The 110,802-nt window shown below is 44.2% G+C and carries 99 protein-coding genes, 1 tRNA gene and 1 other RNA gene; 60 read left to right on the forward strand and 41 right to left on the reverse strand.

Going from position 1 to position 110,802, the window contains the following annotated elements; all coding sequences use genetic code 11:
- Positions 1 to 213 precede the first annotated feature (213 nt).
- Entirely contained in the window at positions 214 to 2,772 is a 2,559-nt protein-coding gene (locus BLW16_RS20495; RefSeq protein ID WP_090559756.1) for an ATP-binding protein, read from the reverse strand.
- Positions 2,773 to 2,865: 93 nt separating this feature from the next.
- Here BLW16_RS20495 and BLW16_RS24105 point away from each other — a divergent pair, with 93 nt between their 5' ends.
- The 5 genes from BLW16_RS24105 (at position 2,866) to BLW16_RS20520 (ending at position 5,780) form a co-directional block, all read left to right on the forward strand.
- A complete protein-coding gene (locus BLW16_RS24105) occupies positions 2,866 to 3,036 on the forward strand; it encodes a zinc-binding dehydrogenase (protein WP_090559846.1) in 171 nt (56 codons plus the stop codon).
- A 263-nt stretch (positions 3,037 to 3,299) separates the two neighbouring features.
- The gene (locus tag BLW16_RS20505) at positions 3,300 to 3,533 is read left to right on the forward strand and encodes a hypothetical protein (protein WP_090559757.1); all 234 of its coding nucleotides are present in this window, start codon (positions 3,300 to 3,302) and stop codon (positions 3,531 to 3,533) included.
- A 137-nt stretch (positions 3,534 to 3,670) separates the two neighbouring features.
- Positions 3,671 to 3,925 (forward strand): 4-oxalocrotonate tautomerase family protein, encoded by a 255-nt coding sequence (locus tag BLW16_RS20510; protein ID WP_217631613.1) that lies wholly within the window; start codon positions 3,671 to 3,673, stop codon positions 3,923 to 3,925.
- 133 nt (positions 3,926 to 4,058) lie between these two features.
- Entirely contained in the window at positions 4,059 to 5,012 is a 954-nt protein-coding gene (locus tag BLW16_RS20515) for a hypothetical protein (RefSeq protein WP_090559758.1), read from the forward strand.
- 54 nt (positions 5,013 to 5,066) lie between these two features.
- Positions 5,067 to 5,780, forward strand: coding sequence for an EcsC family protein (locus tag BLW16_RS20520; RefSeq protein WP_262497168.1), 714 nt, complete (start codon positions 5,067 to 5,069; stop codon positions 5,778 to 5,780).
- Between the two features lie 40 nt (positions 5,781 to 5,820).
- On the opposite strand, the gene BLW16_RS20525 is transcribed toward BLW16_RS20520, so the two are convergent.
- Positions 5,821 to 6,159 carry a cupin domain-containing protein gene (locus BLW16_RS20525; protein ID WP_090559760.1) on the reverse strand — a complete coding sequence of 113 codons (339 nt, stop codon included), beginning with the start codon at positions 6,157 to 6,159 and terminating at the stop codon, positions 5,821 to 5,823.
- 13 nt (positions 6,160 to 6,172) lie between these two features.
- The gene (locus BLW16_RS20530; protein ID WP_090559761.1) at positions 6,173 to 6,625 is read right to left on the reverse strand and encodes a GNAT family N-acetyltransferase; all 453 of its coding nucleotides are present in this window, start codon (positions 6,623 to 6,625) and stop codon (positions 6,173 to 6,175) included.
- Between the two features lie 356 nt (positions 6,626 to 6,981).
- Here BLW16_RS20530 and BLW16_RS20535 point away from each other — a divergent pair, with 356 nt between their 5' ends.
- Positions 6,982 to 7,350, forward strand: coding sequence for a chorismate mutase (locus tag BLW16_RS20535; RefSeq protein WP_175470665.1), 369 nt, complete (start codon positions 6,982 to 6,984; stop codon positions 7,348 to 7,350).
- A 25-nt stretch (positions 7,351 to 7,375) separates the two neighbouring features.
- Here BLW16_RS20535 and BLW16_RS20540 read toward each other — a convergent pair whose 3' ends face one another.
- Complete coding sequence (locus BLW16_RS20540) at positions 7,376 to 8,296, reverse strand: DMT family transporter (RefSeq protein ID WP_090559763.1); 921 nt, start codon at positions 8,294 to 8,296, stop codon at positions 7,376 to 7,378.
- A gap of 159 nt (positions 8,297 to 8,455) precedes the next feature.
- Between BLW16_RS20540 and BLW16_RS20545 the strand changes: the two genes are divergently transcribed.
- Together BLW16_RS20545 and BLW16_RS20550 are read left to right on the forward strand one after the other, a co-directional pair.
- The gene (locus BLW16_RS20545) at positions 8,456 to 8,941 is read left to right on the forward strand and encodes a Panacea domain-containing protein (protein WP_175470666.1); all 486 of its coding nucleotides are present in this window, start codon (positions 8,456 to 8,458) and stop codon (positions 8,939 to 8,941) included.
- The gene (locus BLW16_RS20550) at positions 8,941 to 9,273 is read left to right on the forward strand and encodes a hypothetical protein (protein WP_090559765.1); all 333 of its coding nucleotides are present in this window, start codon (positions 8,941 to 8,943) and stop codon (positions 9,271 to 9,273) included. The genes BLW16_RS20545 and BLW16_RS20550 overlap by 1 nt, the downstream gene beginning before the upstream one ends.
- A 203-nt stretch (positions 9,274 to 9,476) precedes the next feature.
- Here the strand turns inward: BLW16_RS20550 and BLW16_RS20555 are convergent, their stop codons facing one another.
- From BLW16_RS20555 to BLW16_RS20565, 3 genes are all read right to left on the reverse strand, one after another.
- Positions 9,477 to 10,043, reverse strand: coding sequence for an RNA polymerase sigma factor (locus BLW16_RS20555; RefSeq protein WP_090559766.1), 567 nt, complete (start codon positions 10,041 to 10,043; stop codon positions 9,477 to 9,479).
- A gap of 204 nt (positions 10,044 to 10,247) precedes the next feature.
- Positions 10,248 to 11,903, reverse strand: a complete 1,656-nt coding sequence (locus tag BLW16_RS20560) for a protein-disulfide reductase DsbD family protein (RefSeq protein ID WP_090559847.1) — start codon at positions 11,901 to 11,903, stop codon at positions 10,248 to 10,250.
- Positions 11,904 to 11,911: 8 nt separating this feature from the next.
- Positions 11,912 to 12,967 carry a PLP-dependent cysteine synthase family protein gene (locus BLW16_RS20565; protein WP_175470667.1) on the reverse strand — a complete coding sequence of 352 codons (1,056 nt, stop codon included), beginning with the start codon at positions 12,965 to 12,967 and terminating at the stop codon, positions 11,912 to 11,914.
- A 218-nt stretch (positions 12,968 to 13,185) separates the two neighbouring features.
- On the opposite strand from BLW16_RS20565, the gene BLW16_RS20570 reads away from it, so the two are divergent.
- On the forward strand, positions 13,186 to 13,650 hold the full coding sequence (locus BLW16_RS20570; RefSeq protein WP_090559767.1) for an Lrp/AsnC family transcriptional regulator: 465 nt from the start codon (positions 13,186 to 13,188) through the stop codon (positions 13,648 to 13,650).
- On the opposite strand, the gene BLW16_RS20575 is transcribed toward BLW16_RS20570, so the two are convergent.
- The gene (locus BLW16_RS20575; RefSeq protein WP_139298376.1) at positions 13,643 to 14,116 is read right to left on the reverse strand and encodes a GNAT family protein; all 474 of its coding nucleotides are present in this window, start codon (positions 14,114 to 14,116) and stop codon (positions 13,643 to 13,645) included. The genes BLW16_RS20570 and BLW16_RS20575 overlap by 8 nt on opposite strands.
- 141 nt (positions 14,117 to 14,257) lie before the next feature.
- On the opposite strand from BLW16_RS20575, the gene BLW16_RS20580 reads away from it, so the two are divergent.
- The 13 genes from BLW16_RS20580 (at position 14,258) to BLW16_RS20640 (ending at position 30,847) form a co-directional block, all read left to right on the forward strand.
- Positions 14,258 to 14,788: an OmpA family protein gene (locus BLW16_RS20580; RefSeq protein WP_090559849.1), complete on the forward strand. Its 531-nt coding sequence runs from the start codon at positions 14,258 to 14,260 to the stop codon at positions 14,786 to 14,788.
- Between the two features lie 209 nt (positions 14,789 to 14,997).
- Positions 14,998 to 15,750 (forward strand): molybdate ABC transporter substrate-binding protein, encoded by a 753-nt coding sequence (gene modA, locus BLW16_RS20585; protein WP_090559769.1) that lies wholly within the window; start codon positions 14,998 to 15,000, stop codon positions 15,748 to 15,750.
- A gap of 15 nt (positions 15,751 to 15,765) precedes the next feature.
- On the forward strand, positions 15,766 to 16,437 hold the full coding sequence (modB, locus tag BLW16_RS20590; RefSeq protein WP_175470668.1) for a molybdate ABC transporter permease subunit: 672 nt from the start codon (positions 15,766 to 15,768) through the stop codon (positions 16,435 to 16,437).
- Complete coding sequence (locus tag BLW16_RS20595; protein ID WP_090559771.1) at positions 16,434 to 17,051, forward strand: ABC transporter ATP-binding protein; 618 nt, start codon at positions 16,434 to 16,436, stop codon at positions 17,049 to 17,051. Before modB ends, BLW16_RS20595 begins: the two co-directional genes overlap by 4 nt.
- Before the next feature lie 19 nt (positions 17,052 to 17,070).
- The gene (gene map / locus BLW16_RS20600; RefSeq protein WP_090559772.1) at positions 17,071 to 17,874 is read left to right on the forward strand and encodes a type I methionyl aminopeptidase; all 804 of its coding nucleotides are present in this window, start codon (positions 17,071 to 17,073) and stop codon (positions 17,872 to 17,874) included.
- 114 nt (positions 17,875 to 17,988) lie between these two features.
- A complete protein-coding gene (locus BLW16_RS20605; RefSeq protein WP_090559773.1) occupies positions 17,989 to 19,173 on the forward strand; it encodes an MFS transporter in 1,185 nt (394 codons plus the stop codon).
- A gap of 66 nt (positions 19,174 to 19,239) precedes the next feature.
- Positions 19,240 to 19,743 carry a redoxin domain-containing protein gene (locus BLW16_RS20610; RefSeq protein WP_090559774.1) on the forward strand — a complete coding sequence of 168 codons (504 nt, stop codon included), beginning with the start codon at positions 19,240 to 19,242 and terminating at the stop codon, positions 19,741 to 19,743.
- Entirely contained in the window at positions 19,736 to 20,269 is a 534-nt protein-coding gene (locus BLW16_RS20615; protein ID WP_090559775.1) for a DsbA family protein, read from the forward strand. Before BLW16_RS20610 ends, BLW16_RS20615 begins: the two co-directional genes overlap by 8 nt.
- Positions 20,270 to 20,349: 80 nt before the next feature.
- Entirely contained in the window at positions 20,350 to 22,944 is a 2,595-nt protein-coding gene (locus BLW16_RS20620) for a phosphatidylglycerol lysyltransferase domain-containing protein (RefSeq protein WP_090559776.1), read from the forward strand.
- Between the two features lie 318 nt (positions 22,945 to 23,262).
- The gene (locus tag BLW16_RS20625) at positions 23,263 to 24,456 is read left to right on the forward strand and encodes an anhydro-N-acetylmuramic acid kinase (protein WP_090559850.1); all 1,194 of its coding nucleotides are present in this window, start codon (positions 23,263 to 23,265) and stop codon (positions 24,454 to 24,456) included.
- Between the two features lie 40 nt (positions 24,457 to 24,496).
- Entirely contained in the window at positions 24,497 to 27,496 is a 3,000-nt protein-coding gene (locus BLW16_RS20630) for a SusC/RagA family TonB-linked outer membrane protein (RefSeq protein ID WP_175470669.1), read from the forward strand.
- Positions 27,497 to 27,517: 21 nt separating this feature from the next.
- A complete protein-coding gene (locus tag BLW16_RS20635) occupies positions 27,518 to 28,816 on the forward strand; it encodes a RagB/SusD family nutrient uptake outer membrane protein (RefSeq protein ID WP_090559778.1) in 1,299 nt (432 codons plus the stop codon).
- A gap of 261 nt (positions 28,817 to 29,077) precedes the next feature.
- Complete coding sequence (locus tag BLW16_RS20640) at positions 29,078 to 30,847, forward strand: serine hydrolase domain-containing protein (protein WP_090559779.1); 1,770 nt, start codon at positions 29,078 to 29,080, stop codon at positions 30,845 to 30,847.
- Here the strand turns inward: BLW16_RS20640 and BLW16_RS20645 are convergent.
- Positions 30,844 to 31,587, reverse strand: a complete 744-nt coding sequence (locus BLW16_RS20645) for a DeoR/GlpR family DNA-binding transcription regulator (RefSeq protein ID WP_090559780.1) — start codon at positions 31,585 to 31,587, stop codon at positions 30,844 to 30,846. The genes BLW16_RS20640 and BLW16_RS20645 overlap by 4 nt on opposite strands.
- A gap of 174 nt (positions 31,588 to 31,761) precedes the next feature.
- Between BLW16_RS20645 and BLW16_RS20650 the strand changes: the two genes are divergently transcribed.
- Both BLW16_RS20650 and BLW16_RS20655 read left to right on the forward strand, forming a co-directional pair.
- Complete coding sequence (locus BLW16_RS20650; RefSeq protein ID WP_090559781.1) at positions 31,762 to 33,072, forward strand: NAD(P)/FAD-dependent oxidoreductase; 1,311 nt, start codon at positions 31,762 to 31,764, stop codon at positions 33,070 to 33,072.
- A 127-nt stretch (positions 33,073 to 33,199) separates the two neighbouring features.
- Complete coding sequence (locus BLW16_RS20655) at positions 33,200 to 34,387, forward strand: aspartate aminotransferase family protein (RefSeq protein ID WP_090559782.1); 1,188 nt, start codon at positions 33,200 to 33,202, stop codon at positions 34,385 to 34,387.
- 198 nt (positions 34,388 to 34,585) lie between these two features.
- Here BLW16_RS20655 and BLW16_RS20660 read toward each other — a convergent pair whose 3' ends face one another.
- Positions 34,586 to 34,951, reverse strand: coding sequence for a response regulator (locus tag BLW16_RS20660; RefSeq protein ID WP_090559783.1), 366 nt, complete (start codon positions 34,949 to 34,951; stop codon positions 34,586 to 34,588).
- A gap of 180 nt (positions 34,952 to 35,131) precedes the next feature.
- Between BLW16_RS20660 and cls the strand changes: the two genes are divergently transcribed.
- The gene (gene cls, locus BLW16_RS20665; RefSeq protein WP_175470670.1) at positions 35,132 to 36,592 is read left to right on the forward strand and encodes a cardiolipin synthase; all 1,461 of its coding nucleotides are present in this window, start codon (positions 35,132 to 35,134) and stop codon (positions 36,590 to 36,592) included.
- A 59-nt stretch (positions 36,593 to 36,651) separates the two neighbouring features.
- On the opposite strand, the gene BLW16_RS20670 is transcribed toward cls, so the two are convergent.
- The gene (locus BLW16_RS20670) at positions 36,652 to 36,858 is read right to left on the reverse strand and encodes a DUF3606 domain-containing protein (protein ID WP_090559784.1); all 207 of its coding nucleotides are present in this window, start codon (positions 36,856 to 36,858) and stop codon (positions 36,652 to 36,654) included.
- Between the two features lie 221 nt (positions 36,859 to 37,079).
- Here BLW16_RS20670 and BLW16_RS20675 point away from each other — a divergent pair, with 221 nt between their 5' ends.
- From BLW16_RS20675 to BLW16_RS20700, 6 genes are all read left to right on the forward strand, one after another.
- Positions 37,080 to 38,675 carry a tetratricopeptide repeat protein gene (locus tag BLW16_RS20675; protein WP_090559785.1) on the forward strand — a complete coding sequence of 532 codons (1,596 nt, stop codon included), beginning with the start codon at positions 37,080 to 37,082 and terminating at the stop codon, positions 38,673 to 38,675.
- Positions 38,676 to 38,923: 248 nt separating this feature from the next.
- Entirely contained in the window at positions 38,924 to 41,689 is a 2,766-nt protein-coding gene (locus BLW16_RS20680; RefSeq protein WP_090559786.1) for a TonB-dependent receptor, read from the forward strand.
- Between the two features lie 21 nt (positions 41,690 to 41,710).
- On the forward strand, positions 41,711 to 42,973 hold the full coding sequence (locus BLW16_RS20685; protein WP_090559787.1) for a right-handed parallel beta-helix repeat-containing protein: 1,263 nt from the start codon (positions 41,711 to 41,713) through the stop codon (positions 42,971 to 42,973).
- A 60-nt stretch (positions 42,974 to 43,033) separates the two neighbouring features.
- Entirely contained in the window at positions 43,034 to 44,122 is a 1,089-nt protein-coding gene (locus tag BLW16_RS20690; protein ID WP_090559788.1) for a phytase, read from the forward strand.
- A 6-nt stretch (positions 44,123 to 44,128) separates the two neighbouring features.
- Positions 44,129 to 45,526, forward strand: coding sequence for a purple acid phosphatase family protein (locus BLW16_RS20695; RefSeq protein WP_090559789.1), 1,398 nt, complete (start codon positions 44,129 to 44,131; stop codon positions 45,524 to 45,526).
- Complete coding sequence (locus BLW16_RS20700) at positions 45,513 to 47,387, forward strand: cytochrome-c peroxidase (RefSeq protein WP_090559790.1); 1,875 nt, start codon at positions 45,513 to 45,515, stop codon at positions 47,385 to 47,387. Before BLW16_RS20695 ends, BLW16_RS20700 begins: the two co-directional genes overlap by 14 nt.
- 2 nt (positions 47,388 to 47,389) lie before the next feature.
- On the opposite strand, the gene BLW16_RS20705 is transcribed toward BLW16_RS20700, so the two are convergent.
- Positions 47,390 to 48,748, reverse strand: a complete 1,359-nt coding sequence (locus BLW16_RS20705) for an FAD-binding oxidoreductase (protein WP_175470671.1) — start codon at positions 48,746 to 48,748, stop codon at positions 47,390 to 47,392.
- A 101-nt stretch (positions 48,749 to 48,849) separates the two neighbouring features.
- On the reverse strand, positions 48,850 to 49,956 hold the full coding sequence (gene dinB / locus BLW16_RS20710; protein ID WP_090559791.1) for a DNA polymerase IV: 1,107 nt from the start codon (positions 49,954 to 49,956) through the stop codon (positions 48,850 to 48,852).
- A 172-nt stretch (positions 49,957 to 50,128) separates the two neighbouring features.
- On the opposite strand from dinB, the gene BLW16_RS20715 reads away from it, so the two are divergent.
- A complete protein-coding gene (locus BLW16_RS20715; RefSeq protein ID WP_090559792.1) occupies positions 50,129 to 53,530 on the forward strand; it encodes a trifunctional glycoside hydrolase family 18/polysaccharide deacetylase/glycosyltransferase family 2 protein in 3,402 nt (1,133 codons plus the stop codon).
- Between the two features lie 38 nt (positions 53,531 to 53,568).
- Complete coding sequence (locus BLW16_RS20720; protein ID WP_090559793.1) at positions 53,569 to 53,898, forward strand: hypothetical protein; 330 nt, start codon at positions 53,569 to 53,571, stop codon at positions 53,896 to 53,898.
- Between the two features lie 82 nt (positions 53,899 to 53,980).
- Here the strand turns inward: BLW16_RS20720 and BLW16_RS20725 are convergent, their stop codons facing one another.
- The 5 genes from BLW16_RS20725 to BLW16_RS20745 form a co-directional block, all read right to left on the reverse strand.
- Complete coding sequence (locus BLW16_RS20725; RefSeq protein ID WP_090559794.1) at positions 53,981 to 55,159, reverse strand: metallophosphoesterase; 1,179 nt, start codon at positions 55,157 to 55,159, stop codon at positions 53,981 to 53,983.
- Between the two features lie 67 nt (positions 55,160 to 55,226).
- Entirely contained in the window at positions 55,227 to 56,144 is a 918-nt protein-coding gene (locus tag BLW16_RS20730) for a cation diffusion facilitator family transporter (RefSeq protein ID WP_090559795.1), read from the reverse strand.
- Positions 56,145 to 56,344: 200 nt separating this feature from the next.
- A complete protein-coding gene (locus BLW16_RS20735; RefSeq protein WP_090559796.1) occupies positions 56,345 to 57,706 on the reverse strand; it encodes an MATE family efflux transporter in 1,362 nt (453 codons plus the stop codon).
- 28 nt (positions 57,707 to 57,734) lie between these two features.
- Positions 57,735 to 58,367 carry an AlbA family DNA-binding domain-containing protein gene (locus BLW16_RS20740; protein WP_090559797.1) on the reverse strand — a complete coding sequence of 211 codons (633 nt, stop codon included), beginning with the start codon at positions 58,365 to 58,367 and terminating at the stop codon, positions 57,735 to 57,737.
- A 29-nt stretch (positions 58,368 to 58,396) separates the two neighbouring features.
- Complete coding sequence (locus BLW16_RS20745; protein WP_090559798.1) at positions 58,397 to 58,882, reverse strand: DUF4442 domain-containing protein; 486 nt, start codon at positions 58,880 to 58,882, stop codon at positions 58,397 to 58,399.
- Positions 58,883 to 59,066: 184 nt separating this feature from the next.
- Between BLW16_RS20745 and BLW16_RS20750 the strand changes: the two genes are divergently transcribed.
- The 7 genes from BLW16_RS20750 (at position 59,067) to BLW16_RS20780 (ending at position 69,162) form a co-directional block, all read left to right on the forward strand.
- Positions 59,067 to 59,285, forward strand: coding sequence for a hypothetical protein (locus BLW16_RS20750; protein ID WP_090559799.1), 219 nt, complete (start codon positions 59,067 to 59,069; stop codon positions 59,283 to 59,285).
- Positions 59,286 to 59,414: 129 nt separating this feature from the next.
- The gene (gene hemF / locus BLW16_RS20755) at positions 59,415 to 60,311 is read left to right on the forward strand and encodes an oxygen-dependent coproporphyrinogen oxidase (RefSeq protein ID WP_090559800.1); all 897 of its coding nucleotides are present in this window, start codon (positions 59,415 to 59,417) and stop codon (positions 60,309 to 60,311) included.
- A gap of 99 nt (positions 60,312 to 60,410) precedes the next feature.
- Positions 60,411 to 63,035: a DNA gyrase subunit A gene (gyrA, locus tag BLW16_RS20760; protein ID WP_090559801.1), complete on the forward strand. Its 2,625-nt coding sequence runs from the start codon at positions 60,411 to 60,413 to the stop codon at positions 63,033 to 63,035.
- 104 nt (positions 63,036 to 63,139) lie between these two features.
- Complete coding sequence (locus BLW16_RS20765; RefSeq protein ID WP_090559802.1) at positions 63,140 to 64,222, forward strand: tetratricopeptide repeat protein; 1,083 nt, start codon at positions 63,140 to 63,142, stop codon at positions 64,220 to 64,222.
- A gap of 83 nt (positions 64,223 to 64,305) precedes the next feature.
- Positions 64,306 to 65,454, forward strand: coding sequence for a tetratricopeptide repeat protein (locus BLW16_RS20770; RefSeq protein WP_090559803.1), 1,149 nt, complete (start codon positions 64,306 to 64,308; stop codon positions 65,452 to 65,454).
- 231 nt (positions 65,455 to 65,685) lie between these two features.
- Positions 65,686 to 66,900 carry a TCR/Tet family MFS transporter gene (locus tag BLW16_RS20775; protein WP_090559804.1) on the forward strand — a complete coding sequence of 405 codons (1,215 nt, stop codon included), beginning with the start codon at positions 65,686 to 65,688 and terminating at the stop codon, positions 66,898 to 66,900.
- A 102-nt stretch (positions 66,901 to 67,002) separates the two neighbouring features.
- Positions 67,003 to 69,162: an FUSC family protein gene (locus BLW16_RS20780; RefSeq protein WP_090559805.1), complete on the forward strand. Its 2,160-nt coding sequence runs from the start codon at positions 67,003 to 67,005 to the stop codon at positions 69,160 to 69,162.
- Here BLW16_RS20780 and mgtE read toward each other — a convergent pair.
- Genes mgtE through BLW16_RS20795 form a run of 3 tightly spaced genes read right to left on the reverse strand, consistent with a single transcriptional unit; the run spans position 69,159 to position 72,288 of the window.
- The gene (gene mgtE, locus BLW16_RS20785) at positions 69,159 to 70,508 is read right to left on the reverse strand and encodes a magnesium transporter (RefSeq protein WP_090559806.1); all 1,350 of its coding nucleotides are present in this window, start codon (positions 70,506 to 70,508) and stop codon (positions 69,159 to 69,161) included. The two genes, BLW16_RS20780 and mgtE, sit on opposite strands and share 4 nt — an antisense overlap.
- 45 nt (positions 70,509 to 70,553) lie before the next feature.
- On the reverse strand, positions 70,554 to 71,672 hold the full coding sequence (gene corA, locus BLW16_RS20790) for a magnesium/cobalt transporter CorA (protein WP_090559807.1): 1,119 nt from the start codon (positions 71,670 to 71,672) through the stop codon (positions 70,554 to 70,556).
- A gap of 4 nt (positions 71,673 to 71,676) precedes the next feature.
- Positions 71,677 to 72,288: a WbqC family protein gene (locus BLW16_RS20795; protein ID WP_090559808.1), complete on the reverse strand. Its 612-nt coding sequence runs from the start codon at positions 72,286 to 72,288 to the stop codon at positions 71,677 to 71,679.
- Positions 72,289 to 72,393: 105 nt separating this feature from the next.
- On the opposite strand from BLW16_RS20795, the gene BLW16_RS20800 reads away from it, so the two are divergent.
- The gene (locus BLW16_RS20800; RefSeq protein ID WP_090559809.1) at positions 72,394 to 73,419 is read left to right on the forward strand and encodes a glycosyltransferase family 2 protein; all 1,026 of its coding nucleotides are present in this window, start codon (positions 72,394 to 72,396) and stop codon (positions 73,417 to 73,419) included.
- Here BLW16_RS20800 and aroQ read toward each other — a convergent pair.
- A complete protein-coding gene (gene aroQ, locus BLW16_RS20805) occupies positions 73,394 to 73,816 on the reverse strand; it encodes a type II 3-dehydroquinate dehydratase (RefSeq protein WP_090559810.1) in 423 nt (140 codons plus the stop codon). The two genes, BLW16_RS20800 and aroQ, sit on opposite strands and share 26 nt — an antisense overlap.
- A 43-nt stretch (positions 73,817 to 73,859) precedes the next feature.
- Here aroQ and xerD point away from each other — a divergent pair, with 43 nt between their 5' ends.
- On the forward strand, positions 73,860 to 74,759 hold the full coding sequence (gene xerD / locus BLW16_RS20810) for a site-specific tyrosine recombinase XerD (protein ID WP_090559811.1): 900 nt from the start codon (positions 73,860 to 73,862) through the stop codon (positions 74,757 to 74,759).
- Here the strand turns inward: xerD and prmC are convergent.
- On the reverse strand, positions 74,721 to 75,602 hold the full coding sequence (prmC, locus tag BLW16_RS20815) for a peptide chain release factor N(5)-glutamine methyltransferase (RefSeq protein WP_175470672.1): 882 nt from the start codon (positions 75,600 to 75,602) through the stop codon (positions 74,721 to 74,723). The two genes, xerD and prmC, sit on opposite strands and share 39 nt — an antisense overlap.
- Positions 75,603 to 75,684: 82 nt before the next feature.
- On the opposite strand from prmC, the gene ribD reads away from it, so the two are divergent.
- The 4 genes from ribD to BLW16_RS20835 all read left to right on the forward strand — a co-directional run bounded on the left by ribD (position 75,685) and on the right by BLW16_RS20835 (position 79,539).
- Positions 75,685 to 76,740 (forward strand): bifunctional diaminohydroxyphosphoribosylaminopyrimidine deaminase/5-amino-6-(5-phosphoribosylamino)uracil reductase RibD, encoded by a 1,056-nt coding sequence (gene ribD / locus BLW16_RS20820; protein ID WP_090559813.1) that lies wholly within the window; start codon positions 75,685 to 75,687, stop codon positions 76,738 to 76,740.
- Entirely contained in the window at positions 76,737 to 77,600 is an 864-nt protein-coding gene (locus BLW16_RS20825) for a transporter (RefSeq protein ID WP_090559814.1), read from the forward strand. The genes ribD and BLW16_RS20825 overlap by 4 nt, the downstream gene beginning before the upstream one ends.
- A complete protein-coding gene (locus BLW16_RS20830) occupies positions 77,590 to 78,204 on the forward strand; it encodes an IMPACT family protein (RefSeq protein WP_090559815.1) in 615 nt (204 codons plus the stop codon). The genes BLW16_RS20825 and BLW16_RS20830 overlap by 11 nt, the downstream gene beginning before the upstream one ends.
- 108 nt (positions 78,205 to 78,312) lie before the next feature.
- Complete coding sequence (locus tag BLW16_RS20835; RefSeq protein WP_090559816.1) at positions 78,313 to 79,539, forward strand: multidrug effflux MFS transporter; 1,227 nt, start codon at positions 78,313 to 78,315, stop codon at positions 79,537 to 79,539.
- 1 nt (position 79,540) lies between these two features.
- Here the strand turns inward: BLW16_RS20835 and BLW16_RS20840 are convergent, their stop codons facing one another.
- A complete protein-coding gene (locus tag BLW16_RS20840; protein WP_090559817.1) occupies positions 79,541 to 80,359 on the reverse strand; it encodes a mechanosensitive ion channel family protein in 819 nt (272 codons plus the stop codon).
- A 120-nt stretch (positions 80,360 to 80,479) separates the two neighbouring features.
- On the opposite strand from BLW16_RS20840, the gene BLW16_RS20845 reads away from it, so the two are divergent.
- A complete protein-coding gene (locus BLW16_RS20845; RefSeq protein ID WP_090559818.1) occupies positions 80,480 to 80,800 on the forward strand; it encodes a hypothetical protein in 321 nt (106 codons plus the stop codon).
- 89 nt (positions 80,801 to 80,889) lie between these two features.
- Here BLW16_RS20845 and BLW16_RS20850 read toward each other — a convergent pair whose 3' ends face one another.
- Entirely contained in the window at positions 80,890 to 81,276 is a 387-nt protein-coding gene (locus tag BLW16_RS20850) for a hypothetical protein (RefSeq protein ID WP_090559819.1), read from the reverse strand.
- Between the two features lie 30 nt (positions 81,277 to 81,306).
- Positions 81,307 to 82,152, reverse strand: coding sequence for a sigma-70 family RNA polymerase sigma factor (locus BLW16_RS20855; RefSeq protein WP_090559820.1), 846 nt, complete (start codon positions 82,150 to 82,152; stop codon positions 81,307 to 81,309).
- Between the two features lie 219 nt (positions 82,153 to 82,371).
- On the opposite strand from BLW16_RS20855, the gene BLW16_RS20860 reads away from it, so the two are divergent.
- From BLW16_RS20860 to BLW16_RS20870, 3 genes are all read left to right on the forward strand, one after another.
- Positions 82,372 to 82,833, forward strand: coding sequence for an Lrp/AsnC family transcriptional regulator (locus BLW16_RS20860; protein WP_090559821.1), 462 nt, complete (start codon positions 82,372 to 82,374; stop codon positions 82,831 to 82,833).
- Between the two features lie 116 nt (positions 82,834 to 82,949).
- Positions 82,950 to 83,150: a KTSC domain-containing protein gene (locus BLW16_RS20865; protein ID WP_090559822.1), complete on the forward strand. Its 201-nt coding sequence runs from the start codon at positions 82,950 to 82,952 to the stop codon at positions 83,148 to 83,150.
- Positions 83,151 to 83,273: 123 nt separating this feature from the next.
- Positions 83,274 to 84,149 (forward strand): lysophospholipid acyltransferase family protein, encoded by an 876-nt coding sequence (locus BLW16_RS20870; protein ID WP_090559823.1) that lies wholly within the window; start codon positions 83,274 to 83,276, stop codon positions 84,147 to 84,149.
- Here BLW16_RS20870 and BLW16_RS20875 read toward each other — a convergent pair.
- The 5 genes from BLW16_RS20875 to BLW16_RS20895 all read right to left on the reverse strand — a co-directional run bounded on the left by BLW16_RS20875 (position 84,139) and on the right by BLW16_RS20895 (position 91,618).
- Positions 84,139 to 85,644, reverse strand: a complete 1,506-nt coding sequence (locus BLW16_RS20875; RefSeq protein ID WP_090559824.1) for a malate:quinone oxidoreductase — start codon at positions 85,642 to 85,644, stop codon at positions 84,139 to 84,141. The two genes, BLW16_RS20870 and BLW16_RS20875, sit on opposite strands and share 11 nt — an antisense overlap.
- Before the next feature lie 121 nt (positions 85,645 to 85,765).
- Positions 85,766 to 87,016, reverse strand: coding sequence for a glutamate-5-semialdehyde dehydrogenase (locus BLW16_RS20880; RefSeq protein ID WP_090559825.1), 1,251 nt, complete (start codon positions 87,014 to 87,016; stop codon positions 85,766 to 85,768).
- Positions 87,017 to 87,021: 5 nt separating this feature from the next.
- Positions 87,022 to 88,101, reverse strand: a complete 1,080-nt coding sequence (gene proB / locus BLW16_RS20885) for a glutamate 5-kinase (protein ID WP_090559826.1) — start codon at positions 88,099 to 88,101, stop codon at positions 87,022 to 87,024.
- A gap of 40 nt (positions 88,102 to 88,141) precedes the next feature.
- Positions 88,142 to 90,766, reverse strand: coding sequence for an MGH1-like glycoside hydrolase domain-containing protein (locus tag BLW16_RS20890; RefSeq protein WP_090559827.1), 2,625 nt, complete (start codon positions 90,764 to 90,766; stop codon positions 88,142 to 88,144).
- A gap of 45 nt (positions 90,767 to 90,811) precedes the next feature.
- Positions 90,812 to 91,618, reverse strand: a complete 807-nt coding sequence (locus BLW16_RS20895) for a phosphatase PAP2 family protein (protein WP_090559828.1) — start codon at positions 91,616 to 91,618, stop codon at positions 90,812 to 90,814.
- A gap of 62 nt (positions 91,619 to 91,680) precedes the next feature.
- On the opposite strand from BLW16_RS20895, the gene BLW16_RS20900 reads away from it, so the two are divergent.
- From BLW16_RS20900 to BLW16_RS20915, 4 genes are all read left to right on the forward strand, one after another.
- Positions 91,681 to 91,896 (forward strand): hypothetical protein, encoded by a 216-nt coding sequence (locus tag BLW16_RS20900; protein ID WP_090559829.1) that lies wholly within the window; start codon positions 91,681 to 91,683, stop codon positions 91,894 to 91,896.
- Positions 91,897 to 91,970: 74 nt separating this feature from the next.
- Positions 91,971 to 92,411 (forward strand): DoxX family protein, encoded by a 441-nt coding sequence (locus BLW16_RS20905; protein ID WP_090559830.1) that lies wholly within the window; start codon positions 91,971 to 91,973, stop codon positions 92,409 to 92,411.
- Between the two features lie 100 nt (positions 92,412 to 92,511).
- Positions 92,512 to 92,913: a YtxH domain-containing protein gene (locus BLW16_RS20910; protein WP_090559831.1), complete on the forward strand. Its 402-nt coding sequence runs from the start codon at positions 92,512 to 92,514 to the stop codon at positions 92,911 to 92,913.
- Between the two features lie 65 nt (positions 92,914 to 92,978).
- Positions 92,979 to 93,344, forward strand: a complete 366-nt coding sequence (locus BLW16_RS20915; protein ID WP_090559832.1) for a DoxX family protein — start codon at positions 92,979 to 92,981, stop codon at positions 93,342 to 93,344.
- Here BLW16_RS20915 and BLW16_RS20920 read toward each other — a convergent pair.
- The 7 genes from BLW16_RS20920 to BLW16_RS20950 form a co-directional block, all read right to left on the reverse strand.
- Positions 93,308 to 93,628 (reverse strand): hypothetical protein, encoded by a 321-nt coding sequence (locus BLW16_RS20920; RefSeq protein WP_090559833.1) that lies wholly within the window; start codon positions 93,626 to 93,628, stop codon positions 93,308 to 93,310. The two genes, BLW16_RS20915 and BLW16_RS20920, sit on opposite strands and share 37 nt — an antisense overlap.
- A 2-nt stretch (positions 93,629 to 93,630) precedes the next feature.
- Positions 93,631 to 94,347, reverse strand: a complete 717-nt coding sequence (locus BLW16_RS20925) for a pirin family protein (protein ID WP_090559834.1) — start codon at positions 94,345 to 94,347, stop codon at positions 93,631 to 93,633.
- A gap of 106 nt (positions 94,348 to 94,453) precedes the next feature.
- The gene (locus BLW16_RS20930) at positions 94,454 to 96,322 is read right to left on the reverse strand and encodes a TonB-dependent receptor plug domain-containing protein (RefSeq protein ID WP_090559835.1); all 1,869 of its coding nucleotides are present in this window, start codon (positions 96,320 to 96,322) and stop codon (positions 94,454 to 94,456) included.
- Positions 96,323 to 96,388: 66 nt separating this feature from the next.
- Positions 96,389 to 97,000, reverse strand: a complete 612-nt coding sequence (locus BLW16_RS20935) for a phosphatase PAP2 family protein (RefSeq protein ID WP_090559836.1) — start codon at positions 96,998 to 97,000, stop codon at positions 96,389 to 96,391.
- A gap of 1 nt (position 97,001) precedes the next feature.
- The gene (locus BLW16_RS20940) at positions 97,002 to 97,634 is read right to left on the reverse strand and encodes a DsbA family oxidoreductase (RefSeq protein ID WP_090559837.1); all 633 of its coding nucleotides are present in this window, start codon (positions 97,632 to 97,634) and stop codon (positions 97,002 to 97,004) included.
- A gap of 68 nt (positions 97,635 to 97,702) precedes the next feature.
- Positions 97,703 to 98,272 (reverse strand): NADPH-dependent FMN reductase, encoded by a 570-nt coding sequence (locus tag BLW16_RS20945; protein ID WP_090559838.1) that lies wholly within the window; start codon positions 98,270 to 98,272, stop codon positions 97,703 to 97,705.
- Positions 98,273 to 98,315: 43 nt separating this feature from the next.
- Complete coding sequence (locus tag BLW16_RS20950) at positions 98,316 to 99,335, reverse strand: aldose epimerase family protein (protein WP_090559839.1); 1,020 nt, start codon at positions 99,333 to 99,335, stop codon at positions 98,316 to 98,318.
- A 112-nt stretch (positions 99,336 to 99,447) separates the two neighbouring features.
- Here BLW16_RS20950 and BLW16_RS20955 point away from each other — a divergent pair, with 112 nt between their 5' ends.
- Positions 99,448 to 100,599 (forward strand): galactokinase, encoded by a 1,152-nt coding sequence (locus BLW16_RS20955; protein ID WP_090559840.1) that lies wholly within the window; start codon positions 99,448 to 99,450, stop codon positions 100,597 to 100,599.
- Between the two features lie 15 nt (positions 100,600 to 100,614).
- Positions 100,615 to 101,148 carry an RNA methyltransferase gene (locus BLW16_RS20960; RefSeq protein WP_090559841.1) on the forward strand — a complete coding sequence of 178 codons (534 nt, stop codon included), beginning with the start codon at positions 100,615 to 100,617 and terminating at the stop codon, positions 101,146 to 101,148.
- A gap of 95 nt (positions 101,149 to 101,243) precedes the next feature.
- Here the strand turns inward: BLW16_RS20960 and BLW16_RS20965 are convergent, their stop codons facing one another.
- Positions 101,244 to 102,710, reverse strand: a complete 1,467-nt coding sequence (locus BLW16_RS20965; protein WP_090559842.1) for a glutamate synthase subunit beta — start codon at positions 102,708 to 102,710, stop codon at positions 101,244 to 101,246.
- Between the two features lie 2 nt (positions 102,711 to 102,712).
- Positions 102,713 to 107,224, reverse strand: a complete 4,512-nt coding sequence (gltB, locus tag BLW16_RS20970; RefSeq protein ID WP_090559843.1) for a glutamate synthase large subunit — start codon at positions 107,222 to 107,224, stop codon at positions 102,713 to 102,715.
- A 441-nt stretch (positions 107,225 to 107,665) separates the two neighbouring features.
- On the opposite strand from gltB, the gene ffs reads away from it, so the two are divergent.
- The 3 genes from ffs to BLW16_RS20985 all read left to right on the forward strand — a co-directional run bounded on the left by ffs (position 107,666) and on the right by BLW16_RS20985 (position 109,636).
- Positions 107,666 to 107,765, forward strand: an RNA gene (gene ffs / locus BLW16_RS20975) — signal recognition particle sRNA small type.
- Between the two features lie 103 nt (positions 107,766 to 107,868).
- Positions 107,869 to 108,540 carry a fructose-6-phosphate aldolase gene (gene fsa / locus BLW16_RS20980; protein WP_090559844.1) on the forward strand — a complete coding sequence of 224 codons (672 nt, stop codon included), beginning with the start codon at positions 107,869 to 107,871 and terminating at the stop codon, positions 108,538 to 108,540.
- Between the two features lie 466 nt (positions 108,541 to 109,006).
- Complete coding sequence (locus BLW16_RS20985; protein WP_217631614.1) at positions 109,007 to 109,636, forward strand: reverse transcriptase domain-containing protein; 630 nt, start codon at positions 109,007 to 109,009, stop codon at positions 109,634 to 109,636.
- Positions 109,637 to 109,909: 273 nt separating this feature from the next.
- On the opposite strand, the gene BLW16_RS20990 is transcribed toward BLW16_RS20985, so the two are convergent.
- Positions 109,910 to 110,407, reverse strand: a complete 498-nt coding sequence (locus BLW16_RS20990; protein WP_090559845.1) for a D-glycero-alpha-D-manno-heptose-1,7-bisphosphate 7-phosphatase — start codon at positions 110,405 to 110,407, stop codon at positions 109,910 to 109,912.
- Between the two features lie 301 nt (positions 110,408 to 110,708).
- Here BLW16_RS20990 and BLW16_RS20995 point away from each other — a divergent pair.
- Positions 110,709 to 110,781, forward strand: a tRNA-Lys gene (locus BLW16_RS20995).
- Positions 110,782 to 110,802 lie beyond the last annotated feature (21 nt).

A 110,802-nucleotide genomic window follows, 5' to 3' on the forward strand; every position in this document is an offset into this window, starting at 1 on the left:
ACTCCTTCGGGTATGCTTTTCTCTCTCGTGACATAATTTCTGTTAAGGTATGTAAATCCCTTAACTCCGTGTCTACTCAAATATAGCAAGTCCAGGGTTTGACAATGTCCCAATTGTATATTAAATTTGGGGAACGGCTTAAAGCCTTTGGCGACTTCTTCTTAGGTGGAGGCTGATCCGCCTCCACCTAAGAAGAAGTGGTGTTGACACAGTTCACTTTACACTTCCTAAAGGCAGGCTAAAATAAAAAGTTGAACCCTTACCAATCGTACTATCTATCCATATTTTTCCTTCGTGTCTTCGTATAATTTCAGCGCATATATATAATCCTATCCCGAATCCAGCGATAGTTTTTGATTCCTGATTGTCAACCCGGTAAAACCTGTCGAATAATTTTATCGCGTCTTGTTGTCGTATTCCTTCACCTTCATCTTTGACACCTACACGGACATTCCCCTCAATTTCCTCACAAAATATCTGTATTTTCTTACCTGTTTGAGAATATTTTATGGCATTGCTTAGAAAATTATTAATTACCTGTCCAATTTTATTCATATCGGCATGAACACTAATAGCCCGGCAATCAGCAATTTCTATTACATGGGTAAGCGTTGTGAGCTGCACATCCTTACCGATTTCATCAACCACATCGCTCAAGTTAAAAATTTCCTTGTGTAATGTTATTTTCCCGGCATCCATTTCGGATACATTTAGAAATCCGTCTATGATGGATAACATCTTATTTACTTGTTTATCACCTTTCGCTAGTGCAGAAGTAGTAAATGGGTCTTCATTTTTTTTATTTTTAATATTTAGTAACTGAAGATAGCCTTTCAAGGAGGTAAGAGGAGTTTTAAGCTCGTGGCTGACCATTGCGATAAAGTCGTTCTTACGTATTTCACCTTCTTTTTTTTCAGTTATATCAATTACAATCCCTGAAAAGTAGGCTGGCTTTTCATCGGAATCAAGTAAAAGTTTTCCTTTAGTTCTCAGCCAACGATTTTGATTATCATTTTCTCGAATAATCTTATATTCTACATCAAAAGTTTGAGTTTGCCTTAAGGCGTGTTCAAATTCTTCCTGCACTCTCGACCTATGCTCTGCAACTATCTGGGTGTTCATAGCTTCAAATGTCATTTCCTGATAGGTTGTAAATCCAAGTAAGTTCTTCAGATTGGCTGATGCCGTAAAATCATCCGTTTTTAGATCAACCTGCCAGGTATGTACTTCTGCTGCTTCTGTTGAAATCCGTAGCATCTCTTCAGATTTCAATAATAAGACTTTACTTTCCTCTAAACTAGTCATAGACTGTTGAAGGTATTCCTGAGTTATCGATAATTCTTCATTTGTATCACTTAATTCTTCATTTAACGTAGCGAGTTCTTCATTTGTAGTTGTTAATTCCTCATTAATGGTCTGTAATTCCTCTTCGCTCTGCTCTAAAAAAATTCTTGCATTTACAAGTTCGGTAATATTAATTACGGTTGCAACAATGGATTCGACCTCTCCGAAAATGTCAAATAAAGGGACATATTTTGCGTTGATAATTAGATTCTTTTCTCCCTTATCCGTTGCAATTCTGACACCTATCTCAACTTGCTCAACAGTTTTGCCGCTGTCAAAAATACCTTCCAATAATTCGGGGAACTGTTGCCCGATTAATTCAGGAAATACAGCTAACAAAGGTTTTCCAAGTGCTTGGGATGGAGTTCGCCCCCAAATATTATACATTGGTTGATTGGCCAGTTCAATAATGAGTTCCCTGCCTTTGAAAATATTCATCCCAACGGTTGAATTGAGTACCATGTTTTCAAGTTTGCGCTCGGTAACCTCAATTTGCAATCTGGCATTTACCTGCTGGGTTACATCTGTGGCTACGATTAAAATACTTGTTGTTGCATCATCAAGATTTTTTAGCGGGTGATAAACAAAATTAAAATATACGTCTTCATTCTGACCGTTTCTATTGAGCTGTGCCTTAAGTTCGTTCCCGTAGTATGGTTGGCCACTGGTGAACACATCATTAAGAATGCCCAGGAAGGGTTGCCCTTTCAGCTCTGGAATTGCCAAGTGTAAAGGAACACCTATTATCTTAGACGTTTTGCCCCATACTTCTAAAATTTTATCATTTGCAGATTCAATTATAAGTTGCTCGCCATTTAATACTCCTATAGCTACTGGTGCGTCGTTAACAATAAGGCGTGCACGGTATTCACTTTCTGCAAGCAGCAATTGAATTTGTTCCTGCTTTTCATTTTCCTCAATTGCTGATAACCGTAATTCTATATCGTCCATTGCAAGAGTGGCAAGTCCTTGAAGGATTATTTTATCTTGTTCAGTAAAGATTCGGGTTTTCTTATCAACAACACACAGAGTGCCTATCAGGAAGCCATCCGGAGTAGTAATTGGCGCTCCGGCATAGAATTTTAAACCAAAATCGCCCGCAACTAAAGGGTTTACCAATAAGCAAGGTTCCACAGTCGCATCCTCAAATACCGTGACACCGGGACTGAGAACGGCTAAGGAACATAAGCTGACCCCCCTCGATGTACTTCTAACTTTACCCATCCCTACATTTGCCTTAAAATATACTTGTTCAGCATCAACAAGAGACACCATGGAAATAGGAACGCCAAATATTTGGGTAGCCAACTTTGCAATATGATCAAAAGCATTTTCGGGTGGTGTATCTAAAATTTTATATCGTTTTAGTACCTCGATTCTTTGAAGATCATTTTCAGGAATAATATTTATTCCAAAGGTGTTTTCCATTGTTGGATTTCGTTAAATCTGGCAAAATTGCAGGGAGTGTTTAAAGGTAAATATTTGTTTTAACATTCGTTCCTCTATGGATTATAATAGAACCTGCAAGAATGGCTTTGGCCAAAGTACTTACAGAAATCAGTAGCCTTATCAAAGCGGGCAAAGTTACCCCAAAAAATTACACAGGTATTTGCATTTGATCAACTACCCGAGGCACAAGCTGCAGTGGAATCAGGAAGAGCAACTGGTAAGGTAGCAGTTGAAGTAAAATAACAATAAGGTCGTAGCAGCCTCAATAAATTTTTGTAAACATATCAAATTTATAAAATCAATGAATACAGATCAAACAGCAAAAGGCTTGGTCAAAGCTTTAACGTAGCAGAAAATCAACACCTTAGAAACATTTTACGGGTTGTTCAGTAGCAACCAACACTCACGGCAAGCCGGATAAGGTTTGGAAAATTATTCCATATCAACAGGTAAGGATGACAGAAATGTACTACCTTGCTATGGTATCCATTAATTTTTAGAGACCGATGCAATATATATACGAAGACCATTACAGGGGAAAAATAAGAAAGCTACTGATCCTGACGCCCGGGGAAGGAAGTGATTACAGGGTATTCCATGATTCAGATTTCCTCGGTTCGATAAAACCGGTGAATACCGGAAATGATGGTACCATCTGGAAAACCGAATATAATATACTGAAGCCAATCGCTGTTAAGATCGGGGAGTATATCGAATCCTGTATTGATACACCACAATAAACCTCCACAGATGCCTTATCTACAGCTTGATACTAATGAGAAATACACATTGGAAACGAAGCAGCACCTTGCCAAAACTTTGGGTGCCATCTTCGCCAGGTTTATGCATGCTGATATTAAAAGGATAACGGTTGCTATTGGGCGAAGGGTCAGTTTGGCGTTGTACTGATGACGAACCTTATCCCTCCGCATTACTGATGTGTGATATCAGGGAGGGGCGCCCTCCGGAGATGCGTGCAGAACTTGCAGAAGCACTGATCAGTGCCTGTGTGGAAATTCTTGGGTTATGTATTGAGCAACTTAATGTAGAGTTTACCCAGCATAAAGGTGACGAAATGTATCACCCTATGCTCGGAGGGCTGAGTGACGACTGGACCCCTGATGAGAAATAGTTTATTCATTCATACATAACGAAATTTATTAGAGGCTTTTGCGTTAATAATACTATGAAACTATACTTATGATTAAGTAATTATATGCTGTATTTAATTATACGAGGAATGCCATAATATAAATTAACACTGTATGAAGACTTTGAATATCTCAAGATGGATTTTGGCCCTGCTGCTGATTTCTTTGTCAATATTTTACATTTGTTTATCCACAGGTAATCATAGCAAGATTCCATACCTTGCTTCAAGGTTTAAATCAGAATTAAGTCTGACGGGCGATTATAACTCATTGATCACAGTGAAGGATACGGTGGTTCATTTGCGTGAATCCATACATTTTAAAAAAAGTACATTGGACACCTTTGTAAAGAACCAGTATATCAGAAAAAATATGGTGGGACCGAAGAACCGGAAGAAATCTGCCGACCAGGGAAGCAATGTCGTTGATTCAATCGATTTTTTTCAGTCCGTAAGAGAATCATACATTGCATCCTTAGTAAACAGGGGTTGGATACAGAGTCCAACTAATCCCAGCGATTACCTGTTGAAAAGGGAACGTAACATACCTTACAAAATCAGATTTTTAACAAAAACGCAGGTCGTTTCTGTCCCTCTTCTTTTTACAGCAAAAAATACTGATTCTGTAAAAAAAGCGAACCTGAATAAAACACTGGTAAAGTTTGCATCGTCGTCAATTGTAAATTATATTTTATCGCCTGAATCTGTGATCTCTCTGGTAGCGAAAAAAGGAAGTGTTCTTGAAACCTATCCTGATGCCAAAAGACAAAATTTACTGGACAAAGAGGAAAACGAGATTTTTCATTTTCTGCCAAATGATATCAATGGTGATGTTTTGAATCAACATGCCGGCAGATCTACCATCATCAACCTGAAACTGCTAAATCCATATTATAATAATTTTATCGGTAATATCCTGCTGGACTGGTCGGTCACAAAAATTCTATCCTGGACCTTTACTGCACTAATGGCCCTTTTTGCTGATAAACTCAAGAAAATATTTCTGAACCCACTGGTGGATAAGGCTCTCGCCTATTTTAAGCCTCGAAAGGTCAGCAAGCCAAAATAGAGGCTTGGTTTTTGTTATTTTGTGGGTATGACACCTTACGAAGATCAGGCCTACATGCAATTACAGTTTTGGCAATTAAAAATGCTGAAGAAACCATCGTTTACTGATCGCGTATCCAAGAATGTGCAGGATAAGATTAATATGGTCATTCCTGAAAAAGTACATGATGTGATTACTTTAACCATTGAGAATATGATCAAGGCAGTATTATTTGGTGCGAAATACACCACTAGTAAGTCTCCGGACCAAACAGCCTCTCTGCAGCTTCGCGAATCCCATGTCAAAAAACAGATCAGCTTTTATCAGAAAACAGCGAGCCTGGAAGGCGCTGTTACCGGTGCCGGAGGTATTTTACTTGGCCTTGCAGATTTTCCTCTGTTGCTTAGCATCAAGCTGAAAATGGTTTTTGATATTGCCTCATTGTACGGCTTTGATGTAAAGGACTATAAAGAAAGACTCTACCTTTTATATCTCTTTCAGCTTGCTTTTTCCAGTCAGCACCACCGGAATGATGTCTATCAGATTGTATCAGGCTGGCAGGGGTACAGCAATTCACTGCCTGACGATGTAACTGCATTCGACTGGAGGAAATTTCAGCAGGAATACCGTGATTATATTGATCTTTCGAAAATGGCTCAGCTGCTTCCCGTTATAGGCGCGGCAGTAGGTGCAATTGCAAACTATAAACTTATCGCACAACTTGGTGATACTGCTATGAATGGTTACAGAATGCGCAGGCTAAGCCAGCTAAAAATACTAAAGGGGTAAACATCCTTCGGGTTCCGGTAAGTATAAAAGTTCCATGTTGTTACTTCAGGAAATCTTCCCTGTGCGGACTGAAGACGTCTACCAATATTCCGGCTTCCATACAAACTACACCATGGATCGCATTTGGCATCACATAGAACCCATCGCCCTGGTTCAGCGTTTTCTTTTCGCCGGCTATACTTGCTTCAAAGGCACCGCTTTCCACATAACTGATCTGTGTATGAGGGTGCTGGTGAAATACTCCGATAGCACCTTGTTCAAACTTCACTTTTACCATCATTACACGGTTATCATATCCAAACACCTGACGCTGGATTCCATCGCCCAGGTCCTGCCATTCAGTTTCTGCAGCAATCTGGAATACATTACTTTGTATCATATCTTATCTAAAATTAATTGGCTCTCCTGATCATATGTACATGATCAATTCCGTCCTCCTCATAAAAATCATCTTCACTTACAAAGCCGAACGACTCATAAAAAGCTTTTAAATATATCTGTGCACCTATTTTTATCGGTTTGTTCCCGTGCAGGCGTATACAGTTCTCTATTCCAAGCTTTACCAGCTGCTTGCCAAATCCTTTTCCCCTGGCTGCAGGACTGCTCACGATCCTGCCGATTGAAGGCTCTGCAAAAGCTATTCCGGCAGGAACTATCCTCGCGTAGGCCGTGAGTTCCTTATTTTGATATAACATCAGGTGCTGACTGACCTGATCATTATTATCCATGTCCAGGAATACACAGTTCTGCTCCACAACAAAAATCTCGCTTCTTAACCTGAGTATGGCATAAAGTTCCTTTGCGGTCAATGATTCAAAGGGTTTGCATATTTCCGTAAATTCCATTTTTATAAATTATCGCTATTTTTCTGCATTGAGCACTTTATCATTCTTTCAATTCAATTGTTCCCGAATAACGGGTTTTATATCATTATTTGCAAAATCTTTAAATACATTGGGCATATTTTGTATTGCTTAAAAGAATTCCTGAAGGCTATTTCATTGCATAAAGGAATGTATTACACCTGCGTATAATTACCTCAGTAAATCTGTCATTTTTATTAAAATATATATCTTTTGCAATAATATTGTGCATAATTCGTATTTATATAAATGTTTGACCTGAAGAAATCATATCATGAACCTGCCGAAGACAAAATAGTCTTTGCTGCAGACTTTAAAAACCATCGAAAAAAATGCAAATGAAAAAATATAATTATATTATAGCTGTTCTACTTAGTTGTCAAGGAAGTATTTACGCGCAATCTGTCCCAGTGAAAAAACAAGAAACAAAAGATATGACTTTGGAAATGTACCGTAAACAGATCGATTCCCTGGATAAAACGTTGATCGAGGTACTAGGTAAAAGAGAAAGAGTAGTGAAAGAGATTGGTATTTATAAAGCCAAACACAATATTCCTCCATTACAGGCCGCGCGCTTTCAGCAGGTTTTAGATAGGGGAATTGCAGCAGGAGATAAAGAAGGACTGTCAGCAGAGCTGATTACGGAAGTGTTGAATGCGGTTCATAAAGAGAGCCTGCGCATTGAAGAGGAACTGAAGCATAAATAGTGGCTTGTGTACAGGACATTTTGTTTTACTGCTCAGGCTGAGGAAGGTCTTTCATCCTTTCATTCATTGCTAAGAGCACTATTGTAGCTAAGATCAAGGCGGTACCGAGCCAGTCGTATATCCCAAAAGGCACTTTTAACCAGATTACGGCCAGCACTGTGGAAGATAGCGGCTCGGTACAACTGAGCAGGCTGGCATTAGTAGGCCCTATTATTTTTACGCTGACCATAAAACTGCAGAAGGCCAAAAGGCTTCCAAACAAGATGATAAAGCTGAGGAGTACTATTGTGGTCAGGTCAAACTGTCCGCTCACTTTCCAGGGTGCATGTACAAAACTAAAGGCAATTCCACCTAAAAGCATGCCCCAACCAACAATTACCGATGAATCCCAACTTTTAAGGAGATCAATCGGCAGTAAAGTATAGGTTGCCAGGGCAAATGCGGAGAGAATTCCCCAGAACAAAGCAGTACCGGAAAGTGATAAGCTGCGAAAACTGCCATGCGTAACGATCAGGAAAGTGCCGCAAAGCGTAAGCAGTATGGCTGATCCTTCAATAACCGTAGGCGCTTTTCTGCCTCGCAATGCTACGTAAATCACAATAATGACGGGTGCCATGTATTGAAGTATCGTAGCTGTGGCGGCATTCGAGAACTGTATAGCAGCAAAATATGTGTACTGCACTGCCAGCATACCGAGTATGCTGAAGATCAGAATAGAAATTGCATCCTTCCTGTTTTTCCAGATCGCCCATACCGAAATGTTCTTTTGCGATTGTGCAAAACAAAGTAGCAGGATGCCGGAGAGCAGGAGGCGTACGGTAACGAGCCATTCTGTATTGATATTTCTGTGCTGAAATAAAAATTGGACGCAGGTACCCGAAACACCCCACATGATGGCGGCAGTAAGGGCTAATAGAAAACCTTTATATTTTTTCGTATCGGGCATGATTAGGGTATCAAATATAAATTTATAGTTGATGATTTTCTGCTGATTTTTTATTTTTAAGCAAAATGGCTTCCGCCAGACAGGTAGTTGGTGTTTTTTGTTTTAATTAACTAAATAAATTAGTAATTTTGTATGGTACTGATAAAACAGGAGGAACAAATGTCATATCCAGCAATCACAGTTGCAAATGAACTGATCAAACTTTCTTTGTCGGAAGAGATTCCTGTTACCCCTATGAAGCTTCAAAAGATGCTTTACCTGGCAAATGGAATATCTTATAAACGTAAGGGCAAAAAACTCATCGATGAGCGTTTTGAAGCATGGGATTATGGCCCGGTGGTTGAAAATGTTTACCATGAGTTTAAGGAATACCGTGGTGACCCGATTCCCGGGCCGAAGAATGTTCCTGTATTTAAGGAGGGGGGGAGTGTGGTAAATTCGTCTGCTATCAATGTAAACGATGAAGATCTTCAGCTCATCAGAGAAGCCTGGGACAATGCCAAGAACCTGGATGGCTTAACACTGTCCAAATGGTCACACAATCAAAATTCACCCTGGGATAAGGCTTTTCATTCACAGCCAAAATCAGTATATATCGCTGATCAGGACATCAGGCAATATTTCGAAAATTTTATAAAAGATTAATGAGTATCCAGGATACAATAGTCGTCGACGCCAATAACTCTTCGAGGGAAGTCGGAGACAGGGCTATTGACGAAATGAAGGCTGAGAGTATACGGTCTCAAAGACTTCAGAACGATATTGTTGAACAGGATAAAAATGAAAGAAAAGATTATGCCAATGTACTGTTTACAGTAACTATCATCTGGCTGTTCCTTGTTCTGGGAATATTTATTTCGGTTGGGAGAGGTATACTGGTCTATTCCGATAGTGTAATCATCACCTTACTGACCACCACAACCGCCAACGTAGTAGGGCTTGTGATCATTGTAGCGAACTATCTTTTCAAAAAGTAGTATGATGCATGGAAATAATTGGATACCGTGTGCATGAACTAGTTAGGACCGATGGGGGGCGGAATTGGTGATATAAAGTAAAAGCCCGCACCAGATTAGCTAAAAACGCACAATTGGCTAACAGTGGGGCTTTTTACCTTCAGTCGAAATTTTACGGGCAGTATTGCTGAGCAATGATGATGGTTGTCTGATTTGATACATGGCTATATCAGGGTCAGCAAGATCATTAATTTTTTCAGAAAATCCCGCAAGCTTGTAAATGAGGTGATCAGTTGATTTTGTACTGTCTTCTGGGATATGCCCAGCATTTCGCTGATCTCTTTTGTACTAGAATCTTCTAAGTATTTCAGGCGGAATATCTCCGCCCGTTTCTCCGGCTGCATACTCAGCCATATGGCTATGCAGCCTTTTATTTCTTTAACGTTCAAAAATGAATCTGCCTCCAGATCTGACAGGGCTATATGTTCCAGGGGCTCTTCAAAATAGGGCAGGGATTTCTTCTTCCCGTACTTTGTATATATTGTGTAACGCACCGAGACGATAAGGTACTTGTACAGATGCTCAATCTGTTTTCTTTCCCTGGATATCCACAGGTCAACAAAAACATCCTGTACAGTTTCCTCAACAAGTTCTGTATTCTTTAGCCTTTTAAAGGCCTCGTTGTAGAGCCTTTTCCAATAGCGGACACAAATTTCATTGTATGCGGATTTGCTTCCGTCCTTCATTGACATCAATAATTTAGCATCGCTTGCTCCGGAGAATGAGGCCATATCTGACAACGAATTTGGTTTAGGTACACATTGGTTATTACAATTATAAAAAAATAATTATCAAAAAAAAGAGGCGTTTATTGCAGCGAAAGACTCAGTTTTTGCTAAAAGCATTTAACTACCTGGCTTTGCATCATTTTTTTTAAAAAAATAAACCCGTTCCGGGAGGTGGTCGGAACGGGTTAGCAGTTTTGATATTTATTGTTATTGCATGGCTTTTAAGCCGGTGTTTAAAAACGAAATGTAATTGGTGGCTTCGTAATCCGCACCCTGCGGCGCAGCCAGCAGTTCTGCTGTATTTGGATTGAGTAACACATAGAATGGCTGGGAATTGGCATTGAATTTTGAAGCCTGCAGGTCGCTCCATTTTTTTCCTATCGTATTCAGCACTTTGCCTGCCGTAGTGGTAATGACGTCCCCGCCGGCCAGCTCTGTTTTGTCGTCTACGTATAATTGTATCAGCACATACTTCTGGCTGATCAGCTGATAAACTTCTTTATCAGGCCATACGTTTGCCTCCATCTTTCTGCAGTTTACACAGGCATGTCCGGTAAAATCAATCAGAACGGGTTTATTTACCTCTTTTGCGTAGGCCATGCCTTCATCATAATCAAAGAAGGCATCCAGTTTCAAAGGGGCATGGAACAAGTCGGCATACTTATGCGGACCAGAAGATGCAGTGGCATTTTGATTTGCGCCGGCATTACCAGGAATCAGTGTTGGCGTGTACAGATCAAAATCCTGCGTATCCATTGGCGGCAGAAAAGCTGAAACTGATTTCAGTGGTGCGCCCCATAATCCGGGAATCATGTAGACGCTGAAGGAAAGTACAACCACCGCCATGAGTAGTCTGGGCACGGAAATGAAGGCCACAGGGCTGTCATGAGCGAATCTGAGTTTGCCCAGCAGATAAATACCCATCAGTGCGAAGATGATGATCCATAAGGCCAGGAAAACTTCCCTGTCAAACCATTCCCAGTGATAGGCCAGGTCTACGTTGCTTAAGAATTTTAAAGCAAAAGCAAGTTCAAGGAATCCCAGAACAACCTTTACGCTGTTTAGCCATCCTCCGGATTTCGGTAATGCGCTGAGGGCTGAGGGAAACAGCGCGAACAGGACAAAAGGTATTGCCAGGGCAAGGGAAAAACCAAACATCCCGGTTGCCGGTCCCAGCAGTGCGCCGCTTGTTGCTGCCTGCACCAGGAGCGTTCCGATGATCGGGCCTGTACAGGAAAAGGAAACCAGCGCCAGTGTGCCCGCCATAAAGAAAAGTCCGGCAATTCCGCCTTTATCAGAATTTGCGTCCATCTTATTTACCCAGGATGAAGGAAGTGTGAGTTCGAACGCGCCCAGAAAAGAGATTGCAAAAGCAACCAGCATCAGGAAGAAAAAGAAATTGAAGATACCATTGGTGGACAGACTATTTAATGCATCAGCGCCAAACAATACGGTAACCAGCAAGCCGAGCACCACATAGATGAGGATAATAAAAATTCCATAAAGGGCGGCCCTGCCGAAAGCTTTCCCCTTTTCGCTTCCTTTAGTGAAAAAGCTCACGGTCAGCGGAAGCATGGGAAAGATACAGGGCATCAGTATTGCGGCAAGTCCACCAACAAATCCTGTAATAAAGATGCCCCATAATGAAGTCTGCTTGGCTGTCGTTTTTATGGCCCCGCTTTTTGTAGTCGCCGCTGCGTGAACGGCTGTTGTTTTCGAAACAATGTCTGGGCTGGCTGCAGTAATCTCTGTAAATTCTATTCCCGTAGTATCAGCTTCCTGTGCATTTACAGGGAGATTTGATATCAACATGATGAATATTGAGGATAGCAGGACTTTGACGCTGATGTTAAATGTTTTCATAAACATCATTATTTTAACCTGCAAATAGGGTGGTAATTTAAAAATTCTGTATCCGGACTCAGATAACCTGCTTTCAGGAGTTCTTCTTTCATCAGGTCAGTACTGAGGTATTTTTTATTGCTGTCTGAAAATATGGTGACCACGCAGCTGTCCATACCCATTTCCTGTTGTAACTTAATGGCGCCGATCACATTTGCACCAGACGATATGCCTACTGCCAGCCCCAGCTGGGAGGCCAACTTTTGTGCCATCAGGATCGAGTCACCGTCATTCGCCTGAAGAACCTGGTCCAGCTCATCCAGTTTGACGATCTCGGGGATAAACTCGTCTGAGATCCCCTGGATGCGGTGGCTGCCTACCTTATAACCGGTGGTCAGCGTAGGTGATTCTGCTGGTTCCAGCGGATGTATCCTGACCTTAGGGTTTTTAGCACGTAAATGCCTGCCTACGCCCATGATTGTTCCACCTGTTCCCACACCTGCTACAAAAGCGTCAGGAGTCAGGTTGTTCAGCTTAAGTTGTTCCCAGATCTCTACTCCTGTGGTTTCCTGGTGGGCCATTGGGTTGTCCACATTTTCGAACTGCCGCGGAAGAAAGGTGTGACTGTTTGTCGTGGCCATTGTTTCTGCGAGTCTGATACTGCCCAGAAATCCGCCCTGTTCTTTACTGATCAGTACAACTTCGGCTCCCAGGCTTTTGATGATGTCTATCCGTTCCTTACTCAGCCAGTTGGGCATAATGATCTTTACGGGATGGCCCATTGCCTTACCTATTGCCGCAAATGCTATTCCGGTATTGCCGCTGGTAGCCTCAATGATCTCATCACCAGGTTTGATTTTACATTCTTTATAAGCATTGTATAGGGTGAAGAGCGCAATACGGTCCTTTATACTTCCGGTAAGGTTATAATGTTCACATTTCACATAGATTCTGCCTGCTTTGCCTTTATAGGTATAATGCAGGGCGAGCATAGGCGTGTTGCCTACCAGGTGCCACAGATGTTCAAATTTACTGGCCAGGTCCTCGGTCAAACCTGCCTCGGGTTGTGTTTTAACTGCTATCATGAGTGTTGCGGTTTAGTTGAAATGTCATTATACCTGCCTGATGGAAGCCGTATAATTATTTAGTAAAACTCCGTAATGCAATTTATAATAACAATGCCTACCTTTAAGTCCGTAAATTATACGGAAAAACAGATATCTATTGTACTTTTTTTCAGTATTAGTAACCAATATATATTGCTTGTCATTTTTTTTTCGCTTTATAATTATAACAACCGGCTATGAGTGCAGAGTTAGACCCTACAGATAAGGAGATTTTAAGGATCCTTCAGAAAGATGCGACCTTAACGAATAAGGAACTGGCGTTTAAATTGAATAAGTCTATCGCTACGGTTCATGAAAGAATAAAAAAACTGAAAGAACAGGGCTACATTAAACGTATTGTTGCGATCCTGGACAGGAAGAAGATCAATAAAGGGCTGATTGCATTTCCTCAGGTACTTTTAAAGGAACATTCTGCGGAAGCGTTGATTGAATTCGAGAAAGAAGTAGCGAAATTTACGGAAGTGATGGAATGTTTTCAGCTGACCGGCTCGTCCGACTTTATCCTGCGCATTGCAACGGGCGACATGGACAGTTACCATCTTTTTTTGCGAAATAAACTGGCAACATTACCCAATATCAGCACAGTGCAAAGCTTTTTTGTGCTTTCGGAGACGAAAAGTGATACTGCTTATCCTATCTGATCGGTGATGCCTGCCACCTGATCTTTGCTGCGGAAAGCTGGGAAGATTCTAAACGCAGCGTTCTGTCGATGCTGAAATGATTTTTAAGGTAGAAGTTCAGAGGTGATTGATACGCCTCGCCGTTTGTCCTGAAATACTGGTCATGGTCTACTACCCAGCCGTTCAGTGCGCTTTCATCTTCCTTAAGTTTATCCAGTAATAATGTGCCTATTCCTTTTTTATGGATGCTGCTGTTCAGGATGACGGCAAACCAGGTTTCAGATTCACGGGGAAATTTGAACGCCCAGCCAAGAATGGAACCATTTTCCAGATATAAAAAATGTTTTGCTCCCGGCAGATTTGAGATATAGGCATTTAACCCGTTCAGATCTTTATATTGGAGCTGCTCAGGATACTCCGTATTCCAGAGCGTAAAAATAGCCTTCCTATGCTCATCCGCCAGTTTCGTGGTATGAATAACTTCCATATTTTCATTCAATTGTAACTCGGATGTTACATGTTAACACTATTTTGCAAACAAATTCGTTTTATTTATTAATTATGCAATATATCTTTCCTTTTCAAAGATATGACGGATATTTTTTATGTTTACAAAAACAAATCATTAATGAAAATTTTAAGACCCCATTTAGTATTGGCCATCATAGGGCTGATGACGATCTCGCTTCAGGCGTGTAAAACCAAGAAGATAGCAGCAAAGCCAGTTGCTCCGGTAACTAAACCTGTAGAAGAACCTGCAAAGGCTCCTGAACCTGCACCTGTTGAAAAGAAAGAAGAACCGGCTCCGGCTCCTGCAAAACCTAATTACACTTTTGATAATATCCAGTTTGAATTTAACTCCGGTGTGTTAAAAACCGCTTCATTTGCAGTTTTAGACCAGGTAGCTACGGAAATGAAGAAAGATGAATCTGTGAAATTTATATTGAACGGACATTCTTCAGCTGAAGGAACTCCCGAGCACAACATGTCATTATCTGTTGACAGGGCCAACTCTGTAAAATCTTACCTGGTAAATGCAGGTATTCCTGCTGCAAACATGAGCATCAAAGGTTTTGGCGCAACACAGCCGATGACTTCAAACGATACTGAAGAAGGCAAAGTATTGAACCGCCGTGTGGAAATCAGGGCAGTGAAATAACTGAACCAGGATAAAACTTATCCCCTTATAATGGCCGGATGATCATCAGACATGATCATCCGGCCATTTGTTTTTATTGGGTGGTTTTATTTCCAATGGGCATAATTAAATGCGTGGTATTATTTATGATATAAATTAATCTTAAAATTTTTCTAAAGAACAAAATCCTGAGATCATTGGTTTACATTTAGCTGTTTAAAGACCCCTGCATGTTTAAAAGATTCATTCTATTCACCCTCATTACGCTGGTATCCATATCTACATTCGCGCAGCCCGTAAGGGTAGCAGTTGCTGCCAACGCACAGTTCGTATTAAGGAAGCTGGCCGGTGATTTCAGGAAGCGGACAGGCATCACAGTAGAAGTGATCAGCGGGGCATCCGGTAAACTCACTGCGCAGATAAAAAATGGCGCTCCCTATGATATATTTCTGTCTGCCGATATGGATTTTGCACAAAGCATATATGCTGACGGTTTTGCGTTAAACCAACCGAAGGTTTATGCATTGGGCAGCCTTATTGTCTGTTCCTCCACGGGTGCAGATGTCAAAAACTGGAAATCTTACATCAGCAGCAAAACTCCGGGTAAGATCGCGATAGCCACTCCGAAGCTTGCGCCCTACGGTAAAGCAGCTGAAGAAGCTTTAAACCATTACAACCTTTATCAGGCAGCCACCGGCAGGCTGGTTTTTGCCGAAAGCATCAGCCAGGTGAATACCTATGTGCTCAAAGGAGCGGTGAATATTGGCTTCACTACACAGTCGCTGGTCTACGAGCTTGATCCTTTGCAGCAATTCCAATGGCAAAAAGTTGATCCTTCGGCCTATGCCCCGATCAGGCAGGGCGCGGTGATGTTAAAGTATTCAAAAAACAAGAATTTTGTAAATAATAAGAGATTTTTTGATTATCTTTTCTCTGCTGGTGCAAAAGCTATTTTTAAGAAATTTGGCTATACCACAACATAAAAAAAGAAAATTTTAATGGAATGGACTCCAATATGGCTCAGCCTTAAGCTTGCTGCCATTACTACTCTGATACTGCTGGTTACCGGCATTCCTATGGCGTACTGGCTGTCCAGGCGCGGCTCGCTGCTGAAGGTCATTATAGAGGCCATACTGACCATGCCGCTGGTACTGCCACCCTCAGTGCTGGGATTTTATTTACTGCTCAGCTTCAGCCCCAACAGCATTTTGGGCAAATGGCTGCTGGAGTATTTTAACATAAGCCTGGTTTTCTCTTTTGAGGGTTTGGTTGTGGCCTCTGTGATCTATAGTCTTCCCTTCATGGTGAGCCCTGTAAAATCTGCGCTTGCCCATTTACCGGCCTCGCTGGCAGAAGCCTCCTATACCATGGGGAAGTCTAAGTTTGAAACCTTCTGCCGGGTGCTGCTGCCGAACATCAAATCATCACTCTGGACTGCTGTGGTGCTTACATTTGCGCATACACTCGGGGAATTCGGGGTGGTGCTCATGATCGGCGGAAAATTGGAAGGTGTAACTAAAGTGGCTTCTATTGCGATTTACGATGCTGTCGACAATAATCAATACCATGAGGCGAACTTATATTCACTGGTCTTATTTGCCATTACATTTGTGATCGTGATCCTGGTCTTTATTTTTAACAGAAATTCTTTAAAGGGGCCACTGGAATGATTGAAATAGCTATAGACAAAAAAATAAAAACCTATATGGGATATAACCGCCTGCGGGTGGAAGACGTATTTCCCGTATCTTCTGTCACTAAGGTCTACGGCCCGTCTGGAATAGGCAAGACCACTTTTTTAAAGATCATTGCCGGTCTGATTACGCCAGACCGGGGGATCATTAAAGTAGCCGGCCAGACCTGGCTGGATACGCAGAAAAAGATCAACCTGCCGCCCCAGGAAAGAAAAGCTGGTTTTGTATTCCAGGATTATGCGCTGTTTCCGAATATGACTGCCCTGGAACACCTGCGGTATGCCACACAGGACCATCAGCTGGTCAGCCGGCTGCTGCGTGCAGGGAAAATGGAAACATTTGCCGGTCACCGTCCGCATCAACTGTCCGGCGGCCAGCAGCAGCGCCTTGCCATACTCCGTGCCCTTGCACAGCGGCCAAAGCTGCTGCTGATGGATGAGGCATTTTCGGCAATGGACGATGAGCTCCGGGAAACATTGATCACAGACCTGAAAATATTGTTAAAGGAATTTGGAACTACTACCATCATCGTGAGCCACCATGCGCAGGAAACCCTGGGTTTTGCCGATCGTAGTTTAAAAATTGATTGAAATAATAAAATTTTAAGAGATGATTTTTTTTAAAACAGAAGAAGAAATTGAATTGATGCGGATCAGCGCTATGCTGGTAAGCGATACCATTGCAGAGATCGCCAAAGTATTAAAACCTGGTATCACGACAATGAGCCTGGATAAGCTCGCCAACGAATTTATCAGCGATCATGATGCTGTCCCTTCTTTTCATAATTACGGTGGTTATCCCTTCCATATCTGTACCTCTGTTAACGATATAATTGTTCATGGATTACCTAATGAACTGCCGCTGCGTGAAGGGGATGTGGTCTCTATAGACGTGGGAGTAGTTAAAAATGAATTCCATGGCGATTCTGCCTACACCTTCATTTTAGGGGATACCCCGGAGGAGATCCTGAAACTGATAAAAACCGCTAAAGATTCTCTGTTTGAGGGAATTAAACAGGCTATCGCAGGTAACTATCTGGGGGAGATCAGCAGTGCGATCCAGCACTACAATGAAAAACAGGGATTTGGAGTGGTAAGGGAACTTGTAGGCCATGGGATTGGCCGTGCCATGCATGAAGGGCCGCAGGTGCCTAACTTCGGGAGAAAGGCAAGCGGCATCCTGATGAGGGAAAACCTGGTACTGGCCATTGAGCCAATGGTGAATCTGGGAAAACATGATGTGGTCGATGAAGGCAAAGGCTGGGCGATCAGGACGGCTGACGGCTCAATATCCGTCCATTTTGAACACGATGTTTGTATTAAACCGGATACCGCCCTGGTGCTTTCAGATTTTGCACCGATCGAAAAAGCGGAAAAGGCAAATCAGAATCTCAACTCTTCGTATTACGAATAAGAACGGTACCCTGGAAATCTTCTTTGTCATCTGATTTTAATATGATAAACGGGGACTGAAAAAAACCGGGGCATCCTGGTGAATCATTGGCCTATAGCCCTATTTTTGTCGCCAATGAAAGCTGGACATGAAAATTATCACCAGGATGGTGACCCGTTGAAATCAGGTACGATCTTACTAATGGCTATCGCTGCGGGAGTGACCGTCGCGAATATTTATTACAATCAGCCCATCTTAAAGGAAATGGCCACTTCTCTGCATGCTACTGATGTAGAAATTGGCAGGGTCTCCATGTTTTCACAGCTGGGATATGGCCTGGGTATGTTCTTCCTGATTCCTATGGGGGATATGGTGAACCGTAAAAAACTGATCCTGACCCTGATGATCCTGCTGGCCCTTTCGCTGGTGCTGATGGTATTATCGAAGGGCGTGTTTTTTGTCTGGGTGCTGAGCCTGCTGATCGGGATCTGTTCTGCTCCGGCACAGATCATTTTGCCCATGGCGGCAAGCCTGGATAAGGTGAACCGCGGCAAAACGGTAGGAATCGTTTTCAGTGGTATCCTGGTGGGTATCCTCGGGTCGAGGGTGATCAGCGGATTCATTACAGACTGGCTGGGCTGGAGATACGTATATGGCATTTCAGCGGTGATGGTGGTTGTGGTCACTGTATTGTTAAAGCTCTATCTGCCGGATGTAAAACATAAATTTTCAGGGAATTACTTAGCGTTACTTAAATCAACTCTTGTACTGGTAAAGGAACATCAGATTCTTCGCCAGTCGGCCATTCTGGGTGCATTTACTTTTGGTATTTTCTGTTCTTTCTGGACAACTGTCACCTTTTACCTGAGCGGCCCGGCGTTTAACTTTCATGCAGATACCATAGGTTTATTCGGACTGGTAGCTATAGGCGGAGCTCTCGTTGCGCCGTATTTCGGGAAGCTGGCTGATAAGGGAAATACACGCAGTTCTTTGCTGATGACTGTTTCCATGATCATCTTCAGCCTGATCCTGCTGAAGGTTTTCCCGCTTTCAGTGCTGGTGATGGTGATAGCCATCTTTGTTCTGGATATCGGTGTGCAGGCCACGCAGATCACCAATTTTGCCAGAATCTATTCCCTGGACGAAAATTCACACAGCCGTTTAAATACAATCTATATGACCACCTATTTTATTGGCGGCGGCATCGGTACGTTTTTTGGCCTGCTTTGCTGGAAACATGGCGGCTGGGATTTGTCTACCTGGCAGATGCTCGCCTGGGCTGCCATTGCCCTGGGGATTGTATTTTTTTCGAAAAAGTAATTTCTTAACCGAAACAATTGTTTTAACCCCGTTGTTCTGAAACTATACATTCTAAAACAATAGCAGATGAGCAATATATTATCAGCAGGTACTCCTGCGCCTGATTTCGCTTTGCAAAGCACCGCCGGAACATCGGCAGGAGATGCGGGTGAAATGGTTAAACTCAGTGATCTTAAAGGAAAAAACGTAGTACTTGCCTTTTACCCGGCAGACTGGAGTGCCGTTTGCGGCGACCAGCTGGCACTGTACAATGAACTGATCCCCATGTTTGAAAAGTTAGACGCAGAACTGATAGGGATATCAGTAGACAGCGCTTTCTGCCACCAGGCATTCCGTGAAAACAGGGAATATAAAATCAGGTTGCTGGCAGATTTTGAGCCTAAGGGCGAAGTTGCCAGAAAATATGGTGTGTACCGGGAGCAGGATGGCTTTACAGAAAGGGCCTTATTTGTGATTGACGCCGAAGGCGTGATCCGCTGGAGCTATCTGTCCCCAATGGAAATTAACCCAGGTGCCAATCATATCCTGGAAGCTTTAAAGGAAATTAAGGAAGGAGTTCATCATGACTGATCTAGGTAATGACTTAACGGTTCCCGTGACTGAAGATGATCATCTTCAGGGAAACATCGATGCAGCACTGGTGCTCGTAGAATATGGTGATTATGAATGTGTGCACTGCGGGCGTGCATATCCTATTGTAAAGAAGATCCAGCAGCATCTCGGTAAGGATCTCTGTTTTGTATTCCGCAATTTTCCGCTTTCACAATCACATCCCCATGCAGAACATGCTGCCGAAGCCTCCGAGATTGCAGATGCGGGAGGCAAATTCTGGGAATATCATGATGTGCTGTTTGAAAACCAGGATGCCCTTGATGATTCCAGTCTTGCTACCCATGCTGCCAATCTTGGTTTGGATGAGGAGGGATTTCAGAACGAGCTGCAGGGCGGTACCTATGAAGACAAAGTGCAGCAAAGTTTTATGAGCGGCGTAGAAAGTGGTGTAAATGGTACGCCTTCATTTTTTGTGAACGGCAGCAGGTACGATGGCGACTGGGAGTATGAACCCTTGATGGAATATCTTTCCTCCTTAAGGTAATTCTGCTGCCAATACGTCAAAACCGGAGAATTGTGCCTACTTTTGAACGCATTCAAACCTCTTGAAACGTCAATCAGCAAATGAAATTATCGCTAAAATATAATCCCGTTCCTTTCATCAGGGAAAATTACAAGATCATTTTCAGCTATATCTTCACCTTGTTTTTTATAGGTCTGGCCATATGGTTTATTCAGCATGAGCAGGCAGAGCTGCAGCAGGTAAAACATCTGGTGATCACCTCTAAATGGGATTGGATAACCCTGGGTGTAGCATTGAGCGTGGTGTATGTATTTGTGCACGGAGAAATGTACAGGGCATCCTTTGCCGCAGTTGGCAGTACAGTAGGGCTGATCGATGCCACCATGTTATATATGAAAAGAAATTTCATCAGTGTGTTTTTACCCGCTGGTGGAGTTTCTTCTCTTGCCTTTTTCAGCGGCAATATCGAGAAAAGCGGAGTCAGCAAGTCGCAGATCAATTTTGCATCTTCCATCTACGGTTTTGTAGGGATTCTCTCTGTAGTGGTGATCGCCGTTCCCGTTTTTATTTATGCGATCTTTGAAGGGAGCATCGGTGCGGGAGAATGGTTTGGCCTGGTAGCTGTGTTTGCCCTGATCGGCGGTGTTTACCTCATCTACCGTTCTATCGCGTTGAACGGTAGGTTCTACCGGTTTATCGTCAGATATATTCCGGTGGTAGACGTATTTCTGGCGGAATTCAAAAATAACAAGATAGAACGGAAAAGTTTCATCAGGACTTTTCTCTGGAGTATGCTGATCGAGATCTTTGGGGTCCTGCATATTTATATAGCCATGCTGGCACTCGGCATCCAGCCTTCAGTGCTGATTGCAACGGTTAGTTATGTGGTAGGGGTAGTGTTCCTGATCATTTCTCCATTTCTGCGCGGCCTTGGTGCTGTTGAAGCATCAATGACCTTCATGCTGATCAGGATGGGATACACCGAAGCTGCTGCAGTTTCCGTGACCTTCCTTTACCGCTTCATGGAATTCTGGATACCTTTGTTACTGGGCGCCCTGAGTTTTCTGGTGAAAATCAATAAGCTGCTGATGCGTATTGTTCCGGCCCTGCTGATCCTGGTGCTGGGCATCGTCAATGTGGTGTCTGTATTAACGCCAGCTATCCATGAAAGGCTTGTTTTCCTGAAGAACTTCCTCCCCGTATCAGCCATTGCAGCTTCCAACTATTTTGTTCTGGTGGCAGGATTGTTCCTCCTGGTCACTGCGGCATTTATGCTCAAAGGACTAAAAATGGCCTGGTACTTTGCCATGGGCCTCTGTTTGTTATCATTAATCGGTAACATGACCAAAGCGATCGACTATGAAGAGGCCACTTTTTCGGTAATCGTGATCATCGGCCTGATCGCCTCCAGGAAAGAGTATTACGTAAAACATAATTCAAAGCTTCGCTATCTGGGTATTCAAACAACCTTACTCAGTGTGGCGGCCGTAGTGCTGTATGGCACGTTAGGCTTTTATTTCCTCGATGCCAAACACTTCAATGTCGATTTCAGTTTCCTGCAGTCCGTTCGTTACACACTGGAAAACTTTGTGCTGATCGGTAATGATGACCTGCTGGCACAGGATTCTTTTGCCCAGGGGTTTTTGTATTCGATCAATTTCAGCGGTTTCCTGTCCCTTGCTTTCCTGGTCTACACGCTGATCCGTCCTTATATCCTCAAGGAAACTACGGATGAGGAAGAATTTGAATGGGCCAGAAAACAACTTGATCTGTATGGCAACTCTGCCATGGATTACTTTAAAACCTATCACGATAAGCTGATCTACCGTGCGGAAGAACTGGAAGGATTTATTTCTTATCGTATTTCAGGAAACTTCGCCGTAGTACTGGAATCGCCGGTTACGGCACCGGAGAATCTGGCGGTTTTTATCAGGTCATTTGATAAATACTGCTTTGAGAGCGGAATGAAAAGTTTCTACTACCGCGTAGCGGAAGAAACACTGGAACCATTTATCGCCTGTGGCAAGAAGAAATTGTACCTCGGGCAGGAAGGCGTGGTAGACCTGAACACGTTTACGCTGGACGGCGGAAACCGCAAGTCTATCCGTAATGCACTGAAAAAGGTAAGCGAGAAAGGCTTCAAGAGTAAACTTTACACTGCACCTGTAAAAGACGGGCTGCTCCAGAAAATAAAATCCGTTTCGGATGAATGGCTTGCTGATACCGAAAGGGAGGAGATCGTATTCTCGCAGGGGATGTTCGACTGGGATGAACTGAAGAAACAAACGATCATCACCGTAGAGAATTCGGAGGAAAAGATTGTGGCTTTCTTGAATGTAATCCCCGATTATGCCAAAGGCGAAGGAACTTATGACCTCATCCGGAAAACACAGGATGCACCAAACGGAGTGATCGACTTTATCCTCGTGGAGCTGTTCAAATACCTGAAAGCTGCAGGCCGCAGTTCGGTTAACATCGGTTTTGCGCCCCTGTCAGGATTGGATGATCCCAAAAACCTGACCGAGCGTTCCATGAAATTTGCCTATGAAAAAATCCGCTCTTTCTCTCATTATAAAGGACTCAGGGATGCCAAGGACAAATTTTCACCGGAATGGCACAATAAATACCTGGTTTATGACCAGGATTATGATCTGATCCAGGTTCCTGCTGTTTTAGCAAAAGTGATCAGGCCTTAGACTGAAAGATCATGCAGGATCTGTTGTGAAATGATCTTTTTTTAAGAAGACTGTAGTTAAACTCCCGGATTTTTCCTGAAAATGCTATTTTATTTTATTGATGCAGGCTTTATGCGTTTGCTAAATGGTATAAGCTTTCTAAACAGATGCATGTATTTATGTTGGCTGCATGTTTTTGCATTTTATTATTTAAAATATGCAAGAATTGTCATTTATAAATCCATATATTTAAAATATCAACGTTTAAAAGGATTTATTGCTGTTCTCTGCGGTTTTAATTCCCGGATTACCGGCAAGTCCATATACCAGATTTTTAAAATGAACAATCAAATCTCAAAATTAGCAGGGATAAGCAGCGCTTCCACAAGGGTCATTGCCGGTTTAATGTCAGGAACATCATTGGACGGGCTTGATATCGCCCTGTGTGAATTTAGCGGCTCCGGATTGAACACCCGGCTGAAAGTGCTCCATTTTATTACTTTTCCGTATAAAGAAGCATTCAAGGAACAGCTGAAATCAATTTCTTTTAAAGGCCAGGTAAGCCTGCAGCAGGTGACGCTGCTGAATGCCCTGATCGGAACGTATTCTGCAGAGCTGATCCTGGAAGCGCTGAAGAAATGGGACTACCCGGTTGACGCTGTAGACCTGATCGCCAGCCATGGCCAGACAATCTTTCATGCGCCTTTTTCCCTTCATCAGCAAATTCCCTTTCCTGATGCCACCTTACAGATCGGAGACGGGGACCATATCGCGGTAAAAACAGGCATCATCACCCTGAGTGATTTCCGGCAAAAACATATTGCTGCCGGTGGTGAGGGTGCACCACTTGCCGTTTATGGTGATTACCTCTTATTTTCAAGTCCTGATGAGAACAGGATCCTGCTGAACATCGGCGGTATTTCCAACTTTACCTATCTGCCTGCCGGAAGGGACGCCAATCACGTTTTTTCTACCGATGTTGGTCCCGGAAATACGATGATGGACCAGTTCATACAATTGCATTATCCCGGAAAATATTATGACCAGGATGCTGCTGTCGCGAAAACAGGAAAGGTGAATGAGGCACTGGTAGCAGCACTGATGGACAACGACTTTTTTGCTGATCCTTTTCCCCGCACCACAGGACCGGAGCTGTTCAATATCGCCTATCTCCGTGCTGCGCAAAAACAATCAGGACAGGAAGCCCTGGCACCTGAAGATATACTCGCTTCACTGTGTGAGTTTACTGCCAGAAGCATCATTGCTGCAATCAGGACTTCGATCGGTGATCAGCCTTTCGCTGTTTACCTGAGCGGAGGGGGGATGCATAACCCGCTGCTGGTAGATAAACTTACCGCAGGACTGGGCTTTGAACTTAGGAATACTACAGCGCTCGGAATAAATCCGGATGCCAAAGAGGCGGTTCTTTTCGCCCTGCTGGCGAATGAATGTGTGGCCGGTGGCGATACAGATTTTGGTGCCAGGCAGGGAATCCCCAGTGTAACCATGGGGAAAATAAGCCTTCCTTATTAATATATCAATCCACAAGACAACCTATCAAATCAATCAAAGTATGAGAAAAACTTTACTCAACCGACCCTGCCAGCTCGCTCTTCTGCTGGTCTTAATGTTCCTGTTCCACGCAGGTTTGGGAGTTGCCCAAACCCGCGATTATACCATAAAAGGTGTAATTACGGATGCAAGAACCAATGAACCGATCCCGGGTGCCACCGTAAGGATCAGCAATGCCAGTGGCGGCGCTGTAGCAAGCCGCGATGGCGCTTACCAGATCAGTACCAGCCTGAAACCCGGAAAATATCAGCTTACCTTCAGCTTTATCGGGTATTCACCGGTGCTGAAAGACATTGTGCTGGGGGGCAGCCCTTTAGTTACGCTGGACGCAAAGATCGCTGAAGATTACCTGCGGTTAAATGAGGTTGTCGTAACAGGAACCTCGGTAGCCACAAGCCGTAAGACACTTGGAAATGCCATTGCTACGGTAAATGCAGGAGATATTGCCAACAGCTCGGCCACCTCAATAGATCAGGCACTGGCGGGCAAGATATCCGGCGCGCAGATCACCCAGAATTCAGGAAACCCTGCAGGAGGGATCAGTGTAAGGCTCCGCGGTACAAGTACCGTTGCCGGATCCGGTGACCCGCTGTATATCGTGGATGGAGTGATCGTCAACAATAACTCTTCGGAACTGCTGGATCTGGGCGGCTATTCCCAGAACCGTATGGTAGACATCAATCCCAATGATATTGACCATATGGAGATCATCAAAGGTGCTGCCGCTGCCGCGATCTATGGATCGAGGGCAAGTAACGGGGTAGTGCAAATCTTCACCAAGAAAGGTAAAATAGGGAAAACACAGTTTAACTTTTCTTCACAGCTGAAAGTAAGCGAGCTTAGAAAAAAGCTGGAAGTGAATACTTATCCATTCCGCTTTAACAATACGCTGGCTACCGATCTGACGCAAACAGCAGTTAGCCGTTACGATTACCAGGATGATATTTTCAGGACTGCCATCGGAACGGAAAATAACCTGTCTGTTTCGGGTGGAACAGAAAATACACAATATTATGTAAGCGGTAACTTCCTCGGTAACCAGGGAATCATCGATGCTACCAATTTCAGAAGGGCAGGTGTCCGCGCAAAGATCGATCAGAAACTGAATAACTGGCTGAAGATGTCCATCGGTACCAATTATATCCTGAGTACAAGTAATGAAGTTCCAAACGGTGGTATCAATGAGGCCTATGGTGCATTGACAGGTTTTATTTTCTCCAATAACTATATTAATCCTTATCCTGTTAATGGGGTGTACCCCTCTCTGTCTACCGCTATTGCCAGAACCAACCCGCTGGAGGCGATCAACAGGTTTGACTTTCAGCAGCGTACCAGCCGCTTTATCGGAGATTTCCAGCTGATGGCCAACCCGGTAAAAGGATTGAACATCAACTATGTCCTGGGATATGATAATGCCACGCAAATTGGTACAGGATACATCCCGGTGGGCAATACTACGCCAAGTTACAATACAGGTTATTCAAGAAGGGCAGATCAGACCACCTTCCTGGTGAATAACGATTTGAATATCTCTTACCAGACTAAAATAAATGACTGGCTGGAATCTACTTCGGGCATTGGCGGTACAGCACAAAGTCAGAAAACATACCAGACAAGTATTACGGCTACTTTACTGGGCCCGATTGGCCAGACAATCAATAACGGGGTTTCTGTTGCCTCTGAATACCGCAGTGACGTGAATATCCTGGGTGCTTTTGCGCAGCAGACTTTTGGCATCCTGAACAAATTCTATATCACCGGTGCAGCACGTTATGATGAGTCGTCTGTTTTTGGTGAAAAATTCAGGGGCCAGTTCTACCCCAAAGTAAGCGGCAGTTATGTGATCTCCAATGAGAAATTCTGGACCGACTCAAAGATCTCCAATGTGATCTCCAGCTTTAAGATCCGTTCATCATACGGACAGGCAGGAAATTTAACGGCAATCGGGGCTTATGATAAAACCACATCCTACGTTCCTGTAAATGTTTCAGGACAACCTTCTGTAACATCGCCCACATTACTGGGGAACCCGGATATCAAACCGGAACGCCAGACAGAGTTTGAGGTGGGTACAGACATGAGCTTTTTCAAAGACAGGTTAAGCCTGGAATTCAGTTACTACAAAAAGGATGTGAAAGACCTGATCCTGCTCGCCAGCCTGGCACCTTCTGAAGGTTACCTGAGTCAGTACCTGAACATCGGGACGATGACCAATAAAGGAATCGAGCTGATGGTAAGGGGAGTACCCATCCTCAAGGATAATTTCAGGTGGAACGTAACGGCAACTTATTCAAGGAACCGCAACCAGATCAATGACATCCCGGGCGGAGTGTTACTTTTTGCCGGTGGTTTCAGCCAGGTAGCTGCTGTGGACGGACAACCCTTAGGTACGTTTTATTCCACCTATTTTGCACGTAACGCCGATGGCTCACTGCTGCTGAATGCAGCCGGTTTGCCTACAACAGAGAAAGTTGGCCGTGACGCCAACGGACAGCCTTCGGGAGCAACACTGAAAAAGGTGATCGGTGACCCTAACCCGGACTGGATAGGCTCCCTGATCAATGAGTTCAATATCGGTAAACACTGGTCGTTCCGCACACAGTTTGACGCTTCTATCGGTGGTGATGTGTTTAACTTTACAAAACGGGTGGGCGACCGGGATCTTTACGGAGGACTGGTTGGTTACGAGAAGGAGCTGAAAGGTGAGGTGCCTAAAGGTACGTCGGCCGCGGAGTTTGCGATCTTTGAAAACTGGATCGAAGATGGTTCTTATGTGAAACTGAGAGAAGCTTCAGTAAGTTATGAGTTTAAACCAAAATTCCTGAAAACCGGAAGTATGCGGTTCAGCCTTGCAGGACGTAACCTGCTGTCGTTTGATAGTTACAGTGGATATGACCCTGAGGTAAACGCGGCAGGACAAAGCTCTGCGGTCCGCGGGTTCGACTTCGTGGAAGTGCCGATCCCGAGAACGATCGTTGCAGGTTTTAACATCACTTTTTAAGAATTCTTCAATTTAAACAACATGAACAAAAGATATAACCCCATAAAATTCACCCTTTTAGCCAGCCTGCTGCTTTTTGCGGGAAGCTGTAAATTGGATACGGTGAACCTGAACGCACCCGCGGAAACGGACGTGCTGACAACAAGAGAAGGAATCATTGGCTTAAGTGTGGGCCTGAGGCAGTTCAATTCCACCAATGGTATCAATGCTGCGTATTTTTATCCTGCGGTAACCTCGAGAGAACTGCAGGGAGTAGCCAGCTTTACCAATGTACTGGAACTGGAAGCGGGCGGAACGGCCCTGCCAACCGCAAACGGCAATATCCTGACGTTATGGTCCAACATGCAGCGCATGATGACCATGAGCCAGAATATCATTGACAATGCACCTAAAGTCAGCACCCTCACCGGCGGCCTGCTCTCGGGGATCATCGCCAATGCAGAACTTTTTAAAGCGATAGCCCTGGGTAACCTGGCCGTTTCCTTTGAACAGGCGAATATCAATACAAGTACTACCGAAAAAGTGACGTTCGTGCCAAGGGCGCAGGTATTGGCAGAGGCCATACGCCTGCTGGATGATGCAATTGCGAGAACCAATACCACACCTCCAACTGCGGAATTCACTACGCTGGTGGCCGGCTCAAGGTTTGACCTCAAAAGCGTGTTGTACGCCTTTAGTGCCAGGTATAACCTGATGGCAGGCAATTATGCCGCGGCATTGCTGAGCGCCAATCTGGTAGACCAGACAAAGGCAAATGCATATGAGTATAACGCGCAAAGTGTAAACCCGATATGGAACAATATCAATACCCTGAAGTATTATACTCCAAGGGCAGGTTTTGGACTGCCTGCAGGACTTTTTGAGGCAGGCGACCTCCGTCTTAACTTTTACGTGAGTATAGTGGGAACGGTGCGTACGCTGACAGGGTTTGGCGCTACACAAACAGCAAACGTTCCGGTTTACCTGCCTGATGAGATCAAGCTTGACAAAGCAGAAGCAATGCTGAGAACCGGCGGCTCACTGACGGACGCACTTGCGCAGATCAATGCGGTAAGAACGCAGGCATCGGGAGATCTGTTTGGTGTGAATGCCGGTTTGCCGGCATACAGCGGTGCAGTTACACAGGCAGACCTGCTGGTGGAGGTGTACCGTCAGCGTTGTGCAGAGCTGTTCCTTACCGGGCAAAGATGGGAAGACTCGCGCCGTTTTGGCCGTCCGTTTTCGCTGACCGATTTTACGGAACGTAACCGGAATTTTTATCCTTATCCGGATCAGGAGCGGTTGAATAATCCGAATACTCCGGCTGATCCGGCGATATAGTTGAGGTTTTCCCTGGCTTCGCTGAAAAATAAGGTATGCTATATCGATGCTGCCGGCTGCTGAAGCGCAGCCGGAAAGGCATCGATATAGCATACCTTATTTTTTTTAGATCATCCAATGCATGATGGCCGGTCAGATTGCATACCAGCACAATGGCTGTTCCAGGTTACTGCAGCATGATGGCTGTTCTTATGCAAAGAATCTGTGATGATACATTTATGATATGATCATTTTATATATTTAAAAACAAATACCAACCAGATGAATAAAAGAACTGCCTGCTTTATTTTAGGGATACTTTTCGGCAGTGCCGGAACATTATCCGCTCAAAACAGCCATCAAAATAATCTGCTCTGGCTGAAAAATGAGCAGGATGCAGAGAAAAATTCGGTCATTATCCAGAATGAAAAAGGATTGGTGCCGATTATTGGCCTGGAAGAACTCGCTGCCGCAAGTATCAATCTGGGCTCGGCCAACAGTGCCGTGTTCAATTCCCTGCTGAACAGGTATGTTAAAGTAGATACGCTGAGCGGTTATCCCGCTTCGGATATTAATGGCTATGCGCATTTAAATGACGATCTTAAACTTTACCGCACGGCAATTTTCCAGCTTTCTGATGCCACGGTATATGACCAGCGCCTGCTCGGTTTTCTGCAGGAAATGGAAAAAACAAAAACGGTGGTGATCGCTGTTTCAGGGAAAAAAGACCATACGGATTTTTTTAAATCTTTAAATGCACCGGTAGTATGGTGTAAGAACGGAACTCCTGAAGGGGCTGCCGTGCTGGCGCAGCTGATATTTGGCGGGATCAGTCTGGATCAAACGGCTATCCGCCTGAAATATACCGTACCGGAAGATGCCGGTGTGAACAGGGCCGATCTGGATAGCATTGCGGTGGTGATGAAAGAGGCAATCGCTGCAAGTGCCGCACCGGGCGGCGTGGTGATGGTATTGAAGGACGGTAAAGTGATCTATGACCAGGCCTTTGGAAAACATACGTATACCGGTAACAGGGAAATGCGTACCACCGATATTTTTGATATGGCCTCGCTCACGAAAACTTCTGCCACAACGCTCGAAGTGATGCGGCTGGTGGAAGAAGGAAAGCTTGGGCTGGACAGTACCATCAGTAAGTATATTGCCAGAACCAGGAGCATGGCCGACAAAAAAGATATCCTGGTGAAGGAAGTGATGCTGCACCAGGCAGGATTTACGCCTTTTATCACTTTTTATACACAGCTGAAACCGGGTGACATGAGTACGCTGAAGTCTGATAAATATCCAACTGAGGTGGCAGATAACTATTTTATCCGGGCAAACTACTACCAGGAGGTCATGTGGCCGCAGATGCTGGCCGATAAGGCGCTGACCAGGGGCAAGTTTGTCTATAGCGACCTGAGCATGTACTACATGAAAGAGATTGTAGAAAAGGTGGCTGCAACGCCCCTGAATATGTATACAGATCAGAATTTCTACAAGCCCCTGGGTATGCAGACTGCCGGGTTTCTGCCGAGGGAGCGTTTTGCAAAAGACAGGATCGTTCCCACAACGGAGAATGACAGCTGGTTCAGGGACATGCTGGTGCAGGGTTTTGTAGATGATCCGGGAGCAGCTATGGCAGGAGGGGTAAGCGGCCATGCCGGTTTTTTTGCTTCAGCCAATGATATGGCTATACTGTACCAGATGCTGCTCAATAAAGGCAGTTATGGCGGTAAGCAATATTACAAGCCTGCTACGGTGACTGAGTTTACATCGGGACAATCAAAAGTGAGTCGCAGGGGGTATGGGTTTGACCGCAAGGACCCCGATCAGGCTAAAGGTTATCCTTCTTTTTTAGCTACGTCACAGGTATTTGGCCACACTGGTTATACCGGTACATGTGTTTGGGTAGATCCCTCCTGTAATCTGGTGTATATTTTTTTATCCAACAGGGTTTATCCTGATGCGAAAAAGAACGCATTGCTCACGCTCAGCATCAGGGGCAGGGTGCAGGATATCATTTACCGTGCCATACAAAAAGGAAAACGTTAAAGCAGGGTAACCGCTTTGGCATATTGACTTAGATGAGGGTGTTTTGGCTCCAGGTCTGTGATCACGTAGTTGATCGCATTCAGGTTGCAGACCTTCATCTTATGAATGGAATTTATTTTTTCGGCAATGCTCATGACTGCGGTTTTTTCGGCACAATTGATCATTGCCTTTTTGATCTGGATCACCTCCCAGTCGGAGTCTGTGATGCCATCCTGAAGGGAGATGCCATTGGTTCCCATGAAACAAAGATCGGCCTTGATGTCCGATAATTGATTGATCACCTGCGCACCCACGCAGATCTGTGAATTCTTAGCCAGTTGCCCGCCAATAAGGTGTACTTCAAGATTGGAATGTTCGGTAAGTTCGAGTGCCAGCAGGGGGCTTACGGTGAACAGCGTACAGCTCAGGTTTTCGGGAACCATCCTGGCCATCTCGATCATCGTCGTGCCGCCGCCGGTCAGGATCACCATGCCGTTCTGTATCAGTTTAAGTGCCTTCCTGGCAATCTCTTTTTTTCCTTCCCTGGCGTAAACTTCATTTTGCTGAAATGGGTAGTGGAATGATTTGGAGATGGCCCCGCCATATACCTTAAGTATTTTCCCTGCTTCGGCCATCTCATTCAGGTCCCGCCTGATGGTATCTTCCGAAACGTCAAGCTGCCTGCTCAGATCAGCCGAAAGCACCTTATTATGAATGTTTATTTGTTTGATAATATAGGCTTGTCGTTCGTCCTTTAGCATTCAGCATTAAAATTTATGTACTCAAATATATCGAAAACAAAAACTGATAATGATAACATTAATATCATCTTGCATTTTTACATTCAGGTTTTAAAACATTCTTTACATTTAACTGTCCTTAAGCATATACCACAAGTGTATGCTTATTTAGAAGATGCGAATAAATATTGAATTATGCAAAAAAGAATAGTGATCATAGGCGGGGGATTTGCCGGTATCAACCTCTCCCTTGAACTTGGAAAAAATAAACATTATCAGGTTACGCTTGTAGATAAAAACAACTATAATTTCTTTCCGCCGCTGATCTATCAGGTGGCTACGGCTTACCTCGAGCCATCCAGTATCAGCTATCCCATACGCAAACTCTTCAGAAGTAAAGACAACCTGCATTTCAGGCTGGGAGAATTACAAAAGATCATCCCTGAATCAAAACAGATTATACTGAACAATGGAACGCTGGATTATGATATGCTGGTTTTCGCTACCGGGGCAGAGACGAATTACTTTGGGATGGAAAACGTAAGAAAACATGCCATTCCAATGAAAACCCTGAGTGATGCTATCCAGATGCGCAACAGGCTGCTCACACATTTTGAAGAAGCGACCATCTCCACAGACAAAGAGGAGGTGAGGAAAATGCTGACGATCGTTGTTGCCGGTGGCGGGCCTACGGGCGTGGAGATCTCCGGCATGTTCGCCGAAATGCGGCACAGGATTATGCACAAGGATTATCCAGAGCTGAAAAATACGGGAGCACAGATCTATCTGGTGGATGGTGGTGCTGCCTTACTCAAGCCGATGAGCAGGAAATCCCAGGACCATACTTTAGAATCACTTACCAAACTGGGGGTTAAAGTGATACTAAACAGTCACGTAAGTGATTTTGCAAACGATCAGGTGATCTTTTCTGATGGTACACAGATAGCCACCAAAAACCTGATCTGGGCGGCCGGCGTAAGTGCAATGCGTTTCGATGGAATACCCCCGACCAGTTATGGCCGCGGAAAAAGGTTAATGGTGGATGCCTTTCACCAGATAGAAGGCCTTCCTGATATCTATGCCATTGGAGATACCTGTATCCAGTCCGGCGATCCTGCTTATCCTGAAGGACATCCGCAGGTGGCACAGGTTGCTATCCAGCAGGGAGTAAGCCTGGCTGCTAACTTTAAACGCCTGGCTGAAAACAAAGCCCTCCGTTCTTTTGTGTATAGCGACAGGGGAAGTATGGCCATTATAGGCAGCAATAAGGCCGTGGTGGATCTCCCGAAACCAAAGTTACACCTGCGTGGTTTTATCGCCTGGTGTGCCTGGTTATTTATCCACCTCTTATCGCTGATCTCCTACAGGAACAGGATCAATACGCTTTATCACTGGACGGTGGCCTATTTCTCAAAAGACCAGAGTTTACGGATGATCATCAGGCCTGTGGATATCCCCAGTGTTGACGATGAGCCGGTGCCGGAAGAGAAAAACAGTGCTGGATAAACGCCTTTGCAGACCGGTATTTTACAGTGTGCTACGTTAATATTTACAAAGAGGTACATTAAATTGACGTTTAACAGGTGATTTTTGCTTAAATTATAAATAGTTTTGTGGCCAAATCACTATTACTATGATCAGCCACAAAGAACTTTTTCTGCTTAACAATGCCCAGACTTCTACCAGTCCGAATATGCTGGAAGTAGAACGTGCCGCGGGTATGTATTTGTATGATAAAAGTGGCAAGGCCTATATGGACCTGGTATCGGGTTTTGCAGTAAGCAACATCGGCCACAGGCACCCCAAAGTACTGGAAGCGATCAGGGCACAGCTGGATAAATATCTCCACCTTACTGTTTACGGAGAATTTGTACAGTCGCCCATGGTACTTTTCGCCCAAAAACTGATCAGCGTACTTCCTGAACAGCTGAACAACGTATATTTTGTGAATTCAGGAACCGAAGCTACCGAAGGGGCGCTGAAACTGGCAAAACGTTATACCGGAAGATCAGGTATCATCTCCTGTCACCATGCCTATCACGGCAGTACCCATGGTGCGCTGAGCGTAATGGGCAACGAATATTTTAAACAGAAGTACCGTCCGCTGCTTCCTGATGTCAGCTTTATGACTTTCGGAAAGGAAGACGACCTTTCGCTGATCAGCACCAGCACTGCTTGTGTGATTATGGAAACTGTTCAGGGGGAGGCAGGGATCAGGGTAGCTTCTGCTGAATATATGGAGAAACTGAGGGCACGCTGCACAGCAACGGGCACCTTGCTTATTCTTGATGAAATACAGGCGGCTTTCGGCCGTACAGGTAAATTATTTGCATTTGAACATTATGGAATAGTACCGGATATACTGCTCCTTGCAAAAGCATTGGGCGGGGGAATGCCAATCGGCGCTTTCATCGCCAACAGAGAGGTGATGGGTGTCCTGAAGGAAAATCCCATTCTCGGCCATATCACTACTTTTGGCGGGCACCCGGTGTCCAGTGTGGCAGGACTGGCGAGCCTGAATGTGATTTTGGAAGAAGAACTGGTAAAAGATGTGGATGCAAAAGGCAGCCTGTTCAGGTCACTGCTTGTTCATCCGCTGATCAGGGAGGTCAGGGGAATCGGACTGATGATGTGTATACAGCTGGACAGTTTTGAGCAGGTAGAGAGGGTCAGCAAACTTTGTGCTGCTGATGGCGTGGTGATCGACTGGTTCCTGCACTGTGAAACGGCCCTGAGGATAGCTCCGCCACTGATCATCACTGAAGAGGAGATCAAAAAGGCTTCTGCGGTCATATTGAAGGCACTTGACGCATTGAGTTAACTTATCCAATTACTCTTTCCGGCTTCAGGGAAGTATGCAGGTTCGACATAAATCTGATCCAGGTCTGTGCTAACTCCGGGTTTAGGGCCGAAATATCGAACTTACCTCAGACCTGCGCGCAAGCGCATACGGATCAGCATACACGGCGCAATATCACCACGTGCATACCATAGGGGCTAGGAAGAGAAATAAAGTAGATTAAGAGGCCAGCTGGAAATACACTTTATCGATCAGATCCCCGATGTTAAATGGTTTTGGCAGAAAATCATTAGGGCCGAAGTCCTGATGCTGAGCCGCTTCAGCTCCCTGCTGTCCTGAAATCAGGATGATGGGAATATGTTTTAACTCAGTGTTTTCTTTGATTGACCTGCAGATTTCTCTTCCGTCAAATCCGTCAAGCAGCACATCCATTAAGATGAGGTCAGGCTTTTCTTTGCTGATTACTTTTATGGCATCCTGCCCGCTCGAAAATGTCATCAGGTCCCAGTCTACAAAATCAAGTACAGATTCCATCGCCGTTAAGATGTCCTGATCATCATCAAAAATTACTATTTTTTTATTCATTCTTCTTTCTTTTTACCTAATCGTTATACAACGAATACTATGCCAATACAATGCGCTGTGAATGTAACATTTTGAAAGGCATTGATCATAAGCAGATAACAGGAAAATCATCCATCCGTTGCAGACTGGTGTAAGTTGTGCTATATTTATCGGCAACGCTGACCACAATTAAAATTCATAATGCAGGAAATACGCTGGATACTTATACTTGAAATAGTTTACACACTTGCAATCATCGCTACCTGCCTGCGCATTATCTACGATACCCGCTCAACAACGAAAACGCTGGCATATCTGATGCTCACGGTCTTTCTTCCCATTTTGGGCATTGTTATTTATTTCTGTATTGGTACAAACTACCGCAAGCGCAAATTATACAGCAAAAAGATCGTGCTGGATGAGCAGATGCAGCTGAGGATCAGGGAACAGGTCTATCTGGAATCAAAGAAAATCTGGGATACCGTACCCGATGAAATCCTTAAATACCAGAAGCTTGCACAGCTGCTGCTGAATGATGGCATGAGCTACCTTACGGGGAATAATAAAGTGCAAGTACTGCTGAACGGAGAGCAGAAATTCCCTGAAGTATTACGATGCCTGCGGGAAGCGAAGGATCATATTCATATTGAATATTACATTTTTGAAGATGATCACATTGGCAACGCCATCAAAGATATACTGATTGAAAAGGCGAAGTCGGGCGTCAGGGTGAGATTGATCTATGACGATTTTGGCAGCCGCAGCATCAGAAAAAACGTGATCACGGAATTGCGGGAAGCAGGGGTGGAGGCCTATCCCTTTTACAGGATCTTATTCATTGCACTCGCCAACCGGATCAACTACCGCAACCACCGCAAGATCATTGTAATTGACGGCCATATAGGTTTTACCGGCGGCATCAATGTAAGTGACAGGTACATCAACACGGAGGAAAATAAGGATCAGGTGTTTTGGAGGGATACACATGTAAAGATCACCGGTACCGGGGCTTTCTACCTGCAATACCTGTTTATATGCGACTGGAACTTTTGTGCGGACGAAGCCCTGAAAGTTGAACCCGGATTTTTTTATGAACCCAAAGAAAACGGAGGGGATGCAGTAGTTCAGATTGCTGCGAGTGGACCCGATTCGGATAATCCGACCATTTTATTTTCACTGATCCAGGCTATAGGCATGGCCGAAGAGGAGATCCTGATCACCACACCGTACTTTATACCGGGTGAAAGCCTGCTTGACGCCATGACTGTTGCCGCCCTGAGTGGGGTAAGGGTAGTCTTGCTGGTGCCGGATAAATCAGATTCAAGGATGGTGGCCGCTGCCGCCCGCTCCTTTTACAGTGAACTGCTGGCTGCAGGAGTGGAAATCTACCAGTACGAGAAAGGATTCATTCACGCAAAAACTATGGTGTCAGACCAGCAGCTGTCCGTCATCGGAACCGCAAATATGGACAACAGGAGCTTTGAACTGAACTTTGAAGTGAATGCCGTCATCTATGATAACGATACGGCGGAGGAGATGACAAGGATATTTTACCAGGACCTTAAAGTGTCCAGGAAAATTGATGCTGCAGAATGGGAAAAAAGACCCTTATACAAACAGCTGCCCGAAAAATTAGCCCGGCTATTATCGCCGTTACTGTAATCTGGAAAGTTATGCTCAGCAGCACTGCTGTCATCAGAATGCTGCTGAGCTTTAATTCATTATTTGAAGACGTATTTGTTCCTGATATACTGCTCAACTTCTTCAGCAGCAGTTGTGCCCGAATTCTTTACCGCCAGCTGTAACAGTTCCGGGGTTATGCCGAACTTCTTGGACCAGTATTCTACATCATAATATTCCTGCAGGTTGATCCATTTCCTGTCTTTCAATCTCATTTCATCTCTGTCGTAATAGCTGTGTCGGAGCATAATCAATAAATATTAAATGGTTTTAGTGAATATCTTATAACAATACTTATGCCTAAATGTAACAGATAGTTTTCCGTTTTACTATCCCTAATATATTATTTTTTTGTTAAAATAAAAAATCGCTTCGTGATCGCAGACAATACTGGGTTAACCTATTGTTAATACTGGAAGTCGTCCTTTGCAGCAGGCAGATCTCATCAATTTTCTGCCCGAATTTTATCATGATATCTGTTTACCATCGAATTTACGGCAAATCTATCCTCACGGTTTTTTTGCTGTGCAGCATCCTGAACGGGCTATCTGCTGCCGGGGATCCTGCACCAGCACTTCAGCACACGCTGGAGCTGAGCAAGAGTTATCCCGATTCTGCTTTTTTGATTTTGAAGAAGTTACACCATGATGCCCTGCTTAAAAACGATAAACGGGCGATCGGCATCTGCCTGAAGCAAATGGGAGAGATCTGTTATTCACAGGGACATTATGCCCAGGCATTGGAATACCATCAGCAGGCTAACCGGATCTTTGGTCAGCTCCACGAAAAGAGCCTGCTGGCTGACAACTATAATGATCTGGGGATTATCTATTACCAGAATATGGACAGGAAATCTTCCCGCAGGCAGTACGACCAGGCGATGCGCTTGTATAAGGAAATCAACGATAAGGTCGGCTTAGGCGAGACCTACGGGAATATCGGCCACTTATATGAGAAACAACAGCGTTACGACAGCGCGTTTTATTATCAGCGGAAAGCCTTAACAGCATACAGCTTTGCAGATCATAAAGGCGGTATGGGAAAGATTTACGAAAACCTGGGCAGTATTTTCGAAGACCTGGCACGTTATGACTCTGCCAGGGTTTATTTTGATCAATCGCTCGTATTATACAATGCAGTGAACAACCAGGTGTCAAGCATAGAAGTGATCAATAACATTGGTGATATCCTGCGGAAAACCGGTAATTACAGTGCAGGCCTGCTGTATTCCAGAAAAGCACTGCAAATGTCTGTCGAAACCAAAAATGAATATCAGCAGGCTTCAGCCTACAGGGATATCGCTAAATCCATGAACCTGCTGGGAAAAAATGACAGCGCTTATCATTATATGGAGCTGAGCAGAAAATACCTGCTCAATATTTATTCTGACCAGAATAACCGTCAGATGTCTTTTCTTCAGATCATTTATGATACGGATAAGAAGAATGACGAGATCGCGCGATTGGAGAATGCACACAAGGTAAATATGATCATCAGCGTTTCGGTTGTGGTGGTGATCCTGCTGCTGGTGGTCATGGGACTGCTCACCATCTCCAGGCAGCGTCTTAAACTCAGGGAGAATATCGCCATCGTGGAAAAGAATGAACAGCTGAATCTCGCACAGCAGGAACAGCTGGAACTGAAGAGCAGGGAGCTCACCACCCATACCCTGCAGGTGATCCAGCATAACCAGTTCCTCGAAAGCATGCGCAGTAAACTGGATGAGATGATCAACGAAGACAAGCGCGACCAGAAAAAACAGCTGCAGCAACTGGTCAGGCAGATTAACCAGAACATTAATCACGACCAGCAGTGGAAAGATTTTACGATGGTCTTCGAACAATTACACCAGTCGTTTTTTGATAACCTCAAATCCTATTGCGAAGACCTGACAGTAAATGACATCCGCCTGATTGCCTTACTGAAAATGAACATGAGCTCGAAGGATATGGCCGCAATATTTGGGATCTCACAAGATAGCCTGAGGGTTTCAAGATACCGGCTCAGAAAAAAACTGAACATCGCCGAAGGGGACAACCTCAGCTCCTTTATCCAGACCATCTGATGTCTTTTGCTGGGTTAACAATTTCTTAATGTTACGCTAACTGAATGATAATGGCGGTTATGTTATTTGCAAATCACTGTATAACAGGTTTTTACCGGATAAATGTATACGCTGTATGCGCTTTGTATACAGCTGTGGTAACGGTGTTTACGTTTTGTACACGCCGGTTTCTTGACCGCTGCAAAATGATCCTACACATTTGCAGCAGCGTTGTAAAAAACAATCAGCGCTCAAAAACTAATTAAAAAATGAAACCAATTCTAAAAACGATTTTCTGCTTATTCTTAAGCATTACTGTAGCTAAGGCCAGTAATATTAAAGGGCATGTGTATGATCAGAAAACGGGGGAGCCAATGGTAGGCGCTTCTGTCAGACTGGAAAACACTGATAAAGCTGTACTAACCGGTCTTGACGGCTCTTTCGAGTTCAAAAAGGTCAGTGCCGGACCCGCTACCTTAAGGGTATCTTACATTAGTTACAAGACTTTTAGTAAACAAATCGTGGTGCTGAAAGAGGACAATCCATCGCTTAACGTTTATTTATCAGAACAGGGCGGAAATGATTTGAGTGAGATCTCCATCTCAGCGAAACATGACGGCGCAACGGAAAACACAGCCAGGAGACTGGAGCAGAAATCTATACAGGTGATGAACGTAGTTTCAGGCCGTGCGATGGAAATCTCTCCCGATCTGACTGTGGCTAATGCCATTCAGCGTGTTTCGGGTGTTTCCGTAGAAAGAAGTAACAACGGTGATGGACAGTATGCCATCCTGAGGGGAATGGATAAACGTTACAATTATACGCTGGTAAACGGCATTAAGATCCCGAGTCCGGATAATAAATTCAGGTATGTACCGCTGGATATCTTTCCGGTTGAGCTGCTGGAAAGGCTGGAGATCTATAAATCACTGACGCCAAATATGGAAGGTGATGCTGTTGGTGGTGTAGTGAATATGGTGATGAAAAATGCACCTGCAAAACTACAGATCAATGCCAACCTGGCTTCGGGTTACAGCCAGATGTTCTTCGACCGTAAGTTCCTGGGTTTTGACGCAGGTTCAGTAAATTATAAATCTCCCTATGAGATCAATGGCAGGAGCTATAATGCAAAACCTTCAGACTTTTCTACCGCAACGGTTGATTATAAAGAGAAACAGCCTGCACCTAACGTTGTCGGCGGCCTCTCCATTGGTCAGCGTTTCCTGAATAACAAACTCGGGGTGATCGTTGCCGGAAGCTACCAGAATACATACAGGGGAACAAATAGTACCTTCTTTAATTCTTCTGTGGTAGATGATGACAGGATCTCCAGGATCACTTCCATGGACTACCGGCAATACAGTGAGCAGCAGAAACGTTACGGACTGCACGGAAAGGTTGACTATACACTCAATGAAAACAATAAGTTCTCCTGGGTAAATTCATACGTGAACCTGACCAATATCCAGACACGTGACGTGCTGACCACAAATTTCTCCAATGCAGATTATAACCCTGCAGCAGGTAATGCGCAGATCACTTACAATACCCGTTCAAGATTAACCGAGCAGCAGATCTACAACAGTACTTTGCATGGGGATCACATCATCATCCCGGGCAGACTGAAAGTGGACTGGTCGGCCGTCTATTCAACCGCAAAAAATGATGTTCCTGATGAAACTTCGGTTTCACTGAACGGCCTCCGTACCAATTTTAATGAAACCAGAACTACAGCTTCATCACTGACCCACAGGTGGTCGCGTAACACGGATGAAGATAAAGCAGGTTACCTGGATATTACCTATACCGCTGATATTGCAGGTATCAAGGTTGATTTTACCGGTGGTGGCCTGTACAGGGATAAACAGAGAAGCAGTTTTTATAACAACTATAACTTCAAGCCATTGGTTCCGGCCTCATTGTACGGTGTAGCATTTACAAACTATGCCGATATCGCATGGGATATCCAGAATCCGCAGGGTGCTGTGGCCAATTCACTGACCTACAACGCGTCTGAAAAAACGTCTGCAGGTTACGGAATGTTTAGTTTTAAGGTCAACAAGCTGGAGGTGACCGGCGGTGCCAGGGTTGAACATACCAACCAGGGTTACGACCTGCTGTTCCCGGCAGGGGAGGCAAACCCTGTTGGCAGCCAGCAATATACCGATCTGTTACCCAGCCTGAATTTAAAATACGGGTTAACCCACAGCCAGAACCTGAGAGCCAGCTATTTCCGCTCCCTGAACCGTCCTGGTTTTTACGAAATTGTGCCTTCCAAAGTCGTTACTGAAGAATACCAGGAACGCGGAAACCCGGATCTGAAACGTGCGATAGCCGATAACTTTGACCTGCGTTACGAGCTGTTTCCGAATAGCTCAGACCAGTTGCTGGTTGGTGCTTTCTTTAAAAACATCAAAGATCCTATTGAATATACCATCCAGGCAGACCCAACCAGGGGACAGGATCAGTTCTATTCTCCGGGAAACTTCGGCAATGCAAAAAATTACGGGTTAGAGCTGGATTATATCAAGTTCTTTAACAAATTCGGGTTTAAAGCCAACTATACCTACACACATTCGAGAATTACAACTGACAAAACGCAACGGATCAGAAATGCGGTTTCGGGTGATGTGCAAACGATCATTGTTCAGCAATCCAGACCCCTGTACGGGCAGGCTGCGCATATCGGAAACTTGTCCCTGCTGTACAAAGACACTAAACATGGCTGGGATGCACAACTCGCAGGATCCTATACAGGGGAGCGGATCAATACGATCTCTCAGTTTGTAGACAATGACCTGTGGCAGAAAGGATTTATCCAGATGGATGCGTCGGTAGAGAAAAAATTCAAAAACAACCTGAGTATTTTTATTAAAGCCGGGAACTTGTTGAATACACCTACAGAATTATTTATCAAGGGAACAAATACAGAAAATGCGGGATTGCCTCAGCAAGAGGCTGGCAGTAACGAAACACTGATCAGAAAAGATTTTTACGAACAGACCTATTTATTGGGCATACGGTACAAGTTATAATTTAAGCAAAAGATAAACGCTATGAAGATAAAAGTATTACTACTCTGTGCCGCAATGACGGCCGCAGTATTCACAGGTTGTGAAAAAGCAAATGTTGATGTGGACACTTCGCCTGTCCCGACCAATACCAGTGGTCTTTCCGGTGAAGTTTACGGAATATGGACCAAAGGAAGTGTGATCCGTGTAACGGGTGACATCATTGTTCCGGTGAATAAGTCGCTCACCATTGAAGAAGGCGTTCTTGTGATCATGGATACACTGACAAGGCCTGAGATCATCCTGAACGGGAATTTATATTCCTTAGGTACAGCAGCAAACCCGGTGAAATTCACCATCGAAGAGAATTACAGAAATGCAGCGCATAGCTTTGGTAAAATGTGGGGCGGTATCCTGGCCTCCAAAACCTGTACTGAATTGCTGCTGGACAATACGATCGTTGAGTATGGCGGTGCCACTACCACAGAGGCCTCTACTTCAGTAAAACTGGGTTTATACAAAGCTGTCAGCGGTGAAAACACACCGGCAATCTGGTTCTCCAACGTGAATGGTAAACTGGTGGTTGCCAACAGCACCTTCCGGCACTTTCAGGATGACTGTACCTATATTGAAGGCGGTCATATCATTTTTACAGGAAACAAATTCTACAATACAGGCCTGGTTGGCGGAGAAGGGATCAATATCAAGTCGGGATGTCTGGCAGATTTATCCTATAACCTCTTCTATTCAACCAATACCAATGCGTTTAAACTTTCCAATACGGGCGACCGTACGCCACAGGCACACGTGGTGGTTTACAACAACACCATGCTAAACACAGGTTGGAGAAGACCAACCGCCAAAGGTGGTTCAGTGTGGCTGGAAGCAACAGTGTATGCAGAGCTGTACAATAACCTCTTTGCCAATGCCCGTTTCGGTATAAAAAAAGACACCAAGGCACCTCAGGATGCCAGGTCAAAATTCAGCAACAATCTGTATTACGGTTATGCACAAGCCGCTGTGACCCAGTTTCAGCCCGCAGCTGATATCGTAGCAGGTACAAATGACGTCATCAGTACGGTAGTGGGTGCCAATGATCCGAAGTTTGCGAACTACCCCTTAAGCACCGCTACCTCCAACTTTACGTTCAGCGACAGCTGGGATTTTCATCTGCTGACCGGATCGGCAGCGCTGAACAAGGGAAGAAAAGATTTTGTACGTAATTTCCCTGATGGGATCACCATCAACGGAACAGTGTACGCTTCACCGGAGCCAGCTTCATACATCGGCGCTTTTGGTACAAATTAGCAACTTTTTGACATCTCCGGATCAGTCTTCCGGAGATGTTCTTTATTTTTAAATCAAATCATGTTTAAGCATAAAATTATACTGTATACACTGTTACCTCTCGTTCTTGGCGCCTGCAGCGAACACCTCGCCCCGGTACGTACCTCAGCTGTAACTGAAAATACTTTAGCCGTAAAACCGGTTGTCATCTCTGAAAAAGTAGGTTTTGATTCCGATGATCCTGCCATATGGGTTAATCCGAAGGACGCCTCAAAAAGCCTGGTCATTGGTACTGATAAGTCTGCAACCGGGGCCTTATACGTTTTTGATCTCCAGGGTAAGATACAGCATGACCTGGTGGTTAAAGGGCTCAAAAGACCCAATAATGTAGATATCGCCTACGGCCTGAAACTGAACGGCAAAGCAACCGACATTGCGGTCACTACAGAACGTTTCAGCCATCAGCTGCGCATCTATGCTTTGCCGGATATGAAACCTGTGGACGGAGGAGGCATTCCTGTATTTGAAGGGGAGACCGGTGCCGAATACCGCGACCTGATGGGCATTTCCATTTATACCGCCAAATCCGGAAAGATGTACGCGATAGTTGGCCGTAAAACAGGCCCTGCAGATGGGTCTTATCTCTGGCAGTACCTGCTGTCTGACAACGGATCCGGACAGGTGAAAGCCGAACTGGTACGTAAATTTGGTATTTACAGCGGAAAAAAGGAGATCGAATCCATTGCGGTGGACAATGAGCTGGGTTATATCTATTATTCAGATGAGCAATACGGTGTGCGCCAGTATTATGCCGATCCTGAAAAGGGCAATGAGCAGCTTGCCCAGTTTGGTACCACCGGTTTCCTGGAAGACCATGAAGGAATATCAATTTATAAGACTTCGTCGCGTAAAGGTTATATCTTAGTATCTGATCAGGGAGCCAACCGTTTCCAGATCTTTAGCAGGGAAGGAAGCCTGAAAAACCAGTTTGACCATCAGCTGCTGAAAATCGTTAAAGTGAGCGCAGGCCATAGTGATGGTTCGGATGTGGTAAATGTGCCGCTGAATGATACTTTTAAACATGGCCTGTTCGTCGTGATGAGCGATGACAGAACTTTTCATTATTACCGCTGGGAAGATATAGCCGGAACGGAACTAAAAATAAATTAATATAAAATGATAAAGAAACCGCTATTCCTGCTGTTATCACTGGCCTTACTGTTTACAGAGGCAGCTTTATCGCAGGACAAAAAAGAGCCTGGGGCAGCTACTGAGCCGGTAAGGCTGATCCGGGGACCGTACTTGCAGGTGGCAAGCAGCAGGGGTATACTGATCCGCTGGAGAACTGACGTTTCCTCGAGAAGCAGGGTGCGTTACGGTACCGACAAAGCGAAGCTCGACCAGTCGGCCGAAGATACCAAACTCCTTACCGAACATCAGGTAAAACTCAGTGGCTTAAAGCCGTATACGAAATACTTTTACAGTATCGGAGGCTTGCGCGATACCTTACAGGGTGATGAAAACAACTTTTTTGTCACACTTCCGGAGCCCGGAAAACCGGGGCATTACCGCATTGCCGCTTTAGGTGACTGTGGTGATAACTCTGTCAACCAGCGTCATGTAAAAGAACAGCTGCTGAAATACCTTGGCCCCAATGAACTGAACGCCTGGATACTTTTAGGGGATAACGCCTATCAGGACGGAACCGATTCAGAATTTCAAAGCAAGTTTTTTAATATCTATAAGAACGACCTGCTCAAGAAATACCCGTTGTTCCCTGCACCGGGAAATCACGACTATCATGATACCGACTTGAGTGCCAAACATGCGCAGGAGACCCACGAGACCGCTTATTACCAAAATTTCTCAATGCCAACAGAGGCTGAATCAGGTGGTGTGCCCTCACATACACAGGCCTTTTATTCATTTGATATCGGCAATATTCATTTTCTTTCACTTGATTCTTATGGCAAAGAGGAAAATTCCTACCGCCTGTATGATACCCTGGGCCCGCAGGTGCAGTGGATCAAAAAAGACCTGGCTGCCAATAAAAACAAAGGCTGGGTAATCGCTTTCTGGCACCATCCGCCATATACTATGGGCTCGCATAATTCAGATCAGGAAGAAGAGCTGGTAAAGATCAGGGAAAACTTTATTCAGATCATTGAACGTGCCGGGGTAGACGTAGTGCTGAATGGTCACAGCCATGGTTATGAGCGCAGTCGCCTGATGATGGGGCACTATGGTATGGAAAATACATTTGATCCTAAAAAGCATAACCTGAGTTCTTCGTCAGGAAAGAATGACGGCAGTAAGGATGCTGCACCGTATAAAAAGACCATTAAGAACAGAAAGGGAACAGTATATGTATTGAGTGGCTCCGCCGGGAAACTGGGAGGCAAGCAGGCTTCCTATCCGCATAACGCCATGTATTTCTCGGATGCAGACCACGGTGGCTCCTGTGTGCTGGATGTGCAGGACAATACGCTTGAACTGAAATGGATCTGTGCCGATGGCGTGATCCGCGACCAGTTCACGATGATGAAGGAAGCCGGTAAAAATGTTTCAAAATAAAGTTAAGATATTTATTGTTACCAGTTTATGGTTGACCATCCTCTGCATTGTCCTGGGTTTAAAAACCGGGAACAGCAGTATAGGAGTGGCCAATGCCATTGATGGCTTTAAAACAGGTACCGCAGCATTTAACAGTTCCGGACGGGAGCTGAAAACTGCGGTATCTTTATTATCAGCCAGGGACAGCAGCACGCTTATCAATGCCCGGCTCGCGTTGAAAAGGAGCCGTACGGACTATAAAAGAATAGAATTCTTTATGGATTATTTCTTTGAAAGTTCATCGCTGATCTATAACAGGCCGGCAAAAACAGAGGTCGATGAGCCTTATATGGAATACCAGGAACCCTCGGGTTTCCAGGTGATGGAAGCAATGCTGTTCGGCGAAGATCCGTTTGCGCAGCAGGCAGCCTTATTGGAACAGGCCGATTTGATTTCTTCCTCTGCTGCAGATCTGAACGCCCTGCTCTATGGCTTTGAAGGTACAGACCAGGAGGTACTGGAAAGTGTACGTTTAGCGCTGATCAAAGTAATTACCTTAAGCATTACGGGGTATGATGCCCCCGAGCTGAAAAGCGGTATAGAAGAATCCTGGCAGTCGGTCGCTGCCATCAGGCAGGTCCTGCAGCCTTATCTGAAATCCGGCATTGCTGCCGGGCAACAGTCTTCTCCAACTAACTCCCGTCCTGGTATACAGCCTGAAACGCTCAGTAAGACTATCGCAGAAACACTGGCGTATCTGAAAGCACATCCGGATTTTGACAGCTTTAACCGGATGGAGTTTTTGACCGGTTATGCGCTGCCACTGCAGGAGCAACTGGGCGGATTCATCGCTGCCCTAAACCTCGATGTGAATCACAAAAGCGCCCTCAATTACCAGGCGAAAAATATCTTCAGCCCCGATGCTATTCCTCCCGGAGCTTTCGGAGGGGCGGCCGCAAAGAATGACCTGAAGGCAGCACTGGGAAAAAGACTTTTCCGGGAGACAGCCTTATCGGGAAATTTGCAGAGGAGCTGCGCAAGTTGTCACCGTGAGCAGCAGTATTTTAGTGATGGCTTAAAAACAAGCCTGGCCTTTGACGGTAAGAATTTTGTGCAGCGGAACGCACCAACCTTGTTATATGCGGGTTTCCAGTATGCCCAGTTTTGGGATGGGCGCGTGAAAAACCTTCAGGAACAAATCCGCACAGTAATAGCTAACCCGCTTGAGATGAACGGAAATCATGCTGTGGTCATCACTGGGTTACAGCAAGACAGCGCATACCGGAAAGAATTTCTGAAAGCTTTTCCGGACAGTGCGGGAAACCCCGTCAGCATGACCAATCTCTCCGATGCGCTGGCAGCCTTTATCAGGGGTTTAGCGCCCAGGAATTCCGCTTTCGATCAGTATATAGCGGGCAATAAAACAGCAATCGATGCTGAACAAGTAAAAGGTTTCAACCTGTTTATGGGAAAGGCGCAATGTGGAAGCTGTCATTTTGCGCCTTTATTTAACGGGCTGATCCCGCCATTGTATAAACGTACTGAATATGAAATCCTGGGGACGCCTGCAAATGATGATTTTGACCGTCCGCAGCATGATCAGGACCAGGGCAGGTTTGGTTTTTTCCCGATCGAATATTACAAAGCCGCCTTCAAAACCCCTACGGTAAGAAATGCGGCGATGACGGCGCCCTATATGCACAACGGAGTATTTAAAGACCTCGAAAAAGTGGTTGAGTTTTACAACCAGGGCGGGGGAGCAGGCCTTCATATGGAGCAGCCGCAACAGACGCTTTCTGCAAAACCGCTGCATTTATCTGATGATGAAATGCATCAGATCGTAGTATTTATGCGCTCTTTAACCGATAAAATTGATCAATAATTTTACCGGGCAAGTGGTATGGAATTAAATACATGATCCGGATCAAATTTCTTCTTCACCAATTGTAATCTTTGAAGGTTGCTGCCATAGGCCTGAGAAATCTGGTTAGTGTTTTCACTGCCCAGGACATTCGGATAGCCACCCGGTAAAGAATAGGGTGCTGTCAATTCAAAATAATCATCTGCCCATTCTTTATGTATGTGACTGGTACCGGTATCTTCCGGCTCCCACTCGGTGGCAATCAGCAAAGTATAGTGGACATCCCTGATCCCGAATGCGGTTTCAGCTAAAGGCACTCTTGTAGGTTTTCCATGTAAGTAAAACAAAGTGATAATGGAGAACGGGGAGGATATCCGCGCTGCAGCAGCTGTAATACCGTCAATAACTTCAGGCAGGAGTTTCGCTATCCACCTGGTTTTTAAATAACGGTAGCGCCCGTTGCCGATATAAGGGGCGAAGGACTCCATCAATCCGAGCATACTTGATGCTGAAATCTGTTCCATAACCGGTGTACCCAGTTGCCGTATAGACTCAATTACTGGTTTTCCAACCTCAGGATCACCGTACCATGTCGGCGTTACCAAAAGGAAGATTCCGCCATCAGGCACTGTTCTGATGGATAGAAGGGTATAGAGTTCATCCGGTGCATTTTTCATCAGCTCTTCAAAGCCCCGCAATACCTTTTCGGCCTCTGCTAATGCAAACATGATAAAGCCGGACAGCACGGGTTTGGCCTCATGAAGCCTGATCTGCAGGGAAGTCACCACACCGAAATTCCCGCCGCTACCGCAGAGGGCCCACAATAAATCCGGATTTTCTGTTTGACTCGCTGTAACGAGGCTGCCATCTGCAAGGACCAATTCTGCACTGAGCAGATTATCTGTGCCCAGTCCATTTGAAGGACTGGTTAATCCATAACCTCCACCCATTGTAAAGCCCGCTACCCCGACTTCTCCGGAGGTGCCAATCACAGGTATCAGCCCGTATGCATCTGCTGCCTTAGTAAGGTCTATTGTTTTTACACCACCTCCAATCACTGCTGATTTTGCTGTTTCGTCGATTTTTATCGTATTTAACCCGGTCAGATCAATCACCAGTCCGCCGTTAATAAATGAACGGCCCTGCCAGTCGTGCCCTCCGCCGCGAACGGATAAAGGGATATTTTTTTTAACTGCCAGTACCACGGCTGCCTGAACGTCTGCTGTGTTCGCGCATAAACAGATCATTGCAGGCTCATGATCCGTCGCTGCCCATCCCTGGTAGCACTCAGCATATTTTTCATTTCCGGGCAGGATCATTTTATCTCCTAAATAATTTTCCAGTTCATCAGCTGATTTCTGGCTCCACTCTTTACCGCTCATCGTACTTAGTTTTATCGTAAAAATGAGTCGCCAAATTGCAGATCTTTTCATTTGATAGCAATCCCCTATAATGGGGAACTGACAAGCTACTGACCGCTTTATCAGAAAAGTTCCAGCTGGTCCGGGTCCGTTACCTTAGCAGATGCCGGGAGATTGCCGAAATTGCTCAGGGAGATACCCAGCAGCCTTACTTTGCTGTTCTCAAGATCTGCCCTGATGAGCAGGTCTTTCACGCCGGCAATGATGGAGAGGTAATCGCCGATAGGGGTAACGTAGGACTGGTTCCGGGTGATCTGTGTAAAATCACTGAATTTCACCTTCAGCGTCAGTGTTTTACCCTTCAGCTGGCTTTTCTCCAATCTGGCAGTTACCTTTTCCGCGATCTGTTCGAGCTCGGTAATCATTTCTTCCTGTGTGGACAGGTCTTCCTCAAAAGTATCTTCGGCACCCAGTGATTTGGTCAGCCGGTGGGGCTGTACAGGCCTTTCATCAATTCCGCGGACGATCCTGTAATAGAATTTCCCTGTTTTCCCGAATTTGGTAACCAGGTCCTGTTCGGTTAGCTGTTTCAGGTCGGCACCACTATGCAGGCCCATTTTTTTCATCCTTTCGGCCGTTACCTTTCCCACGCCAAAGAACTTTTCTACGGGCAGGTTTTCCATGAAACGCTCTATTTTTGAGGGCCCGATGAAGGTAAGCCCATCCGGTTTATTCATGTCTGAAGCAATCTTGGCGATAAACTTGTTGCTGGAAACACCTGCCGAAGCAGAGAGGTTGAGCTCATCCCTGATGGCATCTTTGATTTGTTTCGCAATTTCCAGTGCAGAGCCGATATTGAGCTTGTCTTCCGTCACATCGAGAAAAGCCTCGTCCAGTGACAGCGGTTCAATGAGGTCGGTATAACGGTTGAATATCTCCCTGATATGTACTGAAACACTTTTGTAAGCATCAAAGCGGGGCCGCACAAATATCGCTTCAGGACATAACTGAATGGCCCTCCTGGCAGACATGGCCGAATGAATGCCAAACTTACGCGCTTCATAACTTGCCGTGGCAACCACTCCGCGGCCATCGGGAGAGCCGCCTACAACGATCGGTTTTCCCCTGTACTGCGGAAAATCCCGCTGCTCAACAGCAGCATAAAACGCATCCATATCGATATGGATGATCTTTCGCTGAAGGGGTTTTGGGATCTCTGGTGTTATCATGTTACGGGCTCTTGCAAATCTCCTGATTAAACCCGGTTTTTTTATCAAATTCTATACCTATATTTGAACCTTATAAGGATTTTTGATACATACAGCTGTTTTCCCCCATATCTTTTTTTATTGAGGTTTCCATGTAATTTAATGTCCCCAACGGTAACTATTCATTCCTAAAATGTCAGAAAAACAGATTTTTCAAACTTCTAAAAAAAGCAGGTGGATCACCTTTAAATGGGTAACCAGGTTACTGATCATCACCTTCCTTGTGGCTACTGCCTGTGTGGCTTATACGCTGATCTCCAACCATTACCCCGCATTGCCGATCATCACGTCAACGGTCACCCTGTCCAAAAAACAGCTGGAGCAGATCAGGAAATCGACAACCTATAAGGATTTTAAGATCTCCAAAAAGAGATTATTGAAGATCAGGCATGACCAGCAGGCCCACCGCCTGAAACATCCCAACAACAAAGCAAGGATCAACGCCGGATTTTATGTAAACTGGGACCCCCAGTCCCTGACAGACCTGCAGGACCATATCAAACAGCTCGATATGGTGGTTACCGAGTCTTTTTTTGTTAAAAATGGTGCTGATACGCTGATCGATAAGGTAGATAATGACGCCATGAAGCTCATCAGGAAAAACAAAAAGACGGCCATCGCCCTGGTTTCCAATTTTACTGATGATCATTTTGACGGTGATGCCATCCATAAACTGCTGCAGGATACTGATCTGCAGAACAGATTTATAGCCAACCTGATCAAGTCCCTGAAATCGTATGGTTTCCAGGGTGTAAATATAGATTTCGAAGAGATCAAAGAAACGTCTGACCTTCCTCTGGCCGCTTTTCAGAAGAACCTGTACGAAAAGCTGCATGCCCAAAACCTTATCGTATCCCAGGATATCTCTCCGGATAACGAAGATTATAACCTGAGTGTACTCGAAAAATATAACGACTATATCTTTGTGATGGCGTACGATCAGCACAGCGAAAGCAGCAATGCCGGTGATATTTCCCATCAGCAGTGGGTAGAAGAACAACTGGACAGGATCTGTGAGCAAATCTCCTCAGACAAGGTGATCCTTGCCCTGGCCTGTTACGGGTACGACTGGCCGAATGGTGACGTCGGCAATACGATCACCTATCAGCAGGCGATCGCTACTGCTAACCGCTATAACGGCAAAGTGAAATATGACCCGCTCTCTGCAAACCTGAATTTTTCCTATAAAGATGAATCTTCAATACAGCACCGCGTGTTTTTCACCGATGCTGCAACTAATTTTAACCTGATCAGGAAAGCGGACGACTGGGGTATAGCGGGCGTTGCACTCTGGCGGATGGGTGCTGAGGATCCGAGAGTGTGGACCTTCATCTCCAAAGACCTGAGCATCGATTCTGTAAAGAAAACCGGTGTGGATCTCAAAAGGCTGACCAACATCGGGTTAAATGACAGGATAGATTATTCCGGCGAAGGGGAAATCCTGGACCTGGTATCCACGCCTAAGGCTGGAAAGATTGACGTGAAGCTCGATACCAATAATTATGAGATCACTGACCAGCATTATGTGGTCTTACCAACCAAATACAGCATACGCCGGTATGGCCACGCTGAAAAGAAGATCGTGCTGACTTTTGACGACGGGCCCGATCCCGTTTATACACCACAGATCCTGGATATCCTGCACGATGAAAAAGTACCGGGCAGTTTCTTTGTCGTGGGCATTATGGCAGAGCAGAACATGGGGCTCCTGCTGAGGGAGTACAACATGGGCCATGAGATCGGTAACCATACGTTTTTTCATCCGGATATGTCTAAAATGGGTGTCGAACGGGTGAACTTTGAGCTGAATGCTACTAGGAAAATCATTGAGTCTGTTACTGGCCACAGTACCATCCTGTTCAGGCCGCCATACAATGCCGATGCCGAACCTACAACCTCTGCGGAGATTTTGCCGGTGATGCAGAGCAGGGCAGAAAACTATATCAATATCGGGGAATCGATTGACCCGCAGGACTGGCAGCCGGGAATTACGGCAGACCAGATTTTTAATGCTGTTGTCAAACAGCAGAACCTAGGCAATGTTTTGCTGCTTCACGATGCAGGGGGCAACCGCCAGGCAACGGTAGAGGCGCTTCCCAGGATCATTCAGTATTTCAAATCCAAAGGATATGAGTTTGCAACAGTCGGGCAGCTGATCGGAAAACAAAGGGACGCGCTGATGCCTCCGGTAAAGCTGAACAGCAGTGATTTTATCAGCTCAGGCGATGATCTGTTCCTGAGGGCCTTCTCTTACGGAACCCTGACACTGAACTTCATCTTTATCGTTGCGATCATCCTGGCGATGCTGAGGAGTATTTTTATAGCCATTCTTGCCATCAGGCAGAAAGCTGTTTCGAAAAAAGAGCGGGAACTATTGTTAAAGGACCCGGATATGAAAGTGAGCATTATCATCCCCGCCTATAACGAAGAGGTAACAGTGGTACAAACCCTGAAGAGTTTACTGAAAACCACCTATAAAAATGTAGAGTTTATTTTTGTTGATGATGGTTCCAAAGACCGTACCGTTGAACTGGTGAAGGAAAACTTCGGGCATCTGGAACATATAAAGATTTTTGCCAAAGCAAACGGGGGAAAGGCTTCTGCTTTAAACTTTGGTGTTGCGCATTCAACAGCCGGTTTTGTGATCTGCATTGATGCTGATACCCAGTTGAAAACCGATGCCATCACCGAGCTGATGCGGTATTTTTACAATGAAGAAACTGCTGCTGTTGCAGGAACGGTAAAGGTGGGGAACAAGACCAACCTGATTACCAACTGGCAGTCTATAGAATATATTACAGCGCAGAATATGGACAGGCGTGCATTTGATCTGCTGAATACTATCACTGTGGTTCCGGGCGCAATCGGAGCGTTCAGAAAGAAGGTGATCCGGGAAGTGGGCGGTTTTACCACCGATACCCTTGCGGAAGACTGTGACCTGACGATGCGCATCCTGAGGGCAGGATATGACGTGAGGAACTGTGACAGTGCCATCGCCTATACTGAAGCGCCGGAAACGGTCAATATGCTGCTCAAACAGCGTTTCAGATGGAGTTTTGGCGTGATGCAGAGTTTCTGGAAAAACAGGCAGACCCTGTTTAATAAAAAATATGGTTATTTCGGAATGGTGGGCATGCCAAACATCCTGATCTATCAGATCATCCTGCCGCTGTTTTCTCCTCTGGCTGATTTCTTCATGCTGCTCTCGATCATTACCGGGCTATTCTCCTTGTCATCCGTGAACTCTCTCAACATGGATGGTATCAGTAGTTTGCTTAGCCTGCACAACGGCTTTGGGCAGGTGTTTTTCTATTACTGCGTTTTTATCCTGGTAGATTTAGTATTTGCAGGGATCGCATTCAGAATGGAGAAAGAAGCATATAAAAAGCTGATCTATCTGATCCCTCAGCGTTTCTACTGGAGACAGCTCATGTACCTGGTATTGTTCAAGTCGGTACGTAAGGCTTTAAAGGGTGAGCTGGAAGGCTGGGGAGCATTAAAGCGGACGGGAAATGTAAGGGAACAGGAGGCTTAACCCTAAAAAATTAGTAATTACAAGAATATAATATCAATATGACCAACACAAAAGAAACTTATCCGGATTTTAAAGAATTTTATACAAGGGCAGTTGAGCCTTTAAAAGCAGCGAATCCGGCATTTATCCGCCTGGACGGCAAACCAAAGGGAGATACGAGGATAGTTTTTGCTTATTTTTTGTACCAGGAAAAGAAGTGGAAGGTAAATGCCGATACACATATAGACAGGCTTAAGCTTGCCTTTGATGAAATCGCGAAAGGAAATGACCCCTTTGTGATCAAAGCATTAAGGGACGACAGGGGGGCTTATCTTGCCATTAAAGGGCAGCCTGTCAGGAACAGTAAATTATATATCTACGCTGCATAACAGGCGGACAGATTATACTTCATATGTGTGTTTTTTTAACAGGAAAAGCCCGGCTTTTCCTGTTAACCCTTTTAATAAATACTTAGCGTATCTTTTTGAGCTTGATCACGGTAATCTCCGGCCAGATGCCAATCCTGCCTGAAAATCCGATAAAGCCAAAGCCACGGTTAATATTGATCACACTGTTATTCTCGGTTTTTAAGCCGGCCCAGTGTTTATACCTGTACTTTACGGGGCTCCATTTGATGCCAAATGCTTCGAGGCCAAACTGCATCCCATGGGTATGGCCGGAAAGTGTGAGCTGTACATTAGGAATATAGCTTTTAACCTGTGCTTCCCAATGTGTAGGATCGTGCGAAAGCAGGATCTTAAATTCCCTGTCGGTGGTGTTTGACAGTGCCCTTTTCAAATCCCCGCGTTCGCCAAATCCAATCCCCCAGTTTTCTACTCCTGCAAGGACGATATGCTGATCATCTTTTTTGATGTGCACATGTTCATCCAGTAAAAGCCTAAATCCCAAATCTTTATGGTAGGCCTTCAGCTGGTTCAGGTTGGCGGTCTTCTCCGCTTCGGTCCCCCATTTGATGTAATCCCCGTAATCGTGGTTTCCGAGAATGGAGAACTGGCCGTAAGGTGCCCTGATCTGCGAAAAATAACTGATCCAGGGCTTAATCTCTTCCGCTTTGTTGTTCACAAGGTCACCGGTAAAGACAAAAAGATCGGCATGCTGTCTATTGATCAGGTCTATACCCCGCTGTACGGCTTTGGGGTTATTGAAACTCCCGGCATGTATATCAGATATTTGCACCAGCTTAAATTCGTCAAAGCTTTCAGGAAGGTCTTCAAAATATAAGGTGTGTTCGATCACCTTGTAGTTGTACTTACCAAATATCATCCCGTAGACGAATAGAAATATGGTAAATAGCATCAGCATAAAACTGGCTTCTACCCAGCGAACATTTCTCGGTGTTCCGGTGATCAGACCGTAAGCATCACCCAGGAACAGCATCATCACCATGATCAGTTCTGAAACGACAAGTGTAATGGCCATATGGCTGGCAATCTTGAAAAACAGGTCCAGACCATGCTGGCGTAACCTTTGGGTCCCATAAATAACAGCAGCTGTGATCAGCACGATGGCAAGCCAGAAAATAGGGGTAACATAGGGGCTGTAACTTAACGTATGTATCCCGGAAAGTACATAGCCGTTGAGCAGGAATATAAAAAATAAGATAATCAGGAGCGGTAAAATGCGTTTCATGACATGAATATAGGCAGTTCACTGTCTATGCAACGAAATATTGATTATTAATACAAAATAATTACAATTAATAATGGAATTTGTGTGTAATGACTTCCGGTTGTATAATGACAAAATGGATCAGATCAAATTCCTGACGGATTTTTGTACGTATCCGCTCAATTCCTTCATTGATCTCCTGGGTATCCAGGTCTTCCTGAAAAGCGACAATGAGTATCAGCATCACATCTTCGGGCGACTGATAAGTAGAGATGATCCGCATTACTTTCAATACAGTGGGATCTTCTGCTGTGATTTGCGTGATCTTCTGTTTGGATACGTCAGAAATTCCCTCGCCCATCAGCAGGCTCCTGCTTTCCCGGGCCAGGATTAATGATACGCCCACCAGGAGCAGGCCAACCAGCAGTGAGGCTACACCATCAAGCTGGGGAATGTGGTACCGGTGGCTAAAGAACATACAGATCATTACAGTGAACAATCCGAGTACGGCAGCCCCGTCTTCAAACAGTACAAGGAAACTCGCGGGATCTTTGCTTTTAACAATCGCATTCCACCAGCTTTCGTTACCACGGGTTTTATTAAATTCCTTCGCGGCAATAAGAAATGAGGTCCCTTCAAATACCACAGATAACGCAAGCACAACGTAATTCCAGGTCGGATTTCCGAGTTCCTGGGGCGTAATCACATGGATAATTCCCTGGTAGATGGATATTCCGCCTCCCAGTCCGAAAATCAGGATGGAAACGATAAATGAATAGAAATAAAGTTCCCTGCCATATCCGAATGGCCGGAGGGCGTCTGCGGGTTTTTTGCTGCGTCTTAAACCAAACAGCAACAGTATCTGATTCACTGTGTCAACCAGGGAATGTATCCCTTCTGATAGCATTGCAGCGCTGTTGCTGAAGGCACCGGCTGTGAATTTCGTAATTGCAATCAGAAGGTTTGCAGCAAGGGCACTATAAATCGATTTATTTGAAGAGGCCATATTGAATTGTTAATAGCCAACAGACAAACTGCATACCACAATAACCGGGGAGCAATACTAAATTAAATAAAGAAGGAGCAGAGCACCTGTATGGACATCCTGATCCTCGTTTTGATGGTACCCACAGATAGGTCAGGTTCCCGGAATGCTTCAGTTTATTCCTTACTGTATAGAAATTTATTCATAAAGTTAAAACAGGACTACCTTTCAGGCAACAGCATTTTTGTCCGCTTTTGAAACCTGAAGAATAGCAGGACGGAGGCGGTGAGCAGCCCGAATGTAAGGCCATACCAGATCCCATTTACGCCCAGCCCGAGTGGAATGCCCAGAAAATAGCCCAGAGGAATACCAATGACCCAGTAGGCGAAAAAGGTGATGATCGTTGGGTAATTTACATCTCCGAGACCCCGCAATACGCCCAGGCCAACTACCTGTGTGCCATCAAATAACTGGAAAAATCCCGCGATGATCAGTAGGTGAGAAGCGATCCCGATCACAGCGAGGTCTTCTGTATAAATATAGGGGAGTACTCCGCTTGCTAAAATAAAAATAACAGCAGTAATGGCCATAAACACCAGGATGACATGGTAGCTGGCTAAAGCCGACTTGCGCAGGTCGCCGAAGTTATTTTTACCAAGGTTGTTCCCTGTTTTAATGGTAGCTGCTGAGGCAATTCCACTGGATATCATATAGGTGACAGAGGCCAGGTTAATCGCTACCTGGTGCGCGGCCTGTTCTACTGCCCCGATGGTGCCGATCAGGATGGCGGCGCCACTGAAAGCGCTGATCTCAAATGAATACTGCAGTGATACCGGTGCCCCGATCTTTAAGATCTTCAGGCTCCTAACCTTATCAAAAAAGGTTAACCGGAAGTTGCGGAGATAAGGTCTGAAATTTCTGGAGCTGAATACATAATACCCCATTACCACACACATCAGTACCCTGTCTATCAGCGTACTCAGGCCCACGCCCTTTACGCCCATCGGGGTAATGCCAAACAGACCCTTTACAAAGACCAGCCCAAACAGGATGTTGATGAGGTTGCCCCAGATAGAGATATACATGGCTTGTTTGGTAAAGCCCAGTCCTTCAGTGAACTGTTTAAAGGTCTGAAAGATCATTAATGGAATGATGGATACGCCCAGGTACTGAAGATAGGGTTTTGCATAGGTAACTACATCCCTCGACTGCCCGATATGGTCTATGAACAGTAAGGTTCCGTAATTCACGAACAGGTAAAGCAGTACGCCCATCACCATATTGATCATCAGGCTATTTGATAATAACTTGCCGCATTCCTGGTAGTTTTTGCTTCCGTTTTCCCGTGCGATAAGGGGGGTGAGGCCGTAGGAAATTCCAAGACCCATAACCAGGATCAGCATAAATATGCTGTTTACCAGCGAAACAGCAGCCAGTTGTATCGTACCGGCAAAATGGCCAACGATCACACTGTCAGCCAGGTGAACGAGCGTATGCCCGATTTGTGAGACCACAATAGGCATCGCCAGTCTTAGATTATCGGCATAATAAGGCTTATATTTTTCGTACAGAGCGAGTAGCATAAAATAGATTTGAACCTGTAAAGGTAACCTATTTTGCTTCAATCATAGTGAAATATTCTTCTTTCTCCGAAGTATGGGGCTGGATCAGATCTGCAAGAATAAAGCTTACCAGGATCTTGCGGGCTTGTTTATGAGAGCACCTGCTGAGCTTGCTAAACTGTTTTAAGGTGATACGTCCTTCATCTCCAAGGTATTCCAGCAGTATCTTTTCCTGTGCCGTATAGGTGATCAGCTGTCCCGTTTGCATATGTTCGTTTTTCAGCACATCAACAATAATCTTACTGGCCAGGATACTTTTATCTTTCACACGGAAATATACCCACCATTTTTTATTTTCATCCAGTGCATAATGCGGCTTTGTATCGCTCTGCGCGATTTTTGCAACCAGAACCAGCTTGCTATCTACATATACTTCTTCAAATTCGGGTTCTATGGCCGGCCTGCAAAACTGGTGTGCAGATTTAATGATCATGTATTTTTCCTCTTCCTCAGATTTGACTCCCTTAATGCTGCCATCATCCGCTACACCGATCAGCAATTGTCCGCCTCTGTTATTTGCAAAGGCAACAAGGCTCTTTGCAATTTTCTCATTATTGGTAATGGTCTTTTTAAAATCCAGTGTAGTTCCCTCACCTTGTAAGATTAGTTTCCTGATGTTCATTTTTCTGGGTTTATGCGCGCAAAATGGTGTTAATAAGCTACGGGGCCATATTCGCCCTTATGCAGGTTCCTGATGTAAACTTCATTCATTACAGTGGCACAAACCTCTCCGTTGATATCTTTGATTTCCATAGGGTAGGCTTTAATGAATTTACCATTGGTATTTAACGTCTCAATTGCTTCGTTCAGCATGTCGTCCGTGATGACTACCGTAAAATAAAGTGCCGAGCGGCCTGGTTTGAGATATTGGATACTGGCACTTTTGAGCCACACCCTGATCTTAAAACCTTGCCGCTGAAGAAGCTGGTCAAATAAGATGGCATAAAAAGGATCTGTAGCGGCATAGATCGTCCCTCCGAATATGGAGCCGTTGTAATTTTTATTGAAAAGACTTTTGCTGATTTTTACGTCTACACCCCTGAAACCGCTATGGAATTTTTTTACCCGGATACGCTGAAAAAAAAGTGGCGGATATAAACACAGCGCCCATTCAAGTGTTTTTTCTGATACGATCATGACGCTTAAATATCTGAAACATTATTGAAACTTTCATCAAAGCTCTGTCTTTAATATTTTTCTTGAATGAGATATATATAATGTGTTTATTGCCTTGTAACAAAAATAAAACAATAGGGTGTGCTGTTTGTTGTATAAAGAGAACTAATAAAACTCATCACATTTAAAAAACAAAAATAAAGAGATGAAAAAAACGATTTTAAGTCTTGCTTTTGCAGGTTCAATGATATTAGCCGCCTCAGCATGCAACTCGACGAAAAATGTATCCGGATCGTCTGACAGTACGGCATCAGACTCCAGTTCTATTACTCCGGCAACCGATACCGTCCTTAAAGACACTGCTAAAACTACACCGGATACGTCTAAAACTACGCCGCCAGACACTACCAGGACCCAACAATAATTGCTGAAGATTTATAGGAAAGGCTGTCTGGAGACAGCCTTTCTTGTTTAAGTGTCAAATTGGGAAACTTAAACTTGAATCGTTCCCCCATTAAATTTTATAAAACTTAACTTTGATTATATTTCAATAATCATGTTTAAAGATAGAGTAGTAGCAGCGTATCAGAAGATACAGGATGACATTTGCCAGGGTCTGGCATTAGCGGATGGAAAAGGCAGGTTTGAAGAAGAGATATGGACAAGAGAGGGCGGCGGCGGCGGACGTACCCGGATCTTTCAGCATGGAAATGTGATTGAAAAAGGCGGCGTCAACTTCTCTGCTGTCCACGGAAAACTTCCTGAAGCGGTAAAAAAAGCGTTTAAAGTGGAGAGCGATGATTTTTTTGCTGCTGGTGTATCTATAGTTATTCACCCCTCGAATCCCTTTGTGCCTATCATACATATGAACATCCGTTATTTTGAAATGGATGAGCAAACGCGATGGTTTGGCGGTGGTATTGATCTTAGTCCTCATTATATCATTGATACCGATGCAAGGTTTTTTCATCATCTGCTCAAACAGACCTGTGATGAATTCGATTCATCATTCTACCCAAAGTTTAAAAAACAGGCTGACGACTATTTCTATATTAAACACAGGGAAGAGACGCGCGGAATAGGCGGTATTTTTTATGACCGTCTTCAGCCATCCAATACAGGGTTTGACTGGGAGCAGCTCTTCAGCTTTTCGCTGGGCGTAGGCAATACCTTTATCCCTGTCTACACAGAACTGATCGACAGGAACAGGGATACAGAGTTTACCGAGGCAGAGCAGGAGTGGCAGTACCTCAGAAGAAGCCGTTACGTAGAGTTTAACCTGGTTTACGATTCAGGTACAAAATTTGGTCTGGAAACTAACGGAAGGATAGAATCTATCCTAATGAGCTTACCACCAACAGTAAAATGGGCCTATAACCACAAACCTTCAGAAAACAGTCCAGAAGCTGAAACTCTGAGCAAGTTAATAAAAGGTATAGACTGGGCTTAATTTTTTTCCACAATACGCTTAAACAGCAATATTTTCTTAAATTCGCAAGGTTATAACATTACCTTATTTAAATCGTTTTTAAACGAACATTAATTTTTTATGGCAGAAGATTTAGAAAATCAGGAAAACGACAAAATAATAAAGATTGATATAGACGAGCAGATGAAGTCTGCTTACATCGATTATTCGATGTCCGTTATTGTATCAAGAGCGTTACCTGATGTACGCGATGGATTAAAACCAGTGCACCGTCGTGTACTTTACGGGATGCTTGATCTCGGTTTGGCAAATAATAAACCTTATAAGAAATCAGCCCGTATCGTTGGAGAAGTACTCGGAAAGTATCACCCGCACGGTGATTCTTCGGTATATATGACTATGGTCCGTATGGCCCAGCCCTGGAGTTTAAGATATTTGCTGGTAGATGGTCAGGGTAACTTCGGTTCCGTTGACGGTGATTCTCCGGCAGCAATGCGTTACACAGAAGCAAGATTTCAAAAGATTGCTGAAGATATGCTGGCCGATATCAATAAGGATACAGTAGATTTTCAACTCAACTTTGATGATTCCCTGCAGGAGCCAACAGTGCTTCCTTCTAAAGTACCAAACCTGTTGATCAACGGTGCTTCCGGTATTGCGGTAGGTATGGCAACGAATATGCCGCCCCACAATATCACAGAGGTTATCAATGCGACTATAGCTTATATTGAAAACAATGAGATCACTATTCCCGAGCTCATGAAATTCGTAAAAGGACCTGATTTTCCTACCGGTGCCCTGATATACGGATACAACGGCGTTCAGGAAGCTTTTGAAACAGGCAGGGGACGTATCGTGATGCGTGCCAAAGCTGAAATCGAAGCCGTTAAGGACCGCGAGGTGATTATTGTTACCGAGATTCCTTACCAGGTGAATAAGGCGATGATGATTGAGCGTACCGCTGAACTGATCGGAGAAAAGAAAATTGAAGGGATCTCTAATATAAAAGATGAATCAAATAAAGATGGTATCCGTATCGTTTATGAGATCAAACGTGATGCGAATGCCTCTATCGTTCTGAATAACCTTTTCAAACAAACTGCACTGCAGACCTCATTCAGTGTAAATAACATTGCACTGGTGAACGGCAGACCGCAGATGCTGAACCTGAAAGACCTGATCAGGCATTTTGTTGACCACAGACATGACGTGATTGTCCGCCGGACGAAATTTGAGCTGAACGAAGCCCAGAAACGTGCGCATATCCTGGAAGGTTTATTAATTGCCTTAGACCACCTCGATGAAGTGATCAAACTGATCAGGGGATCAAATACACCGGATGAAGCGAGATTAGGTTTAATGGAGCAGTTCGGCCTCAGTGATATTCAGTCGAGAGCAATTCTGGACATGACTCTTCGCCGTTTGACAGGTCTGGAAAGAGACAAGATCAAAGACGAATACAACGAGCTGATGAAAACCATTGAATACCTGAATTCAATTTTAGCTGATGAAGGGCTGAGAATGCAGATCATCAAAGATGAACTCGCTGAAATGATGGAGAAATACGGTGATGAGCGCAGAACTCAGATCGTTCACTCTGCCGAAGATATGAGCATGGAAGACTTTATCGAAGATGAAGAAGTGGTGATCACGATCTCCCATGAAGGTTATATCAAACGTACTCCTGCCACAGAATACCGTACCCAGGCCAGGGGCGGAAAGGGCTCTAAGGGAAGTGATTCAAGAAATGAAGATTTTATTGAGCACCTGCTGATTGCCTCTAACCATAATTACATGTTATTCTTCACGGAAACAGGCCGCTGTTTCTGGTTAAGGGTTTATGAAATCCCTGAAGGATCAAGGTTAAGCAAAGGAAGGGCAATCCAGAATATCATCAATATTCCGAAGGAAGAAAAAATAAAGGCTTATATTAAAGTCAAAAACCTGAAAGATCAGGAATACCTGGAAAACAACTACATTATCATGTGTACCAAAAAGGGAACGATTAAGAAAACTTCGCTGGAAGCTTATTCGAGACCAAGGGTAAATGGTATCAATGCGATCAACATCAATGAAGGTGACCAGTTGCTGGAAGCAAGTTTAACCAGCGGGTCAAGTGAAATTGTGATGGCTTTACGTTCAGGCCGTGCAATCAGGTTCAATGAGAGTACAGTCCGTCCGATGGGCAGAACGGCTACCGGTGTGAGAGGTGTTACTTTAGCACATGATAAAGATGAGGTAGTAGGAATGATCGCTGTTGATGATGCGTCTGCAACAGTGATGGTTGTTTCTGAAAAAGGTTATGGTAAACGTACGGATATCGAAGATTACCGTGTAACGAACCGTGGTGGTAAAGGGGTGAAAACCATTACGATCACAGAGAAAACCGGCGACCTGATCGCTATTAAGAGCGTTACCGATAACGATGACCTGATGATCATTAACAAATCTGGTATCGTGATCAGAATTGTGCTGAGCCACCTAAGGGTAATCGGAAGGGCTACACAGGGTGTGCGCCTGATCAATTTAAAAGGGAATGATGCTATCGCTTCAGTGGCCAAAATTGAACATGAAGATGATGAGGAAGAAGTTTCTGAAGATGTGCTGATCACCGACCAGGCTGATGTGCTGCCCGAAGAAGGAGCAGTGACCGAAGGCGAAGATGCTGCAGTAGAAGAGGAGGAAGAAGATGAAGAAGAGGACGATACTACTGAAGATGAGGAAGCCGGGGACGAAGAAAAATAAAGTTAAAAAATAAATACAAATCCCGTAAAACCTGCCGGAGAAGAGAATATTCAAAACATTCTTGGCTCCTGCAGGTTTTATAATTATTAAAAAACCAACCCATTATGAAAAAAGTACTTTTAAGTATGTTATTTATAGGTGCTGCCACCTATGCTGCGAATGCTCAAAAGAGTGAAGTTTCAAAAGCGAAGAATGCCTGGGCATTAGCCAAATTTGCCAATACAACTACGCCTCTTGATGCTACCCTGAAATCTTTAGGAGAAGGATTAAAATCTACTGATAATGCCATTGCCAACGAAAAATCGAAAGATATGCCTGAAGCATGGTCTTACAGGGCACTGTTCGCTTCAAGGATTGCGTTTGTAGACTCACTGAATGTACAGAATGCAGTAGCTAATGAGAAAATTGCTGAAGAAGCAATAACAAAAGCCAAAGCTTTAGACACAAAAGGGGGGGAGAAAGAAAATATTCAGGAAGCAGAAACAACTTTGTCTAATGCCTTGAGAAACAGAGCTATTTTTGCCTACAACAAAAAGGATTTTAAAAACGCTTTGGTGTTTTTCAATGAGGTAACTGCCAAAAACCCTCAGGATACATCTACTTTTGTAAATGCAGGTGTAACAGCTAAACAAATAGAAGATTATCCTCAGATGATCACAAACTTTAAAAAAGCAATTGATCTGGGTTACAAAGACAGTGAATCATTGTACAGTGAGGTGATCTCTACCACTTTTGATAAAGTTAAAGATACTGTTGCCGGTTCAGCTTTACTGGAAACTGCTGCTGCCAAATATCCTGAGAATCCTTATTTCGTAGGAATGCAGACAGATCTTTTTATCAAACAGGGTAACATTGCCAAATCACAGGAGATGTTAAACAAACTGATCACTAAAGATCCAAAAAATGCCGCTTACCAATATGCAATGGGGGATACCTATTACAAACAAGCGCTGGACCTGCAGGGAAAAAGAAATGCAATTGACGCTAAAAAGAAAAAAGAGTTTGACGCGATCACATTAAAAATGACAGGTTTTATCGATCAGGCTTTGCCATATTACAAAAAAGCGTATGAACTTGATCCTAAAATGATTTCGGCACTGGAAAATCTGAAAATCATTTACGCGTTTAAAAATGACACGCCAAATTATGAAGCAACCAAGAAATTACTGGATGCACAGAAAAAATAATCGTTACTGAACGATAATTAAAAGAGGGATAAATTTTATCCCTCTTTTTTTTTGTATAAATTTGTAGTTAAGCCACAAAGCATATGATTGACAAACGACTTATTTATTCTGCTGCATTTTTTCTAGTAATCAATTCCTCTCAGGTTTTTGCGCAAAAAACACAAATGCTGATCGCTAAAAATAGTGTCGGAAAACTTCAGGCTGCGATTGCAAATAAAAAAGACCGCAAAACAAAGATGGATATCTTGTCGGAAGGGATTAAGGCAAGTGAATCCACAGAAAAAGATAGCAAAACAAAAAAATGGCCGGAAACATGGGCGATCAAATCATACCTGAGCTCTTATATTGCAATCACTGACTCTAGTGAAAGCAATTCCGATAAATATTATCAACAGGCTTTGCAGGCAATAGATTCAGCAAAAAGATTTGAAAATTATGAAGATAATTCAGGTCTGATTGCAGCGGCAAACTATAATATCAACATCAAAAAACAGCAAAAAGGAAACAAGGCTTATGCAGCTCAAGATTTCTCTGCTGCATATAATTACCTCAGGGAGGTCAGCGATTTCTTTCCTAAAGATACCGTACTGGCTGTTAACGCTGCTTTAAGTGCTGAAGGCACAAAGAATGATAATGCCGCATTTGATTATTTCAAGCGGGCTAAAGACAATGGCATAAAAAACCCTGTGGTTTTCCAGCGCCTGGCAACGATCTATAAAAACAGGCAGGATACCGCTAAAGCTACCAGGGCACTTGAAGAAGGACTGAACCTGAATCCTTATAATACTTTGTTAAACAATGATTATATGAACATATTACTGGACGATGAAAGATACTCAGACGCCAGACAGGTGATTGAGAATACGCTGAAAGTTGAAACAAGAAGCAAACTGCTGTATTACCTGTATGGATACCTTCATCAGAAAAATGCGAATATGGGCACTGCTGAACTGGCATTCAACAAATCACTGACCATTGACAGGAATTATTTTGATGCCCTGTACCAATTGGGACTGGTGTACATTAATCTTGGCAACGAAGCTTTAACGCCTGCGAATAAGGATGTAGAGAAGTTCGCGTCCTATCTGAACCGTGCCGAGGTGATCCTGGTACAAGCTCATGAAACTAAACCCAAGGATAAATCTACCATCAATTTACTGATTGAAATTTATACCCGCAAAAACAGGTTTGACAGGGTTCAGGAACTCAGAGCACAGCTGGACGAATTTTAATTGTTGAGGCTGATTTATTACTCTGGAAAGAGCATCCAATAATCGTACTTAACATAATATTAATTATAGTACGTAATATATTCCTGTATTAATCCTTTTTTATTGAGATCTTGTTCAACTGATTATTCACCTCTGTTTTACGCCAGGACAACTGGCGTTTCTTGTGAGAATTTAATATTGGTTTTATAGGGTTCTATAAAAATAAGAATAAATTTATAGTTTTAATCAAATATGGCCACTCAAAAAAAATCAGCAATTGGATTTATATTTATCACCTTATTGATAGATTTTACAGGATATGGTATCATCATTCCTGTTCTGCCCAGATTAATTGAGGAACTTACCGGTGGTGGCATTAGTGTTGCCGCAGTTTACGGCGGATGGCTGACCATTTCCTATTCGACAATGCAGTTTATCGGCGCGCCGGTGCTCGGAGGTTTGAGCGACAGATTTGGCCGCAGGCCTGTGTTATTGGCTTCATTGCTTGGTTTAGGCCTTGATTATGTGTTCCTGGCATTTGCACCCACAATCGTATGGTTATTTGTAGGAAGAATCGTCGCCGGGATAACCGGAGCCAGTTTTACCACCGCGATGGCCTATATAGCCGATGTGAGTGAACCTGAAAAACGTGCACAGAATTTTGGAATGATCGGCGCAGCATTTGGTATAGGGTTTATCGTTGGCCCCGTGATCGGTGGTTTGTTCAGCCAGTTTGGACTGAGAGTCCCCTTTCTGATTTCAGCGGGATTAGCACTGGTGAATTGGTTATACGGGTATTTTATCCTGCCTGAGTCGCTCGCTAAAGAAAACAGGCGGGCGTTCGACTGGAAGCGGGCCAACCCCATAGGTTCCCTCCTTCATATCAAAAAATATCCTGCACTTGTCGGCCTTTTAGTTGCATTGTTCCTTTTATATGTTGCTGGTAATTCTGTACAATCCAGCTGGACGTATTATACCATGGAAAAGTTCCACTGGAACGAAGCTATGGTGGGTTATTCTCTCGGTTTTATAGGTATTGCAGTTGGAACTGTACAGGGCGGCCTTATCAGGGTGATCATTCCTAAGATTGGAAAGGTGAAAGCAGTATTTTACGGCCTGGTGCTGTATATCATTAGCTTTGTACTTTTCGCCTTTGCCACTCAGAGCTGGATGATGTTTGCTTTTGCACTTCCATACTGCTTTGCGGGTATTTTTAATCCTGCTATACAGGGATTACTTTCAAACGATATACCTGCGAATGAGCAGGGTGAATTACAGGGTGTTACTGCAGGACTGATGAGCTTGTCCTCCATTATAGGCCCTTTGATTATGACCAATCTGTTCGCCTATTTTACCAGTAAGGAAAGTTCCGTTTATTTTCCCGGTGCACCCTTTATCCTTGCCGCCGTTCTGACAGTCATAGGGCTCGTGATTTGTTCCAGATCATTAAAAAAATATCATTCCTGAAATAGATTTAACATTTTGCGATATTCGGTCAGATTATTGATCAGATAAAAATGTAGTCCATACCCATAACCAATGTATATTTAATTTTGCGCCTGTCTAACAATGAGTAACCGTCAGATCCGAACGATACAAGATTTTTTACTCAGCACTTATTTTGCTGATGGATTGCGTATCACAATCGGTGTGCTTTTTCCTTCGATGATCCTTGCCCAGTTTGGGATGCTGAAATTTGGGATGACGCTGTCACTGGGTGCCTTATGCGTAAGCGTGGTAGACACACCGGGGCCAAGTGTGCACCGCAGAAATGCAATGCTGGTGACTACCGCACTGATCACCCTGATCTCTGTGATCGTTGGCCTGACAAACAAAAATCCCTATTTCATAGGCATATTACTGGTCACCTGCAGTTTCCTTTTCTCCATGTTTTTCCTGTATGGTACGCGGGCTGCTTCCATTGGAACTGCAGTGTTGCTGATTATGGTACTGAGCATCGATGACGTCCGCCCCTGGAAAGATGTGCTGATGTATTCCCTGCTGGTTTTCTGCGGCAGCATCTGGTATTCATTCCTCAGTTTCTTCTTTTACCAGCTCAGGCCGTACCGGGTGGTACAGCAGACCCTGAGTGAATCCATTCATGAGATCAGTGAATTTCTCAGGGCAAAGGCAAGATTTTATCATCGGAATACAGATTATGATGATAATTATGCCGAATTACTGAAACATCAGGTTGGAGTACATGAAAAACAGGACGCCGTCCGCGAGTTACTGTTTAAAACCAGGGAAATTGTAAGGGAATCTACGCCTGAAGGAAGATTTTTATTATTGGTATTTGTAGATACTGTGGACTTGTATGAACAGGTGATGTCCACCTATTATGATTATCAGCATCTGCATGAGCAGTTTGATGCTGTCGGTATTTTATCCAGTTACGAAAGGGTCATCAACAGGATTGCATCTGAGCTTGATGAGATCGCTTTTTCTTTAAAAACCGGGGGCACTCCCCTTCCGCCGGTAATTCTGATCGATGAGGTGAAACGGTTGAAGGAGGAGATCGTTAATTTGGAGAACGAAAACAAAGAAGGGAAATACAATACCTTGGGGATCATTGCACTGAAAAACATTGAAGTAAATATTGAGAATATCCTTTCAAGGGTAAAAACCATCAACAGCTACTTCAATAAAAGCGAGAAAAAGAATTTAAAGAAAAGAGAAATCGAAACCGAACGGTTTGTGACCAGGCAGCCTATTGATATCAAATTATTTTTCGATAACCTTACCTTTAGTTCAGCCACATTCAGGCATGCACTCCGTGTTGCTATTGTGATGATCATTGGGTTTATCGTAGCGAGAATGCTCGATTCATCCCATAGCTACTGGATTCTGCTGACTATTCTGGTGATATCTAAGCCTGGCTTCAGCCTCACTAAACAACGCAATTATGAACGACTGATCGGTACGGTTGTGGGTGCTTTCATTGGTATGGGCATACTGCTGTATATTCACGACAGGCATACGCTTTTCTTCATTTTGTTGTTCTGTATGATCGGTGCTTACAGTTTCCAGCGCAAGAACTATGTGGTGAGCGTATTGTTCATGACCCCTTATATCCTGGTGCTGTTTGATTTCCTGGGGATGGGCAGCATGTCCATTGCCAGAGAGCGCATCTATGATACGCTGATCGGGTCCGGAATTGCATTGCTGGGGAGTTATGTCCTTTTCCCAAACTGGGAACATGAGAACCTGAAAGAGGCAATGCTCAATACACTGCGTGCGAATATGGCTTATTTTGAAGAGGTTACGCTTCTGTACTTCGCGACCGAACAGAACCTGACGAATTATAAGCTGGCCAGAAAAGAAGTGTATGTGACTTCAGCCAATCTGGCCTCAATTTTTCAGCGGATGTTCTCCGAGCCGAAGAGTAAACAGAAACTGATGAAGGAAATGCACCAGTTTACGGCTTTGAACCATCTCCTGTCGTCTTATATCGCTACATTATCCCTGTATAATAAGGAGCATTCATTTTTCTTTTCTACACCGGATGAGCTGAAACCCATTGCCAATAACACACTCTATTTGTTAAACCTTTCGGCTGAATACCTGGTCAAACCTAAGGCCGAACCGGCCAGTGTACCGCTGATCAAAAGCGTGAACGATGATAAAAAACTCCTTAATAGCAATGAAGCGCTGGTCATTGAGCAGTTTGACCTCATTCAGAAGGTGGCGTATGACATCTTTAAACTGTCAGAAAAGATCAGGATTTAAAGCAGTAATTTACTGGCCAGTCCAAGGAGCAGCAAAAATCCGAACACATCGGTAAAAGTAGTGATGATAATTGAGGATGCAATGGCCGGGTCAATGCCTACTCTCTTCAGTATCAAGGGAATCCCCGCTCCTGTTACTCCTGCAATCAGTAAATTCCCTGTCATCGCCAGAAAGATCACCACACCCAGCAGCGGATTATTGTCAAATACCAATGCAAATATAAATACGATCAGGCCTGTTACCGCCCCGTTGATCAGTCCTACAGTGAATTCTTTTAATACGGTACGGTAAGCCTGGTTGTCGGTAAGGTCATACAGCGAGATCCTCCTGACGGTAACAGCAAGAGCCTGTGTGGCGGCATTTCCGCCCATCCCGGCAATGATGGTCATATAGGCTGAAAGCACGGCTATTTTGGCGATCGTAGGCTCAAAATAACGTACTACGGCCGATGCGAGGAATGCTGTGCCCAAATTGATGATCAGCCAGGGCAGCCTGGACTTCACTGCCTCTACCCAGTTACCGCTCAATTCCTCGTCTTCTGATACGCCTGAGATCTTCAGGATATCTTCTGTATTTTCATCTTCCAGTACGTCAATCACATCGTCAAATGTTACCCTGCCCAGTAATCTCATTTGCTGGTCCAGTACGGGGATGCTGGTAATATTATACTGAGAGATCAGCCTGGCTACTTCCTCCTGGTCTGTATCGGGGCTTACCCAGGCTACGTCAGATTTTACCAGCTCGGTGATCTGCACATTGCCTTTTGCTTTGATGATGTCCTTCAGGGATACGATCCCCTGGAAAATATTGTTATGGTCAATGACAAAAATAGTATAGAATTCTTCGATCTCCTCGCTCTGGCGGATGATCTCATCGATGGCGTCTTTTTTTGTCAGATGCAGATGGATACGGATGAATTCCGTGTTCATCAGTCCACCCGCTGTATCCTCGTCATAACTCAGCAGGTTTCTGATGTGCGAGGCATCGTCCTCACTCAGGTCGCCCAGGATCTCTTTCTGCTCATGTTCTTCCAGCTGGGAGATGATATCGGTGGCGTCATCATAGTCCAGTTCTTCAACGATCTCCGTACGTTTATCCGGGTGCAGCTGAAGCAGGAGTTCTTCCGGGTGGGCCTCCTCATGCATCTCAGAGATGATTTCCGAGGCAATCTCTACAGGGAGAAGATTGATGATCCGCTGACGGTCTTCTTTGGTCAGACTTTCAAACAGTATCGCAATTTCAGACGCATGATATTCGTCCAGAATTACAGCCAGCTGGTTGTCGCTTCCGGTTAATGCAGATTTTAATCTGGTGACATCAGTCTTGTTCAATTCGTAGGATTGCATGCTTTGCGAATGTAAGTATATTTTCCATTTTAACCTGCCTGGCTTTTATTTAAACCAGCCTTTTCGCCAAAAATAGATCACTTGCAGCACTGCAATTATGGCCATCACGATCATGGTATATAAATAACCGTGGGGCTGATAAAGCTCCGGCATATTTGCCGGCATGAGTTTGCCTGTGATGGGGTCTTTATCTGAAAAGTTCATGCCATAAACACCTGCAATAAAGGTGAGTGGAATAAAGATGGAGGAAATGATGGTCAGCACCTTCATAATCTCGTTCATCCTGTTGCTGATGATGGACAGGTACATGTCGATATTACTGGCGGAGATTTCCTTCAGCGATTCCACAATATCAATGATCTGTATACAGTGATCATAAGCATCACGTACGTACAGTTTGGTCTGATCGGTGATTAAGGGGCTGTCACTTCTGAGCATGTCATTCAGCTTGTCCCTTTCCGGCCAGGATACCCTCCTGATATTGATCAGGTTCCGCTTGATCAGCTGTGTATCATACATGATTGACTTGTCTGGCTTATCCAGTAAACGGTCTTCAATCAGGTCCAGGTCTTCACTCCAGGTACCCAGGATCTCGAAATAGGTATCTACAATGATATCCATCAGCGCATACATGATATAACTGCTTCCCGCACTGCGAATGTTCCCCTTGCCGGCCTCCAGCCTTTGCCTTACAGGCTCCAGGCAATCGCCATAAGTATCTTTCAGGGTGAACAGTGCGTTATCTGTGAGGATAAACGAAAGCTGATCATTTTCCAGGTTTTTATCTTCATCCAGTAATAACATACGGCTGACGGCGAAAACGTAGCCATCGTATTCTTCCATTTTCGGGCGTTGGTAGGTTCTGGTGATATCCTCCAGTACCAGTTTGTTGATGTTCAGGTCGCGGCCCAGCGTATCGAATAAATCGGGGGAGCCGAAACCTTTAATTTCAATCCAGAAGGTGAAGCTCTTGTCTGCAATGATCTTTACAATATCTTTCAGGTTGTCAAGCTGCTTGGTCTGATAACTTTTTTCATTCAACTGGTGCAGCGTGATCTGGGGTTTGAGTGCATTCTCATCGATATAGACCAGCCCCGGGCTTGTTCCTGCTTTCGGTAATATATAGTGGCGTTTTTTCTTGCCTGACCTGCTTCTCTTGTACATAAAATTAAAGGTAGTTTTTTGCCTGTGGACCCTGGTTGAACAACAAATCAACGATGCTCATGTTTGGTAAAAATCCTGACCTGTCTTCGAATACCTGATAGTAAGGTTTTGCGGGAACTACGGGTTCCGGAGTCTTAAAGTGAAGCTTGGAGCGGTAGTCCATTTCCGGAGGCACTTCTTTGATATATTCTGTTGTAAAATTCAGCTCAGGCGATTTTTTCAGGGCTTTAAAGATCCACTGCAGCAATTCTAAATTATAGTCAAACAGAAAGTCGAACTTGTGATGATAAAACGGTGCCAGTTCATCCTCATAATACTCAAAATATGCAGAGTTTCTGTAGCAGCTCTCCAGGCTCAGCCAGTGCAGGCGCTGCCATTTAAAATCGTAACTGATCTTCACATCTTTAATCTTTGTATGGTATTTGGAACCCTTGATTACGGGAAGAAACAGGTCAAGAGGGCCGTTTGGTGAATATATTCTGGTTCTGTTGCGATAGGTTTGTTTTGGGAAATGTTCTTCCTTTTCAAGCAGGAATTCATAATGAACAGCATTCAGGGCAGAGAAGTAGCTGACCGGGGGAAGATAAAAAAGAGGAAATATAGCAGAATTGTGCATTGGTTAATTTATGTTTGCATTTTCAATGCAGGCAAAATAATGATAAAAAAAGGCTATCTCCTAGTGTTAACTGTTTTTATGTGTCTTAACCCCTCTTAAACCCTAATGTCAGAACCTAGCGTAGCCGTTGTTATCCTCAACTGGAATGGAAAAGAATTAATGTCCCGTTTCCTGCCGGGCGTAGTGAAGTCCAGTTATCCCAATCTTCAGTTGATCGTGGGCGACAATGCCTCTGCTGACGGTTCCGTTGAGTTTATCCGCGCTAATTTTCCGGCTATCCGAATCATTGAGAACGATCAGAATTATGGATTTGCCGAGGGATACAACAGGCTTATCAAACAGATAGAGGCCGATTATTTTGTACTCCTCAATTCGGACGTTGAAGTGCCTGAAAACTGGATCGCACCGGTTATCAGGGCGATGGAAGCTGATGAGCGGATCGCCGCGGCACAGCCCAAAATCAAGTGGTTTGCCGATCAGTCGAAGTTTGAATATGCAGGTGGTGCCGGTGGTTTTATGGACAGGAACTGTTTTCCTTTTTGCCGCGGAAGGTTATTTGACCTGCTGGAAACAGATCATGGTCAGTATGATGATGAAAAAGAGGTATTCTGGGCTGGTGGGGCTGCATTCTTTATCAAACGTAAACAATGGGAAGAAAGCGGAGGACTGGACCCGGACCTGTTTGCCCATATGGAAGAGATTGACCTTTGCTGGCGTTTAAAGAACATGGGCTATAAAATAATCTATTGCCCGGATGCGGAAGTTTACCACGTAGGTGGCGGTACCCTGGACACGGGTAACCCCTATAAAGTGTTCCTCAATTTCCGTAACAACCTGATGATCATGCAAAAGAACTTGCCTTTCGGCGAAGCTGTATGGGCACTTTTACTGCGTATGTGTATTGACTTCGTTGCCCTGCTGCAGTTCCTGTTAAAAGGAGAAATCCGCTTTGCATCGGCAGTGAATAAGGCGCATTATCAGTTCCTGAAAAACATGAGCAGGACTGCTGCGAAAAGAGGGAAAAGCCAGCTGCCCTATATCAGGCATACCGGCGTTTATCAATCCAGTATTGTATGGGATTATTTTATCAGGGGCATCAGGTATTTCAGCCAGCTAAAAGATTTTCAATAGCCAGGCGATATCCGTCCAGACCAAAGCCTGTCAATACACCTTTGCAGTTTTTACCGCTCAGTGATACATGACGGAATTCCTCCCTGGCATAGATATTGGAAACATGCACTTCAACCACGGGAGTTTTAATGCCCGCAATTGCATCGGCAATCGCTACCGAGGTATGTGTATAACCACCCATGTTGATGACGATCCCGTCAAAGGAAAAACCGACTTCCTGTAACTTATTGATCAGCTCACCTTCTACATTGCTCTGGTAATATTCCAGTTCTGCCGCCCCCGCGTACTTGTCTTTCAATTCGATGTAATAGTCCTCGAAAGTTCTGCTTCCGTATATACCAGGCTCTCTCCTGCCCAGGAGATTTAAATTCGGTCCGTTAATAATTTGTATCTTCATCCATCCAAACTTAACCTTAAAAAACAACAATTAAAATTTTTGTGTGAATAATTACCCCTACCATAACTCCTTTAAAGCCTTCTTGAAACTGGAAAGAGGCTTGTCTGCAAATTCGGTGAATGCCTATCTGAACGACCTGGACAAGCTGCTGCAGTATTATGAAGTTAAAGGTAAACCATTTGTTGTTAAAGATATAAAAGACAGTGATTTATATGAATTTTTAACCTGGCTCAGCGAGTTGGGCATGCTGGCCAACAGCCAGGCAAGAGTGATCTCCGGGCTGAAGTCTTTTTTTGGTTTTATCGTGCTCGAAAATCTCATTGAAACTGATCCATCTGCGCAACTGGAGGCGCCCAAGCTGAGCAGGAAACTACCGGATGTGCTGAGTGTTGCAGAAATCAACGAACTGATTTCTGCCATTGATGTTTCTAAACCTGAAGGTATGAGGAACAAGGCGATGATAGAGGTTTTATATGGGTGTGGCCTGCGGGTAACCGAACTGATCACCTTAAGGATTTCCGATCTGCATGCTGCACAGGGATATATCAAAGTAACAGGTAAAGGAAATAAAGAACGTATTGTTCCTATCGGCGATACAGCATTAAAGTTCCTCGATATCTATCTCGGCGAAGTCAGGATTCATCAGCCTGTAAAAAAGGGTAATGAAGATTATATTTTTTTAAACAGATTGGGCACTCTCCTGTCTAGGATCTCGGTATTTACAATGATCAAGGCGCTTGCCGGCCAGATCGGCTTGAAAAAGAGCATCAGTCCCCACACCTTCCGGCATTCCTTTGCCACCCACCTGATTGAAGGCGGGGCAGACCTGCGTGCGGTACAGGAAATGCTCGGCCATTCCAGCATTACCACTACAGAGGTATATACCCACCTGGACAGGGATTATTTAAAGGGGATCATCACCGGCTTCCATCCCCGGAGTTGAGGGCTGCCTGCAGCGGATCATTCTGTCCTTTCCCTGCATGTCTTTTTTTAACTGAATGTCTGTGAATTCTTTAGATGATAACATATCCACCATTTCTTTACCAAAGTATTCATTGATTTCAAAAAATAAATATCCTTTCGGGCGGAGCTGCTTCAGTGCGAAATCAGCAATACTTTGATAGAATATCAGGGGATTTTCGTCGCTGACAAACAGCGCAAGGTGAGGTTCATGCGACAATACATTCATATGCATTTCCTTGCGTTCCGCCTGTGTGATATAGGGGGGGTTGCTGACAATGAAGTCATAGCTGCTGAGGCTCTCATAACCCAGGATGTCAGACTGTATGAAGTTAATCTCCACAGCATTTCCTTTCGCATTTTCCCTGGCTATGCACAATGCACCCGCAGAAATATCCAGTGCATCTACCTGCAGGCCTTCCAGCCTGCTCTTCAGGGTAACTGCAATACATCCGCTGCCTGTACCAATATCGATTAAGCTGAGGCCCTCAGCACCTGCTGCAGTCTCCATGATCCACTGTACCAATTCCTCTGTTTCAGGGCGCGGAATGAGCACGGCATTGCTGACCTTAAATTTTAAACCGCAGAACCAGGCTTCGCCAATAATGTGCTGCAGCGGCCTGCCCGCTTTCAGTCCGGCAAGAACATACTCAAAAGAATTTTGCTGTGTTTCACCGGGTTCCATATCTGTCTTAAACATGACCTGGCTACGGTTCAGACCCGAAACATGGTATACTGTCAGCTCATACAATTGCCTTGCTTCTTCGTCATCATAAAGAAACTGTAATTCCCCAATAAAGTATTTTTCTAATTGTTTAAGTGTCATCAATGGCAAAAGTAACCAATAATGTTGCATGTGTGTGGTTGAAATATTTCAACATCTCATAAATTGAAGCTACTTTTGTTTTATGAGCGATGAATTATTCATGAAACGCTGTCTTGAACTGGCAGAAATAGGGATTGGCAAGGTAAGTCCGAATCCTATGGTAGGCTGTGTAATTGTGAGTGGAGGGAAAGTTATCGGTGAAGGATATCATCAGAAATTTGGCGAAGGACATGCTGAAGTGAATGCGATACGGGCTGTGCTGGATGCTCATGGTGACGATGCTGCTGAACTTTTAAAAAATGCTACGGTTTACGTCAGTCTTGAACCCTGCGCGCATTTTGGAAAGACACCGCCCTGTGCTGATCTGCTGATCCGCCATCAGGTTAAAAAAGTTGTGATCGGCAACCGGGATCCCTTTCCGGATGTAAACGGTAAGGGAATAGAAAAACTGCAGCGTGCAGGTATAGCCGTTGTGTATGGGATACTGAATGAGGAATGCCTGCATCTTAACCGCCGGTTTTTTACCAGGATTACACAGCAAAGGCCTTACATTATCCTGAAATGGGCCAGGACTGCCAACGGTTATTTTGCACCAAAAAATACTGTGCAGCAATGGATCAGCGGACCGCTGGCAAAAAAACTGGTGCACAAATGGAGGACTGAAGAAGACGCCATTTTGATTGGAAAGCAGACTGCAATTGCAGATAACCCTCAGTTGAGTGCACGGGAATGGACGGGTAAGAATCCCCTAAGGATTGTGATTGACCGCAAGCTGGAGATCCCGGCAGACAACCATATGTACAACGACCTTGCTAAAACTTTGGTGTTGAATGAAGTAAAAACCGATGTAGTTGGTAATATACACTTTATAGAAATGGAAGACATGCAATACTATCTTCCCCAAAAAATAGCCTTTCAGTTGTACCTGATGGATATACAGTCCATCATTATTGAAGGCGGCGCCAATATTCTCAATCAGTTTATTTCATCTGATCTGTGGGATGAGGCAAGGGTTTTCAACTCTTCAACCAACTGGGAAACGGGCGTATTTTCCCCCCAGATCAATGGCAGGATCACATCGGTGACGGCGATTGATGAGGGTTACTTAACAATTTATGAAAACATAAACAATCAATGATATACATATTTTTAAGTATCTGCTGCAGTGTAACTGTGGCAGTGCTGCTTAAACTGGCGAAGAGATATCAGATCAATGTGTTACAGGCCGTCATGTGGAACTATCTTGCAGCAATCCTGCTAAGCTTTGTTTTCTTCAGGCCTGTCCTGGATACTGTTGCTGTGCTCCCTTCGCCGCTAGTGGTTTTACTGGGAGTATTATTGCCCGTGCTTTTTCTGATCCTCTCCGCATCGGTGAGGAAGATTGGTATTGTGAAAACTGATATTGCACAGCGGCTATCACTGTTTATTCCGATTCTTGCAGCATTGTTTCTCTTTGGCGAGAATTTTAGCAGATTGAAAATCGCCGGACTGATTGTAGGTTTTATAGCGATATTCCTGACGCTTTTCCGTAAGTCGGCCAGCAAGGCAGAAAAGTTCAGCTACGTCTATCCTGTTCTTGTTTTTATAGGCTTTGGTGTCATTGATGTGCTTTTCAAGCAACTGGCTATAGATAAATCTATCCCCTATACCAGTGCATTGCTGGCTGTGTTTGGAGTGTCCTTTATTGTAGCCCTGTTGATCCTGGCCTATACCGTGGTTCTGAAAAAGCAGAAAGTTCAGCTGATCAATTTTGCCTGCGGAATTGTGCTGGGCTGTTTTAACTTTTGCAATATCCTGTTTTATATGAAAGCGCACCGTGCGATGTCAGATAACCCCTCCACCGTTTTTGCGGCAATGAATATGGGAGTTATTTTACTCGGAAGTATCGTTGGTATCATGCTTTTTAAAGAAAAAGTAAGCCGCATCAATTATATTGGGATAGCCCTGGCCCTGACCGCCATCCTGTTAATCACCTTATCCCAGGCGAATGCTGTTTGATGATACCTATAAAGCGATAGCAGAGCCTGCTGAAGGACTTTTTAAGGATAAGGGAAGCAAGTTCATTGCCTTTGCATGGCCAATACTGTCAGATGCTGAAATAAAGCCAATTCTGCTGAAGCTGCGCGCTGAGCATACCCGGGCAAATCACTTTTGTTATGCCTACAGACTCAGTCCAGACAGAAATGTATTCCGAGTGAATGATGACGGAGAACCTTCGGGAACTGCCGGAAGACCCATTCTGAATATGCTGCTCTCCGCTGATCTGACCAACATACTCATTGTAGTGGTGCGTTATTTTGGCGGTACGCTGCTGGGGGTGCCTGGGCTGATCAATGCGTATAAATCGGCAGCAGCAGCAGCTGTTCAGGCTGCCCGGATCATTGAAAAAACCGTCAATGACAGATACGAGCTTAAGTTTGATTACCTGGTGATGAACGATGTGATGCGTTTGATAAAGGAAGAACAGCTGACTGTTCTCGAACAGCATTTTGACAACGAATGCAGGATCAATTTTGAGGTGAGGAAATCTCAATTGAATAAAGTGCTGCAAAGGATTGAAAATCAGGCTGGAATAGCTATCAAATATCTGAGTACAACATAAGTTATTTATCAATACCTTGTCATAATGATCAAAAGTTTGCTACCAATGGCATTGTCCGATTATAATTGACATAAATTTGCCAGCGGCAGACGTTGCCTGTAAAACTTAATGACTAAAAAAAGACACTTTTTTCTTATACTCCTTCTGGGTTCTCTTACTGCCCTTGGACCATTTTCTATCGACATGTACCTGCCCGGTTTCCCGGCAATTGCCAAAGATCTGCATACTACCGTCGCAAAGGTTTCCCTTTCCCTCTCCGGTTTTTTTATCGGGATTTCTGTGGGGCAGCTTCTATACGGCCCGCTGCTTGACCGTTTCGGCAGAAAAAAACCGCTGTATATTGGTTTAATTGTGTACATCATTGCCTCCATCGGCTGTGCTTATGCTATCAGCATCAATGTGCTGATCGTATTGCGGTGTATACAGGCCATAGGAAGTTGTGCTGCAGCAGTAGCATCTGTTGCGATGGTGAGGGACTTGTTCCCTGTTTCTGAAAATGCGAAAGTGTTTGCCTTATTGATGCTCGTTGTAGGTGTATCCCCAATGATAGCCCCTACGGTTGGCGGATATGTGACTACCGCTTTTGGATGGCATTCCGTATTCCTGGTGCTGATGGTGCTGGGGCTAGTGAATTTACTGGCCAGTATTTTTGGTTTACCCGAGAGTTATCAACCCGACAAAAGTATTTCTCTTAAACCAAGGCCAATTCTGAAAAATTTCCTCGTGGTATTGACAGAGCCGCAGTTCTACACCTATGCTTTAACGGGGGCAGTAGCTTTTTCAGGGCTTTTCGCCTATGTAGCAGGCTCTCCGCTCCTGTTCATGGACATATTTGCCGTTAAGGAAGAAACATATGGATGGATCTTCGCATTTCTATCTATCGGCCTGATTGGTTCCAGCCAGGTGAATACGCTTTTGCTCAGGAAATACAGCAGTGAACAGCTGATTTTTGCAGCCCTGATCTGCCAGGCACTGACGGGTATAGTTTTCATCGTGGGAAGCTTCAACGGATGGTTCGGACTTTCTGCAACTATCTTTTTACTGTTTATCTTTTTGAGCTGCCTGGGTATTGCAAATCCGAATACCTCAGCCTTGTCTTTAGCTCCGTTTTCTAAAAACGGAGGCAGTGCTTCAGCCCTGATGGGAGCCATTCAGATGGGAATAGGAACACTGGCGTCCATTGGAGTAGGTTTGTTTGATACACATTCTTCTCTGCCGATGGTGGCAATCATGGCCTCCACATCGCTTATTGCGCTGACCATCCTTTATTTTGGAAGGAAAAGAATTAAAAATAAAGTGGAAGCCAGTAAAGATGGCGATGTAGCATTTCATTAACTTATTTTGCTGTGATACCGGGAAGGGCAATGGCTCCATCTTTCAGCGCACGCACCAGCTTTTCCTGAAAGATGAGTTTTGCGTCGTTAAAGCCATGTGAATTGAGCCAGACGCTGATCATTACCCTATAGCCGCTTTCTTCGAGCAGAACAACCCCTACGCGGTGTTTGGGGGTCTTCAGGATATCCTCAGATTTTTTAATGGTTTCCTCAGTAATTTTCAATATCTCGTCATAATCGATGCCATAGCTAAACTTCATTTCGATATCCAGCCTGCGGCTTCCCTGTGTACTGATATTGATGATCACTTCATTTGATAGCTTGCCATTGGGTACAATGACCAGCCGGTTATCAAAAGTGGTTACGGTGGTGTAAAAGATCTCGATATTGGTCACTGTTCCTTCCTGTCCCTGTGCGATGATATTATCACCTACTTTGAATGGCTTGAGCATGAGGATGAGCACCCCGCTCGCAAAATTCTGCAGCGTACCCGAAAGTGCCAGGCCTGCGGCTACGCCTAAAGCACCAATTAGTGCTGCAAATATGGTCATCTGAATGCCAATGAACTGCATTACCGTAAAAAACAGCAGGATCCGCAATACGGCAACGGACAGACTGATAAAAAAAGGTTTGATCGAGGGATCTACATTTTTTGTGTGTAATCCGCTCTGCATCCATTTTGAAAAGAGTTTGATCAGCCATAAGCCAATACAAAGTATGGCAATTCCGATCAGTATATTCGGGCCCTTGTCTAAGATCCAGTTAAAGGCTTTGTCGTAAAACTGTAGGGTGCGGTCTGTATTGGCTTGTTCTTTTATCATTATGCATCATATCAATTGATAACGTATAACGTCATCCGAATCAAAAAGTTTAAGCATTTCTAAAAAACGGAAAACAAATAATGCAGGCATATGTTCAATTTATACATCAATTGGAAATATATGTTTAGCAAAACAACACATAGTCTGACTGTCTCAGCAGCGAAGAGATTGTTGGATACAAATAGGACAGATACTGTAAGCACTGCAAAACGACTACTCTCTATACTCGCGGGAGTTTATATCTTCCAGCGGGGAGTCCGGAGTATTACCCAACACCCGATAACCAGTATTCAGGAAGCTTTTCTCGGTGTGTTTCTAATATATGATGCTGTGAATGGCATCAAAGAAACTTATCCGAAAAAGCCTACAGAGATCTCTCAGATCCGCAGAAACCAGATACAGGGAAATGACCCTGCAAGTGCCACCCCTGCATTTGTTTAAATGCTATCGCGGGCCGTCTGTTTCCATAGACGGCCTCTGCTTTATATTCAATTCCAGCCGGCTCAATCTATGGTAAACCCGCTTTCCATCTATAACCGGTTGCTCATCGTTTCGTTCAGCTTGTAAAAAAAGTCTGACAGCTTGCTGAGCTCCTCTTTCAGGTATATGCAATGCCTGAACCTGTATAGTTCATTTTCGTTCATCAGGTAAAGCTCAGGCAGCCTGGAAAGCATTTCCAGCACGTGCAGGATGAGATGGTTGATTTTAGTGACATTATGGTTTAAAAAGATACCAGAATGCACACCAAAAATCAGGATATCCATCGAGGCTCTTAGCCTGATCCGGCGCATCTCAGCGGTCAGGAACCTGTCATCCATGAATTCCGTTAACGGTGTGTCTCTTGCCCCCATCTTTTTGATCAGGAAACTGAGCAGGCCAAGCTCATTCAAACTTTCGGCTAAATAATAATAGAGCATTTTATTGATTTATAGGTTGATAGCTTATGGTTATTCAATTCTTCCCTGCATTCTTGATCTTAACTTTTTTATTCCTCTATCTTTTAACTGCCTTACCCGCTCCTTACTTAAATTGACAAGCGAAGCAATATCATCGAGGGAGACGGGCATTGTACCCGCCAGGCCAAAATACAGCCGTAATATTTCTGCCTCCCTGTGCGGCAGTATACTGAGCATCTTTCCCACATCATAAACCTCATCTGCTAGCGCCAGCTGATTGTCAGGAGGCGCGTAATGACCGGGAATCATGTCCAGCATTGTTGAGTCTGTTTCGTCGTTCAGTCCGCTGTCCAGTGAGGCGGATTTATAGGCTCGGTACATATAGTCTGTAATTTTCATTTCATCTATATTGATCTCCGCTGCTATTTCTTCCAGCGTTGGAATGCGTTCCAGGTGCTGTTCCAGATAAGAAATGGCTTTGTTGATCAGGGAAATGGAATTGATCAGGTTCAGCGGCAGCCGTATGATCCGGGTTTGTTCGGCAATAGCCAGTATGATCATTTGCCTGATCCACCAGACGGCAAACGAAATAAACTTGAATCCCTTAGTATGGTCAAATTTTGTAGCTGCCTTGATCAGGCCAAGGTTACCTTCATTGATAAGATCACCCAGGGATAACCCGCGGTGCTGATATTTTTTGGCCACTGACACCACAAACCTGAGATTCGCATTTACCAGACGTTCAACCGCGTTAAGGTCCCCCTCTTTGATCCTTTGTGACAGCCACACTTCTTCATCGATAGTTAACAAGGGGATCTTCGCAATTTCTGCCATATACCTGTTAATGGATTCCGCATCCCTCCCGGTAATAGATGAACTCAGTTTTAACTCTTTCATAGGCGCCTGAATAGAAATACAAATCTTTGAATTCAAAGCTTAAGAAGAAAACAAATGGCCAATAAAAGAAAATTATTCGCAAATAACATGTATATATTAAATATTAATTCAAATAACCGTGTATTTATTCGATAAATAAGAATAATATTCTAATATGGACTTAATTTGCCCTTTTGAGTTAATTTTAAAGATTGACTGTTAAAACCTAAAAACATAAAAATGAAAAACGAGTTGGACGAATTGGATAAATCCATTCTGAGATTATTACAAAACGACGGCACCCTATCTTTCAAGCAAATTGGTGCCATGCTGAAGAAATCCCCTACAACCATATTTGGGCGGATAAGAAAACTGAGAAAAAAGGCAGCTATCCTTCACACGCGTGCGCTGCTCAACGGAAAGCTGTTGGGCTTTGGAATCACCGGTTACATCTACCTGAAAGTATTCAATCATTCCGGCGCTAACATGGAGCTGTTTAAGTCCAGCCTCCTGCAGATCAAGGGAGTATGTGGCTGTACCAGTATTACCGGACAAAACAGCATGAAAATAAAAATTGCTGCGATTGACCCCATTTCATTTAACCTGATCAAAGATAAGATTGCCGCTTTACAGGATGTGAGTGTAGTAGACAGTTATGTTGAACTTCAGGAAATTATTCCCGACAAGGGCTTTGATTTTTGAAACGTGGTAAATAACTGAATCCGCCCCGAAATTGTAATAGCGTATGCAATTTTGGGGCTTTCTGACCCAAACATTCCCAAAGCCCATTGGTTTTACAACCATTAAAGAATCAGCTTATGCCATCAACCGTTATAGAACACTTCAGTTATGATCCGGATTCATCTACCCTAACCATCATTTTTGTATCCGGTAATGTATATAGCTATAAAGATGTGCCCCGGAAGGTCTACCGTTCATTAAAAATTGCCGGTTCAAAAGGAAGGTATTTCAATCATTTCATCAGGAACAAATTTGAGTTCGAACACCTGCAGATTTAGCCGGAGTATTTCCGATAGGTAATAATGAGGACCTCGATCAGCATCAGCCGGATATCATGAAAATGCTCATGATCGCGTCGTAACCGATAAAAAACAATTAAGTTTGCATCTTAATTTTAAAAGATGTTGAAAAGAGTCCCCTCCTATATTGGCTTGTTTTTTATATATGCACTTTCCCTGCTGCCATTAGAGGTACTCTATCTTTTTGCTACGCTGCTTTACTGGATGTTATATTATGTTTTTGGCTACCGCAGGGCCGTAGTGAGCAATAATCTTAAAAACTCTTTTCCTGAAAAAAGCGCAGAAGAGATCAGTTCAATTGAAAAACGCTATTATAAATACTTGTCTGCACTGATCTTTGAGATCATCAAGATGTCTACCATCTCCAGAGCGGAATTGCAGCGGCGGTTTAAATTCAAAAATATAGAACAGATCAATGGTTATTTTGAACGCGGAGAAAGCGTACTGGCATGCTCTGCACATTACGGGAACTGGGAATGGGGAACGCTTTCTATCGGGCTGAGTTCAAAGGGCATTAACTACGCTATTTATAAGCCGCTTTCAAATAAGGTGTTCGACCGCTGGTTTAACCATATCAGAACCAGGTTTGGCAACCGGCTGATCGCCATGCGCCAAACCTACAGGGCCATCAGTGAAAGTAAAAATACACCTACATTATTCCTTTTTGGTAACGACCAGGCACCTCCCCACCAGGAATCACATCAATGGAGAACGTTCCTGAACCAGCAGACCTCCATTCAACTCGGTATGGAGAAGATCGCTATAAAGACCAACAGGCCAATATTTTATCTCAAAGTTAATGTCATAAAAAGAGGTTATTATGAACTGGAATGTGTGCCACTTTGCCTGCATCCGGATCAGTTCAGCCAGCATGAAATTACAGAACTTCATGCCCGGCTGCTCGAAAAATTAATACAGGAACAACCTGAATACTGGCTGTGGAGCCATAAAAGATGGAAACACCAGCCTACTCAGTGACCCGAAGATGCAGTACCTCTGTAGTCTGCGCACGGATTGATGATGCCAGTTTAGGATCACTGCTCAGTGCCTTTCCATAAGAAGGGATCATCACTTTTAGCTTGGATTTCCATTCTGCGGTTTTCATCTTGACCTTAAAGCAGCGCTCCATCAGGCCGACCATGATAGACACAGCTGTTGAAGCACCTGGAGAAGCACCCAATAAAGCTGCGATGGAACCATCTGCTGCAGACACCACTTCAGTACCGAATTCCAGGATACCCCCATGTTTGGCGTCCTTTTTTATCACCTGAACACGCTGACCAGCAGTTTCCAGTTCCCAGTCCTCCATTGCCGCTGCAGGAAGATATTCCCTTAATGCATCAAGACGGTCTTCCGGTGATTGCCTCACCTGGTCGATCAGGTATTTGGTCAATGGAATATTATCTAAACCGGCCGCGATCATCGGCCTGATGTTATTTGCTTTAATTGACATCGGAAGATCAAGCAATGATCCGTTTTTCAGGAAACGTGTAGAAAAACCAGCGTACGGGCCAAAGAGCAAAGCTTTTTTTCCGTCGATCATCCGGGTATCCAGGTGGGGTACTGACATTGGCGGAGCACCTACCGATGCTTTACCATATACCTTTGCGTTGTGACGCTCAATCACTTCCGGGTTAACACATTTTAACCATTGTCCGCTTACCGGAAAACCACCAAATCCTTTACCCTCAGGAATGTCAGATTTCTCCAGCAAGGGCAGAGATCCGCCACCGGCGCCGATAAAGACGAACTTTGCTTTTATCGTTCTTTTCTTACCGGTTTCCTGGTCTTTTATTTTGACTTCCCAGATGCCATCTTTCTGTTTCAGCTTGCGCACTTCCTGGTTAAACTCCATATCCACATCAGGTTTGGTCATCAGTGAGTTGAACATCATCCTGGTCAGGGCGCCAAAGTTGACGTCTGTTCCCAGCAGCATTCTTGTAGCGGCTACCTTTTCTTCAGGATCCCTTCCGGTCATCACCAGGGGCATCCACTCTGCCAGCTGTCCGGCATCGTCAGAAAAGGTCATTTCTTTGAACAGTTCGCATTCCTGTAATTTGACATAACGTTTCTTCAGGAAATCTACATTTTCCTTTCCCCATACAAAGCTCATATGAGGGATGCTCTTGATGAAAGATTCAGGTGAACCTACCAGGTTGTTCTGTACTAGAAAGGACCAGAATTGTTTGGATATTTCAAAAGATTCAGCAATAGCTACCGCTTTCACCGTTTCTACAGATCCGTCAGCCAGCTGGGGCGTATAATTTAATTCACAAAATGCTGAATGTCCTGTTCCGGCGTTATTCCAGGCATCTGAACTCTCCGCGGCAGCCACATCGAGCCGCTCAAAGATCTCTATGCTTAACTCCGGTGACAGCTCTTTTAAGAGCACACCAAGAGTTGCACTCATAATGCCTGCGCCAATTAACACCACATCAACTACTTTATCTGAATTAATATTTTTACTGGTCATGAAGGGTAGATAGTTTATTCTTTATATCGGCCACAAAATTAATATAATGAAGGACAGTTAGGCCTAAAATTTCTATTTTATGCGTCATATTTTGAAGATTTCTGATAAAGTACCAAAAAAATTATCTAACCTGTCCATTTCCTCTGATCACCCACTTGTAACTGGTCAGTTCCACCAGTCCCATCGGGCCCCGGGCGTGCAGTTTCTGCGTGCTGATACCTATTTCTGCACCCAGTCCAAACTCTGCTCCGTCAGTAAAAGCAGTAGAAGCATTGGCATAAACGGCGGCGGCATCAACTGCGCTGAGGAAGGTATTTAGTTTGTCTTCATCTTCAGCAATAATCGCTTCGCTGTGCCGGGAGCTGTGTTCGGCAATATGCGTTAAAGCAGTTTCCATATCGTCAACCGTTTTGATGGCCATTTTATAATCGAGGAACTCGGTGCCATAATCTGCCGGTGTGGAATGGTGCAGCCATTGTTCAGGATAAGCACCATCAACGGCTTTGTAAGCAGCCTCATCAGCATAGATCTGTACAGATTTGGCTGCCAGTGGTTGTATCAGTGCAGAAAGGTCGTCGAGGCGGCCGGAGTGGATCATAAGGCAGTCCAGCGAGTTACATACGCTTACCCTCCTGGTTTTTGCATTAAAAATGATATCCTTAGCTTTTTCCAGGTCTCCTGACAGGTCAAAATAGGTATGTACTATCCCCGCTCCTGTTTCTATCACCGGGATCTTGCTGTTTTCGCGTACATAACTGATCAGTGACTGGCTGCCCCTTGGGATCAGTACATCCACGAAACCTACGGCATTGAGCAACGCTGCGGTAGCTTCGCGTTCCGCAGGAAGTAAAGTAGCCACATTCACATCGATGCCATGCGCGTTCAGTACGTTTTGGATAACATGCATTAAGGCAATATTGGAGAACTCCGCGTCACTGCCACCTTTAAGAACAGCAACATTTCCCGTCTTAAAACACAGGGAAAATACATCCAGCGTCACATTTGGGCGGGCTTCATATATTACGCCGATCACGCCCAGAGGAACCCTGATCTTGCTCAGTTGTAAACCATTGGGAAGGGTATCTGCCGAGATCACTTCGGCCAGCGGGCTTTGCAGTGCTGCAACATTTCTCATCTCCCGGGCCATCGCTTCCAGCCTTTCCCTGCTCAATTCCAGGCGGTCATATTTAGGGTCACCGGCAGGCATTCTTGCCAGGTCTTTCCTATTTGCCGCAAGGATCTCATCTGTATGTGCCAGCACTTCATCAGCAACGTTTTTCAGCACAGTATTCACTTTCTCTTTGTCCAGGCGATGTAGCGTACGGCTTGCTTTTACCGCGTTCTCAAAATATATAGTGTAATCTTTTTCCATTTTCTTTAGCCTACAGCATAAAAATAATTGTAATGAACCAAAGGTTTGTGTCCTTTTTGTCCTATTCTTTCTTTTGCTTTATCTGAACCATATTCAGCAATTCCCAAGCCAATTAATACTTCGTTCTCGTCAACCAGACGGATGATGTCTCCTTTTTTAAACTCGGACGACACGTCCAGTATCCCGATGGGCAGCAGGCTCCTCGCCTGCCCAGAGATCAGCGCCTGTGCTGCACCTTCATTCAGTTTCACTACACCGGTGGCAGACCCCTCAGAATGTGCTATCCACTTCTTTTTTCCTGAAGTGTTCTTCTCCGGTACGAAATAAGTATTGACAACATTTCCATCAATGAGATCTGTCAGCACATGATCACGTGTACCATTGGCAATGTATACCGGTATACCGAGTTTGGCTACTTTCTGCGCCATCCCCAGTTTGGTGACCATCCCTCCTCTGCCGGAGCCGGATTTTGCGGTACTGATAAAAGAACTGATACCGTCACTGTCCCTTTTGATTTCCCGGATGACACTGGAAGATGGTGATTTCGGGTCTCCATTGTAGATGCCGTCCACGTTTGAAAGGATGATCAGTGCGTCGGCATCCAGCATCGAGGCCACCAGTCCGGCCAGCTCATCGTTATCCGTAAACATCAGTTCGGTAACAGACACCACATCGTTTTCATTGACAACGGGGATCACCTGGTGTTTCAGGAGGATGGAGAGACAGCTTTTGATATTCAGGTAATGCTTGCGGTCGCGAAAGTCTTCCTTTGTGACCAGCACCTGGGAGCATAACATCTGGTGTTTCTCAAACAGCGACAAATAGGTATTGATCAGTTTGATCTGTCCGATAGAAGCCAGAAGTTGTCTTGCTGCAACGGCATCATGTTTTTCAGAGATACTGATCATACTCCTGCCCGATGCGACAGCACCGGAAGAAATTACCACAACAGCTTTCCCCTGTTTCTTGAGGGTAACGATTTGGTCTACCAGGTGTGCTATCCTGGACTGGTCAGGCAAGCCATTGGGTTGGGTAAGGACATTAGAACCGATCTTTACGACGATTCTTTTATAGGCAGCAGCCATAAGTATTGAGGGTAATAAAATTGAAAAATGTGTTGAATTGCTACAGGAGGGCTATTAATCCTGTCCAGCCCGTCTGGTGGCCCGCTCCTAAACCTTTTCCGCTATCTCCGTTAAAGTATTCGCTGAATAAGATGTAATCTTTGAAATACGGATCGTGGTTAAATTTAGGGTGACCACCCGATGCGGGTCGTTCACCTGCCTCGTTTTTCAGGAACAGGTTTTTCAAACGTTTGCTCAGGTGGTCAGCAATCTCTGCGAGGCTGAAATATTCGCCCGATCCTGTGGGGTATTCCACTTTGAAGTCGTCTGTATAATATTCCTGAAAGTTCCGGAGCGATTCAATAATGAGGTAATTCATCGGCATCCATATCGGCCCGCGCCAGTTACTGTTTCCGCCAAACATATTGGAATCACTTTCTGCAGGAAGATACGAAACGGTATAGTCAGATCCATCCAGCTGATACTGGAAGGGGTTTTCGCAATAGGCTTTAGACACTGAGCGCACGCCATAGTCTGACAGGAACTCATTGGCATCCAACATTCTTTTCAGCAGCAACTTCATCCGGTGGCCGCGTAAAAGCGACAGTAAATGCTGGTTATTCCCCTTAGTATCTGTCCAGTGGCTGACCAGCTGCACCAGGTCAGGCCGCCGTTTCATGAAGATGTCCATCTGTTCCTTCAGCCTTGGCAGCTTCTCCCATTTCGACTCTTCGAATACGACCTGCGAAAACATAGGGATCAGTCCCACCAGGCTCCTTAGGCGCAGCCTGTCGGCCGTGCCATCAGGTTTCCTGAGCATATCGTAATAAAAACCATCCTGTTCATCCCACAGTCCCCTTGAATCTTCTCCCATATTGGAAATAGAACCTGCTATATATAAGAAATGTTCAAAGAACTTGATCGCCATTGCCTCAAACACATGGTGATGTGATGCCAGTTCCAGGCTGATCTCAAACATGTTTAAAGCATACATGGCCATCCAGCTGGTACCGTCTGCCTGTTCAAGGAAACCACCTCCCGGCACGGGCTGGCTGCGGTTAAACACGCCGATGTTATCCAGACCTAAAAACCCGCCTTCGAAAATATTGTTGCCTTCGCTGTCTTTCTGGTTTACCCACCAGGTAAAATTCAGCAGCAGCTTATTGAACATATCAACCAGAAAGTTGACGTCACCTTTGCCTTTACTCTTTTTATCGATCTGGTAAACGTGCCAGGTGGCCATCGCATGCACTGGTGGGTTCACGTCCCCGAAATCCCATTCATAGGCAGGCAGCTGTCCGCTGGGATGCATATAATTGGCGCTGACCATCAGGAGAAGCTGTTCTTTGGCAAAATCCGGGTCTACTGCCGCAAAGCTGATGCAGTGGAAGGCAAGATCCCAGGCGGCGAACCAGGGATATTCCCATTTGTCGGGCATAGACAGGATATCATTTGCCACAAAATGTTTCCAGTGTGAATTGCGGCCTGTTCGTCTGCTTCGTGGGGGTGCAGGCTGTCCGGGATCTCCCCGCAGCCACCTGTTGATGTCGTAGCTGTAGAATTGTTTGTTCCAGAACATTCCGGCCCAGGCCTGGCGCTGCATCTTCTTTTCTTCTGCATCTGCCTGGGGCATCTGGCAGCTGTTATAAAATTCATCCGTTTCTGAGATCCTTTCGGTAAAGATCTCATCAAAATGTTCAAATGGCGTGTTCTGTTTGTTTTTGGAAAGCCTGAGCCTTACCACCCTGCTTTCTCCGCAGGGGATTTCAAGCTGGTACCACAGGCCTGCTTTAGTACCGCTCTGGTCAGGGTTTACTGCTGTAGTGTTGCCATTTACGATGGCTTCATTGATTCCGTCCTTCACATAACCTGATGCATTGGAGAAATTGTACAAACGCCGGTTATTGCTTTCATTCTCTGTGAACAGCAGTTTTGGGCTGCCTTCGGCGAAGCAGTGATAGTCGCCAATGTCTGCTGATCTTAGTAAAAGTGTATTGTTTCCGTGGTTTAAAATCTCCGGTTTGACTGTTTTGTCGCCGGTGCTCCATATATTTCTAAACCATAATTGCGGAATAACTGCAATAGATGCATCTGCATTACTGCGGTTCCAAACGGTATATCTGATCAGCAGGTCTTCCTCTTCGTTCTTTGCGTATTCAATAAACACATCCGCATAGTCGTCCTTATCAAAAAGACCGGTGTCAATGAGTTCATACTCGGCCTGTAACTTGTCGCGCCTGGCATTTTCATCAATCAGTTGCTGGTAAGGAAAAGTCTGCAAAGGATATTTATACAGCATTTTCATGTAGCTGTGCGTAGGGCTACTATCCAGGTGGTAGTAGATCTCCTTCACATCCTCGCCATGGTTGCCTTGCTCATTGGTCAGGCCGAATAACCGTTCTTTGAGTATGGGATCTTTTCCGTTCCAGAGCGCGAGGGCCACGCAAAGAAATTGTTTGTCGTCGCTAAAGCCGCCCAGTCCTTCTTCTCCCCAGCGGTAGGCCTTGCTTCTGGCCATATCGTGTGTCACGTGGTTCCATACATCACCGTTGCTGCTGTAGTCTTCCCTTACGGTTCCCCATTGGCGGTCGGAAAGGTAAGGCCCCCATTTCAGCCAATTGCTTTTACCTGCATAATTGCTTTCAATACGTTGCTTTTCGGGATTACGTTGACTGCTGGAGTTCATTCTTCAATAATAAGGAATGTTGAGCGAATTTCCAGTCCCTTATGCCTAAAACTTGCCTGAAAACGACAATCCTGCCACGCCATTCTGATAGGAAGGCAACATCACCATGTTTGAACCTTTCTTTCCAAAGACGGCGCGTTTTACAGCCGGGTAAACCAGGTAGGCGAACTTGGTGGAGAGTATTCCGATACCGGCACCGGCCACCACGTCGCTAAACCAGTGGTAACTTTTATATAGCCTTAGTACAGCGGTGGTTGTAGCTACGCTGTATCCGGCGGCCGTATACCAGGGCGATATTTCGCCATATTCCTGGCGCAGGAATTCTGCCGAGGCAAATGCTGTTGCCGCATGGCCGGAAGGAAAAGAATAGTCATTGAGCCCGTTAGGTCTCAACCTGTTACTGCTTTTTTTAAGCGCGGTGATGGTAACGCCTGTGAACGCACTGGAAATAAACAGGATTGCTGTTTTGTCGCGAAAGTTATTCTTGCCCTTCACACCAAAGAGATCCAGACCATACACCGCGGCAGCGGGCACGTAACGAAGGTAATCATCGGCACTGGTGTAAAAATTCCTGTTGTCGTGTTTGATGGATTTATAGATCTGATTATCTGCACTACGCAGAAAATCTGCGTTCAGGGCTACGAAGCCATAAGCAACAGCGGCGGTAGCGGGAATAAAAGCGTACAGTTTAAGTTTGCCCTGGTCCCTCAGTTTGGGTTTTTTCTGCTTTAGCGTATCTGTCTTTTGCCTGAGCGTATCTGTCTTTTGCTTCAGTGAATCGGTTTCCTGCGCTATAAGTGAGGAAGAAATTAAAAATAGGAGCAAAAATGACAGCGAAATTTTATTAAACATTTTTTAATCTACGAAATTGCGTGCCAAAAAGATAATTCTATCGTTTAATTTTAAATTTGGATATGGAAGAGATTCAACTGGCCGGTATATTCGGAAACAAAATTTGCAGGGTAAAATTGGTTCGCACTAATGTGTACCGGGTGACGGCAGACAACGTACTGACCGGTCATATCAAAAGAGAAAACGGAGGCTGGATGCTGGAAGATGTTTCGGGGGAATTATTAACTGCCGAGAATGTGCAGCTGATTGGAGAAAAAATGGACCGGAGGCACAGATAAAAATGTCCAAAATTCTTTGATTATCAAATAATTATTTCTTAAATTCATGGAAACAATACTAACCAAGTATAAACATGAAAGTACTATCGAAAATTCAGGAATGGGGCGATCAGCACCATCCAAAATGGCTTGACTTTATTAGAATGGCCTTAGGCTTAACCTTGATCTGGAAAGGCGTAGCATTTGCATTCAATTTACATGCTTTCACAAGTTTGATGGAAAACGCAGGACTGGGCACGGCCGTGTCACTGAGTCTGATTGCCCATGCGATCATTGCTTTGCACTTGATCGGGGGATTGATGATTGCCCTGGGTTCGCATACCCGGATGTTTTGCCTGCTCAATATGCCCATTTTGTTGGTTGCAGTATTTTATGTGAACCTGCCGGGGCAAATCTTCAGGCCGTATTCCGAATTCTGGTTCTCCTGTGCTGTAACGCTCGCTTTGGTCTGCTTTTTAATAGAAGGAGACGGGGTTTTATCTATTGAGAACGACCGGCAGACTTTAGCGGAATAGATAATCCCTGTTTTTTAAATAAATTTCAATAATAAACAAAATATGGACTGGTTTTTGAACTATAAATGACAAAACAATATTTATTTAAAAACTAATTGCCATGAATTACAAGAAATTATTGAATGATCAGCTAGATAGACATACCGATAAAACTCCTGTCGTTATAGCTTTACTTGCTGGACTAGCAGTTGGTGCTGCCTTAGGGGTATTGTTCGCACCAGCGAGCGGAACAGAAACAAGGGATCTGATATCAGACAAGTCCAAAGATCTTGCAGAAAGTGCAAAAGACAAACTGCAGACCTACAAAGACAAAATTAAATCTGGTGCAGATCACTTAGCTGAGACAGCAAAAGATAAATATCAAACCTACGGTACCAAAATACAGGACGGTGTAGATGAGCTTTCGGACCTTAAAGATATCGCTGTAGAATCTGTAAAGTCTAAATTCAATCGTGCTGAAGATCTCGCAAGTGATATTAAAAACGACGTTGAAAATGCCTAATTCAGCAGACCAAAATAAAAAACAGGAAAGCAGACTCTCATAGGTCTGCTTTTTTTATACTACCAATGGAGAAATTACGATTAGCACTCAGCTTCTTATTTGCCCTGCTGCTGATTGCTGCCGGCATCAACCACTTCATTCACCCCACAGTTTACGCGTCTTTTATTCCGGACTGGCTACCGCTGATCGCTACGAATTATATTACTGGTATCGTAGAAATCGGGCTTGGGGCCGGACTGATCTTTCCGGCATCAAGAAAAGTGGCGGCAATAGCAACTAACCTGCTAATGGTATTTTTCCTTCCTTTTCATGTATATGACGTATTCCGTACGCATCCTGCAATCGGCTCTACCCTTTTTGCATTAATACGCCTGCCCTTACAATTCCTGCTGATCTACTGGGCCTGGTTTTTGGTGCCAAGGGCGAGGTAAATCTCTGCGAAAAGCAAACCGCTCCCACCTCCATAATGGGGGATCACATGAATAGCCGGATGTATCTGCTTCACCGCTGCACTGAGCCCGGCCTCCTCCGTATCAGTCAGGCCCGCGCCAATCAGGAATACCTGGTATGCTGTTTCCCGGCACTTCCTGAGCACTTCTTCAGGAGTTAAGGCTCCGGTAGCCTTCCATGAGGCATTCGTGTTCAATAACCTGATTACGGTTTGCAGGATCCGGTCATTGGTGCATACTACGAGGATTTCGGTTTTTATTTCCATAATTAAAGTTCCATTGGGACATCCATAATTAAAAATCTGGCATCTGTAGCGGCATTAATGGTAAAACCTTCAGTATCCCAGATTCCGTAACCATCACGTGTATCCAGCAATTGTCCGTTCACCTCTACTTTGCCCTCAATAACAAAAATATAAGCTCCGTTATTTTTCCTGTGAATAGTATAGTCAGCATTGCTGCCCTGATTCAGTTTGCCGAGATTAAACCAGGCATCCTGGTAAATCCATACGCCAGCATCTTCCGGGTCAGGAGACAGTATCTGTACCAGTTGGTTGGGTACCGCAGGGCTTTCAATTTTTACCTGGTCATACCGTGGTTGCACATTTCTTTTATTCGGGAAAACCCATATCTGGAGAAATTTCACTGGTTCACCTTTATTCTTGTTATATTCTGTATGGTACATCCCTGTACCGGCACTCATCACCTGTATTTCTCCCGCCTCTATCGTTGCGACGTTCCCCATACTGTCCTTATGTTGTAATGCACCTTCAAGGGGTATAGAGATGATCTCCATATTGTCATGCGGGTGTTCACCAAAACCCATTCCGCCATCTACTGTATCGTCATTCAGTACCCTTAGTGCGCCAAATTGAACGCGTTCAGGATTAAAATAACTGGAAAAACTAAAGGTGTGGTGACTTTTTAACCATTCATGATCTGCCAGGCCTCTGGAATTTGCGGTATGTAAAACTGTTTGTGCCATGATTGATAGAATTAATATTGTATACCAAATTTACGGCATTGAACAGCCATCTGTCTTACCATAGAATAAGAAATCACATCAGATTATAATAATACATCACATTGCGCTATAAAATAAACTTATATCCCAGTGTGGCCCATACACCAGGCATAGGAACTGCGCCCGCCTGGATGTAATTTACATTAAAGATGTTGGAGGCATCAGCGTAAATACTGCTGTTTTTCAGTTTGTAAGACGCGCGCGCGTCCACTATTGTATAATCCTTATAGCTGATCCTTTCACAATATCTTGCAGTTAAGGTGAAGGACATGACCTTTAGAAAATCGGCATTTGCGGTTGCGGTCAGCTGATTTTTCAGCGTCTCGATGGCATACCTTGAAAAGACGGCCAGCGGAATTACTGTTTTTACTTTAGGATCGAGGTGGGTATAGGCCAGGCCGAATCTCATGCTGTTGAACACCTGTGAATTTGTCAAGGCACCGGTATTGTAATCAGCACTCAAGGTATAACCAGTTGTATTGAGCTGTCCATAGTTATTTGGCTGCCATGGGTCTGTCTGAATGGCTTTTACCCAGTCGATAAAATTAGAAATCCGTCGTTTAAAGACACTTGCGTTTAGTACAAAATGGTTTGAATTGTATTTTAGTCCTCCTTCAGCATAACGTGATTTTTCCGGCCGGAGCTGTTCATTACCAATATTGGTAGGGCCTTTATAATAAAGATCTGTATAGGTTGGCAAACGCTCACCTGTACCCACATTCACAAAAACCTTCCAGTTGCCGAGGAATGTATATCCTGCATCAATTCCGGGCAATACCTGCCAGTCGAAATCGGAATTGTAATTTACATATGTTCCTGCGTTGATCAGCAGGTTTTTGACCCTGTCAAACTTATACTCAGCATATAAACCGAGGTTCTCCCTACTTCTCTTACCGAGATTGGTGCTATTGATCAACTCTTTTCTGCCTTCCAGCCCAAGGCCAAATTCTCCTATCCCAGTTTCAAAAGTGTTGTTCAGTTCGGCACTGAGCACTTGCGTCACATGGTGGTTATGAAACTTATCCGGGGTTTGTTTGATATACAGGTAGTCATCCACATTATTCCTGTAACTCAATCTTGGCAATAATGTCCAGAAAGAGGTCAGCTTTGTCTGATAAGCTACAGCGGCAAGGGCGGTCTTAACAGTTTCTTCAGCTTCCTTATCTCCCGGTGCAGAATAATAGCCATTCGCACCATAATTATTGTGGATATACCCTCCGCTGATATCCAGCTTGTCGGTTTTGCCTACATTAACTTTTCCCTGATAGTATACTTTCTGATTATCGAATGCCGTATTGTGCCTGTATCCGTTACCGGCTTCCTGACCAACGGAGAACAGGTGGCTGGACTCCTTTAGTGCCAGCGTACCGGTGGCACGTATGCCATAGTTTCCGTACAGGTCGCCACTTTCATTCTTCTTGAAACTGCTTCCTGTAAAAACATTTGCAGAGACACCTGTTGAGGTAACAGATTTGGTAATGATATTGATGGCACCGGTTAAGGCATTGAGACCGTATATACGGGATGCAGATCCCCTTAATACTTCGATATGGTCAATGTCATCGATAGAAATTGGCAGGTTCATCATATTATGACCCGTTTGAGGATCGGAAACTTTCACCCCATTGAGCAGTACCAGTGTCTGATCGAAAGTACCGCCGTCGATACTGATATCGGCCTGTACACCACCCGGCCCGCGCTGCCGGACGTCAACGCCGGTTGCATAACTTAACAGTTCACTAATCGATCTTGAAGGCAGGTTTCTGATCTGCTGATTGTCGATAATCCAGATATTGCGAGTTTGTTTTGAAAATGGAAGTTTCAGACGGTTTTCCTTCACCATCACTTCATTCAGATTATTAGTGGTATCACTTTGTGCTGCGGCACAACCGGCAGACAGTAATAATGCTACCATTACAGGTAAAACTTTCTTCATATTTGATAATATTGCTGCGAAGATAAGAATTCCATGAACAGATCAGTAAAGCAAAATTTGCTGTGGCTAATGTCCCGGCTGTATGAACTTCATAGACAGCGCAGTTGCGGTTCCTAAAATAGCACCTGCAGCCACATCAGTAGGATAATGGACCCCGAGATACATCCGGGAATAACTCACCGATCCTGCCCAGAGATATGCTGGCGCAATCACGTACCATTTGTTGTAAACCTGCGACAGGGCTGTTGCAGTGGTAAATGACGAAGAGGCATGGCCGGAAGGGAAAGATGTACTTCCGGGCTGATAAACTGCATTGATTTTCACCCGTCCCAGAAATGGCCTCGGGCGACGTACGATCTTCTTGATTACAGTAGTAAGCAGTAAATTTACTGCGGAGCTGCTGGCGATGTACAACGCATTCTGGCGTGTGCCTTTGTCATTGGCTATTACACCTCCGGCAAATACCCCTGTCGGCACTGCTACGTTCACGAGATTATTGTACCTGGACAGGAATAGGAAAAAGTTTATTTTTTCAGGGGTACGGTGTTCAGACAGGTCGATCATAATACGGTCGTCCATTCCCTGTAATCCAGTGTTTTGCTGGGCAGATACTGTAAAAGGTATTGCAGACAGCAGGCTAAACTGCAATACAATTATATATTTTGTGAGAGCTTTCATTTTATTTAGACCATGCTTCCTGCATTGCCCCTAAAAAAGTTTCCGGCGGCTGTGCTCCTGAAACGGCCAATTTCTGATCAAAAATGAAAAATGGAACGCCATTAATACCCATCTGTTGTGCAATTTGCTCGTCAGAACGGACCTCATTACTAAAGTCGAAGCTATCGAGCATATTTTCAACGGCTACTTTTTCCAGGCCGGCAGCTACGCCGATGTCGGTTAGTACCGCCTTGTCGTCAATATTCTTACCGTCAATAAAATAGGCAATGAATAGCCGCTCCTTCATCTTATTGCCCAGATCCATTGATTTTGCAAGCTGAATTAAACGATGGGAATTAAATGAATTTGCTACAACGGCGTTTTCAATATTGAAATGAAGGCCTGCATCAGCGGCTACCTTACTTACATGTGCGTTCATCTGGACGGCCCACTTCCTTGTCTGTCCCTTTTTTTGTGCAAGATATTCTGCAGGGTCCATATCAGGTTTAGTTTTTGCCTGCTGATCAAGTTCAAAACTGTGCCACTCCACTTCAACCTTATCTTTATGGGGGAATTTTTCCAACGCCAGTTCAAACTTTCTTTTCCCAATATAACAGAAAGGGCACCTTACATCTGACCAAATATCTACCTTCATCTATTGTTTTTTCAGTGTTGTATATTGTTTATTATTTTCAAGCTGCCTTCGGCGGTTAATGGTTTTACTTATACGTCAGCTTTAATCGTTTTCAATCCCTTCGTCCATCTGACCAGTTCTTTCAGCATTGCCGCTGCGATTCTGCTGGTAGTTTCTGCAGGTTCGAAAATATCTTCCTCGTTAATTCTTTCCGTGAAAAAAGGAATGTTTACTGCTTCGTACAAAGGTACGATTTTAAAAGTCGCCAGATCGTCTTTTAAAGCCTTGGCTGCCCTCGTTCCGGCAGAGATTCCTCCGTAACTCACCACTCCGGCAGCTTTGTAGTTCCATTCCTGGTAGAGATATTCCAGTGCGTTCCTTAGTGGTGCCGGATAACCAAAGTTATACTCCCCTGTCACAAAGATAAATGCATCTGCTACATCAATTTTGGCACTCCATTTTTTGGTATGCTCGTGCTCATATTTTTTCATCGAAGGGTGATTGGGCTCATCCATCAGTGGCAGTTTAAGTTCACCGAGGTCAATCATTTCCACTTCAAATTGTCCGGATTCTTTTGCAAGATCTGTGATCCAGCTGGCAATTATAGGGCCTTTTCTGCCCGGTCTTACTGTTGAGCTGATGATTAGTAGCTTATCCATATAGTGATATTTATAAGTTTAAACGTTTGTGTAAGCGAAAAGTTTAGCTGGTTACTTTAAAAATAGTTGTTTGCAGGTAGGTTTCACCGGGTGATAAAGTGGTTTCAGGAAATTCCGGGATATTGATACCGTTTGGAGCATGCTGGGTTTCTACACAGAAAGCTTCGAATTTATGGTAGTCCTTCCCTCCTTTCGCGTTTGTCACGTCCAGGTATTTTGCGGTATAGAAATGGGCAATGGGTTCAGTGGTGAATACTTCAAGCTTTAAGCCTGAATTAGCCTCCGTAGTTTCCGATGCTAAGCCCATTTGTCCATAAGCCTTATCGAGTACATAACTTTGATCGTATCCCTCTTCGGGATTCCAGTCCTGTCCGATGGGTTTACCAGCCAGGAAATCATGGATAGTGCCTTCAACGGGCAAAACATTTCCGGTGACGATATATTCCTCATCCTGTTCAAGATAACGGCTGGCAGCCATGCGATGATGATACTGTGCAACGTTCCCCCCTTTGGTGGCAAGGTTGAAATACGCGTGATGCGTAAGGTTGACCGCGGTGGTGGCATCAGTAACCGCATGGAAATCCAGGATCAGTTCATCTTCATCAGACAGCTTGAAAGTAAGTTGAACCGTCAGCTTTCCGGGGAAATTTTCTTCACCGGCAGGGCTGATATATTGCAGGGTTAGGCTTGGGTCTATGGTAGGCAGGATATCCCACACTTTTTTATCAAAACCATTCTCACCCCCGTGAAGGTTGCCGTCAAGCTGGTAATCCTGACCCCCGATAGTAAATCTGCCGTTTTTGATACGGTTGGCATACCTGCCGATGACTGCGCCCATGTATGGGTAGTTAGCCAGGTAATCTTCATTGACATAACCGTCAAAATCATCGAATCCCAGGACAATATCCTGATCTTCTCCCTTTGCATTTTTAACTATAAAACTGCTGACGATAGCACCATAATTGTATATTTTAACTTTACTTCCGCGGATATTGGTTAGCTCGACAGCGAAAACTTCTTTTCCATCAATAATTTTCCCTGTGCTAATTTGATTTTCTTTCATAAAACGTATATTGGTCGACTTTAATACTAAAACAATACTACAAATAATACAGGCAATATTTTAGCCAAAGTAAAAATTTAACCAGATATATAATTATCCATTCCATTACCTTATGAAAGACGAATTAGCCAAAAAATTCTTTGAGACTTATGGTCAGCAACCTGCAGCAACGTATTTTACACCCGGTCGTGTTAACCTCATTGGTGAGCACATCGATTACAACGGAGGACTGGTATTCCCCTGCGCCATCACCCTTGGTACATGGCTCTGCCTGGCACCCAATAACGATCGTATCCTCCGTTTCAAGAGTATAAATTTTCCTGAAGAAGCGGAAATTGCCTTACAGCCAGCTTTCAAAAAAGACGGGAGCGGATGGTACAACTATCCGCTTGGTGTATTCAACGAGATCCTGAAGAATTTCCAGATCCCGGTTGGATTTGACCTGTTATATTACGGTAACATCCCCATTGGCTCAGGCCTGTCCTCTTCTGCGTCCATAGAAGTGGTCACGGCTTATGCAATTACCGCTTACCTGGAACTCGACTTAGATCGCCTGGCCCTGGTAAAACTGTCTAAAAATGTTGAAAATGAGTTCATCGGGCTCAACAGTGGTATCATGGATCAGTTTGCTGTAGCCTTTGGTGAAAAAGACAAGGCCATTGTACTGAATTGTGATACGCTGGAATACAAACTTGTAGATTGTGACCTTGGTGATCACGTATTGACGATCATCAATACTAAAAAGCCAAGGGGGCTGGCAGAATCAAAATATAATGAAAGGGTATCCGAATGCCAGGCTGCGCTGGCAGCACTGAACACAGAGATCACACTCCATAACCTGTGTGAGCTCAATACTGAAAAATTTGCATTGCACAGTCATCTGATCACAGACGAGACCATTTTAAAACGCGCTACGCATGTCATTAAAGAAAATGACAGGGTCAGCCTTGCAGCGAAAGCATTGAGCGACGGAGACCTGCAAGAATTCGGGCGGTTGATGTATGCTTCGCACCAGTCTCTGAAAGATCTTTACGAGGTAACCGGTAAAGAATTGGATACCGTTGTAGAATTCTGTTCAGGATACGCAGATGTTACCGGTGCACGGATGACCGGCGCAGGATTTGGCGGATGTGCAATTGCAATCGTTAAAAAAGACGCGGTGGATGACTTTACTGAAAAGCTGACGGCCTACTATACCGAACACATCGGTTATGCCTGTGAGGTCTATGTAAGTAAAATTGGTAACGGGGCAACCACAATTTAATTCTATTTTTGCGCTATGCAGAAATTAAAGACCACTGATTTAAACCGTGTAGGTATAGAGGAATTCAAAGAGCAGAAGAAACTACCGGTGGTTGTGGTACTGGATAATGTACGCAGTATGAACAATGTGGGTTCCGCTTTCAGAACTGCAGACGGATTTGCGATAGAAAAAATGATCCTTTGCGGAATAACGGCACAGCCGCCACACCGCGAAATTGAAAAGACGGCTATCGGTGCCACGCAGTCTGTAAACTGGGAACATTATGATGAAACCCTGGAAGTCATCAGGAAACTGAGGCATGAGGGGTACGAGATTATTGCCATAGAACAGGCTGTAGAAAGCATTATGCTGAATACCTTTAAGCCGGATACGGCTAAGAAATATGCCCTGATCTTTGGGAATGAGGTGAATGGCGTGAGTGAAGAAGTGATGGCAGAAATTGACAAATGTATTGAGATACCGCAGTTTGGAACTAAACATTCTTTTAATATCGTGATCTCAGCTGGTATTGTACTGTGGGATTTTTATGCGAAACTAAGATTGCAGTAACGGCACAAGCAATTGCCCTCACTCATAATAGAAAAAGCACCGGGAACATCCCGGTGCTTTTTAGTTAATACTATCGTTTTGTAAAGGTATACTGATTATGCGTAAGGGATACCGTCTTTAGTGGCCAGTCTGCTTGATCCCATTAGATATTCATCTACTTTTCTCGCTGCTTCCCTGCCTTCAGAAATTGCCCAGACAACAAGTGACTGTCCCCTTCTCATATCGCCTGCTACAAATATCTTTGCAATGTTGGTCTGATATTTACCTTCTTCGGCTTTCACATTTCCCCTGTTGTCCAGTTCAACACCTAGTTTCTCTATCAAACCTTCTTTCTGAGGATGTAAGAAACCCATGGCTAGTAAAACCAGCTGACAAGGCAACTCACGTTCAGTTCCGGCGATCTCCTTAAAGTTCAGCGGTCTGCCGCTTGGATCGAATTCCCATTCTACATCAACCACACGTAACGCCCTGAGATTATTGTTCTCATCAGAGATAAACTCTTTGGTGTTGATTCCCCATGCCCTTTCAGCACCTTCCTCATGAGAAGAAGTAACTTTCAGCAGCATAGGATAAGTAGGCCATGGCATGTTCGCTGTACGCGCCTGTGCAGGCATAGGCATAATCTCAAACTGCATTACAGAACGTGCGCCCTGGCGGTTTGAAGTGCCGATACAGTCAGATCCCGTATCACCACCACCAATAACGATCACATCTTTACCTGTTGCCAGGATCTCTTCCTGCTCTACACTGATATTACGTACCCTTTTGTTTTGCTGTTTCAAAAAGTCCATCGCAAAATGAACTCCCTTTGCAGATCTTCCCGGTGCGGGTAGATCACGCGGAATGGTTGAACCTCCTGCCAGAACGATAGATTGAAAATCTCTCAGTAAAGTGTTCAGTTCTACGTTTACACCAACATTGGCATTACATTTAAACTCAATACCTTCTTTTTCCATCAGGCTAATCCTTCTGCTCACTACATCTTTCTGCAATTTAAAGTCAGGAATACCATAGTTTAATAAACCTCCGGGAGTGTCGTCACGTTCGTAAACAACAACCTCATGACCAGCTTTATTTAACTGTGCAGCCGCTGCCAGTCCTGCAGGACCCGAACCAATTACCGCTACCTTTTTACCTGTGCGGATCAGTGGCGGTTCTGCTTTGATAAATCCTTTTGCAAAAGCGATCTCAATGATATGTTTTTCAATCTCTTCAATCGAGACAGGTGATTTATTGATACCCAATACGCAGGCCGACTCACATGGTGCCGGGCAGATCCTGCCTGTGAATTCAGGAAAATTGTTAGTGCTCAGTAAAATACTTGATGCTAACTCCCATTCTCCTTTATATACTGCTTCATTAAACTCAGGAATTACATTCCCCAGCGGGCAGCCCGACTGGCAAAACGGGACGCCGCAGTCCATACAGCGTGCACCTTCCTGTTTAACCTGTTCCTGTTCAAAGGCTACAACAAATTCGTTGTAGTGCTGCAAACGTTCCTTTGCATCTTGTTTTACAGGAGCAGTTCTCTCATATTCTAAAAATCCGGTTACTTTTCCCATAATTACGATGTTTTAACTTTAAGGCTCTTTTTTAATAAAACTGCTTTGTATTCTTTAGGGAATACTTTGATAAAGTGGGCAGACTGAGTTGCCCAGTCGCTTAAGATAAACTCAGCAAGTTTACTCTTTGTCAGCTGAATATGTTTCTTAAGCAAGTTGTTGATGCGAAGTTCGTCTTCCTCATTCAGCGGATCAAGATCCACCATCTCCTTATTGCATTTATTTGGAAAATCGCCGTTTACATTATAGATCCAGGCTACACCGCCACTCATACCAGCGGCAAAATTGCTGCCTGTATTTCCGAGTACCAGCACTTCACCTCCGGTCATATATTCACAACCATGGTCGCCCAGGCCTTCAACAACTGCGGTGGCTCCTGAGTTCCTTACAGCGAAACGCTCACCTGCCAAACCACGTACATACAGCTCACCTGATGTGGCGCCATATAAGGCCACGTTACCGATAAGGATATTTTGTTCAGGCACGTATTTCACTTCCCTGAATGGGTAGATGGATAAACGTGCGCCTGAAAGGCCTTTACCAACGTAATCGTTACCCTCGCCTTCCAGTTCCAGGGAGATACCCCTGGCAGCAAAAGCGCCAAAGCTTTGTCCGGCAGAACCATGGAATTTAAAGTTGATCGTATCGGCAGGTAAACCTGCGCCTTTATAGATCTTAGACAATTCATTTGATAACATTGTACCAATTGCACGATCAGTATTGATCACTTCAAATTCTTTGAAGACAATCTCTTTGTTCAGCAATGATGGCTGTGCAGCAGCGATCAGCTGGTGATCCAGTACATGGTCAATTCCGTGATCCTGTTTTTCAGTATTGTATAATGTTACGCCTGTATCAGGTGCTTTATATAAGATAGCTGATAAGTCAAGGTTTTTCAGTTTCCAATCTTCAGGGTCAATAGCACGTGTTACTAAGGCGTCTGACTGGCCTACCATTTCTTCTATTGTTCTGAAACCGAGTTCAGCCATAGTCTCGCGAAGTTCTTCGGCAAGGAAATGGAAAAGGTTAACCACATGGTCTGCTTCACCTGTGAACAGTTTTCTCAGTTCAGGGTCTTGTGTGGCCACACCTACCGGACAAGTGTTCAAATGGCATTTTCTCATCATGATACATCCCGAAGTAACCAGGGCAGCTGTCGCTACACCCCATTCTTCAGCGCCCAGTAAAGCAGCGATAGCGATATCCCTTCCGGTTTTTAACTGGCCATCTGTTTGTAATACTACCCTGCTGCGCAGACGGTTTTTCACTAATGTCTGATGTGCTTCGGCCAATCCCAGTTCCCATGGTAATCCGGCATGCTGAACCGACGTCAGCGGAGAAGCGCCTGTACCACCATCAAATCCGGATACAAGGATCACGTCAGCATGTGCTTTCGCCACACCGGCAGCAATTGTACCCACACCAGCTTTAGATACAAGTTTCACATTAATCCTGGCTTCCCTATTTGCATTTTTGAGGTCGAAGATCAGCTGTGCCAGATCTTCAATCGAGTAAATATCGTGGTGTGGAGGAGGAGAAATCAGTCCTACGCCAGGCGTTGCGTGACGAACCTTTGCGATCCAGTCATCAACTTTGTGTCCTGGCAGCTGTCCGCCTTCACCTGGTTTTGCACCCTGTGCCATTTTGATCTGCAGCTCATCAGCATTGGTCAGGTAATTACTGGTTACGCCGAAACGTGCAGAAGCGATTTGTTTGATCGATGAACGCATTGAATCGCCGTTTGCCATTGTTTCATAACGCAGTTCATCTTCACCACCTTCACCGGTATTGCTTTTTCCGCCGATGCGATTCATTGCAATTGCCAGTGTTGAATGCGCTTCATGTGAAATAGAACCAAATGACATGGCACCTGTTGCAAAACGTTTTAATATATTTTCAACCGGTTCCACTTCCTGCAAAGGAACAGAAGGACGGTTATATTTAAATTCAAACAGTCCGCGGATGGTAAAAGCCTGTTTAGTTTGCTCGTTTACCAGTTTGCTGTACTGTTTGTAAATATTATAATCGTTTTTACGGGTGGCGTTCTGCAACAAGTGGATCGTTTGCGGGTTGAACAAATGCTGCTCTCCTTTTCTTCTCCATTTATAATTACCGCCGGTAGTCAGGATGGTATCAGGTCTCGTAGATTTACCAAACATGCGTGCATGTTTAATCAAAGCTTCACGGGCAATTTCATCCAGTCCTAAACCTCCGATCCTGGAAACAGCACCACTGAAATAGTTATCAACCACATTTTTGTGGATACCTAAAATTTCAAAGATCTGTGCACCATGGTAAGACTGCAGTGTAGAGATTCCCATTTTAGAGAAGATCTTCAGCAAGCCGCTGTTCACCGCATAGATATAGTTCTCAATCAGTTTCTCTGGTTTAAGATTACTTTCTTTATCGAAACCGCTGATGGTTTCAAGAGCAAGGTAAGGGTTCACTGCGGTAGCACCAAAGCCTATTAAACAGGCAAAATGATGTACTTCCCAAACATCTCCTGCCTCCACAACAAGGCCTACAGCACCCCTGTGACCTTTACGGATCAGGTGATGGTGAACTGCAGATACAGCCAGTAAGGATGGAATTGCAGCATGTTCAGAATCCAGTGCACGGTCTGACAGTACAATCACCTGGAAGCCATCTTCCACTGCATCTACCGCATAGCGGCATAAGCGTTCAAGGCCTTTTGCCAGTGAGCCTGGTTTGCCGTCAGCCCTGAAATAGGTCTGTAAGGTTTTCGACTGGAAAACTCCTGTATCAATACTGCGGACTTTTTCCAGTTCAAGGTTAGTTAATATAGGGTGTTTGATTCCCACGCAATGACAGTGCATTGCATTTTCTTCAAGCAGGTTACCGTTATTACCCATGAATCCTGCAAGGCTCATGACCACCTTTTCCCTGATCGGATCAATCGGGGGGTTTGTTACCTGTGCGAACAGCTGTTTAAAATAAGAAGACAGGTGCTGTGGTTTTTGAGAAAGTACCGCCAACGGGATATCTGTCCCCATAGATCCTATTGCTTCCTTGGCTTCAAAAGCCATCGGTTTTAAGATCAGGTCAATATCTTCCCTGCTATAACCAAATACCTGGTGATATTTAAAGATAGATTCTTTAGATAAGCCGGTAAATACAACCCTAGGATCAGAAAGCTCTTCCAGGCGGATCTGGTATTGGTTGATCCAGTCTGCATACGGACGGTTACCGCATACTTTGGTTTTGATTTCGTCATCGCTAATGATCCTTCCTTCTTCCATGTCCACTACGAACATTTTTCCGGGAGTCAATCTGCCTTTTTCGATGATCTGGCTTTGGTCAAGTGCAAGCACACCTGATTCGGAGGCCATGATCACGCGGTCATCCTCAGTGATCGCATATCTTGCCGGGCGCAGTCCGTTTCTGTCCAGCGTACCGCCGATAATGTTTCCGTCAGTAAATGCAATAGCAGCCGGGCCATCCCATGGCTCCATTAAAGTAGCGTGGTATTTATAAAAGGCAGCTTTCAGCTCATCCATATCGTCATTGCCGTCCCATGCTTCAGGAATCAGCATCATCAATACGTGTGGTAAAGAGCGGCCGGCGTGCATTAATAATTCTACCACGTTATCGAGACAGCCGGAATCCGACTGTGTTTCGTCGATAAACGGCAGCAGCATATTTAGTTCTTCGGCAGTAAAATAGCTTGAAGCAAATGATCTTACACTTGCGCGGAACCAGTTCAGGTTACCCTGCAGTGTATTGATCTCGCCATTGTGAGCGATATAACGGAATGGCTGGGCCAATTTCCATGAAGGGAAAGTATTTGTGGCGAACCTGGAGTGTACAAGGCCAAATGCTGAAACTACTCTTTTATCACTGAGTTCTGTAAAATATGTACGTACCTGCAACGAGGTCAATTGTCCTTTATATACTATAGTACGTGAAGAGAAAGAAGCGATATAAAAGTCGCCTTTTATGCCTTTTACCGTGTTAAGGATGGTTTTTGTAAGATAATTCTTTAACACATATAGCTTACGTTCAAAATCAGCACCGGCAGCAATACTGTCAGGACGGGCAATAAATACCTGTTCCATTTCCGGCTCTACTGATAAAGCCATATTACCAATGTCTGTAGGGTTTGTATTTACCTTTCTGAAACCTAAAACTTCCAGGCTCAGCTTTTCAGCTACGCGGTAAATGATCTCTCTGCATTCTTCTCTTGCTCTAACGTCCTTTGGAAGGAACAACATTCCAACCCCATAGTCACCTGACTGATTTAGGCTAAATCCTATTTTAAGGCACTCATCATATAAAAATTCGTGCGGAACCTGGATCATAATACCTGCGCCATCACCGGTATTAATTTCAGCACCAACAGCTCCCCTGTGGTCAAGGTTTTCTAAAATAGTAATGGCATCCGAAATGATTTGCTGGGATTTTCTTCCTTTCACGTGAGCAACAAAACCAATACCGCAGGCATCGTGTTCAAAGCTTGAATGATATAAGCTTTGATTCTCTTCTATTTGTTCCATATCTTAATGTATTCGAAACACTAAGATAATCAAAATGTTCTCAAATTGTTAAATTCATATTTTTTTTATGAAAAATAAAGAATAGTACAAAGATCAGTAGTATACTTTAACATATTTGTAATATTATGATGTTAAAATTAGCAAATATATAAGCTTATTATCTAGATTCGTTTTTGATTAGTGGTTGCATCCCCCCGTTTTGAGATGTTATTTGTACTGATAGTGTTAAATATACACTATATATATAGTAATTCATAATAAAAAATGGCTTTGGAGCCTCAAATACCGATTTTTTTGCAGCCGGTGGTTAAACACGAATATTTAATTTTTATTCAGATACAATCCCCTAAATTTCAATCTATTATCACAAAAAGTACAAAAGATAGCTAAAAATTGTTGTTTAGACTTTTGTAGACTGAACTCTTTTGCTACATTTGCAGTGGGCAAGTCCTTTACGATCAGCTCCCTTTGAACTCCCCCAGGGCGGGAACGAAGCAAGGGTAGAAGGTTGTAGCGGTGCGATAAAGGTTGCTTGCCCATTTTTTACTTTTTTTTCAGATTGACTATGCTTTCAATGCACAATCTTCCGTTCAAAGTATACGCTGATTTATTCCGCAGTTTATTTTTCCTTAAATTATATAATCATGAAATTTTTCATTGACACGGCTAACCTTGATCAAATTAAAGAGGCGCAGGATCTTGGTATTTTAGATGGTGTGACTACCAACCCCAGCCTTATGGCCAAAGAAGGTATCACTGGCGAACAAAATGTAATCAACCACTACAAAGCAATTTGTGCGATCGTTGATGACAAAGTAAGTGCTGAAGTGATTTCAACCACTTACGAAGAAATTATTAAAGAAGGTGAAGCCCTGGCTGCATTAGATGCGAAGATCGTTGTTAAAGTTCCAATGATAAAAGATGGTGTGAAAGCAATTAAATATTTCACTTCTAAAGGGATCAGAACAAACTGTACGTTAATTTTCTCTGCAGGTCAGGCTTTATTAGCTGCTAAAGCAGGTGCAACTTATGTTTCTCCATTCCTTGGCCGTTTAGACGATATCGGTTCTGAAGGCTTAACATTAATTGAAGATATCCGTTTGATATTTGATAACTACGGATACCCCACTGAAATCCTTGCCGCATCAATCCGCGGACCATTGCATATCATTAGCTGTGCTAAATTAGGCGCAGACGTAATGACTGGCCCGTTAACAGCTATATTAGGTTTATTAAAACACCCGTTAACTGACAGCGGTTTAGCTACCTTCCTTGCTGACCATAAAAAAGCAGCAGAAGCAGCAGTTAAAGCATAATTCATTCTGTATAAGAATATATAAAAGCCGGTCTGAGATTCTTAGACCGGCTTTTTCTTGTGTGCTGGGCATGGCGATCAGCTATAGGGTGCAAGTCCCGAACACACTTTGCAGTAGGAAGTGTGAGCCAATAGCAAGGGTGTCGTGGGCGACTGCGAATCCGAAGGAAGCTGGAGGCAAATATGGAGGGCTACGAACAGGAACTGTATATAAGGCGAGGTGATATGGGTGATGTTGCAAGACAAACAAAAGCCTGATACTGCACGGATTATCACTACGTAGATGCAGAGGCCACATCCACAGAAAGCGGATTGCCTTACCCCAGGAGATCTCCCTGTAATCTGTCGAAGGCAAGCGCGATTGTCGTAGAAGAAACAATAACCAGATCAATAATGGTTATTCGTTATAGGGAGAAGTCAGCAGAAGCCATAGCACCTATTTTTTTTAGGGAGGACTGAATGTTAGGATGACAAGGGAAACAGGAAGTTTATGGCAGAGCAATAACAGCAGAAACACATTAGAGAACTACCTGCAGGAGAATAGGGCGGAACCCGAAAGTAAAGAGCAGGAGGAGCTGAGCCGAGCTGTGCAACCAATGTGCACAATGTCTGGAAGGAAGTTTTTTTGTAGTATGCTTGAAGAAATATTAGACATCCGAAATATACAAAGAGCCTTTAAGCAGGTTACTGCCAATAAGGGGGCGGGTGGTATTGATGGTATGCAGACCGATGAACTTCGTGACTACCTAAATACGAACTGGCAAGTATTACGGGTTGATATTTTGAACGGCAGTTATCATTCCCAGGCTGTGCGAAAGGTAGAGATACCTAAAGCGAGTGGTGGAATGAGGATGTTGGGTATTCCCACAGTAATCGACAGGTTAATACAACAAGCTATTTCCCAATGGTTAAGCCCAAAGTATAAGAGCGATTTTTCAGCAAACAGTTATGGGTTCCGGCCTAACCGCAATGCACATCAGGCAGTGCTCAAAGCTCAGGAATACATCAATGGAGGTTTTGCATGGATTGTTGATCTGGATCTGGATAAGCTCTTTGATCGGGTAAACCACGACAAGCTCATGAACAAGGATAAGTGATAAGCGAATTTTAAAGCTTATTCGTCTGTATCTAGTGGTATCATGGAGAATGGACTAATACCGTACAAAGCTCTGAAGCTATGGTGTGAGCAAGTTCACCCCTGTCTTTTAATAAACGTATTTTAAGAAACTTTTAGTTTAGAATAACACCACCTTCGGTCTAAACAATAACAATATTTAGAACAAAGGTGGTGTGAGAGGACAGTAGGAGAAATAATCTCCTACTTCCTACTTGATTAACCGGATTACCTGCTTTACACGGTTATCCGGTTGTTATGCTCCGGCTAAAACAGCTTTTACTTTATCATAGTCAATCTGTTCGTCCGGCTCGATGAGGATGCCCTTCACCCCTGCCCCGTTTGCTGCTGCAACATCCCTGGGTTTATCTCCTATCATAACAGACAGAGCAGGATCAATGTTATATTCTACAATAGCCTCCAGCAGCATACCTGATTTTGGTTTTCTGCATTCGCAATCTCCGGAAACTGTGGGATGGTGCGGACAATAGTAAGCATGAATAATCTCGGCCCCCTGCTCTTCAAATTTATTAAACAATATCTCGTGCATGTCTGCAAGCGTTTCTTCCGTATAACGCTTTAAAGCAATCCCTCCCTGATTTGTAATTACTACTAACAGGTAGCCTTCGTCAAAAAATCTTTTTAAAGGAGGAATCTGGTATTCCAGGACTTCAAAATCTTCCAGTCTGGTGATATAATCGTAAATCTCATGGTTCAGTACCCCATCACGGTCTAAAAAAATTGCTTTGTTCATTATTTCGTATTTGCTCCAAATATCAAAATATAATTTAAAGGAGCGTATGATTGAATATAATTATTGGAAAGAAAATCGAAATTTTGCTGGAAATCCGAAATACTTCAACCTTTATACAAGGGTTAAAACGGCCTTTTTTGCATCAATTTAACGTTTATTTAACACGAAATGTAATTAATCAGGCTTAGGATCAGGGTACTATACGTTACACCGCATTTTTATTTGCACTATATGGATGGTACTCCTATATTTGCATCACTTTAAAAGGAAACGCTTAGAGTAAAGTTCTGAAAAGAATGATGATTCCGTAGCTCAGCTGGTAGAGCATTACACTTTTAATGTAGTGGTCCTGGGTTCGAATCCCAGCGGGATCACAAGAAACAATATCAAAGAGA

This window comes from Pedobacter hartonius, assembly GCF_900107535.1.
Taxonomy (GTDB): Bacteria; Bacteroidota; Bacteroidia; order Sphingobacteriales; family Sphingobacteriaceae; genus Pedobacter; species Pedobacter hartonius.

Bases quoted from the DNA above. Each gene is read 5' to 3' on its own strand.
- BLW16_RS20520 (WP_262497168.1), top strand. From the start codon at position 5,067: ATGCAATTACAGTTTTGGCAATTAAAAATGCTGAAGAAACCATCGTTT.
- BLW16_RS20625 (WP_090559850.1), top strand. From the start codon at position 23,263: ATGAACAATCAAATCTCAAAATTAGCAGGGATAAGCAGCGCTTCCACA.
- BLW16_RS20960 (WP_090559841.1), top strand. From the start codon at position 100,615: ATGCAGAAATTAAAGACCACTGATTTAAACCGTGTAGGTATAGAGGAA.
- BLW16_RS20555 (WP_090559766.1), bottom strand. From the start codon at position 10,043: ATGGCCTCATTCTCCGGAGCAAGCGATGCTAAATTATTGATGTCAATG.
- BLW16_RS20985 (WP_217631614.1), top strand. From the start codon at position 109,007: ATGACAAGGGAAACAGGAAGTTTATGGCAGAGCAATAACAGCAGAAAC.
- BLW16_RS20955 (WP_090559840.1), top strand. From the start codon at position 99,448: ATGAAAGACGAATTAGCCAAAAAATTCTTTGAGACTTATGGTCAGCAA.
- BLW16_RS20965 (WP_090559842.1), bottom strand. From the start codon at position 102,710: ATGGGAAAAGTAACCGGATTTTTAGAATATGAGAGAACTGCTCCTGTA.
- BLW16_RS20920 (WP_090559833.1), bottom strand. From the start codon at position 93,628: ATGGAAATAAAAACCGAAATCCTCGTAGTATGCACCAATGACCGGATC.
- cls (WP_175470670.1), top strand. From the start codon at position 35,132: ATGCAGGAAATACGCTGGATACTTATACTTGAAATAGTTTACACACTT.
- BLW16_RS20565 (WP_175470667.1), bottom strand. From the start codon at position 12,967: ATGATAGCAGTTAAAACACAACCCGAGGCAGGTTTGACCGAGGACCTG.
- BLW16_RS20795 (WP_090559808.1), bottom strand. From the start codon at position 72,288: ATGCACAATTCTGCTATATTTCCTCTTTTTTATCTTCCCCCGGTCAGC.
- BLW16_RS20575 (WP_139298376.1), bottom strand. From the start codon at position 14,116: ATGGAAGTTATTCATACCACGAAACTGGCGGATGAGCATAGGAAGGCT.
- BLW16_RS20875 (WP_090559824.1), bottom strand. From the start codon at position 85,644: ATGACCAGTAAAAATATTAATTCAGATAAAGTAGTTGATGTGGTGTTA.
- fsa (WP_090559844.1), top strand. From the start codon at position 107,869: ATGAAATTTTTCATTGACACGGCTAACCTTGATCAAATTAAAGAGGCG.
- BLW16_RS20825 (WP_090559814.1), top strand. From the start codon at position 76,737: ATGATATACATATTTTTAAGTATCTGCTGCAGTGTAACTGTGGCAGTG.
- BLW16_RS20775 (WP_090559804.1), top strand. From the start codon at position 65,686: ATGGCCACTCAAAAAAAATCAGCAATTGGATTTATATTTATCACCTTA.
- aroQ (WP_090559810.1), bottom strand. From the start codon at position 73,816: ATGAAGATACAAATTATTAACGGACCGAATTTAAATCTCCTGGGCAGG.
- BLW16_RS20935 (WP_090559836.1), bottom strand. From the start codon at position 97,000: ATGAAAGCTCTCACAAAATATATAATTGTATTGCAGTTTAGCCTGCTG.
- BLW16_RS20855 (WP_090559820.1), bottom strand. From the start codon at position 82,152: ATGAAAGAGTTAAAACTGAGTTCATCTATTACCGGGAGGGATGCGGAA.
- BLW16_RS20765 (WP_090559802.1), top strand. From the start codon at position 63,140: ATGAAAAAAGTACTTTTAAGTATGTTATTTATAGGTGCTGCCACCTAT.
- BLW16_RS20680 (WP_090559786.1), top strand. From the start codon at position 38,924: ATGAAACCAATTCTAAAAACGATTTTCTGCTTATTCTTAAGCATTACT.
- ribD (WP_090559813.1), top strand. From the start codon at position 75,685: ATGAGCGATGAATTATTCATGAAACGCTGTCTTGAACTGGCAGAAATA.
- BLW16_RS20670 (WP_090559784.1), bottom strand. From the start codon at position 36,858: ATGCTCCGACACAGCTATTACGACAGAGATGAAATGAGATTGAAAGAC.
- BLW16_RS20925 (WP_090559834.1), bottom strand. From the start codon at position 94,347: ATGGCACAAACAGTTTTACATACCGCAAATTCCAGAGGCCTGGCAGAT.
- BLW16_RS20615 (WP_090559775.1), top strand. From the start codon at position 19,736: ATGACTGATCTAGGTAATGACTTAACGGTTCCCGTGACTGAAGATGAT.
- BLW16_RS20495 (WP_090559756.1), bottom strand. From the start codon at position 2,772: ATGGAAAACACCTTTGGAATAAATATTATTCCTGAAAATGATCTTCAA.
- BLW16_RS20620 (WP_090559776.1), top strand. From the start codon at position 20,350: ATGAAATTATCGCTAAAATATAATCCCGTTCCTTTCATCAGGGAAAAT.
- BLW16_RS20740 (WP_090559797.1), bottom strand. From the start codon at position 58,367: ATGAACATCAGGAAACTAATCTTACAAGGTGAGGGAACTACACTGGAT.
- BLW16_RS20530 (WP_090559761.1), bottom strand. From the start codon at position 6,625: ATGGAATTTACGGAAATATGCAAACCCTTTGAATCATTGACCGCAAAG.
- BLW16_RS20865 (WP_090559822.1), top strand. From the start codon at position 82,950: ATGCCATCAACCGTTATAGAACACTTCAGTTATGATCCGGATTCATCT.
- modB (WP_175470668.1), top strand. From the start codon at position 15,766: ATGGAATGGACTCCAATATGGCTCAGCCTTAAGCTTGCTGCCATTACT.
- BLW16_RS20610 (WP_090559774.1), top strand. From the start codon at position 19,240: ATGAGCAATATATTATCAGCAGGTACTCCTGCGCCTGATTTCGCTTTG.
- BLW16_RS20560 (WP_090559847.1), bottom strand. From the start codon at position 11,903: ATGAAAACATTTAACATCAGCGTCAAAGTCCTGCTATCCTCAATATTC.
- BLW16_RS20650 (WP_090559781.1), top strand. From the start codon at position 31,762: ATGCAAAAAAGAATAGTGATCATAGGCGGGGGATTTGCCGGTATCAAC.
- BLW16_RS20910 (WP_090559831.1), top strand. From the start codon at position 92,512: ATGAATTACAAGAAATTATTGAATGATCAGCTAGATAGACATACCGAT.
- BLW16_RS20540 (WP_090559763.1), bottom strand. From the start codon at position 8,296: ATGCCCGATACGAAAAAATATAAAGGTTTTCTATTAGCCCTTACTGCC.
- BLW16_RS20880 (WP_090559825.1), bottom strand. From the start codon at position 87,016: ATGGAAAAAGATTACACTATATATTTTGAGAACGCGGTAAAAGCAAGC.
- dinB (WP_090559791.1), bottom strand. From the start codon at position 49,956: ATGATAACACCAGAGATCCCAAAACCCCTTCAGCGAAAGATCATCCAT.
- BLW16_RS20860 (WP_090559821.1), top strand. From the start codon at position 82,372: ATGAAAAACGAGTTGGACGAATTGGATAAATCCATTCTGAGATTATTA.
- BLW16_RS20605 (WP_090559773.1), top strand. From the start codon at position 17,989: ATGAAAGCTGGACATGAAAATTATCACCAGGATGGTGACCCGTTGAAA.
- BLW16_RS20900 (WP_090559829.1), top strand. From the start codon at position 91,681: ATGGAAGAGATTCAACTGGCCGGTATATTCGGAAACAAAATTTGCAGG.
- BLW16_RS20770 (WP_090559803.1), top strand. From the start codon at position 64,306: ATGATTGACAAACGACTTATTTATTCTGCTGCATTTTTTCTAGTAATC.
- BLW16_RS20915 (WP_090559832.1), top strand. From the start codon at position 92,979: ATGGAGAAATTACGATTAGCACTCAGCTTCTTATTTGCCCTGCTGCTG.
- BLW16_RS20945 (WP_090559838.1), bottom strand. From the start codon at position 98,272: ATGGATAAGCTACTAATCATCAGCTCAACAGTAAGACCGGGCAGAAAA.
- gyrA (WP_090559801.1), top strand. From the start codon at position 60,411: ATGGCAGAAGATTTAGAAAATCAGGAAAACGACAAAATAATAAAGATT.
- BLW16_RS20515 (WP_090559758.1), top strand. From the start codon at position 4,059: ATGAAGACTTTGAATATCTCAAGATGGATTTTGGCCCTGCTGCTGATT.
- BLW16_RS20905 (WP_090559830.1), top strand. From the start codon at position 91,971: ATGAAAGTACTATCGAAAATTCAGGAATGGGGCGATCAGCACCATCCA.
- BLW16_RS20930 (WP_090559835.1), bottom strand. From the start codon at position 96,322: ATGAAGAAAGTTTTACCTGTAATGGTAGCATTATTACTGTCTGCCGGT.
- BLW16_RS20595 (WP_090559771.1), top strand. From the start codon at position 16,434: ATGATTGAAATAGCTATAGACAAAAAAATAAAAACCTATATGGGATAT.
- prmC (WP_175470672.1), bottom strand. From the start codon at position 75,602: ATGACACTTAAACAATTAGAAAAATACTTTATTGGGGAATTACAGTTT.
- BLW16_RS20950 (WP_090559839.1), bottom strand. From the start codon at position 99,335: ATGAAAGAAAATCAAATTAGCACAGGGAAAATTATTGATGGAAAAGAA.
- map (WP_090559772.1), top strand. From the start codon at position 17,071: ATGATTTTTTTTAAAACAGAAGAAGAAATTGAATTGATGCGGATCAGC.
- BLW16_RS20505 (WP_090559757.1), top strand. From the start codon at position 3,300: ATGCAATATATATACGAAGACCATTACAGGGGAAAAATAAGAAAGCTA.
- BLW16_RS20890 (WP_090559827.1), bottom strand. From the start codon at position 90,766: ATGAACTCCAGCAGTCAACGTAATCCCGAAAAGCAACGTATTGAAAGC.
- BLW16_RS20685 (WP_090559787.1), top strand. From the start codon at position 41,711: ATGAAGATAAAAGTATTACTACTCTGTGCCGCAATGACGGCCGCAGTA.
- BLW16_RS20845 (WP_090559818.1), top strand. From the start codon at position 80,480: ATGTTTAGCAAAACAACACATAGTCTGACTGTCTCAGCAGCGAAGAGA.
- BLW16_RS20700 (WP_090559790.1), top strand. From the start codon at position 45,513: ATGTTTCAAAATAAAGTTAAGATATTTATTGTTACCAGTTTATGGTTG.
- BLW16_RS20750 (WP_090559799.1), top strand. From the start codon at position 59,067: ATGAAAAAAACGATTTTAAGTCTTGCTTTTGCAGGTTCAATGATATTA.
- proB (WP_090559826.1), bottom strand. From the start codon at position 88,101: ATGGCTGCTGCCTATAAAAGAATCGTCGTAAAGATCGGTTCTAATGTC.
- BLW16_RS20840 (WP_090559817.1), bottom strand. From the start codon at position 80,359: ATGATAAAAGAACAAGCCAATACAGACCGCACCCTACAGTTTTACGAC.
- BLW16_RS20800 (WP_090559809.1), top strand. From the start codon at position 72,394: ATGTCAGAACCTAGCGTAGCCGTTGTTATCCTCAACTGGAATGGAAAA.
- BLW16_RS20835 (WP_090559816.1), top strand. From the start codon at position 78,313: ATGACTAAAAAAAGACACTTTTTTCTTATACTCCTTCTGGGTTCTCTT.
- BLW16_RS20745 (WP_090559798.1), bottom strand. From the start codon at position 58,882: ATGATCGTATCAGAAAAAACACTTGAATGGGCGCTGTGTTTATATCCG.
- BLW16_RS20940 (WP_090559837.1), bottom strand. From the start codon at position 97,634: ATGAAGGTAGATATTTGGTCAGATGTAAGGTGCCCTTTCTGTTATATT.
- BLW16_RS20990 (WP_090559845.1), bottom strand. From the start codon at position 110,407: ATGAACAAAGCAATTTTTTTAGACCGTGATGGGGTACTGAACCATGAG.
- corA (WP_090559807.1), bottom strand. From the start codon at position 71,672: ATGTACAAGAGAAGCAGGTCAGGCAAGAAAAAACGCCACTATATATTA.
- mgtE (WP_090559806.1), bottom strand. From the start codon at position 70,508: ATGCAATCCTACGAATTGAACAAGACTGATGTCACCAGATTAAAATCT.
- BLW16_RS20545 (WP_175470666.1), top strand. From the start codon at position 8,456: ATGTCATATCCAGCAATCACAGTTGCAAATGAACTGATCAAACTTTCT.
- BLW16_RS20550 (WP_090559765.1), top strand. From the start codon at position 8,941: ATGAGTATCCAGGATACAATAGTCGTCGACGCCAATAACTCTTCGAGG.
- BLW16_RS20705 (WP_175470671.1), bottom strand. From the start codon at position 48,748: ATGAGCGGTAAAGAGTGGAGCCAGAAATCAGCTGATGAACTGGAAAAT.
- BLW16_RS20895 (WP_090559828.1), bottom strand. From the start codon at position 91,618: ATGTTTAATAAAATTTCGCTGTCATTTTTGCTCCTATTTTTAATTTCT.
- BLW16_RS20720 (WP_090559793.1), top strand. From the start codon at position 53,569: ATGACCAACACAAAAGAAACTTATCCGGATTTTAAAGAATTTTATACA.
- BLW16_RS20640 (WP_090559779.1), top strand. From the start codon at position 29,078: ATGAATAAAAGAACTGCCTGCTTTATTTTAGGGATACTTTTCGGCAGT.
- BLW16_RS20660 (WP_090559783.1), bottom strand. From the start codon at position 34,951: ATGAATAAAAAAATAGTAATTTTTGATGATGATCAGGACATCTTAACG.
- BLW16_RS20695 (WP_090559789.1), top strand. From the start codon at position 44,129: ATGATAAAGAAACCGCTATTCCTGCTGTTATCACTGGCCTTACTGTTT.
- BLW16_RS20570 (WP_090559767.1), top strand. From the start codon at position 13,186: ATGAGTGCAGAGTTAGACCCTACAGATAAGGAGATTTTAAGGATCCTT.
- BLW16_RS20525 (WP_090559760.1), bottom strand. From the start codon at position 6,159: ATGATACAAAGTAATGTATTCCAGATTGCTGCAGAAACTGAATGGCAG.
- BLW16_RS20655 (WP_090559782.1), top strand. From the start codon at position 33,200: ATGATCAGCCACAAAGAACTTTTTCTGCTTAACAATGCCCAGACTTCT.
- BLW16_RS20630 (WP_175470669.1), top strand. From the start codon at position 24,497: ATGAGAAAAACTTTACTCAACCGACCCTGCCAGCTCGCTCTTCTGCTG.
- BLW16_RS20725 (WP_090559794.1), bottom strand. From the start codon at position 55,159: ATGAAACGCATTTTACCGCTCCTGATTATCTTATTTTTTATATTCCTG.
- BLW16_RS20850 (WP_090559819.1), bottom strand. From the start codon at position 81,276: ATGCTCTATTATTATTTAGCCGAAAGTTTGAATGAGCTTGGCCTGCTC.
- BLW16_RS20715 (WP_090559792.1), top strand. From the start codon at position 50,129: ATGTCAGAAAAACAGATTTTTCAAACTTCTAAAAAAAGCAGGTGGATC.
- BLW16_RS20735 (WP_090559796.1), bottom strand. From the start codon at position 57,706: ATGCTACTCGCTCTGTACGAAAAATATAAGCCTTATTATGCCGATAAT.
- BLW16_RS20580 (WP_090559849.1), top strand. From the start codon at position 14,258: ATGAAAATTTTAAGACCCCATTTAGTATTGGCCATCATAGGGCTGATG.
- BLW16_RS20780 (WP_090559805.1), top strand. From the start codon at position 67,003: ATGAGTAACCGTCAGATCCGAACGATACAAGATTTTTTACTCAGCACT.
- BLW16_RS20730 (WP_090559795.1), bottom strand. From the start codon at position 56,144: ATGGCCTCTTCAAATAAATCGATTTATAGTGCCCTTGCTGCAAACCTT.
- modA (WP_090559769.1), top strand. From the start codon at position 14,998: ATGTTTAAAAGATTCATTCTATTCACCCTCATTACGCTGGTATCCATA.
- BLW16_RS20635 (WP_090559778.1), top strand. From the start codon at position 27,518: ATGAACAAAAGATATAACCCCATAAAATTCACCCTTTTAGCCAGCCTG.
- BLW16_RS20830 (WP_090559815.1), top strand. From the start codon at position 77,590: ATGCTGTTTGATGATACCTATAAAGCGATAGCAGAGCCTGCTGAAGGA.
- BLW16_RS20870 (WP_090559823.1), top strand. From the start codon at position 83,274: ATGTTGAAAAGAGTCCCCTCCTATATTGGCTTGTTTTTTATATATGCA.
- BLW16_RS20535 (WP_175470665.1), top strand. From the start codon at position 6,982: ATGAAAAAATATAATTATATTATAGCTGTTCTACTTAGTTGTCAAGGA.
- BLW16_RS20690 (WP_090559788.1), top strand. From the start codon at position 43,034: ATGTTTAAGCATAAAATTATACTGTATACACTGTTACCTCTCGTTCTT.
- BLW16_RS20675 (WP_090559785.1), top strand. From the start codon at position 37,080: ATGATATCTGTTTACCATCGAATTTACGGCAAATCTATCCTCACGGTT.
- BLW16_RS20645 (WP_090559780.1), bottom strand. From the start codon at position 31,587: ATGCTAAAGGACGAACGACAAGCCTATATTATCAAACAAATAAACATT.
- gltB (WP_090559843.1), bottom strand. From the start codon at position 107,224: ATGGAACAAATAGAAGAGAATCAAAGCTTATATCATTCAAGCTTTGAA.